The organism is Caldicellulosiruptor diazotrophicus (assembly GCF_017347585.1).
Taxonomy (GTDB): Bacteria; Bacillota; Thermoanaerobacteria; order Caldicellulosiruptorales; family Caldicellulosiruptoraceae; genus Caldicellulosiruptor; species Caldicellulosiruptor diazotrophicus.
This window is the reverse complement of the sequence record NZ_AP024480.1, coordinates 1,465,099-1,580,441: the sequence shown is the minus strand read 5'-3', so window position 1 is coordinate 1,580,441 and position 115,343 is coordinate 1,465,099. Positions and strand designations below refer to the sequence as shown.

The 115,343-nt window shown below is 34.8% G+C and carries 127 protein-coding genes, 1 tRNA gene, 1 other RNA gene and 1 pseudogene (2 of these 130 only partly in view); 116 read left to right on the top strand and 14 right to left on the bottom strand.

All coding sequences use genetic code 11. The features are described 5' to 3' along the window. On the bottom strand, positions 1–7 hold the start of the coding sequence (locus CaldiYA01_RS07695; protein WP_207178445.1) for a hypothetical protein. Its footprint begins 734 nt before the window's first position; 7 of the gene's 741 nt are visible here — the first part of the coding sequence; its start codon is at positions 5–7; its stop codon lies beyond the left edge, outside the window. Positions 8–39: 32 nt separating this feature from the next. Then, positions 40–768: a zinc metalloprotease gene (locus tag CaldiYA01_RS07690; protein WP_207178443.1), complete on the bottom strand. Its 729-nt coding sequence runs from the start codon at positions 766–768 to the stop codon at positions 40–42. A 356-nt stretch (positions 769–1,124) separates the two neighbouring features. Here CaldiYA01_RS07690 and CaldiYA01_RS07685 point away from each other — a divergent pair. From CaldiYA01_RS07685 to rnpB, 41 genes and pseudogenes are all read left to right on the top strand, one after another. Beyond that, positions 1,125–2,352, top strand: a pseudogene (locus CaldiYA01_RS07685) (IS256 family transposase). A 280-nt stretch (positions 2,353–2,632) separates the two neighbouring features. After that, positions 2,633–2,983 carry a YlxM family DNA-binding protein gene (ylxM, locus tag CaldiYA01_RS07680; protein ID WP_207178441.1) on the top strand — a complete coding sequence of 117 codons (351 nt, stop codon included), beginning with the start codon at positions 2,633–2,635 and terminating at the stop codon, positions 2,981–2,983. Then, the gene (gene ffh / locus CaldiYA01_RS07675) at positions 2,976–4,307 is read left to right on the top strand and encodes a signal recognition particle protein (protein WP_207178439.1); all 1,332 of its coding nucleotides are present in this window, start codon (positions 2,976–2,978) and stop codon (positions 4,305–4,307) included. The genes ylxM and ffh overlap by 8 nt, the downstream gene beginning before the upstream one ends. Before the next feature lie 36 nt (positions 4,308–4,343). Further along, positions 4,344–4,589, top strand: a complete 246-nt coding sequence (gene rpsP, locus CaldiYA01_RS07670; protein ID WP_207178437.1) for a 30S ribosomal protein S16 — start codon at positions 4,344–4,346, stop codon at positions 4,587–4,589. A gap of 28 nt (positions 4,590–4,617) precedes the next feature. After that, on the top strand, positions 4,618–4,851 hold the full coding sequence (locus CaldiYA01_RS07665; RefSeq protein ID WP_013290831.1) for a KH domain-containing protein: 234 nt from the start codon (positions 4,618–4,620) through the stop codon (positions 4,849–4,851). A 49-nt stretch (positions 4,852–4,900) separates the two neighbouring features. Next, positions 4,901–5,410: a ribosome maturation factor RimM gene (rimM, locus tag CaldiYA01_RS07660; RefSeq protein WP_207178435.1), complete on the top strand. Its 510-nt coding sequence runs from the start codon at positions 4,901–4,903 to the stop codon at positions 5,408–5,410. A gap of 2 nt (positions 5,411–5,412) precedes the next feature. Further along, positions 5,413–6,150 carry a tRNA (guanosine(37)-N1)-methyltransferase TrmD gene (gene trmD, locus CaldiYA01_RS07655; protein WP_207182786.1) on the top strand — a complete coding sequence of 246 codons (738 nt, stop codon included), beginning with the start codon at positions 5,413–5,415 and terminating at the stop codon, positions 6,148–6,150. 107 nt (positions 6,151–6,257) lie between these two features. Next, a complete protein-coding gene (gene rplS / locus CaldiYA01_RS07650) occupies positions 6,258–6,647 on the top strand; it encodes a 50S ribosomal protein L19 (RefSeq protein WP_207178433.1) in 390 nt (129 codons plus the stop codon). 48 nt (positions 6,648–6,695) lie between these two features. Beyond that, positions 6,696–7,544, top strand: a complete 849-nt coding sequence (ylqF, locus tag CaldiYA01_RS07645) for a ribosome biogenesis GTPase YlqF (protein WP_207178431.1) — start codon at positions 6,696–6,698, stop codon at positions 7,542–7,544. Then, complete coding sequence (locus CaldiYA01_RS07640) at positions 7,525–8,145, top strand: ribonuclease HII (RefSeq protein WP_207178429.1); 621 nt, start codon at positions 7,525–7,527, stop codon at positions 8,143–8,145. The genes ylqF and CaldiYA01_RS07640 overlap by 20 nt, the downstream gene beginning before the upstream one ends. Before the next feature lie 11 nt (positions 8,146–8,156). After that, positions 8,157–9,569 carry a hypothetical protein gene (locus tag CaldiYA01_RS07635; RefSeq protein ID WP_207178427.1) on the top strand — a complete coding sequence of 471 codons (1,413 nt, stop codon included), beginning with the start codon at positions 8,157–8,159 and terminating at the stop codon, positions 9,567–9,569. A gap of 4 nt (positions 9,570–9,573) precedes the next feature. After that, positions 9,574–9,852 carry an EscU/YscU/HrcU family type III secretion system export apparatus switch protein gene (locus CaldiYA01_RS07630; RefSeq protein ID WP_207178425.1) on the top strand — a complete coding sequence of 93 codons (279 nt, stop codon included), beginning with the start codon at positions 9,574–9,576 and terminating at the stop codon, positions 9,850–9,852. A 3-nt stretch (positions 9,853–9,855) separates the two neighbouring features. Next, positions 9,856–10,215, top strand: coding sequence for a YraN family protein (locus CaldiYA01_RS07625; protein WP_207178423.1), 360 nt, complete (start codon positions 9,856–9,858; stop codon positions 10,213–10,215). Positions 10,216–10,339: 124 nt separating this feature from the next. Beyond that, positions 10,340–11,218, top strand: a complete 879-nt coding sequence (dpsA, locus tag CaldiYA01_RS07620; RefSeq protein ID WP_207178421.1) for a dipicolinate synthase subunit DpsA — start codon at positions 10,340–10,342, stop codon at positions 11,216–11,218. Between the two features lie 4 nt (positions 11,219–11,222). Continuing rightward, positions 11,223–11,819 carry a dipicolinate synthase subunit B gene (locus CaldiYA01_RS07615; protein ID WP_207178419.1) on the top strand — a complete coding sequence of 199 codons (597 nt, stop codon included), beginning with the start codon at positions 11,223–11,225 and terminating at the stop codon, positions 11,817–11,819. Between the two features lie 98 nt (positions 11,820–11,917). Next, entirely contained in the window at positions 11,918–14,104 is a 2,187-nt protein-coding gene (locus CaldiYA01_RS07610; RefSeq protein WP_207182779.1) for an FtsK/SpoIIIE family DNA translocase, read from the top strand. Between the two features lie 9 nt (positions 14,105–14,113). Further along, complete coding sequence (locus tag CaldiYA01_RS07605; protein ID WP_207178417.1) at positions 14,114–15,982, top strand: YgiQ family radical SAM protein; 1,869 nt, start codon at positions 14,114–14,116, stop codon at positions 15,980–15,982. Further along, on the top strand, positions 15,930–16,799 hold the full coding sequence (folD, locus tag CaldiYA01_RS07600; RefSeq protein WP_238480495.1) for a bifunctional methylenetetrahydrofolate dehydrogenase/methenyltetrahydrofolate cyclohydrolase FolD: 870 nt from the start codon (positions 15,930–15,932) through the stop codon (positions 16,797–16,799). Before CaldiYA01_RS07605 ends, folD begins: the two co-directional genes overlap by 53 nt. 17 nt (positions 16,800–16,816) lie before the next feature. Continuing rightward, positions 16,817–18,139, top strand: a complete 1,323-nt coding sequence (gene rimO / locus CaldiYA01_RS07595) for a 30S ribosomal protein S12 methylthiotransferase RimO (RefSeq protein WP_207178413.1) — start codon at positions 16,817–16,819, stop codon at positions 18,137–18,139. After that, the gene (gene pgsA, locus CaldiYA01_RS07590; RefSeq protein ID WP_207178411.1) at positions 18,139–18,687 is read left to right on the top strand and encodes a CDP-diacylglycerol--glycerol-3-phosphate 3-phosphatidyltransferase; all 549 of its coding nucleotides are present in this window, start codon (positions 18,139–18,141) and stop codon (positions 18,685–18,687) included. Before rimO ends, pgsA begins: the two co-directional genes overlap by 1 nt. A 12-nt stretch (positions 18,688–18,699) precedes the next feature. After that, complete coding sequence (locus CaldiYA01_RS07585; protein ID WP_207178409.1) at positions 18,700–19,935, top strand: competence/damage-inducible protein A; 1,236 nt, start codon at positions 18,700–18,702, stop codon at positions 19,933–19,935. Positions 19,936–19,997: 62 nt separating this feature from the next. Continuing rightward, on the top strand, positions 19,998–21,068 hold the full coding sequence (gene recA / locus CaldiYA01_RS07580; protein WP_207178407.1) for a recombinase RecA: 1,071 nt from the start codon (positions 19,998–20,000) through the stop codon (positions 21,066–21,068). Further along, positions 21,052–21,654, top strand: a complete 603-nt coding sequence (locus tag CaldiYA01_RS07575; RefSeq protein WP_207178405.1) for a regulatory protein RecX — start codon at positions 21,052–21,054, stop codon at positions 21,652–21,654. Before recA ends, CaldiYA01_RS07575 begins: the two co-directional genes overlap by 17 nt. Before the next feature lie 94 nt (positions 21,655–21,748). Then, positions 21,749–23,314, top strand: a complete 1,566-nt coding sequence (rny, locus tag CaldiYA01_RS07570) for a ribonuclease Y (RefSeq protein WP_207182776.1) — start codon at positions 21,749–21,751, stop codon at positions 23,312–23,314. Between the two features lie 92 nt (positions 23,315–23,406). Then, positions 23,407–24,186, top strand: coding sequence for a TIGR00282 family metallophosphoesterase (locus tag CaldiYA01_RS07565; protein WP_207178403.1), 780 nt, complete (start codon positions 23,407–23,409; stop codon positions 24,184–24,186). Between the two features lie 133 nt (positions 24,187–24,319). Continuing rightward, a complete protein-coding gene (locus tag CaldiYA01_RS07560) occupies positions 24,320–25,261 on the top strand; it encodes an AAA family ATPase (RefSeq protein ID WP_207178401.1) in 942 nt (313 codons plus the stop codon). Next, positions 25,254–25,736: a sporulation stage III protein AB gene (locus tag CaldiYA01_RS07555; protein WP_207182769.1), complete on the top strand. Its 483-nt coding sequence runs from the start codon at positions 25,254–25,256 to the stop codon at positions 25,734–25,736. The genes CaldiYA01_RS07560 and CaldiYA01_RS07555 overlap by 8 nt, the downstream gene beginning before the upstream one ends. A gap of 22 nt (positions 25,737–25,758) precedes the next feature. Next, on the top strand, positions 25,759–25,959 hold the full coding sequence (gene spoIIIAC / locus CaldiYA01_RS07550; protein WP_207178400.1) for a stage III sporulation protein AC: 201 nt from the start codon (positions 25,759–25,761) through the stop codon (positions 25,957–25,959). A 21-nt stretch (positions 25,960–25,980) separates the two neighbouring features. Next, on the top strand, positions 25,981–26,367 hold the full coding sequence (gene spoIIIAD / locus CaldiYA01_RS07545) for a stage III sporulation protein AD (protein ID WP_207178399.1): 387 nt from the start codon (positions 25,981–25,983) through the stop codon (positions 26,365–26,367). A 12-nt stretch (positions 26,368–26,379) separates the two neighbouring features. Continuing rightward, the gene (locus CaldiYA01_RS07540; protein WP_207178397.1) at positions 26,380–27,489 is read left to right on the top strand and encodes a stage III sporulation protein AE; all 1,110 of its coding nucleotides are present in this window, start codon (positions 26,380–26,382) and stop codon (positions 27,487–27,489) included. Positions 27,490–27,493: 4 nt separating this feature from the next. After that, complete coding sequence (locus CaldiYA01_RS07535; RefSeq protein ID WP_207178395.1) at positions 27,494–27,988, top strand: stage III sporulation protein AF; 495 nt, start codon at positions 27,494–27,496, stop codon at positions 27,986–27,988. A 5-nt stretch (positions 27,989–27,993) separates the two neighbouring features. Beyond that, positions 27,994–28,548, top strand: coding sequence for a hypothetical protein (locus CaldiYA01_RS07530; protein WP_207178393.1), 555 nt, complete (start codon positions 27,994–27,996; stop codon positions 28,546–28,548). After that, positions 28,545–29,081 carry a SpoIIIAH-like family protein gene (locus tag CaldiYA01_RS07525; protein ID WP_207178391.1) on the top strand — a complete coding sequence of 179 codons (537 nt, stop codon included), beginning with the start codon at positions 28,545–28,547 and terminating at the stop codon, positions 29,079–29,081. Before CaldiYA01_RS07530 ends, CaldiYA01_RS07525 begins: the two co-directional genes overlap by 4 nt. An 82-nt stretch (positions 29,082–29,163) precedes the next feature. Next, positions 29,164–29,550, top strand: coding sequence for an Asp23/Gls24 family envelope stress response protein (locus CaldiYA01_RS07520; RefSeq protein ID WP_207178389.1), 387 nt, complete (start codon positions 29,164–29,166; stop codon positions 29,548–29,550). Between the two features lie 52 nt (positions 29,551–29,602). Further along, positions 29,603–30,142, top strand: coding sequence for an alkaline shock response membrane anchor protein AmaP (gene amaP, locus CaldiYA01_RS07515; protein ID WP_207178387.1), 540 nt, complete (start codon positions 29,603–29,605; stop codon positions 30,140–30,142). A gap of 10 nt (positions 30,143–30,152) precedes the next feature. Next, a complete protein-coding gene (locus tag CaldiYA01_RS07510; protein ID WP_207178385.1) occupies positions 30,153–30,362 on the top strand; it encodes a DUF2273 domain-containing protein in 210 nt (69 codons plus the stop codon). Positions 30,363–30,387: 25 nt separating this feature from the next. Continuing rightward, entirely contained in the window at positions 30,388–30,825 is a 438-nt protein-coding gene (gene nusB, locus CaldiYA01_RS07505) for a transcription antitermination factor NusB (RefSeq protein ID WP_207178383.1), read from the top strand. Beyond that, the gene (xseA, locus tag CaldiYA01_RS07500; protein ID WP_207178381.1) at positions 30,822–32,186 is read left to right on the top strand and encodes an exodeoxyribonuclease VII large subunit; all 1,365 of its coding nucleotides are present in this window, start codon (positions 30,822–30,824) and stop codon (positions 32,184–32,186) included. The genes nusB and xseA overlap by 4 nt, the downstream gene beginning before the upstream one ends. Continuing rightward, a complete protein-coding gene (gene xseB / locus CaldiYA01_RS07495) occupies positions 32,179–32,439 on the top strand; it encodes an exodeoxyribonuclease VII small subunit (protein ID WP_207178379.1) in 261 nt (86 codons plus the stop codon). Before xseA ends, xseB begins: the two co-directional genes overlap by 8 nt. Further along, positions 32,436–33,335, top strand: a complete 900-nt coding sequence (locus CaldiYA01_RS07490; protein WP_207178377.1) for a polyprenyl synthetase family protein — start codon at positions 32,436–32,438, stop codon at positions 33,333–33,335. The genes xseB and CaldiYA01_RS07490 overlap by 4 nt, the downstream gene beginning before the upstream one ends. 39 nt (positions 33,336–33,374) lie before the next feature. After that, an RNA gene (rnpB, locus tag CaldiYA01_RS07485) (RNase P RNA component class A) lies at positions 33,375–33,727 on the top strand. A 60-nt stretch (positions 33,728–33,787) separates the two neighbouring features. Here rnpB and CaldiYA01_RS07480 read toward each other — a convergent pair. The 3 genes from CaldiYA01_RS07480 to CaldiYA01_RS07470 form a co-directional block, all read right to left on the bottom strand. After that, positions 33,788–35,128: an MFS transporter gene (locus CaldiYA01_RS07480; RefSeq protein WP_207178375.1), complete on the bottom strand. Its 1,341-nt coding sequence runs from the start codon at positions 35,126–35,128 to the stop codon at positions 33,788–33,790. A gap of 146 nt (positions 35,129–35,274) precedes the next feature. Beyond that, a complete protein-coding gene (gene spoVT / locus CaldiYA01_RS07475) occupies positions 35,275–35,826 on the bottom strand; it encodes a stage V sporulation protein T (RefSeq protein ID WP_207178373.1) in 552 nt (183 codons plus the stop codon). A 66-nt stretch (positions 35,827–35,892) separates the two neighbouring features. Beyond that, positions 35,893–36,264 (bottom strand): hypothetical protein, encoded by a 372-nt coding sequence (locus tag CaldiYA01_RS07470; RefSeq protein ID WP_207178371.1) that lies wholly within the window; start codon positions 36,262–36,264, stop codon positions 35,893–35,895. Positions 36,265–36,415: 151 nt separating this feature from the next. Here CaldiYA01_RS07470 and iorA point away from each other — a divergent pair, with 151 nt between their 5' ends. The 9 genes from iorA to CaldiYA01_RS07425 all read left to right on the top strand — a co-directional run bounded on the left by iorA (position 36,416) and on the right by CaldiYA01_RS07425 (position 44,096). Then, positions 36,416–38,212: an indolepyruvate ferredoxin oxidoreductase subunit alpha gene (iorA, locus tag CaldiYA01_RS07465; RefSeq protein WP_207178369.1), complete on the top strand. Its 1,797-nt coding sequence runs from the start codon at positions 36,416–36,418 to the stop codon at positions 38,210–38,212. Next, complete coding sequence (locus tag CaldiYA01_RS07460; protein WP_207178367.1) at positions 38,205–38,765, top strand: 2-oxoacid:acceptor oxidoreductase family protein; 561 nt, start codon at positions 38,205–38,207, stop codon at positions 38,763–38,765. Before iorA ends, CaldiYA01_RS07460 begins: the two co-directional genes overlap by 8 nt. Positions 38,766–38,821: 56 nt before the next feature. Continuing rightward, entirely contained in the window at positions 38,822–40,069 is a 1,248-nt protein-coding gene (locus CaldiYA01_RS07455; RefSeq protein WP_207178365.1) for a phenylacetate--CoA ligase family protein, read from the top strand. A gap of 6 nt (positions 40,070–40,075) precedes the next feature. Beyond that, entirely contained in the window at positions 40,076–41,047 is a 972-nt protein-coding gene (locus tag CaldiYA01_RS07450) for a hypothetical protein (protein ID WP_207178363.1), read from the top strand. Positions 41,048–41,116: 69 nt separating this feature from the next. Next, the gene (locus CaldiYA01_RS07445) at positions 41,117–41,803 is read left to right on the top strand and encodes a YetF domain-containing protein (protein ID WP_207178361.1); all 687 of its coding nucleotides are present in this window, start codon (positions 41,117–41,119) and stop codon (positions 41,801–41,803) included. Beyond that, complete coding sequence (locus CaldiYA01_RS07440; RefSeq protein WP_207178359.1) at positions 41,800–42,180, top strand: DUF4363 family protein; 381 nt, start codon at positions 41,800–41,802, stop codon at positions 42,178–42,180. Before CaldiYA01_RS07445 ends, CaldiYA01_RS07440 begins: the two co-directional genes overlap by 4 nt. 75 nt (positions 42,181–42,255) lie before the next feature. After that, positions 42,256–42,900 (top strand): hypothetical protein, encoded by a 645-nt coding sequence (locus CaldiYA01_RS07435; RefSeq protein WP_207178357.1) that lies wholly within the window; start codon positions 42,256–42,258, stop codon positions 42,898–42,900. An 11-nt stretch (positions 42,901–42,911) separates the two neighbouring features. After that, positions 42,912–43,307 carry a CoA-binding protein gene (locus CaldiYA01_RS07430; RefSeq protein WP_207178355.1) on the top strand — a complete coding sequence of 132 codons (396 nt, stop codon included), beginning with the start codon at positions 42,912–42,914 and terminating at the stop codon, positions 43,305–43,307. Between the two features lie 204 nt (positions 43,308–43,511). After that, positions 43,512–44,096, top strand: a complete 585-nt coding sequence (locus CaldiYA01_RS07425; RefSeq protein WP_207178353.1) for a Uma2 family endonuclease — start codon at positions 43,512–43,514, stop codon at positions 44,094–44,096. 132 nt (positions 44,097–44,228) lie between these two features. Here CaldiYA01_RS07425 and CaldiYA01_RS07420 read toward each other — a convergent pair whose 3' ends face one another. Beyond that, complete coding sequence (locus tag CaldiYA01_RS07420; RefSeq protein WP_207178351.1) at positions 44,229–44,639, bottom strand: type II toxin-antitoxin system HicB family antitoxin; 411 nt, start codon at positions 44,637–44,639, stop codon at positions 44,229–44,231. A 348-nt stretch (positions 44,640–44,987) separates the two neighbouring features. Here CaldiYA01_RS07420 and CaldiYA01_RS07415 point away from each other — a divergent pair, with 348 nt between their 5' ends. The 3 genes from CaldiYA01_RS07415 (at position 44,988) to CaldiYA01_RS07405 (ending at position 47,291) form a co-directional block, all read left to right on the top strand. Further along, positions 44,988–45,293, top strand: coding sequence for a hypothetical protein (locus CaldiYA01_RS07415; protein WP_207178349.1), 306 nt, complete (start codon positions 44,988–44,990; stop codon positions 45,291–45,293). 294 nt (positions 45,294–45,587) lie between these two features. Continuing rightward, complete coding sequence (locus tag CaldiYA01_RS07410; RefSeq protein WP_238480492.1) at positions 45,588–46,496, top strand: ABC transporter ATP-binding protein; 909 nt, start codon at positions 45,588–45,590, stop codon at positions 46,494–46,496. Positions 46,497–46,499: 3 nt separating this feature from the next. Next, entirely contained in the window at positions 46,500–47,291 is a 792-nt protein-coding gene (locus tag CaldiYA01_RS07405) for an ABC transporter permease (protein ID WP_207178345.1), read from the top strand. Between the two features lie 404 nt (positions 47,292–47,695). Here CaldiYA01_RS07405 and CaldiYA01_RS07400 read toward each other — a convergent pair. Beyond that, positions 47,696–47,770: transfer RNA gene (locus CaldiYA01_RS07400), tRNA-Thr, on the bottom strand. Between the two features lie 112 nt (positions 47,771–47,882). Here CaldiYA01_RS07400 and CaldiYA01_RS07395 point away from each other — a divergent pair. Continuing rightward, the gene (locus tag CaldiYA01_RS07395; protein WP_207178343.1) at positions 47,883–48,779 is read left to right on the top strand and encodes a damage-control phosphatase ARMT1 family protein; all 897 of its coding nucleotides are present in this window, start codon (positions 47,883–47,885) and stop codon (positions 48,777–48,779) included. A 17-nt stretch (positions 48,780–48,796) separates the two neighbouring features. Here CaldiYA01_RS07395 and CaldiYA01_RS07390 read toward each other — a convergent pair whose 3' ends face one another. Both CaldiYA01_RS07390 and CaldiYA01_RS07385 read right to left on the bottom strand, forming a co-directional pair. Beyond that, complete coding sequence (locus CaldiYA01_RS07390) at positions 48,797–50,113, bottom strand: histone deacetylase family protein (RefSeq protein WP_207178342.1); 1,317 nt, start codon at positions 50,111–50,113, stop codon at positions 48,797–48,799. A gap of 21 nt (positions 50,114–50,134) precedes the next feature. Beyond that, positions 50,135–51,775, bottom strand: coding sequence for a hydantoinase/oxoprolinase family protein (locus tag CaldiYA01_RS07385; RefSeq protein ID WP_207178340.1), 1,641 nt, complete (start codon positions 51,773–51,775; stop codon positions 50,135–50,137). Between the two features lie 173 nt (positions 51,776–51,948). Between CaldiYA01_RS07385 and CaldiYA01_RS07380 the strand changes: the two genes are divergently transcribed. From CaldiYA01_RS07380 to CaldiYA01_RS07260, 25 genes are all read left to right on the top strand, one after another. Continuing rightward, positions 51,949–52,830 carry a YicC/YloC family endoribonuclease gene (locus CaldiYA01_RS07380; RefSeq protein ID WP_207178338.1) on the top strand — a complete coding sequence of 294 codons (882 nt, stop codon included), beginning with the start codon at positions 51,949–51,951 and terminating at the stop codon, positions 52,828–52,830. A gap of 31 nt (positions 52,831–52,861) precedes the next feature. Continuing rightward, a complete protein-coding gene (gene remA, locus CaldiYA01_RS07375) occupies positions 52,862–53,155 on the top strand; it encodes an extracellular matrix/biofilm regulator RemA (protein ID WP_307729601.1) in 294 nt (97 codons plus the stop codon). Continuing rightward, complete coding sequence (gmk, locus tag CaldiYA01_RS07370) at positions 53,152–53,751, top strand: guanylate kinase (protein ID WP_207178334.1); 600 nt, start codon at positions 53,152–53,154, stop codon at positions 53,749–53,751. The genes remA and gmk overlap by 4 nt, the downstream gene beginning before the upstream one ends. A gap of 7 nt (positions 53,752–53,758) precedes the next feature. Beyond that, on the top strand, positions 53,759–53,992 hold the full coding sequence (gene rpoZ, locus CaldiYA01_RS07365; protein ID WP_207178332.1) for a DNA-directed RNA polymerase subunit omega: 234 nt from the start codon (positions 53,759–53,761) through the stop codon (positions 53,990–53,992). Next, complete coding sequence (gene coaBC, locus CaldiYA01_RS07360) at positions 53,976–55,178, top strand: bifunctional phosphopantothenoylcysteine decarboxylase/phosphopantothenate--cysteine ligase CoaBC (RefSeq protein WP_207178330.1); 1,203 nt, start codon at positions 53,976–53,978, stop codon at positions 55,176–55,178. The genes rpoZ and coaBC overlap by 17 nt, the downstream gene beginning before the upstream one ends. Positions 55,179–55,219: 41 nt before the next feature. Beyond that, on the top strand, positions 55,220–57,394 hold the full coding sequence (gene priA, locus CaldiYA01_RS07355; protein WP_207178328.1) for a replication restart helicase PriA: 2,175 nt from the start codon (positions 55,220–55,222) through the stop codon (positions 57,392–57,394). Between the two features lie 28 nt (positions 57,395–57,422). Beyond that, positions 57,423–57,923, top strand: coding sequence for a peptide deformylase (gene def, locus CaldiYA01_RS07350; protein WP_015907552.1), 501 nt, complete (start codon positions 57,423–57,425; stop codon positions 57,921–57,923). A gap of 32 nt (positions 57,924–57,955) precedes the next feature. Next, a complete protein-coding gene (gene fmt / locus CaldiYA01_RS07345; RefSeq protein WP_269076396.1) occupies positions 57,956–58,900 on the top strand; it encodes a methionyl-tRNA formyltransferase in 945 nt (314 codons plus the stop codon). Between the two features lie 21 nt (positions 58,901–58,921). Beyond that, positions 58,922–59,617, top strand: a complete 696-nt coding sequence (locus CaldiYA01_RS07340) for a zinc metallopeptidase (protein WP_207178326.1) — start codon at positions 58,922–58,924, stop codon at positions 59,615–59,617. 2 nt (positions 59,618–59,619) lie between these two features. Beyond that, the gene (gene rsmB / locus CaldiYA01_RS07335) at positions 59,620–60,915 is read left to right on the top strand and encodes a 16S rRNA (cytosine(967)-C(5))-methyltransferase RsmB (protein ID WP_207182765.1); all 1,296 of its coding nucleotides are present in this window, start codon (positions 59,620–59,622) and stop codon (positions 60,913–60,915) included. Between the two features lie 5 nt (positions 60,916–60,920). Then, a complete protein-coding gene (rlmN, locus tag CaldiYA01_RS07330; RefSeq protein ID WP_207178324.1) occupies positions 60,921–61,946 on the top strand; it encodes a 23S rRNA (adenine(2503)-C(2))-methyltransferase RlmN in 1,026 nt (341 codons plus the stop codon). Between the two features lie 12 nt (positions 61,947–61,958). Further along, complete coding sequence (locus tag CaldiYA01_RS07325; RefSeq protein ID WP_207178322.1) at positions 61,959–62,696, top strand: Stp1/IreP family PP2C-type Ser/Thr phosphatase; 738 nt, start codon at positions 61,959–61,961, stop codon at positions 62,694–62,696. Between the two features lie 34 nt (positions 62,697–62,730). Next, complete coding sequence (pknB, locus tag CaldiYA01_RS07320; RefSeq protein ID WP_207178321.1) at positions 62,731–64,614, top strand: Stk1 family PASTA domain-containing Ser/Thr kinase; 1,884 nt, start codon at positions 62,731–62,733, stop codon at positions 64,612–64,614. Positions 64,615–64,616: 2 nt separating this feature from the next. Next, complete coding sequence (gene rsgA / locus CaldiYA01_RS07315) at positions 64,617–65,489, top strand: ribosome small subunit-dependent GTPase A (RefSeq protein WP_207178319.1); 873 nt, start codon at positions 64,617–64,619, stop codon at positions 65,487–65,489. A 16-nt stretch (positions 65,490–65,505) separates the two neighbouring features. Beyond that, positions 65,506–66,171 carry a ribulose-phosphate 3-epimerase gene (gene rpe, locus CaldiYA01_RS07310; RefSeq protein WP_207178317.1) on the top strand — a complete coding sequence of 222 codons (666 nt, stop codon included), beginning with the start codon at positions 65,506–65,508 and terminating at the stop codon, positions 66,169–66,171. 167 nt (positions 66,172–66,338) lie between these two features. Beyond that, complete coding sequence (locus tag CaldiYA01_RS07305) at positions 66,339–66,794, top strand: ribosome maturation factor RimP (RefSeq protein ID WP_207178315.1); 456 nt, start codon at positions 66,339–66,341, stop codon at positions 66,792–66,794. A 28-nt stretch (positions 66,795–66,822) separates the two neighbouring features. Next, a complete protein-coding gene (gene nusA, locus CaldiYA01_RS07300) occupies positions 66,823–67,893 on the top strand; it encodes a transcription termination factor NusA (protein ID WP_207178313.1) in 1,071 nt (356 codons plus the stop codon). A gap of 17 nt (positions 67,894–67,910) precedes the next feature. Then, entirely contained in the window at positions 67,911–68,171 is a 261-nt protein-coding gene (rnpM, locus tag CaldiYA01_RS07295; protein WP_238480491.1) for an RNase P modulator RnpM, read from the top strand. A gap of 28 nt (positions 68,172–68,199) precedes the next feature. Beyond that, a complete protein-coding gene (gene infB, locus CaldiYA01_RS07290) occupies positions 68,200–70,728 on the top strand; it encodes a translation initiation factor IF-2 (RefSeq protein WP_207178309.1) in 2,529 nt (842 codons plus the stop codon). Positions 70,729–70,755: 27 nt separating this feature from the next. Further along, entirely contained in the window at positions 70,756–71,154 is a 399-nt protein-coding gene (gene rbfA, locus CaldiYA01_RS07285; RefSeq protein WP_207178307.1) for a 30S ribosome-binding factor RbfA, read from the top strand. Next, positions 71,151–72,107, top strand: coding sequence for a DHH family phosphoesterase (locus tag CaldiYA01_RS07280; protein ID WP_207178305.1), 957 nt, complete (start codon positions 71,151–71,153; stop codon positions 72,105–72,107). The genes rbfA and CaldiYA01_RS07280 overlap by 4 nt, the downstream gene beginning before the upstream one ends. Beyond that, positions 72,104–72,976: a tRNA pseudouridine(55) synthase TruB gene (truB, locus tag CaldiYA01_RS07275; protein WP_207178303.1), complete on the top strand. Its 873-nt coding sequence runs from the start codon at positions 72,104–72,106 to the stop codon at positions 72,974–72,976. Before CaldiYA01_RS07280 ends, truB begins: the two co-directional genes overlap by 4 nt. Then, entirely contained in the window at positions 72,963–73,880 is a 918-nt protein-coding gene (locus CaldiYA01_RS07270) for a bifunctional riboflavin kinase/FAD synthetase (protein WP_207178301.1), read from the top strand. Before truB ends, CaldiYA01_RS07270 begins: the two co-directional genes overlap by 14 nt. A 118-nt stretch (positions 73,881–73,998) precedes the next feature. Continuing rightward, on the top strand, positions 73,999–74,265 hold the full coding sequence (gene rpsO / locus CaldiYA01_RS07265) for a 30S ribosomal protein S15 (protein WP_013430584.1): 267 nt from the start codon (positions 73,999–74,001) through the stop codon (positions 74,263–74,265). A gap of 60 nt (positions 74,266–74,325) precedes the next feature. Continuing rightward, a complete protein-coding gene (locus CaldiYA01_RS07260) occupies positions 74,326–76,431 on the top strand; it encodes a polyribonucleotide nucleotidyltransferase (RefSeq protein WP_207178299.1) in 2,106 nt (701 codons plus the stop codon). Positions 76,432–76,493: 62 nt separating this feature from the next. Here CaldiYA01_RS07260 and CaldiYA01_RS07255 read toward each other — a convergent pair whose 3' ends face one another. Both CaldiYA01_RS07255 and CaldiYA01_RS07250 read right to left on the bottom strand, forming a co-directional pair. Continuing rightward, positions 76,494–76,940, bottom strand: coding sequence for a threonine/serine exporter family protein (locus tag CaldiYA01_RS07255; protein WP_207178297.1), 447 nt, complete (start codon positions 76,938–76,940; stop codon positions 76,494–76,496). Between the two features lie 19 nt (positions 76,941–76,959). Beyond that, positions 76,960–77,712 carry a threonine/serine exporter family protein gene (locus CaldiYA01_RS07250; protein ID WP_207178295.1) on the bottom strand — a complete coding sequence of 251 codons (753 nt, stop codon included), beginning with the start codon at positions 77,710–77,712 and terminating at the stop codon, positions 76,960–76,962. Positions 77,713–77,933: 221 nt separating this feature from the next. On the opposite strand from CaldiYA01_RS07250, the gene CaldiYA01_RS07245 reads away from it, so the two are divergent. The 18 genes from CaldiYA01_RS07245 to rlmH all read left to right on the top strand — a co-directional run bounded on the left by CaldiYA01_RS07245 (position 77,934) and on the right by rlmH (position 95,224). Further along, complete coding sequence (locus CaldiYA01_RS07245; protein WP_207178293.1) at positions 77,934–79,181, top strand: serine hydroxymethyltransferase; 1,248 nt, start codon at positions 77,934–77,936, stop codon at positions 79,179–79,181. A gap of 17 nt (positions 79,182–79,198) precedes the next feature. Then, positions 79,199–80,524, top strand: a complete 1,326-nt coding sequence (locus CaldiYA01_RS07240) for a replication-associated recombination protein A (RefSeq protein ID WP_207178291.1) — start codon at positions 79,199–79,201, stop codon at positions 80,522–80,524. A gap of 51 nt (positions 80,525–80,575) precedes the next feature. Continuing rightward, positions 80,576–81,799 (top strand): NAD(P)-dependent malic enzyme, encoded by a 1,224-nt coding sequence (locus CaldiYA01_RS07235; RefSeq protein WP_207178289.1) that lies wholly within the window; start codon positions 80,576–80,578, stop codon positions 81,797–81,799. 249 nt (positions 81,800–82,048) lie between these two features. Further along, complete coding sequence (rho, locus tag CaldiYA01_RS07230) at positions 82,049–83,716, top strand: transcription termination factor Rho (RefSeq protein ID WP_207178287.1); 1,668 nt, start codon at positions 82,049–82,051, stop codon at positions 83,714–83,716. A gap of 174 nt (positions 83,717–83,890) precedes the next feature. Next, positions 83,891–84,463, top strand: coding sequence for an N-acetylmuramoyl-L-alanine amidase family protein (locus tag CaldiYA01_RS07225; protein WP_207178285.1), 573 nt, complete (start codon positions 83,891–83,893; stop codon positions 84,461–84,463). 92 nt (positions 84,464–84,555) lie between these two features. After that, positions 84,556–85,410, top strand: a complete 855-nt coding sequence (locus CaldiYA01_RS07220) for a DNA-3-methyladenine glycosylase family protein (protein ID WP_207178283.1) — start codon at positions 84,556–84,558, stop codon at positions 85,408–85,410. Between the two features lie 32 nt (positions 85,411–85,442). Beyond that, entirely contained in the window at positions 85,443–86,147 is a 705-nt protein-coding gene (locus tag CaldiYA01_RS07215) for a PrsW family intramembrane metalloprotease (RefSeq protein ID WP_207178281.1), read from the top strand. A gap of 37 nt (positions 86,148–86,184) precedes the next feature. Then, positions 86,185–87,456 (top strand): MFS transporter, encoded by a 1,272-nt coding sequence (locus CaldiYA01_RS07210; RefSeq protein WP_207178279.1) that lies wholly within the window; start codon positions 86,185–86,187, stop codon positions 87,454–87,456. A 143-nt stretch (positions 87,457–87,599) separates the two neighbouring features. Then, entirely contained in the window at positions 87,600–87,809 is a 210-nt protein-coding gene (rpmE, locus tag CaldiYA01_RS07205) for a 50S ribosomal protein L31 (RefSeq protein ID WP_013430572.1), read from the top strand. Between the two features lie 80 nt (positions 87,810–87,889). Continuing rightward, positions 87,890–88,831 (top strand): DUF1385 domain-containing protein, encoded by a 942-nt coding sequence (locus tag CaldiYA01_RS07200; RefSeq protein WP_207178277.1) that lies wholly within the window; start codon positions 87,890–87,892, stop codon positions 88,829–88,831. Further along, on the top strand, positions 88,821–89,687 hold the full coding sequence (gene prmC, locus CaldiYA01_RS07195; RefSeq protein ID WP_207178275.1) for a peptide chain release factor N(5)-glutamine methyltransferase: 867 nt from the start codon (positions 88,821–88,823) through the stop codon (positions 89,685–89,687). Before CaldiYA01_RS07200 ends, prmC begins: the two co-directional genes overlap by 11 nt. Before the next feature lie 24 nt (positions 89,688–89,711). Continuing rightward, positions 89,712–90,779, top strand: coding sequence for a peptide chain release factor 1 (prfA, locus tag CaldiYA01_RS07190; RefSeq protein ID WP_207178273.1), 1,068 nt, complete (start codon positions 89,712–89,714; stop codon positions 90,777–90,779). A 63-nt stretch (positions 90,780–90,842) separates the two neighbouring features. After that, positions 90,843–91,640, top strand: a complete 798-nt coding sequence (locus tag CaldiYA01_RS07185; RefSeq protein ID WP_207178271.1) for a flagellar motor protein — start codon at positions 90,843–90,845, stop codon at positions 91,638–91,640. Positions 91,641–91,647: 7 nt separating this feature from the next. Then, on the top strand, positions 91,648–92,421 hold the full coding sequence (locus CaldiYA01_RS07180) for an OmpA family protein (protein WP_207178269.1): 774 nt from the start codon (positions 91,648–91,650) through the stop codon (positions 92,419–92,421). Between the two features lie 64 nt (positions 92,422–92,485). Next, positions 92,486–93,253: a ZIP family metal transporter gene (locus tag CaldiYA01_RS07175; protein WP_207178267.1), complete on the top strand. Its 768-nt coding sequence runs from the start codon at positions 92,486–92,488 to the stop codon at positions 93,251–93,253. Beyond that, positions 93,250–94,296 (top strand): L-threonylcarbamoyladenylate synthase, encoded by a 1,047-nt coding sequence (locus CaldiYA01_RS07170; protein WP_207178265.1) that lies wholly within the window; start codon positions 93,250–93,252, stop codon positions 94,294–94,296. Before CaldiYA01_RS07175 ends, CaldiYA01_RS07170 begins: the two co-directional genes overlap by 4 nt. A 2-nt stretch (positions 94,297–94,298) precedes the next feature. Then, positions 94,299–94,763, top strand: a complete 465-nt coding sequence (locus CaldiYA01_RS07165) for a low molecular weight protein arginine phosphatase (RefSeq protein ID WP_207178263.1) — start codon at positions 94,299–94,301, stop codon at positions 94,761–94,763. Then, positions 94,760–95,224 carry a 23S rRNA (pseudouridine(1915)-N(3))-methyltransferase RlmH gene (gene rlmH, locus CaldiYA01_RS07160; protein WP_207178261.1) on the top strand — a complete coding sequence of 155 codons (465 nt, stop codon included), beginning with the start codon at positions 94,760–94,762 and terminating at the stop codon, positions 95,222–95,224. The genes CaldiYA01_RS07165 and rlmH overlap by 4 nt, the downstream gene beginning before the upstream one ends. 60 nt (positions 95,225–95,284) lie before the next feature. On the opposite strand, the gene argB is transcribed toward rlmH, so the two are convergent. Together argB and argC are read right to left on the bottom strand one after the other, a co-directional pair. Next, complete coding sequence (argB, locus tag CaldiYA01_RS07155; protein WP_207178259.1) at positions 95,285–96,166, bottom strand: acetylglutamate kinase; 882 nt, start codon at positions 96,164–96,166, stop codon at positions 95,285–95,287. A gap of 28 nt (positions 96,167–96,194) precedes the next feature. After that, entirely contained in the window at positions 96,195–97,226 is a 1,032-nt protein-coding gene (argC, locus tag CaldiYA01_RS07150) for an N-acetyl-gamma-glutamyl-phosphate reductase (protein WP_207178257.1), read from the bottom strand. Between the two features lie 170 nt (positions 97,227–97,396). Here argC and CaldiYA01_RS07145 point away from each other — a divergent pair, with 170 nt between their 5' ends. Beyond that, positions 97,397–99,508, top strand: a complete 2,112-nt coding sequence (locus tag CaldiYA01_RS07145; protein ID WP_207178255.1) for an N-acetylmuramoyl-L-alanine amidase — start codon at positions 97,397–97,399, stop codon at positions 99,506–99,508. A gap of 36 nt (positions 99,509–99,544) precedes the next feature. On the opposite strand, the gene CaldiYA01_RS07140 is transcribed toward CaldiYA01_RS07145, so the two are convergent. Continuing rightward, on the bottom strand, positions 99,545–100,399 hold the full coding sequence (locus CaldiYA01_RS07140; protein WP_207178253.1) for a Cof-type HAD-IIB family hydrolase: 855 nt from the start codon (positions 100,397–100,399) through the stop codon (positions 99,545–99,547). 174 nt (positions 100,400–100,573) lie between these two features. On the opposite strand from CaldiYA01_RS07140, the gene CaldiYA01_RS07135 reads away from it, so the two are divergent. The 18 genes in view from CaldiYA01_RS07135 to CaldiYA01_RS07050 are tightly spaced (at most 59 nt apart) and all read left to right on the top strand, a layout consistent with a single transcriptional unit that may run on beyond the window. After that, positions 100,574–102,484: an NADH-quinone oxidoreductase subunit 5 family protein gene (locus CaldiYA01_RS07135; protein WP_207178251.1), complete on the top strand. Its 1,911-nt coding sequence runs from the start codon at positions 100,574–100,576 to the stop codon at positions 102,482–102,484. Beyond that, entirely contained in the window at positions 102,481–103,341 is an 861-nt protein-coding gene (locus tag CaldiYA01_RS07130; RefSeq protein WP_207178249.1) for a respiratory chain complex I subunit 1 family protein, read from the top strand. Before CaldiYA01_RS07135 ends, CaldiYA01_RS07130 begins: the two co-directional genes overlap by 4 nt. Positions 103,342–103,363: 22 nt before the next feature. Then, positions 103,364–103,825 (top strand): NADH-quinone oxidoreductase subunit B family protein, encoded by a 462-nt coding sequence (locus tag CaldiYA01_RS07125; protein ID WP_207178247.1) that lies wholly within the window; start codon positions 103,364–103,366, stop codon positions 103,823–103,825. Next, positions 103,809–104,180 (top strand): NADH-quinone oxidoreductase subunit C, encoded by a 372-nt coding sequence (locus tag CaldiYA01_RS07120; RefSeq protein WP_207178245.1) that lies wholly within the window; start codon positions 103,809–103,811, stop codon positions 104,178–104,180. Before CaldiYA01_RS07125 ends, CaldiYA01_RS07120 begins: the two co-directional genes overlap by 17 nt. A gap of 7 nt (positions 104,181–104,187) precedes the next feature. Then, positions 104,188–105,267, top strand: a complete 1,080-nt coding sequence (locus tag CaldiYA01_RS07115; protein ID WP_207178243.1) for a hydrogenase large subunit — start codon at positions 104,188–104,190, stop codon at positions 105,265–105,267. A gap of 30 nt (positions 105,268–105,297) precedes the next feature. Next, positions 105,298–105,678: a 4Fe-4S binding protein gene (locus CaldiYA01_RS07110; RefSeq protein ID WP_207178241.1), complete on the top strand. Its 381-nt coding sequence runs from the start codon at positions 105,298–105,300 to the stop codon at positions 105,676–105,678. Positions 105,679–105,737: 59 nt separating this feature from the next. Continuing rightward, a complete protein-coding gene (gene hypA / locus CaldiYA01_RS07105; RefSeq protein ID WP_207178239.1) occupies positions 105,738–106,079 on the top strand; it encodes a hydrogenase maturation nickel metallochaperone HypA in 342 nt (113 codons plus the stop codon). Between the two features lies 1 nt (position 106,080). Beyond that, entirely contained in the window at positions 106,081–106,758 is a 678-nt protein-coding gene (gene hypB, locus CaldiYA01_RS07100) for a hydrogenase nickel incorporation protein HypB (protein ID WP_207178237.1), read from the top strand. After that, positions 106,755–109,022, top strand: coding sequence for a carbamoyltransferase HypF (gene hypF, locus CaldiYA01_RS07095; RefSeq protein WP_207178235.1), 2,268 nt, complete (start codon positions 106,755–106,757; stop codon positions 109,020–109,022). Before hypB ends, hypF begins: the two co-directional genes overlap by 4 nt. Positions 109,023–109,037: 15 nt before the next feature. Beyond that, a complete protein-coding gene (locus CaldiYA01_RS07090) occupies positions 109,038–109,265 on the top strand; it encodes a HypC/HybG/HupF family hydrogenase formation chaperone (RefSeq protein WP_207178233.1) in 228 nt (75 codons plus the stop codon). Further along, a complete protein-coding gene (gene hypD / locus CaldiYA01_RS07085) occupies positions 109,252–110,307 on the top strand; it encodes a hydrogenase formation protein HypD (RefSeq protein ID WP_207178231.1) in 1,056 nt (351 codons plus the stop codon). The genes CaldiYA01_RS07090 and hypD overlap by 14 nt, the downstream gene beginning before the upstream one ends. Further along, positions 110,304–111,305, top strand: coding sequence for a hydrogenase expression/formation protein HypE (gene hypE, locus CaldiYA01_RS07080; protein ID WP_207178229.1), 1,002 nt, complete (start codon positions 110,304–110,306; stop codon positions 111,303–111,305). Before hypD ends, hypE begins: the two co-directional genes overlap by 4 nt. Positions 111,306–111,326: 21 nt before the next feature. Then, entirely contained in the window at positions 111,327–112,031 is a 705-nt protein-coding gene (locus tag CaldiYA01_RS07075; RefSeq protein ID WP_238480623.1) for a hypothetical protein, read from the top strand. A gap of 25 nt (positions 112,032–112,056) precedes the next feature. Continuing rightward, positions 112,057–112,260 carry a 4Fe-4S dicluster domain-containing protein gene (locus tag CaldiYA01_RS07070; protein WP_207178227.1) on the top strand — a complete coding sequence of 68 codons (204 nt, stop codon included), beginning with the start codon at positions 112,057–112,059 and terminating at the stop codon, positions 112,258–112,260. 3 nt (positions 112,261–112,263) lie between these two features. Continuing rightward, the gene (locus CaldiYA01_RS07065; RefSeq protein ID WP_207178225.1) at positions 112,264–113,316 is read left to right on the top strand and encodes a 3-methyl-2-oxobutanoate dehydrogenase subunit VorB; all 1,053 of its coding nucleotides are present in this window, start codon (positions 112,264–112,266) and stop codon (positions 113,314–113,316) included. Between the two features lie 39 nt (positions 113,317–113,355). Further along, positions 113,356–114,096 (top strand): thiamine pyrophosphate-dependent enzyme, encoded by a 741-nt coding sequence (locus tag CaldiYA01_RS07060; protein ID WP_207178223.1) that lies wholly within the window; start codon positions 113,356–113,358, stop codon positions 114,094–114,096. Positions 114,097–114,098: 2 nt separating this feature from the next. Then, positions 114,099–114,638, top strand: coding sequence for a 2-oxoacid:acceptor oxidoreductase family protein (locus CaldiYA01_RS07055; RefSeq protein ID WP_207178221.1), 540 nt, complete (start codon positions 114,099–114,101; stop codon positions 114,636–114,638). An 8-nt stretch (positions 114,639–114,646) separates the two neighbouring features. After that, positions 114,647–115,343: the 5' portion of a VanW family protein gene (locus tag CaldiYA01_RS07050; protein WP_207178219.1), read on the top strand. Its footprint extends 680 nt past the window's final position; only the first 697 of its 1,377 coding nucleotides appear in the window; its start codon is at positions 114,647–114,649; its stop codon lies beyond the right edge, outside the window.

The window sequence follows — 115,343 nt, the reverse complement described above, 5'->3', positions numbered from 1 at the left end:
TCTTCATACTATTACCTCCTAAACTATCAAATACATTTTTTAATAACGGCAATTAAAATTATACATTATCTCTATATCATATACGTCGTGAATAGAAGGATAATCCTCATTAAAATAATTGTCCATTATACTTCCGTATGTTTGAGCTGAATATGGATTTCTGGAATCTGTACCATTTGGGTGCCCCAAACCAATTGCATGTCCCATCTCATGCATTAAAATTCCTCTCCGTTGAATAAAATTGTAGGCAGTCGAAGTGACGTAGGGACTTAAGTATATAATAGATTTGCCAATATTTCTGTCTACACTTGAAACGGTAGAAGAGTCAATTTTAGTTCCATAGATATTGTAATTTTCTGTGAGAGCTACATACTCGTATTGCTGGTAACTGTAATTAAATAATTGTTGCCACCATTCTTTTGAGGCTGAGCAAAAGAAAAGATTTGCATTTGAATATGTTGTATCAATACATTTTATATGAGAAACTGAGTGAATATTATAATTTGCATTAGCACTCCATGCATTATTCCAGTTACTTAAGGAAGATGTATATGTTTCTAAGAATGGTTGTTCTAAATAATCCTTATTAGCTTTTAAATAAAGTTTTGTTTTGCCATCTTCTGTAATTTTAGTATACCATCTAATGGGGTACGAGTATATTTCGTGTGGGTAAGTAAAAGTTGGTAAGTAAGTAGATAATATAACTAAAACTGTTGAAAAGAGAACTTTGATTTGATTAAAACATTTTTTGTGAACAGTTTTAATCATTAGTTTTACCCTCCTTAACAGCAAATATTTTAATCAATTCACTAAAAAAGAAGTAATTAGTTTAAAAAATTAATTATAATAATAGTGTAATTTCTAATACATATCAATTACACTCCTCTTATAATAGAAAATTTTAGTATAAACTACGTATTAAAAATAACAAAAAATAAAAAAACTTGTCAAGTGTTATTTCATTAATAATTATTGCAATTTATAATAAAATATTTTCTACAAACTCTTGACACTAAGTTGAGTCTATATAATTGTGTAAAAAGGGATTGAGCCACCCCTCACCCTCTGGTTAGAATAGAAATTAAGAAGAACCAAAAACCAAATTCTTTCAGGAGGGATGAGGAATGGCTCAATACAATATTACCATAGATTCTGAAATTTTGCATTACCTTTTTACAACAGGCACAAAAGACGAGAAATTAGCCAAGTTATTAGAATCAATACTTAATCAAATTTTAGCGTATCTTGCTACTGAACAAATTAAGGCTTAAGCCTATCGAGAGGACAGAGGAAAGACAAGATTATCGTAACGGTTATTATTCAAGGAATTTAATTACCAGAGTAGGGACTTTGACTTTGAAAGTACCAAGACTGCGTAATGGTAAATTTACTACAGACCTTTTTGAACGTTATCAGCGAAGTGAACAAGCGCTTTTATTGGCATTGATGGAGATGGTGGTAAATGGGGTATCCACACGAAAGATTGAAGAAATTACTTATGAGTTATGTGGGACTGAGTTTTCAAAATCCACCATTTCAGAGCTTTGCAAAAATCTTGATCCTGTAATTGCGCAGTGGAATTCGGGGTCTTTGGAAGAAAAGAAGTTTCCTTTTGTGTAAGCCTATGCGATGGTTGTAAAGATAAGAGAAGAAGGTCGTGTTCGACAGAGAAGTCTTCTAATTGGTGTAGGTGTAAATGAAGAAGGTTACAGAGAAGTTTTGGGGGTTATGATAGGAGACAGCGAATCAGAAGAAAGCTGGGGAGAATTTTTCTCATGGTTAAAGGAAAGAGGGTTGCATGGAGTCGATTTAGTTGTTTCAGATCATCATAAAGGGCTTGTACAAGCGATTTATCGACATTTTCAAGGTGCGACCTGGCAAAGGTGTCAAACTCATTTTATGAGAAACATTCTTGACAAGACACCGAAGGGTTTACAAAAGGAACTACATGCTAAGATAAGAGCTATATTTGAAGCTCCAGATGCAAAGACAGCAAGGGTGTTGTTAAATCAAGTGTTGGAAGAGTACAAAAATAAAGCCCCAAAAGCAATGGAAGTTTTAGAAGAAGGATTTGAAGACGCGATAGCAGTTTTAGAACTTCCAGAGCCATACCGAAGGAGGCTGCGCGTAGGCTGATATGTTAGAGCGACTGAATGGAGAAATTCGTCGACGAGAAAGGGTGATAAGGTATTTGTTAGCCGAGAGTCGTGTATTCGCTTAATAGGTGCTTTATTAATGGAACAGGATGAAAGATGGCTATCTACGAGGAAGTACTTACAGATGAGAGAGTATTTTGAGTGGCAGGAAAAGGTGAAGGAAGGTGTTAGAAAAGAAATTGTTTTGATGAAATGAGCTTTTTTAAGGCTGTTAGTTTGTAAATGGGCGTAGAAGATATTTTAAGGCTTACAGGTAATAATTGGTAAATTATAATTTACAAAAAACCATATGGAATTTTATTCGACCGATTAAAATATACTAAAAAGCTTATATTCTAACCAGAGGGTATTTTACACAAAAATTTGGACTTGACCTGACACTATCTAATCACAAAAAATTTTTGACAAAAGATCAGAAGTTTATTATCATATAATAGTGTCAAGTTTTTAAGCTTTACAGAGAGATGAAATTAAAAATGCAGCAAGAAAATAAGGTATATTTGAGCCTTCTTTACGATTTTTATAAGGACTTTTTGACCGAAAGACAAAAAAAGATTATAGAACTGTATGTAAATGAAGATTTAACTTTGGGAGAGATATCAAAAGAACTTGGCATATCACGGCAGGGTGTTTTTGATGCATTTAGAAAAGCAGAATTAGCTTTAAAAAGGTACGAGGCAAAGCTGAAGTTGGCGGACAGGTATTATAAAAACAGGAGCATAATTGAAGAGGTCCTACAGAAACTAAGGAGAATATACGAAAGATACAAAGATGAAGAGATTATGAACATAATAAATAGTATTCAGGAGTGGCAAGAAGATGTTTAGTAGTCTTTCTGAAAAACTGCAGGATGTATTTAAAAAGCTGAGAGGTAAAGGCAAGCTTACAGAAAAAGATATCAAAGAGGCAATGAAAGAGGTAAAGCTTGCGCTATTAGAGGCTGATGTAAACTACAAAGTGGTAAAAGATTTTATCAACACTGTGACACAAAAGGCTGTGGGAGAAGAAGTTTTAGAAAGCCTTACTCCTGCCCAGCAGGTAATAAAGATTGTATACGACGAGATGGTAAACCTTCTTGGTGGAAGTGACACAAAACTTACATTTTCACCAAGCGGATTTTCTATCTATATGATGGTGGGGCTTCAAGGTTCTGGTAAGACCACCACAGCTGGAAAGCTTGCTGGGCTTTTAAAAAAGCAGGGCAAGAACCCTTTGCTTGTTGCCTGTGATATATACAGACCTGCTGCAATAAAGCAATTAGAGGTTGTTGCACAAAAGGCTGGAGTAAAATGTTTTGCAAATTACAACAGCAAAGATGCTGTTAAGATAGCAAAGGAAGGCATCGAGTTTGCCAAAGCAAGCAGATGCGATGTTACCATTGTTGACACTGCAGGAAGACTTCATATAAATCAAGAACTTATGGACGAGCTGGTTGCAATCAAAAATGCAATAAAGCCCACAGAAATTTTGCTTGTATTAGATGCCATGACAGGACAAGATGCTGTGAATGTTGCTGCAGCTTTCAATGAGCAGCTTGGCATAGATGGAATTATTATGACAAAGCTTGACGGTGATACACGAGGCGGAGCTGCACTTTCTGTCAAGGCAATAACTGGTAAGCCTATAAAGTTTGCCGGTATTGGCGAGAAGATGGAAGATTTAGAGGTTTTTCATCCCGACAGGATGGCTTCACGAATACTTGGAATGGGAGACATTTTGACTTTAATAGAGAAAGCTCAGGAAGCTATTGACCAAAAAAAGGCTGAGGAGCTTGAAAAAAAGCTCAGAAGTATGCAGTTTACTCTTGAAGATTTTTTAGACCAGCTAAGGCAAATAAAGAAAATGGGGCCTTTATCTCAGATTATTTCCATGATACCTGGCGTTAAATTAAAAGGTGATGTGGATTTTGATGCTGGCGAAAAGGAACTTAAAAAAATAGAAGCAATCATAAATTCCATGACAAAAGAAGAACGCCAAGACCCAAGCATTATTAATTCCAGCAGAAAAAGAAGAATTGCTATGGGTTCAGGTACCACTGTTCAGGATGTAAACAGACTTCTGAAACAGTTTGAGGATATGAAGAGAATGATGAAGCAATTTTCAAATCCCAGCTTTGCCAAGAAAGGAAAACTTAGATTTCCTTTCATGTAATATATCAAAAAATTTAAAAGAGGAGGTGATTTTGAAGTGGCAGTGAGAATAAGACTTAAGAGAATGGGAGCAAAGAACAATCCTTTTTATAGAATTGTTGTTGCAGATTCACGCACACCGAGAGATGGAAAAACAATTGACGAAATTGGCTATTACAATCCTTTGAAGAATCCTGCTGACATCAAAGTTGATGTTGAAAAGGCAAAAAAATGGTTATCATGCGGTGCTCAACCAACAGATACAGTTAAAATTCTGCTTAAGAAAGCTGGAGTAATTGAATAAAACATTTTAAAAGGAGGGATAGTTTGTCATGCTAAAGGATTTAGTTGAAGTCATAGCAAAATCTCTTGTTGACAATCCGGACCAGGTAAAGGTTAGCGAAATCCACGGTGAGCAGTCAGTAATTATTGAGCTTAAAGTTGCTCCTGAAGATATGGGAAAGGTCATTGGTAAGCAGGGAAGAATAGCAAGAGCTATAAGAACAGTTGTCAGAGCTGCAGCAAATAAAGACAACAAAAGAGTTATAGTTGAGATTCTACAATAAAAGAGTTAGGCGTATCTTGCCTAACTCTTTTTTAAAAAGGAGGTAGATTATGTATAAGTACCTCCAGGTTGGCAAGATTGTAAACACTTTTGGACTTAAAGGTGAAGTGAAGGTAATACCTCTTACAGATGAGGTTGACAGGTTTTCTGAGCTTGAATATGTTCTTTTAGAAGATAACCTTTCAACAAAGCTCACAATTGAGAGGTATAGAGTAAAAGATAATATTGTGATTATTAAGTTCAAGGAAATCTCCAGCATAGATGAAGCACAAAAGCTGAAAAACAGGTATATAGTTATAGAAAGAGAAAGAGCCAAAAAACTGCCGAAAGACACCTATTTTATATGCGATATCATTGGGCTTGAAGTGTATGATTTAGATGGCAGAAAACTGGGTAGAATAAAGGATGTTTTGAAAACTGGCAGCAACGATGTCTACATTTGCGACAGCTATATAGGAAAGAAAGATTTACTGATTCCTGCATTGAAAGACATTGTAAAAGAGGTTAATGTCAAAAAGGGATATATGAAAATAAAGGTTGTTGAAGGGTTGTTAGATTGAAAATGGTATTCAAAGTTTTAACTTTATTTCCAGAAGTGATTTTGACTGCGACAAATTATAGCATCTTAAAAAAAGCTCAGCAAAAAGGGTTGATAAAGATAGAAACAATTAATATACGAGATTTTACCATGGATAAGCACAAGAGGACAGATGACTATCCGTACGGCGGCGGGTTTGGAATGGTTATGACTGCCCAGCCAATAATTGATGCATATGAGAGTATAAAACCAGCCAAACCTCACAGAGTTATTTATCTTACACCTCAAGGCAAAACATATACTCAGCGCTATGCAGAGCAGCTGTCAAAAGAAGAAGAGATTGTAATAATATGTGGGCACTATGAAGGAATTGACCAAAGAGTAATTGACATGATTGTGACAGATGAGATTTCTATAGGAGACTATGTTTTGACTGGAGGAGAGTATGCTGCGCTTGTGGTAATTGATTCAGTTTCGCGCCTTGTAAAGGGTGTTATTGAAGAAAAGTCAGCTCAAGAAGAGAGTTTTTCAACAGGGCTATTGGAATATCCGCAGTATACAAGGCCGTTTGAATTCAGAGGTCAAAAAGTTCCTGAGATACTTTTGTGCGGAGACCATGATAAGATAAGAAAGTGGAGAAGGTACCAGAGCTTACTGAAAACAATAAAAAACAGACCTGATTTGCTTGAAAACTTTAAACTTACCGACGAAGACAGAGAATTTTTAATAAAATATTGTGAGACGCAAAAAATTGTGTTATAATTACACATGTTCATTTTTGGGCTTTTTTCTTGTAAATAAAGTACATGGTCCTCTGCAAACATGGTTTGCAAGAACATCCTTATTGCTGGAAGGAGGGAAAGTGGGAGATGGATATAATCAGAGAAATTGAAAGTGAAATGCTAAGAAAAGATATCCCTGATTTCAAACCTGGTGACACAGTAAGAGTTTACTTTAAGGTTATTGAAGGTGGAAGAGAAAGAGTGCAAGCTTTCGAAGGGCTTGTCATAAAAAGAAGAGGAAAAGGACTATCTGAAACTTTCACAGTTAGAAGAATTTCGTATGGTGTTGGTGTTGAAAGAGTATTTCCTCTTCATTCACCAAGACTTGAGAAGATTGAAGTTATAAGAAGAGGTAAAGTAAGAAGATCAAAACTCTATTACATCAGAGAAAAGATAGGTAAGGCTGCAAAGATTAAAGAGCTTGTTCAGCAGCCAAACAATAAAGAGAATAACAATACAGAAGAGACTAATGCTTAAAAAAGCTTAGTCTCTTTTTTATATTTAAAAAAGAGGAGGATTTTTGATTTGATTGTTCAGTGGTATCCTGGTCATATGCAAAAGGCAAAAAGAGAAATTTTAGATCTAAACAAGTATATTGATTTGTATCTAATTTTGCTCGATGCAAGAGCGCCTTTGAGTTCCAGAAACGAACAATTAGAAAGTTTGATAAAAGATAAGCCTAAAATCTATGTTCTGAACAAATCAGATTTAGCCGACGAAACAAAAAATCAAGAATTTGTAAAGTATTTTCAGGAAAATAACCAGGTTGCTGTGTGTATTGATTCTTTGAAAGGTACAAACGTAAAGAATATACTGAAAATTGCCGAAAATTTATTAAAAGACAAGATTGAAGAGGCAAAACAAAAAGGAAGAAAAAAAATTATAAGGTTTGGGGTACTTGGCATACCAAATGTTGGAAAGTCGACGCTTATAAACAAGATAACAAACTCAGCCAAGGCAAGAACAGGTGACAAGCCTGGTGTAACAAGGGCAAAACAGTGGATAAAACTCAACGACTATTTTGAGATGCTCGACACCCCCGGAATACTTGTACCAAAGCTTGAAGATGACATCATTGCTATAAAGCTTTGTGCGATAGGCAGTATTAAAGAAGAACTTTTTGACAAAGAGTTTGTTGCAAAGAAAACAATTGGAATGATAAAAGAAAGGTATTCAAATCTTTTGAATGCCAAGTATTCAATCGACTTTTCTACCCTTTCGGAGGAAGAGTACCTAATAGAAATTGGAAAGAAAAGAGGATGTATACTTAAAGAAGGCAGAATTGATACTCTGAAGGCAGCAACTATATTTTTAGATGATTTGAAAAAAGGAAAGATTGGGAGGGTAACACTTGATGAGGTTGTCAGAAGATGAAAACTATTTTGAAATAGAAGAGAAACTTTTGAGAGAAGGTTATAGATTTATTTGCGGAGTTGATGAGGCAGGAAGAGGACCTTTGGCAGGACCTGTTTTTGCTGCAGCGGTTGTAATGGACAGAAAAAGGATAATTGAAGGTGTGAGGGACTCAAAAAAGTTGACTCCTAAAAAGAGAGAAAAACTCTTTGAGGAGATAATAAAAGAGAGTATAGCGTATTCAGTTGAGATGGTGGATAGCAAAATCATAGATGAGATAAACATAAACAATGCAACTTTTTTGGCCATGAAGAATGCTATTGAAAACTTAAAAATTGAGCCCGACATAGTGTTAGTAGATGGCTATGAAATTCCGAACCTGGGCTTTAATCAAAGGGCTATCATAAAAGGTGACAGAAAATCCTACTCTATTGCCTGTGCGTCCATCTTAGCAAAGGTTTCAAGAGACAGATATATAGTAGAGATTTCTTCAAAGTACCCACTTTATAAATTTGAAAAACACAAAGGATATGGCACAAAAGAGCACATAGAAATTTTGCAAAAACTTGGTCCATGTGAAATTCATAGGATTTCGTTTTTAAAAAATATTCTTTCTCTTTAAGGTGAAAAAGTATGAATTATATAAATAATCTTATAACCTTCTTAAAACAAGATAACATAAAGGAAATACTTAGTCTTTTTGACAATCAAGAAAAAGAATTTGATGCTAAGGTTATCGGAGTTGAAGGAAATAGGGTTATTCTGAATGTAGGTTCAAAGACAATTTTAGCTCAAAATAACTCCTTATTTTCTTTCAATCCAGGGGACAAGATACGTCTTGCAAATCCTGTTTGGAAAGATGGTAAGATTACATTCAAGATAATGGACGTTGTTTCTAAACAGCAAAATTTTAATAGTATATCTTACTTTGAAGATAAACCACAAGAAGAGACTTTATTTAAAACCCTCGAGGCTGTAAAGTTAAATAAAATGTTTGACTTTGCACAAAATGCAAAAGAAGAGATTTTTACCATTCCCGAAGAAAAGTTATCGGCTGAGTTTTTGGAGTTTGCAGAGAAAGAAAAAATGTTTGTTGCTTCTTTAGAAACTAAAAAAGATGAAAATGTCTTTTTAAAGTTGTCTGATAAAACCTTTGAATTTAAAAAAGAGTTTTTTTTGGAGAATCAAGATGAAAATGGGATATTGGAAAAGCTGAAATTTTCTGACTACAAAAGTGAAAGTTTTATAGTGGTATTCGAAAAAGGGAAAGGATTGATTTTTGTTCCTCAGAAGAATTTCATGAAGGATTTTTTTAAAAGTATGTTAAATGATCATATAGGAAACTTTGATATTAAAATAGATAATGAAAATGACTTATTTGCTTTTTTGGGCTTGATTTTTTCTAAAAAACCTTTATCAAAAGAGGAATTTATAAAGCAAAAAAGTGAATTTATAAGGTTTGTGGAGAAGATTAAAGAGATTTTTGAAAGATTTCAAAATAAAGAAGCAGTTAAAATTCAAGATATTACTTTGAATAAGAAAGAGGAATTCTTACTTTTCAAGATAGCTGACTCTCACAAAGAGTTTTCTGAACAAAAGGTGTTTCAGTTTCTGGAGAAGATAAACTCAAATCAAAGTCAGCAAATCACACTTGATTTTGATACCTTTTACATGAATATTTTTAATCTCAAGTATGAGCTTGATAATCACCAATATGAAATATCAGTTTTTATTAACAAAAAGAAGGGAGTTTCAAACTTCAAAGCAAATTCCATTATGCTAAAATTGGCAACCCAGAACATTGGGACAATAGGTATTTATGTTAAAAAGGTTTTCCACGGTAGTTTCAAATCAATCATAGTTTGTGAAAGGCTGTCAACTTTGAATTTGATAAGAGAAAACCAGCAGAAGCTCTTAGAGTTTTTAAAAGAAAATGGGTATAAACTTGATATTGAGTACAGAATTGATAACACTTCTAATTCTTCTCTTGCAGTTGACTATTTAATATTTGATAATACTTTAAGCAGACTTGATTTGAAGGTGTGAGACAATGAAAAAGAAAAAGCCAAAAAAAGCTGTGGCTATAAAGTATGATCTTGAAGACATAGCACCGAAAGTTGTAGCAAAAGGAAAAGGTTATGTTGCAGAAAAGATTGTTGAAAAGGCAAAACAGGAAGACATTCCTGTATATGAAGACCAAAACGTGGCAGAAAAGCTATTTAATTTAGATCTTCAGGAGTATATTCCAGAGGATTTGTACGAAGTTGTTGCGCAGATATTAGTTTTCATTGGGTATCTTGATAAGATTAATAGCAACGGGGAAAAGTAAAAGATGAATTTAAAACAAGTGGGAAGATTTGGTGAGGAATTGGCGGTTGACTTTTTAAAAAAACAGGGATATGTGATTTTGAGAACCAACTTTCGATGCAGGTTTGGTGAAATTGACATAATAGCACAAGAAGGCAACACAATTGTATTTGTAGAGGTAAAGACAAGGAAGAGCTTGAAATTTGGCTTGCCTTCAGAATCTGTCAACTTTAAAAAACAGTTTCACATAAAAAGAGTGGCTGAGTATTTCATTACATATCATCTTTCGCAAGATAAGTATTTGTACAGATTTGATGTTGTTGAGATATTTTTAGATGGCAAAAATGATGTGACCAAAATAAATCTTATCAAAGATGCATTTTAAAAAAGATTGAAAGAGATAGAAAGCCACTAAATGTGGCTTTTATTTTTTTGTCCAAGCACCTTTTTTGACCTTATAACATAGATTATATTAGCTTTGCAGAAAGAACGAAAAAAGAGGGGTAATGATGGGGAAACATATAGGTGTCATTGGTGGAGACCAAAGGATTTTAATTTTGGCTGAAAGCTTAGTTGATAATGGATTTAATGTTTTGCTTTGGGCAACAGATAAAAGCAAAGTGTTTAATAGTCCAAATATAAACTTTGCAAAAAATTTGGATGAAGTTATTGAAAAGTCTAAGGTAGTAATAGGACCAATTCCCTTCACACAAGATGGAAAGTATATATTTGCGCCTCTTTCACAATATTCCATAGAGATACAAAATTTAATAGATAAGTTGTCTGGCAAAAGGATTATCCTAATTGCAAGTGTTATTCCTGAAAATGTAAAAAATCTTTGTAAAGAAAAAGATGTAATATTTTTTGACCTATATGAAAAAGAAGAGCTTGCAATACTAAACGCAATTCCTACTGTTGAAGGGTGTTTGATGATTGCAATTGATAAGATGCCAATTACCCTTCACTCTTCGAATGTCTTAATTCTTGGATATGGAAGGATAGGCAAAGTCCTTACAAAGGTCTTGAGAGGATTTGAAGCAAACATATATGTGGCTTCAAGGAAAAGCTCAGATCTTACATGGTGCAAAGCATTTGGTTTTTTGCCAGCCCGCCTGTGCGATATAGCAGAGTATGTAAATAAAATGGATTTGATTATTAATACCATTCCTGCTATGGTTGTTACGAAAGAAGTAATAGATAGGATAAAAAGTAACACTCTTATAATTGACCTTGCCTCAAAACCGGGTGGAGTGGACTTCGAATATGCAAGGAAAAAAGGTATTGAAGTGGTACATGCGCTTTCACTTCCTGGCAAAGTGGCACCAGTTACTGCTGCTAAATATCTATCTGAAGTGCTGTTAGGTTTGCTGGAAGAAATCTGGGGGTGATAAAATGGATTTGCACAATTTGAAAATTGGGTTTGCTATTACAGGGTCGTTCTGTACATTTGATCAAATAATACCTGAAATTGAAAAACTAAAAAAACAGGGTGCAATTATAACACCAATACTCAGTGAAAAAGTTCAGACAACAGATACACGCTATGGAAAAGCAGACGAAGTTGTGAAGAGAATAGTTTCCATTTGTGGAAACCCACCAATTACAAATATTGTAGAAGCAGAACCTGTCGGTCCAAAGAAACTCTTTGATGTACTGGTTGTTGCACCTGCAACAGGTAACTTTATCGCCAAACTTGCAAATGGAATTGTTGATGAAACTCCTGTTATGTGCGCAAAAGCGCACCTTAGAAATCAAAGACCGGTGGTTGTTGCGATATCTACAAACGATGCGCTTGGTCTTAACTGCAAAAATATTGCTATTCTTCTTAACACAAAAAACATCTACTTTGTTCCATTTAGACAGGATGACCCTTTAGAAAAACCTAATTCACTTGTTGCAGAGTACACTCTTCTAATTCCCACAATAGTTGAATCACTTTCTGGTAAACAAATTCAGCCGCTTTTGTTATGCCCAGGTGTAAAAAAATGATTAAGCCCCTGTAAATAAATATTTTTGGGGGTTTTATTTTTTTGGGAAAAGGCTATAATATTCTTAGGAAAATATACACAGAAGAAGTGAAGGGATTTATGAGAGCAAAGGCAGTATCGAAAAAGAAGAGATATAAGATAAAAAAAGAGGTTTTTGACAGATTAAATGCTGAGGTGTATGGGACTTTTTTGCTTTTTATCACCCTATTTTTTGTTTTTTCAGTTTTAACAGATAAAGTAGGAATAGTTGGTGAATTTATCAAGAAAACTTTGTTAGGATGTTTTGGGATTGGTGTTTTTATAATACTTGCTTTCATGTTCTATGTATCACTTGATTCAATTTTAAGAAGACCAAAAGTGTTTGACAAGAGGGATGTGGTAGTATTTACTTATATACTTCTTATATTCATGATTTTTACCACCTTTATTCAATCGAATATAAAAACTTCAGATTCATTTATAAAGTTTTTAAAAGATGCATACTTTGATGGTTTGAATTTCAAGGGTTTTGGCGTGTTTGGTGTTGGTGTTACATATCCTTTTGTATCGTTGTTTGGTTTTACTGGTACATTAATTATTTGTTTTTCTATGCTTATAATTATGAGTATGATTGTTTTCAGTTTTTCTATAAGAGGTTTATTAAAAAAAAGGACAATTAATAATATTCGGCAAGATGAAAAGATGATAGAAGAAACTACAGAAGAAGAGAGTATAAAACTAAAAACTGATGTTTTGCACAATTTCAATATTGACGTTGAAACTGAAGAAAAAAAAAGTGAGGAAGTTCCTATAAAATTGTCCAAAAAAAGCAGGAAAGATATTAAAACTGCGGATAAAAAAAGGTTTTTGCCTTCAAGCGACCAATATCTTTATCCTCCCATTGATTATCTCAGAAAACCGACTGATAACTTGCAGATTTCAAAAAAAGATATCAATGAAAATGTAAGAAAGCTTGAAGAAACATTAAAAAACTTTGGAATTGAAGCTCAGGTGACAGAAGTAAATATAGGGCCAACAATTACAAGATACGAACTGCAACCTGGGCAAGGTGTAAAGGTAAGCAGAATTGTCAATCTTTCTGATGACATTGCTCTTGCACTGGCAGCACCATCTGTTAGAATTGAGGCACCAATTCCAAACAAGTCTGCAATAGGGATAGAAATCCCAAACAAAGAACCAAAACCTGTTTATATAAGAGAGCTGATTGAAAGTCCAGATTTTTATACACTGCAGTACAAGATACCATTTGCCATAGGAAAAGACGTTGCAGGAAGTCCTGTGATATCGGATATAACAAAAATGCCTCACCTTTTGATTGCAGGTGCAACAGGATCAGGTAAAAGTGTGTGTATAAATTCGCTTATAATTAGCATTCTTTACAGGTGTATGCCTGATGAGGTAAAACTGATTTTAATTGACCCAAAGGTTGTTGAGCTGAGTCTGTACAATGGCATACCCCACCTTTTAATACCTGTTGTGACAGATACAAAAAAAGCTGCAAACGCACTTGCTTGGGCAGTGGGTGAGATGACAAATAGATACAAGCTTTTTGCCCAGGCAGGAGTGAGAGATGTTATCGGCTATAACAAGTGGTGTGAAGAAAATAGACAAGATAAGCTTCCGTATATAGTAATTATTATAGATGAGCTTGCCGACCTTATGATGGTATCACCTGCTGAGGTTGAAGATAGTATATGCAGACTTGCACAGATGGCACGAGCAGCAGGTATGCATCTTGTTGTTGCAACACAAAGACCTTCTGTAGATGTTATCACTGGTCTTATAAAGGCAAATATTCCGTCGCGAATAGCCTTTGCTGTGTCATCCCAAGTTGATTCACGCACTATTTTAGATCAAGCGGGTGCTGAAAAACTATTGGGAAGGGGTGATATGCTCTATCTTCCAATAGGTTTGGTAAAACCAATGAGAGTCCAAGGTGCGTATGTTTCTGAAAGCGAAGTTGAGAAAATTGTTGAGTTTTTAAAACAGAACTTTAACATTGAGTACAATCAGGAAGTGATTGAAGAGATAAACAGCAAGGTTTTGGATGTTAAAGATGACAAGGCTGACGAACTTTTGATAAAGGCTATCCAGCTTGTAGTGGAAGCTCAGAACGTCTCAACTTCATTTTTACAAAGAAAACTCAGAGTTGGCTATTCAAGAGCAGCAAGACTAATCGATCAGATGGAAGAAAGAGGAATAATTAGCAAGATGGATTCTACTGGTAAACGCCAGGTTTTGATAACCAAGGAGCAGTTTGACGAGATGCTTATGAATATGGAGTGAGAAAATAGGATGGTTTTTTTACCTATTTGCAGGGAAGACATGAGAAAGCGTGGGTGGGACGAACTTGACTTTGTATTTGTGTGTGGAGATGCGTATGTTGACCATCCTTCTTTTGGACATGCAATAATATCAAGAATAATAGAGGATTATGGTTTTAGGATTGGAATAATTCCTCAACCAGATTGGAAAGATTCAAAAAGCATAACAGTACTGGGAAGACCGCGAATTGCTTTTTTAGTATCGGCAGGAAACCTTGACTCTATGGTGGCACATTACACTTCTTTCAAGAAGCCTCGAAGTGAGGATTATTATTCACCTGGTATGGAAAGAGGAAAGAGACCAAACAGAGCAACAATTGTTTATTGTAATTTGATAAGAAAAGAGTATGGTGACATTCCTATTATTATTGGTGGGATAGAGGCTTCTTTGAGAAGATTTGCTCATTATGATTATTGGTCTGATAAAGTAAGAGCCTCAATTTTGATAGACAGCAGTGCTGACCTTTTGATATACGGAATGGGAGAAAAGCCATTGTTTGAGATTCTATCAAGGCTCAAAAAGGGAGCGAACATAAAAGAGATAAGAGATGTGCAAGGGACATGTTATGTAGCAAAGGATATTCAGCATCTTGAAGGGAAAGACTTCATCATCATTGACAGCTATGAAAAAGTTAAAGAGGATAAAGTAGCGTACGCCCGAGCTTTTGCTATTCAATACAGGGAACAAAATCCATATACAGGCAAAATTATTGTACAACCACACAAAAATTTGTACGTAATTCAAAATCCGCCTGCAAAACCCTTGACAGTGGAAGAGATGGATTATGTTTATTCTCTGCCGTATGAGCGAAATTATCATCCCATTTATGAAAAAGAAGGCGGTATAAAAGCACTGGAAGAGGTCAAGTTTAGCATTGTATCTCACAGAGGGTGCTTTGGAGGTTGTAATTTCTGCGCTCTTCACTTTCATCAGGGAAGGATTATTCAAAAAAGGAGCCAGAAGTCAATCTTAGAGGAAGTAAAAAAGCTAACAAAACTTCCCGATTTTAAGGGATATATTCACGATGTTGGTGGACCTACTGCAAATTTTAGAAATCCTGCGTGCAGATTTCAGCTTGAAAGAGGTGCTTGCAAAAATAGACAGTGTCTTTTTCCTCAGCCGTGCAAAAATTTGGAGGTTGACCACAGCGAATATTTTGAACTTTTAGAGAAGATAAGAAAGATAAAAGGTGTGAAGAAAGTATTTATAAGGTCGGGAATAAGGTATGACTACCTTTTACTTGACAAAAACTACAGAAAGTTTTTGGAAAAACTCTGCATGTATCATATTTCTGGACAGTTAAAAATAGCACCTGAACATATCTCTAATAATGTGTTAAAATATATGGGTAAGCCACCGAAAGAGGTATATGAAAAATTTGTAAAAGAATATTTTGAGACAAATAAAAAGCTGAATAAAAAACAGTTTATCATTCCTTATCTTATGTCGGGGCATCCTGGAACAAAGCTTGAAGATGCAATTGAGCTTGCAGTGTTTCTAAAAAGAAATGGATTTGTACCAGAGCAGGTTCAGGACTTTTATCCAACACCTGGAACTGTATCAACTACTATGTATTACACCGAATTGGACCCATTTACCTTAGAGAAGGTCTATGTTCCAAAGACGTTGAAAGAAAAGATGATGCAAAGAGCTCTTTTGCACTTTAATAATCCCAAAAATTATGATTTAGTGTATGAGGCTTTGAAAATAGCAAAAAGAGAAGATTTGATAGGATATAGCAAAGATTGCTTGATTCCACCAAAACAAAAAGATGGAGGTAATAAAAGTGCCAGCAAAGATAATAGATGGGAAAAAGATAGCGAAAGAAATAAAAAATGAAGTAAAGATAGAGGTTGAAAAACTAAAACAAAAGGGAATAGAGCCAACTTTGGCTGTTGTGATTGTAGGAGATGACCCGGCATCCAGAAGCTACGTGAATTCCAAGAGAAAAGCATGTGGCGAGGTTGGAATAAATTCTATGGAGTTTGCCCTCAGTAAAGACACAACTCAAGATGAGCTTGAGAGCTTGATTGACAGACTGAACAGGGATGAGAAAATAAACGGTATACTGGTTCAGCTTCCGCTGCCAAATGGACTTGATGAGAAAAGGATTTGCACAAAAATCCTTCCACACAAGGATGTTGATGGATTTCATCCGCTCAATGTTGGAATGGTTGCAACTGGCATAGAGTTTGAAAAAGCAATCAAACCATGTACGCCATTTGGGATTATTGAGCTTTTAAAAAGAGAGAATATAGAGATAAAAGGAAAACATGCTGTTGTGATAGGAAGAAGCAATATTGTTGGGAAGCCTTTATCTTTACTTCTTTTGAGAAAAAATGCAACAGTTACCATTTGTCATTCATATACAAAAGATTTAAAAGAGATTTGCAAACAGGCAGATATACTTATTGCTGCCGTTGGAAAACCAAGATTTGTGACATCTGATATGGTAAAAGAAGGAGCAGTTGTCATTGACGTTGGAATAAATAGGGATGTTGATACCCACAAACTTGTTGGTGATGTTGACTTTGAAAGTGTAGAAAAAGTGGCATCGTTTATTACACCTGTTCCCGGCGGTGTTGGGCCAATGACAGTTGCTATTCTTATGAAAAATACACTTTTTGCTACCATGCTTCAAAACAATCTGGTGTAGAGAAGGAGTGCCAAGAATTGATAAAGGTTGGGTTTGTCTCACTGGGGTGCAACAAAAACCTTGTTGACAGTGAAATAATGATGGGCGCATGTGTCGGGGCAGGATTTGAAATAACCCCAGATGCAGAGGATGCCGATGTGATTGTTGTAAACACATGTGGTTTTATAAACGATGCAAAACAGGAGTCCATAGATACTATATTAGATATGGCTGAATATAAGAACAAAAAGTGCAAATTTTTAGTAGTAACAGGGTGTTTAGCGCAAAGATACAAAGATGAGATATTAGATCAGATGCCGGAGGTTGATGCAATACTTGGTGTGAAAGAAATGCTAAAACTGCCTGAGGTTATAAAAGATTTGTATGAAGGTAAGCAGAAGATAAAACTGTTCGATGATACTTCTTCGTTTGTGTACAATAGTTCAATGGCAAGAGTGATTGCTACACCCAGTTACTATGCCTACATAAAGATAGCAGAAGGGTGTAACAACAGATGTTCTTATTGCTCCATACCACTTATTAGAGGCAAGTATACAAGCAGACCACTTGAAGATATCGTGAAGGAAGCAAACGAATTAGCAGAGAAGGGATATAAAGAGATTATCCTCACAGCTCAGGATACTACAAAGTATGGTTTGGATTTGTACGGCAAGAAGATGTTACCTGCTTTGCTTGAAGAACTTGAAAAGATTGAAAAAATCAAGTGGATAAGATTTTTGTACTCTTACCCTGAGGATGTGGATGAAAATCTTATTGAGGTGGTAAAATCTTCTTCTAAAATAGTTAATTATTTTGACATTCCAATCCAGCATATAAATGATAGAATATTAAAACTCATGAACAGAAAAACAACAAAAGAAGGTATAAAAAGACTGATAGAGAAGATAAGACAAAATTTTGATGAGGTTGTAATTAGGACAACAGTTTTGGTTGGGTTTCCTACAGAAACTGATGAGGAATTTGAAGAACTGTGTAGCTTTTTAAAATGGGCTGAGTTTGACAGGCTTGGTGCTTTTATGTATTCTCAAGAGGAAGGAACAATTGCTTCGCAGCTTCCTCAGGTTGACGATGAGGTGAAACAAAGAAGATATGAAAAGGTTTTGAATATTCAGAGAAAAATTTCTAAAAGGCAGAACAAAAAGCGAGTTGGCAGAGAATACGAAGTGGTTATAGAGGCAAAAGATAAAAACAACTTTTACATTGGAAGGAGCCAGTTTGAAGCACCAGAAGTTGACGGAAAAGTTTTGGTGTTTTCTCAAAATAAACTGACAGTTGGCAAGTTTGTCAAGGTAAAGATACTTGATGCGTTTGAGTATGATTTGGTAGGAGAGATAATTTGATGAATATCGCCAATATTTTAACAACTGTGAGGATACTCCTGATACCTGCATTTATGTTTTTCTTGCTTTACAGTAGCATTCCGTATTCAAGAGTGATAGCAGCATCAATATTTATTGTTGCTGCAATTACCGATAGCTTAGATGGATATATTGCAAGGTCAAGAAAAATTGTAACAAATTTTGGTAAATTCTTGGACCCTCTTGCAGACAAGTTGTTGATAACCGCAGCACTTGTGTGTTTAGTGGAGCTGCGAAAAATTTCGTCTTGGGTTGCCATGATTATAATTGGAAGAGAATTTGTGGTAACTGGCCTTAGGATGGTTGCAGCGGCTGAAGGTGTAGTTATTTCTGCAAATATATGGGGAAAACTGAAAACAATAAGCCAGATTGTGGCAGTTGTGCTTCTTTTGCTTGACAACTATCCTTTTGTTCTTCTGGGGTTTCCTCTTGATAAGATAATGTTGTACGTGGCAGTAATACTTACAATTTATTCAGGTTTTGATTATATAAAAGCTAACTGGAAAGTGATAGATTTTACAAAAAAGTGAGGCGAAAATTTTATGGTAGCAGAAGTTATAAGTGTTGGGACCGAGCTGTTACTTGGTCAGATTTTGAACACAAATAGTCAGTATCTTGCCCAAAAGTTGGCCGAAGTTGGTATTGACCTTTATTTCCAGACAACTGTTGGGGATAATATGGAAAGGCTCAAAATGGCAATTGATATAGCCACAAAAAGGTCTGACATACTGATTTTTACAGGAGGGCTTGGTCCAACATCTGATGACATTACAAAAGAAGCAGTAGCCGATTATTTTGGTTTAAGCCTTGTGATGGATAAAGATATATTAAGAAAAATTGAAATGTTTTTTAAACACCGGAATGTAAAAATGCCTGAGATTAACAAAAAACAGGCATATGTCCCCGAAGGTGCAAAAGTTCTTCACAACAAAAATGGTACAGCACCTGGATTTATCATTGAAAAAGGTAGTAAGATTGCAATTTTGCTTCCTGGACCTCCGTTTGAGATGCAGCCGATGTTTGAAGAAGAAGTTTTACCTTATTTAGAGAAATTTTCAAAACAAAAGATTTACTCAAGAGTGTTAAAGTTTGTTGGAATAGGTGAGTCTTCTATTGAAGAGGCTCTGAAGGATTTAATCCTCTCTCAGACAGACCCAACGATGGCTCTTTATGCAAAGCCGTTTGAAGTTGAGCTGAGAATTACAACAAAAAAAGAAAATGAGAAGGTTGCAATGTCACTTCTTCAATCGATTGAAGATAGAATAAGAGAACGTTTAGGAGAATATATTTATGGCATAGATAAACAACTTTTAGAAGAGGTTGTTGTAAGATTGCTTACGCAAAAGAACTTGAAGGTTAGCGTTGCCGAGTCGTGTACAGGAGGACTTATCTGTAACAAGCTTACCAATGTGCCAGGTGCATCTGAAGTTTTTGACAGAGGGTTTATAGTATATTCAAATGAGGCAAAGATAAAACTGCTTGGTGTTCCAGAGCAAGTGTTGAAAGAGCACGGGGCAGTTAGCCATCAGACAGCAAGGTATATGGCACAGGGAGCACTTTCAAATTCGCTTGCCCACATTGCTTTGTCTGTGACAGGAATTGCAGGGCCAGGCGGTGGAAGTGAAACAAAACCTGTTGGGCTTGTATATATTGGTATTGCAACAAAAAATAGTGTTGAGAGTTTTGAATTAAGGTTTTCTGGCGATAGGTTAAAAATAAAAGAGATGACTTCAAAAGCTGCCCTCAACATTTTGAGAAAAAAAATAATTGATTATTGAAAAGTTAGAAGCAAAAGTATATAATAATTCTAAACATGTGTTCGAAAAGATGGAGGTTAAAAATGGAAAACTTAGATAAGAAAAAATCCTTAGATAAAGTTATTATGGAAATTGAGAAGGCTTACGGGAAAGGCGCTATAATGAAGCTTGGTGAGATGGCAAAAGAAAATATTGATGTAATACCTACAGGCGCGCTTTCTTTAGATATTGCGCTTGGCGTTGGAGGAGTTCCGCGGGGTAGAATTGTAGAGATTTATGGTGCAGAGTCATCTGGCAAGACCACTATTGCGCTTCATATAATTGCAGAGGCACAGAAGATGGGTGGAGAGGCAGCATTTATTGACGCTGAGCATGCGCTTGACCCATTTTATGCTAAAAAACTCGGTGTTGACATAAACAATCTTATTGTGTCTCAGCCAGACAGCGGAGAGCAGGCACTAGAGATTGTTGAGGCGCTTGTTAGAAGTAATGCAATAGATGTTATTGTAATTGACTCTGTTGCAGCGCTTGTGCCTCAGGCAGAGATTGATGGTGAGATGGGAGAAGCGCATGTTGGGCTTCAGGCAAGGCTCATGTCACAGGCGCTCAGAAAACTTGCTGGTATCACAAGCAAAACTAAGACCACAGTCATATTTATAAACCAGCTTCGTGAAAAGGTCGGTGTGATGTTTGGTAACCCAGAGACAACACCGGGTGGTAGAGCACTCAAATTCTATGCATCTGTCAGGTTAGAAGTTAGAAAAGGTGAAATTATCAAATCTCAAGGCCAGCCGATAGGTAGCAAGGTAAAGGTTAAGGTTGTGAAGAATAAAGTTGCACCACCGTTTAAAGAGGCTGAATTTGATTTGATTTATGGAGAAGGAATTTCAAAAGAAGGAAATGTTTTAGATGTTGCAGTTAACATAGATGTTATTCAAAAGAGTGGCGCATGGTATACTTACAATGGTCAGAAGATTGGGCAGGGCAGAGAAAACGCAAAACAGTTTTTAAAAGAAAATCCTGATATAATGCAGGAGATAATTGAAAAGATAAGGCAGAATGCAAACCTTGCATTTGAGAAAATAAAGACAACAGCAGAGATTTCTGATGAGGATTTGCTGTTGAGTGGTGAAATTAATGAGGATATTGGATAAAAAGATAGTGGGAAACAGAATTTTACTTGTTTTTGACCATGCTAAAGAAGTTGAGATTGACAGAGAGGTCTATCTTGAAAAAAGATTGTATGCAAAAGATGAGATAGATCAAAAAGAATTGGAAGAGGTTTTATTTGAGAGCAGTCTCAAAGGCGCTAAAAAGATGCTTGTAGGGTACATTCAAAAATATCCTCTCAAATCTGAATATGGGTATTACAAGTATTTGCTTTCCCGCGGGTATGATTCGGCTACTGCTTTGAAAGCGGTAGCTTATTTTGTTAATAGCGGATACATTGATGAGCTGGAAGCTGCAAAAAGGCTTGTAAATAAGTATCAAAAGAAAAAGTCAAGCTTTGAGATATTACAGCTTTTGCGGAAAAATGGGTTCAAATCATCCACAATTTCAAAGCTAAATTTAAAGTCTGAAAATGATAAAGAAATTCTTGTAAAGCTTTTGCAAAAGAAGTTAAAGAGAGTAAGTAAAGAGGATAGCAAAGAGATTTTAAAGGTTATTAAGTGGTTTGTGGCAAGAGGATATGACTACAATACAGTAGTTGAAAAAATTAGAGAATTCTTAGATTATTGAGAAGTCGCCATTGTTGACACTGTATGCAAAAAGTAATAAAATTTAATTGAAGCAGTTTTTTAAAATTGTTGTTGAGTTATTCAACACAAAGGAGGTGCAAAAGATTAGTGAGACATTGAAGTTTGTAATTATTGGATCAGTTGTTTTAGTAGCATCAATGGTTGCCTTTTTCTTGGGCTATTTATATAGAAAGAAGATTGCGGAAAAAACCATAAAAAGTGCTGAACAAGAAGCCCAAAGAATTGTTGAGGAGGCCAAAAAACAGGCCGAAGCATATAAAAAAGAGGCAACACTCCTTGCAAAAGAAGAGATACACAGAGCAAGGAGCGAATTTGACAGAGAGGTAAGAGAACGAAGAGCAGAACTACAGAGGTTTGAAAGAAGACTTATCCAAAAAGAAGAGATGCTTGACAAAAAGATGGCTTCTGTAGAAGAAAAAGAAGAACAACTCAATCAGAAGCTGAAAGAGATTCAAAAACTCCAAGAGGAGATTGAACTTTTAAAACAAAAAGAGCAGGAAGAGCTACAAAGGATTTCTGGGCTCACTCAGGAAGAAGCTAAACAAATAATACTCAAGAGTGTTGAGCAGGATGTCAAACATGATGTTGCGCTCATGATAAAAGAGCTTGAACAGCAAGCAAAAGAAGAAGCTGACAAAAAAGCCAGAGAAATTATTGCTACTGCTATCCAGCGTTATTCATCAGACTATGTTGCAGAAAATACTGTATCTGTTGTTACACTGCCAAACGACGAAATGAAAGGCAGAATCATAGGTAGAGAAGGAAGAAACATCAAGACATTTGAGACTGTTACAGGAATTGACCTTATAATTGACGACACACCCGAGGCGGTAATATTATCAGGGTTTGATCCAATAAGGCGTGAGATAGCAAAACTCACTTTAGAAAAGCTCATTTTGGATGGACGAATACATCCTGCGAGAATTGAAGAGATGTATGAGAGAGCAAAACGAGAGGTTGAGAATAAGATTCGAGAAGAAGGAGAAAGAGTTGTATTTGAGCTTGGGATTCACAATTTGCATCCAGAACTCATTAAGCTCATAGGAAAACTTAAGTACAGAACAAGTTATGGTCAAAATGTTCTTGCACATTCTATTGAGGTAGCAAACATAGCAGGTATCATGGCAGCAGAGCTTGGTCTTGACCAAAGTATTGCAAAACGCGCAGGTCTGCTTCATGACATTGGCAAAGCAGTTGACCATGAAATGGAAGGGTCACATGCCCTGATTGGTTATGAACTTGCTAAAAAGTATAAAGAGACAAACCCGGATGTCCTTGAAGCGATTGGTGGACATCACGGTGAGATGGAAACAAAGTCAATTTACAATGTGTTAATTCAGGCTGCTGACTCTGTTTCAGCGGCACGACCAGGAGCTCGAAGAGAATCTCTTGAGTCTTATATTAAAAGACTTCAGAAACTTGAAGAGATTGCGAATTCTTTTGATGGTGTTGAAAAAGCTTATGCAATCCAGGCAGGAAGAGAGATAAGAATAATGGTAAAGCCTGACCATGTGAGTGACGATGATATTGTTATAATGGCAAGGGAGATAGTAAAGAGAATTGAAAGTGAACTTGATTATCCAGGTCAGATAAAGGTGAACGTAATCAGAGAAGTTCGAGCAGTTGAATATGCAAAATGAGAAAAAAAGCGTGTTTTGTTCATAGCTTTTAAAAGCTTTGAACAAGACACGCTTTTTATAAATTTATTCTGGAAAATATCTGGAGGTATGGAATGAGATTTTTGGCTATAGGAGATGTTGTTGGAAGACCGGGGAGAAACATTCTAAAGAGCACCCTCTCTAAACTTAAGGAGAATTACAAAATAGATGTTGTGATTGCTAACTGTGAGAATGCTGCAGGTGGCAATGGACTTACTAAAAAGGTGGCTGATGATCTTTTTTCTATAGGAATTGATGTTATGACAATGGGAAACCATGTGTGGGCAAATAAAGAGATTTTTACTTTTATAGAAAACGAGTCCAGAATAATAAGACCTGCAAATTATCCGGAGGGAACAACCCCTGGTAGAGGATATAATGTGTTTGAAAAAAATGGTATTAAATTTGCAGTTATTAACCTGTGTGGTAGAGTTTTTATGGAAAATTTAGATTGTCCTTTTAGAAAAATTGATGAGATTTTAACAAAAATAGAATGTCCAATAATCATTGTTGATTTTCATGCAGAGGCCACATCAGAAAAGATAGCCCTTGGCTTTTATGTTGATGGTCGTGTTTCTTGTCTTTATGGGACTCACACACATGTTCAGACAGCAGATGAAAAAATACTTCCAAACGGTACTGCTTATATAACAGATATTGGTATGACTGGACCTTATGACTCTGTTTTAGGTGTTGACAAGGATATTGTAATTCAAAAATTCACAACTCTTCTTCCTGTCAGATTTGAGGTTGCCAAAGGTAAAGCTCAGTTTAATGGCATTGTGTTTGAAGTGGACAGCAGTAGCGGAAAAGCAGTTTCTATTGAGAGAATAAGCTTTACGCTGGAAGAGTAAATATGAATTTGGTTATCCTTTTTAAGAGCTGCAATTAATTGGAATTTGCAGCTCTTATTTTTTTCTCATAATCTTCTGGGTAACATAATAATAATTTAATATAGAACAAATGAGAAAGGAATGTGAGGTCTTAATGGCAGTTGCAAGTGTAAATACAGAAGTTGAGAAACTCCTTAACAGACTTCCTGCCGAGATTGTTTACACAATCAAAACAACCTTTGAAGAAAATCTTCATGAAATTTGTGAGATAAAAATAAACTTAAACTGTCCACTAATTGTAATTGGTAAAAGAGAGTATGTCTTTGAAAGTTTGATAATTACAAAAGAAATTTTAAACAAATGTATAAGCAGGCTGACAAACAACTCTCTGTTTACATACGAAAAAAACATACTCCAGGGATATTTTACAGTTGACGGTGGGCATAGAATTGGAGTTGCTGGAAAATTTACCTTTGAAAATGGAAACAAACAGGGTTTTGTCAGTTCAATCAGTGGGCTTAATATAAGAGTGTCTAAAGCAGTTAGAATAGAACCCGAAAAAATCTTAAAAAATATAGTGAAAGAGAATCTTGATAGTATCTATAACACTCTCATAATCTCCCCGCCTGGCTGTGGGAAAACTACACTTCTCAGAAACATTATAAGAATCTTAAGCTCTGGTGAGGGAATTTTAGCAGGAAAAGGATTTAGAGTGGTGGTAATTGATGAAAGATCTGAGATTTGTCCAGAGAATAACGACAGAAAGGAGATTGGTATCAGAACCTTTGTGTTGGACGGGGTGGATAAGCTGAGAGGAATTTTAATGGCTGTGAGAAGTTTAAATCCTCAAATAATTGCGATGGATGAGCTTGGGTCGCCTTTAGATTATTTGGCAGTTTGTGAAGCTTCAAAGATGGGTGTAAAATTAATTGCTACAATGCACGCAGAATCGGTAGAAGACCTCTATATGAGAGAGTTTTCAAGAAAAATAGTTAATCAGGGTGTATTTGAAAAAGTGATTACTTTAAGTTTTCGAAACGGTCCTGGAACTATTGAAAAAATAATATCATTGGGTGAAGAAAGAAATGGTGATTAAGGTAATTGGTTCGATTTTAATTATTTTTTCATCTTGCATGATTGGATACTATCAAACATTAAAGTTGGGGCAACAGGTAAAGATTGTAAATCATATGATAGTGTTTTTTACATATGCAAAAGCAAATGTAATTGCAGCACGTTTGACGTTTGCCGAGATTTTAGAAAATTTTAAGCTCAAAGAAGAAAATAAATTTAATCAAGTAATTGAATACTACTTTTTGTCCATAGGTAAAAAACAAAGTGATGTAAAAAATATTTACCAACTTAGCGAGAATCTTCATGGTCTTCTTATAAGTCTTTTTAATGTAATAGCTTTTTACTCTATAAACGAGATAGAAAAAGTTTTGGATGAAGGAATCAGAGAATTGAGAGAATACTACGATATTTACAAGCTTAAGTACAAAAAATATAGTAAAATGTTTGCAGTGCTTGGGATTTTTTGTGGAGTATCTATCTGCATATTACTTCTATAAATAGGTTGAGGTGTAAGAATTGATGAATGGAATAGATTTAATTTTCAAGATAGCAATAATAGGTATCATCCTATACCTTGTAAATCAGGTGCTTATAAAAGCTGAGAAAGAAGAACTTGCCATGATGACAACCCTTGTAGGAGTTATAATTGTGCTTTTTCTCGTAATTGACCTCATAAGAAGGTTTTTTGATACTGTTAAATCAGTTTTTAATCTTTACTAAGTTGCCAAGGGACTGCAGAAAATGGAAATATTAAATATAATTGCGCTTTGCCTGGTCTCAATATTTGTTGTGAGTATATTAAAAAGAACTCAAAAAGAGATTGGACTTGCTATAACGGTCTTTGTTGGAATACTAATTTTTTTAATGATGATTGATAAACTTGTGTATGTTGTTGAGAAAATTGTTGAAATGAGCAATAGAGTCTCTTTTGCAAGTGGCTATATAAAGACGTTAATAAAAATGACTGGTATTGCCCTAATTTCAGAGTATACATCAAGTGTGTGTAAAGACAGCGGTGAAAGTGCAATTGCTGAAAAGGTGGAATTCGCAGCAAAAATTATAATCTTATTTTTATCAATTCCTTTAATATTGAGTTTGTTCGATTTGATTACCAAATTTTTAAGGTAAGAGGAATGAATAATGAGACAAAAGATTTTAGTTTCAGTGAGTATACTTTTACTTTTCATGGTAATATTTGGATGTTGCCAAGCATCCCAAATTTCACAAGAGTACATCAAAAAAGCGAAGCAAATTTTATATGACTATGCTGAAAAAGATATAAGTAGTTATCTGGAAAACATTATAGAACAAAAGAGAGCAAATTTGGATGTGGTAAATATTTTAAAAAGGAAAATAACAGAGCAGTTTTCTTCTACTTTTCGTCAGATAAGTTTGATATTTATAATAGCATTATTATACATACTTATTGCAAGTGTTCAAACAGGTCTTAAGAATCAGTCTGTTTCAAATGTGACATTTTTAGCTTTTTTCTTTACTGAGATTTTGATTGTACTTCAAAATTTAAAAGGTATTCTTTTAGATGCCCAGCAAACAGTTGAAAATGCATGTAATTTTGCTGAGGTATTTTTTCCTCTTTTTGTTTCTCTAATAGCCTCTATGGGGTATCCAACTTATGCAACTGCAATTAGTCCGAAGATAATGTTTGCTATTGTTTTTTCGTCTGAATTTTTGAAAAACATTATTTCACCCTTTGCGTACACCTACATACTTCTCAGTATTCTATCTAATATCGATAGTGGAAGATTGGGATTAAGAAGAGTTTTGAATTTATGTAAAACTATATTGATGTGGAGTATATTAATTGGGATTGTTGTGTTTGTTGCTATTGTATCTGTCGAAGGTATTGCGAACGTTACAGTGGACAGTTTAATTACAAAATCAATAAAATACAGTGTTGGTAATTTTGTACCGTTTGTAGGGAAGATATTATCTGATGCTGCAGATACCATTGCCACAAGCCTTGCCATAGTAAAAAATTCTTTGGGTATGATAGGTTTGATAGTATTACTCATAGGAATAGGAATTTCACTTTTAAAGATTTTGGTAGTATTTGTTGTTTTCAGAATAGCAGCTATTTTTGTGGGGCTGGTTGGGGATACAAAGCTTGCTCAGTTATTAGATGACTATGCGGATATACTCATTTTGATTTTTGCAATATCATTTGCAGCTTTGTGTATGTTTGTTGTTACGTTTTCCTCATCACTCTTTTTGCTTCAGGTTGGAAGGTGAGAATGTGCAAGAGATTTTAAATGAAATTAGTCTTTCTCTGTTTTATATAGTGATAATTGCAATTTTAATCGAAAACTTGGTAAATGAAAAATACAAAAAATACATAGATGTTTTTCTGGGACTGACTGTAAGTATGGTGTTAGTAGCACCTATTATTGAAAAAACAGATTATTTAAAATTTGAATTTGAGAAAAGTCTACAAAGGATAGAAAATGAATTTAACCAGCAAGGAGTTTACTCTTCAGAGATTTATAGACAAGCTCTTATACAAGAGTATAAAAGCAGGTTGAAAGATGATATTGAAGATAATGTAAAAGATAAATGTGGGAAAGAGATACACATTGTTGAAATAAACATATATGAAAATATGGATTCGCCTGATTTTGGTAAGGCTTATGAAGTAATAATTGAAGGTGAGTATGACAATAAGGTGGTTGAGATAATTTCAAATAAGTACCGCGTACGCAAGGATAAAATCTATTTCCAAAAGTTGAGGTGAAAAAAATGACTGATTTTAAAAAAATAAAAAATTTACTTGAAAATATCGTAAAAAACAAAGATTTAATTATTTTTTTGGGTGTATGTGGAATATTTCTTCTTATAGTTTCTGCAAACTTTTCTACATCGTCAAAACAGACAAGTGCTACTATAAAACAACAAGAAATTCAAGAGGATGGGCAGCAGTACGAACAGCTAATTGAGAAGAGACTTGAGAGTATATTAAGAGAAATAGACCCAACAGGAGATGTTTCAGTAATGATTACTTTTGATAATTGCTATGAGTATGTGCTTGCTACTGAAACAAGAGAAAACAGGCGAAGTGAAAAACAAAATCAAAATACAACACTTTCTGAAGAAGAAATAGATAGCAAAGTGGTGCTACTTCAACAGCAAGGTGAATCAAAACCTTTTGTGGTGAAAAAGATATATCCAAAGGTCAGAGGAGTGGCTATAGTTTCAAAAGGAGCAAGGGATAAGAAAATATATATAGGACTTATTAAGGCTGCATCAACTGTGCTTGGTATAACTCCTGATAAAGTGGAGGTGTTTGTTAAGTGAACAAGAAGATATTTGTAAAAGTATATAACAAGAGACAGATTATGATAATTTCGTTTGTTGTCTTGCTTATAGTAGCAGGAATTGTAAATTCAAGAGTGGAGCTTGGGAATAAAAAGAAGATAAACCCTTCTGTAATTGAAGTAAGTAATTCGACTGTACATAAAAGTGAAAACAATGCTGGAGAAAGTATAATAGATGAAATGAAACTAAAAAGAGAAATAGAAAGATCTAAAGAAATCAACCTTTTAAAATCTCTTTTAAATGACCAAACTGATGCAAATGTGCAGAAAAGAATTGATGAGAAGATAGCAAGGATTATTGACATCAGCAACAAGGAGATGATATGCGAAAATGTTCTAAGTTCCAAGGGTTTGGGAGAGAGTGTAGTGTTTTATACAGATGATACAATATATGTTGTTGTACAAAAGAAACTTAAGAAACAAGAATTGATTCAAATACAAAATGTGATAATGAACGTATTCAAAGTAGATTTTAACAAGATAAGGGTGTCTCAAAGTAAAAACTTAAATTAACTAATGTTGTTAAAACCAAAATGTATAGGGTATAATATAAACATGAAAGAAAATTGTTATAAAAGTGAGGAGGTATTTTAATATGTCAGAAAACAGTATTAGCGAAACAATGGGTGGGGTTGTAAAGATTGCTGAGGAAGTTGTTGCTATAATAGCAGCAGTTGCAGCTTCAGAAGTAAAAGGTGTCGCATCAATGGTGGGGTCGTGGACAGGCAATATTACAGAAGCTCTGGGTAAAAAGAACTTGGCAAAAGGTGTAAAAGTTCAGGTTGGAGAAAAGGAAGCAGCAATTGACATCTACATAACAGTAGAGTATGGTGTCAGAATTCCAGAGGTGGCATGGGAGATTCAGGAGAGAGTGAAGAATGCTGTTGAAAGCATGACAGGTTTGAAAGTTGTTGAAGTCAATATACATGTTCAGGGGATAAAGTTTGAAAAAGAAGACCAAAAAGAAGAGGTGACAGAGTAAATCTCTGGGCAGCAGAGATTTACTCTCATTTTTGTGAGGAGGAAAGATGCAAATGAAAATTGGAGAGAGAATACTTTTGACTATATTCACATTAATTGTAATTTTCCTTTCTATCATTGCTATTTTGCTTTCGCTTAACATATTTGACATAGATACTGTACAGGCTGCGGTAAATAATTACATGAATACACCTATATATGCTATCGTACCACTACTTTTGATAGTTATGGGGATTTCAGTAATGTTCATTGGCGTTAAAAAGAAAAAGGCAAGGCTTGGGATTGTTCACACAAATGAGTTTGGTAATCTTTTAATATCACCAAAAACATTTGAGTCTGCAGGGTACAATGCAGTAAAGGATATAAAGGGAATAAAAGATACTTCAATTGAGATAGAGTTTGACGAAAGTGGGGTTATTTATTACATTGATGCTATTGTTACAAATGATGTCAATGTACCTGAGTTGACAAAAGAGGTTCAAAATGCTATAAAGACTCATGTGGAAGTGGCGATAGGAATTCCTGTTAAAGCTATTAACTTTCACGTGAAGGATATGGTTGCCCCGCAAGTGCCTATTACTCATTTGAGGTAGGGATGTTAAAATGGATTTATTAAAGGAATTTTTTATAAAACACTTGGGAGAAATAATAGGCGGGCTAATTGGTCTTGTATTTGCGATATTTGTGCTTATTTTTGGTTTTTTTAAAACACTATTTATATTCATTTGCATAGCGGTTGGAATATTTATAGGCGGACGATATTTCGAAAAGAAGAAATTAATTGAGTTTTTAGACAAACACTTACCATGGTAAAAAAAGGGGTTGAAAAGAAAGAAAAATGCACAGAAGAAGGAAGACAAGAGAACTCTGTATGAAGATTTTGTATGCTTACAGATTTGAAGTTGATACGCAAGACATAATAGAGTTTTACAAAAAATTTAGAGAATTAAATCAAGATGAAGATTTCAAAGACATAGATGAGAAATATCTTGAAAGATTATTAAAAGGAGTTATTCAAAACCAGCAGATAATAGATAACCTTATTGAAAAATATTCAAAAGATTGGCCACTTAGCAGACTTCCAATGGTTGAGCTTGAACTTATGAGAATTGCTGTGTATGAGCTTTTATTTGAAGAAGAAGTGCCTGTTTCTGTTGCAATTGACGAAGCTGTTGATATGTCAAGTATATTTGGAATAGAGAAGGCACCAAGCTTTGTGAACGGTATACTTGGAAGGATTGCTGCAAATGAGGTGAAAAGAGGCCAGAAATCATGATGATAAACAATATAGTTTCTAAAAAAGAATGGAGCGTTTATGAACTTACAAGCTATTTAAAAAAGAAAATTGAAATTGATGTGCTATTGAAGAACATATACCTAAAAGGTGAGGTTATAAGACCTTCAGTTTCAGGTGACCATCTTTATTTTGAACTGAAGGATTTAGAATATGATGCAAAGATAAAATGTGTATTTTTTTGGTTTGACAAAAGTGTTGAGATAAAGCATGGCTCCAAAGTGCTTGTAAAGGGCAATGTCATTTTTTATGAAAAAGAAGGAATAATTGAGCTAAAAGTAAGCGAAATTACTGATATAGGCCTTGGAGAGCTGTTTGTAAAATTAAAACAACTTGAAGAAAAGTTAAGACAGGAAGGACTATTTGACTCAAAGTACAAAAAAGAAATTCCACGTTATCCTAAAAAGGTAGGGATAGTCACTTCAAAAAATGGTGCAGCAATTAGAGACATTCTTAATACAATTTATACCCGATTTGAAAACATTCAGGTATACATTTACAGCTGTTCAGTTCAGGGACAAAATGCTCCATATGAGATTTGCGAGGGAATAGAATATTTCAACACAGCAGAGCCTGTTGAGGTTATTATTGTTGGACGTGGTGGCGGTGCATTTGAAGATTTAATGGCATTCAACAGCGAAATAGTAGTAAGAAAGATATTTGAATCTAAAATTCCTGTTATATCAGCGGTGGGGCATGAGAGAGACTATGTTTTAAGTGATTTTGTTGCAGACATGAGGGCTATAACTCCCACCAATGCCGGCGAAATGGTGGTGAGTTTCCAGAAACAGGCGCTGGAAAAGCTAAATGAATGTCATAAGAGAATGAAAAGTGCGATGGAAAAGATATTTAATATGATTAAAGAGAAAGTTGGAATACTTCAATATAAATTGTACCAAAATTCACCAGCAAATACCATTGCAAAACGTGCACAGGATATTGATTTGTATTGCCACAAGCTATCTTTTGCAATTAGTAAAAAGCTCCATGAAGCTCATAGAAACTTGAAAAATTTTGAAAAAAGATTGGCTGATTTGAACCCTGAATCAAGGCTCTCGGTTGCGAGAACAAATTTTGATAACTGTAGTAGAAGGCTTGGGGAAGCTTTCAAAAAGATTTTTCAGCAAAAAGAGTTTGCATATAAGGTCAATCTGGAAAAGTTAATTGCCCTAAATCCCCTGAATGTTTTAAAGAGAGGGTATTCAATCACATTACATAATTCTAAGATTTTAACTACCATTTCGCAGATAAGTAATGGAGATGAGATAGTTACTCAGCTTTCAGATGGTATAATAAAATCTAAGGTGTTTTTCAAGCAAGAAGGAGCTGAAAGTGATGTGTGAACTGCAGAAAGATATGAAATTTGAAGATGCGATGAAAAGATTAGAGGAAATTGTTAAGAGTTTGGAAGATGGTAATCTTTCTCTTGAGGAAGCTATAAAGCTATACGAAGAGGGAGTTAGGCTTTCTAAGGTTTGCAATGACATACTCCGTAGCGTGGAAAAGAGAGTTGTGTTAATTGAAAAACTAAATGGAGAATATATTCAAGATGATATTACTAATGACATTTATGGAGGCTTGGGACAGAAAGAATGATAAACATGGAGTTAGAGGAATATATAAATCTTTCGCAGAAAAAAGTAGAAGAACATTTAAAAAAAATTTTAAAAGAAAGGTCTCCAGAAATAATATATCAGGCTATGCGATACAGTGTTTTTGCAGGAGGAAAAAGGCTCAGACCTTTGCTATGTTTGCTTTCATATCAGATGGTTTCAAAAGACCAAATGGTAGACGAAAAAATTTTGGATATAGCATCTGCAATAGAACTTATTCATACTTATTCTCTCATTCACGACGACTTGCCAGCAATGGACAATGATATTTTGCGCAGAGGAAAACCGACAAATCACGTAGTGTTTGGAGAAGCAATAGCCATTTTGGCAGGGGATGCGCTTTTAAATTTAGCAGCAGAAGTTTGCTTAGATTGGATACTGAGCTATGGTTGCGAAAAAAATTTAGTAAGAGCCGCTAAATATCTTTTCTGGGCATCTGGTGTGGAAGGTATGATAGGTGGTCAGGTTATTGATATAACAAACTCAGGACATAATATTAAAAGCGAAGATCTTTTGTTTGATATGCACTTGAAGAAAACCTCAAGATTGATTCAGGCATCATGTGTATGCGGAGCTCTTGTAGCAGGTGCAGAAGACGATATTATATCTGACTTGGAGGAATATGGGAAAAATCTTGGTCTTGCTTTTCAAATAAGAGATGATATTTTAGATGTTATAGGTGACAGTAAAAAAGTGGGCAAAAGTATAGGGAAGGATATAAAGGAAAAGAAGAATACTTTTGTAACCTTTTATGGTTTAGAAAGAGCACAGCAACTTGTTGAGCATTATTCTAATAAAGCTATAGATGTAATAAAAAAGTATGATAATTCAAAACTTCTTATAGAACTTACCAATTATTTGATAAATAGAGAAAAATAATAGTTGACATAATTCAAATAAAATTTATAATAGGGTATGCGAGCAGGTCGAACGGCTGCGCAGGGGATAATTTCCCTTGTGAGGAAAGTCCGAGCTCCACAGGGCAGGGTGCTGGGTAATACCCAGTGGAGGCGACTCCAAGGAAAGTGCAACAGAAAAGTACCGCCATCCATTTTTTCTGGATGGTAAGGGTGAAAAGGTGAGGTAAGAGCTCACCAGCAGTCAGGCGACTGACTGGCTGTGCAAACCCCACCCGGAGCAAGACCAAATAGGGGAACAATGCAGTGGCCCGCTGCGTTCCCGGGTTGGTCGCAAGAGGTCTGATGGCAACGTCAGACCCAAAGAGAAATAGCCGTTCTCGACAGAACTCGGCTTACAGACCTGGTCGCACATCAAAAAAATAATTTTGAAAAATGCCCAAAGCAAAAAGAAGCTTTGGGCATTTTTGCGTTTTATGTGTTTTTTATTTTACTTTTGATAACATTTTTAAGACTCTTTGCACCAGGTTCCTTCACGTTCTTTTTAAGATAAATTACAGATAAAAATCTCAAAAAGCCTGATACAAAAAATGCAACATGGTATGTAGCTATATCTAAATGCATATAATTTTTGAAAAAGATAACAATGTAAGGTGCTACATTTTCTATCAGATAACCTCCAAGCACAATTGGAATTGCTGACCCAAATATTGCATTGAACATGTTTATAACACCAACATACATGGAGGTTTGAGTCTGGTCAGATAGTTTAAGAATCAAATTATTGTTACTCATATCAATTATAGGCCACAACAGTCCTGCAAAAATACTTATTATAGTCACTAAATACTTGTAATTATTTTCATTAGTAAAACACCACACAATAGGCAAAAACGACAAAATACTTGTTGCAAAAAGAAGCATGGGTCGATTACCTATTTTATCAACCACTCTTCCTATGTAAGGTAATGTAAGTATAGTTATAATGTTACTCACAATCTGCGTTAGGAGAATTATATCAAAATAACTCATTTTAAGGTTTTTTATCATATACATATTAAAGTACGGACCTGCAATGCTAAGTCCAAAATTCCAAACAATAAAAAAGACCATAAATTTTTTAAAATGATTATTTTTAAGTGTTGAAACAAACATATTCTTCAAATCGATTTGTTGGTCCTGGACCTTCATAGGAATATCTTTCACAAAGAAAAAACACGCAATATCAAGCATTCCCATTATAGCTGCGAACACAAAAACTATAGAAAATCCTAAAAGGTTATTATAAATGTCCAGAAATTTGCCAATGGCAAGTCCACTGAGCATTCCAACTATTGTAGAAATTGTTGCTCTTCTAGAAAAGAATCTACCTCTTATGTGTACTGGAACTAAATCATTAATCCATGACCAAAAAGAAACATTTGTAAACGAATTAGATATTGAAGATATTGTCATTAATAGTACTAAAAATAACAACAAGATGTATGAGCCCTTTCCCAAAATCAGTGGTAAAATGGCAATTAAAGCCCACGGCAGTCTATGAATAAATCCGCTTATTAAAAATATAAATTTTCTTTTTTTTGATTTCTCAAGAAAATAAGACGCAAAAACTTGTGCCACACCGCCAAGCACTGGCAGTGCGAGCATTATACCATACATTAAATCACCGAAACCTATAGCCTTTGCAAATCCTGCAACTGGTGACCCTGTCGTTACATTGAAAAAAACAATTCCAAATGTGATACCAAGAATAACAAAATTGAGACTTTTGCGCAAAGAATTATCTGATGTCAAGTCTGCATTTAATTTGAACATCTAATGACCCCCAAACAAGCTACATTATTTACTTTGTTGTAAATTCATTTTTTCTTTCACACAGTTTATTATACTCCAATATTTTATTAAAAAAAACTGTAGGTTTAAAAACCTACAGTTTAACCTTAAAATTTTGTCAAAAACAACTACTGCTCAAGCTGTTTCCCAAAAAAAGATGTTGCAGCTTGAACAAGTTTGTACTCTGAGTCACCCATAATAACATGGGATTGTGTTGAACACATAATTACACTACCTATTACACTTCCTTCAGAAAGTATAGGGCTCACAATCTGAGCTGTATATCTTGTTGTATCACCTTCAACAATTGGTATACTGCTCATATCACTTTCAGATTTAACAACAATAATAGAATTTTCATCCATTACTCTTTCTAATTCTTGACTCAGAGGTTTGTCCATATAATCCTTTTTAGAAGCACCTGCAACAGCTATTACTCTATCTCTGTCAGTTATGATTATAGTATGTCCAGTTACCTGATGAAGAGTTTCAGCATATTCTTTAGCAAATGCGCCCATTTCACCAATTGGGGAGTATTTCTTTAAGATTACCTCACCTTCATTATCAGTATATATTTCAAGCGGGTCACCTTCTCTGATTTTAAGAGTTCTTCTTATTTCTTTTGGTATTACAACTCTTCCTAAATCGTCGATTCTTCTAACTATTCCTGTTGCTTTCATATTATTCAGCTCCTTTTTTAAATATTTTCTATAATTAGTTTTGATAATTCTTTATAGCATTATTCTTTACTTTTCTTCGTCAACTTTTTTTATTAAATTTTCCAGTTGAATTTTTCTGAATGTTTGTTTTCTGAGCATATTATTCACAATTTGTTTTGGCAGCTTGTCTTTATAATGCTTTAAATATCCTTCTGTATAGAGATAGTTTTTAACTAAATTTCTAACTTCATCTTCCCTATCATGTTCGTTTAATATGGCTTTTTGTATATTTTCTATTTGCTCTTCTCTTCGCCTTTGCTTTTGAATAACTTGTTGGATCTTTTCATATGGTAAAATCTCCCCATACTCTTCAAGATGACGTTTGGTTCTGGTATAATTTTCAACAAGGTTTTTAAAGTGTTCAAACCTGCGTTTGTTTATATTATGGTCGTTCATCATTGTTTTCACCTTTGAATAAAATATTCTACTTAGTATTTTTTACAAATGAATATAATTTTAATCTTAAAATCGATTTTAAAATAAATAAAATTTACTGTATAATAAAATACAAGTCAACTTTATATTTGTAGAGAGAGGGCGATAAATAAAAATGAAAAAAGTCTTAATGGGCAACGAAGCTGTAGCATATTCTCTTTTTATCAATGGCGTAAATGTTGCGGTTGGATATCCTGGTACACCTTCAACAGAGGTTATAGAAACATTAAAAAATTTTAAAGATGACGACTTTTATGTAGAATGGTCTACAAATGAAAAAGTGGCACTTGAAATAGCAGCAGGTGCAAGCCTTGCAGGAGCAAGAGCTGTAGCTACAATGAAACAGGTGGGGTTGAACGTTGCAGCAGATCCTCTTTTATCGCTTACTATTGTGGGTGTAGAAGGTGGACTTATAGTGTTTGTAGCAGATGACCCTGGACCTCATTCCTCTCAGACAGAGCAGGACACTCGAAACTTTGCGAGGTTTTGCAACCTGCCTGTCTTTGATCCTTCTTCTCCAAAAGAAGCATTTGAGCTCATAAAACCTGCTTTTGAGATTTCAGAAAAATACAAGTTGCCTGTGCTTTTTCGAATGACAACAAGAGTTTGTCATTCCAACCAGTCAGTTGAGTTTGAATTTAAAAGAGAAAAGAAGAAGGTTAAAGGCTTTGTGAAAAAGCCAGACTGGGTTATTTTACCTGCACTTTCGTACATAAAACATGTTGAACTAAAACAAAAACTTCAAAATATGAAAAAAGAACTTTCTGTTTACAACAAAATTGAAGGCAGAGGGAAAATAGGAATTATAACAGGGGGAGTTTCATATTTTTATGTCAAAGAAGCTATAAAGGGTTATGATGATTTGTTTTCAATATTCAAGATTACAATTCCACATCCCTTAGATGAGGAATTTATACTGGAATTTGTAAAGGATAAAGAAATGCTAATATTCATTGAAGAGCTCGACCCAGTTTTAGAAGAAGAAGTAAAACTAATACTTTTTGAGAATGGTAGAATTATCTCAACATATGGAAAGCGAAATGGTTATGTTCCATTTGCTGGTGAACTCGATGTCGACAAAGTAAAAGACATTTTAAACAGAATATTTTCTAACAAGCTACATATAAAGGAAAATACGCTTACAGATATTTTACAAATTCCAAAAAGGCAGGCACAACTTTGTGCTGGTTGTCCTCACAGAAATTCTTTTTTGGTTGTCAAATATGCAACTAAAGGGCAAGATGTAGTCTTCACGGGGGATATTGGTTGTTATACCCTTGGATTTGCTAAACCAATTTCAACCACAGACACTTGTCTTTGTATGGGTGCAAGCATTACAATGGCACAAGGTCTTAAAATTGCTGATGCTTCTAAAAAGATTATTGCCTTTATAGGAGATTCAACCTTTTTCCACAGTGGTATTACAGGACTTGTAAACAGCTACTACAATATGCATAACATAACTGTATGTATTTTAGACAATCTGACAACTGGAATGACAGGATTTCAACCTCATCCTGGAACTGGAAAGAAAATTTATGGAGAAGAAGGGAAAAAAGTAAATATTGAAAATATTGTAAAAGGAATAGGTATTGAAAAAATTTTAGTGATTGACCCTTACTCAGATTTCACAGAAAATGTAGACAAAGTTAGAGAATTTTTAAATACCGAGGAACTTGGGGTAATAGTCTTTCGTAGGGAATGTGCCAATCTAAAATCAAGAAAAAGTTACTTTAAAATAAATCAGAACTGTTTGAAATGTAAGGTATGCATTAATGTTACCGGCTGTCCAGCGATAGATGAAGATGAAAATGGAAGTATTTTTATAGATTCAGTTTTATGTAAGAGCTGTGGACTTTGCAAAAATTTTTGCCCCAATAATGCAATTGAAAAGGTGATGGAAAATGAATGATATTATAATAGCTGGAATAGGTGGTCAGGGGAATATTCTGCTTTCAAGGGTGATTTGCCAACTTTTTACGAATAGAGGTTTTGATGTAAAATCAGCTGAAAACATAGGAATGAGCCAAAGAGGCGGTTCTGTTGTGAGTTATATCAGGGTAGGAGATAATGTTGGACCAATTGTACCAGATGGTGAAGCTGATATTTTAATTGGATTAGAAATAACTGAAGCAGCAAGAAATATTAACAAAATTAATAAGGATTCTCTAATTATTTTAAATGATAGATTTGTAAAGCCTAAAAATTCAGAATTAGAAAAACAACAAATACTCAAATACTTTGAGAAAAATTTCAGAAAATTAACTATAATAAACGCTTGTAATATTGCTTTTAAATTAAATATGCCAAAAGCAGAGAATATTACAATGCTTACTTTAATATGCAAAAAAGGAATTTTACATTTTTCAAAAGAAGAAATTTTAACAGTTTTAAGTCAGGTCTTAAGTCCTCCAATGTACGAAATGAATAAAATTCTTGTTGAAAAAGTTTATGAGAAATATTAAAATTCTATATATTAGCAATATAATTGAGAAGAGAAAAGAAGAGAGGAGAAGAGATTATGGGAAGTGTCAGGATGAGAGAAAATGTCAATGAACTTTTCTTAAACCAGCTTGAAAATGTTTTTAAAAACAGCCCATTTTATCAGAAAAAATTCAAGGAAGCAGGAATAAAGCTGGGCGAAATACAGGATATAGAGGATATCAAAAAACTTCCATTTACAACAAAAGAAGAGTTAAGAGAAGCTTATCCTTTAGGGCTTATGGCTGTGGATGAGAAAAAGGTTGTAAGAATTCACTCTTCTTCAGGTACAACCGGAATGCCAGTAATCATTCCATACACTCAAAAGGATATTGATGACTGGAAGGAAATGATGAAAAGGTGTTATCTGTTTGCAGGTATTACAGAGCTTGATAGAATTCAGATAACCCCTGGATATGGGCTGTGGACAGCAGGTATTGGCTTTCAGCTTGGTGCTGAATTTCTGGGTGCAATGACAATTCCGATGGGACCAGGGAATACAGAAAAACAACTTCAGATGATGATGGATTTAAAATCAACAGTCATTGTTGCAACTTCATCTTATGGACTTTTACTTGCTGAAGAGGTAGTTAAAAGAGGGTTAAAAGACAAGATACATTTGAGAGTTGGGATATTTGGTTCTGAAAGATGGGGAGAAAAACAGCGAAAAACTATTGAGGAGTATCTGGGTATAGAAAGTTTTGATATTTATGGGCTAACAGAGATTTATGGACCTGGAATTGCGATAGATTGCAAAAAACATACGGGTCTTCATTATTTTGATGATTTCCTATATTTTGAAATAATTGACCCACAAACAGGAGAATATGTGGCTGATGGAGAGTTAGGTGAACTTGTCATTACTACATTAAAAAAAGAAGGTGCTCCTCTTATAAGGTACAGAACGAGGGATATAACACGTAAAATTCCAGGTGAATGCAGTTGTGGTTCTATGTATCCGCGTATTGACAGGATTGTTGGCAGGACTGACGATATGGTAAAGGTCAAAGGTGTTAATATCTTTCCTGCTCAAATAGACACATTTTTGAAGGATATAGAAGGTGTTGGAAGCGAATATCAAGTAATTATAGAAAGAATTGATTACAGGGATAAACTTACATTAAAGGTTGAAGTTAAAGATGAATATTTTTTGTCTGAGATGAAAGAGTTAATTTTTTCTGAGTTTAAAAATAAAATAGGAGTATCACCTGAGGTGATTTTGTGTAGGATAGGTGAACTTCCTCGAAGTGAAAAGAAGACAAAACGCATATTTGATTTGAGAGGCTGAATAAAAATGATAAAAAAGATTAAAATAGATAGGGGGAAGCAGATGCTTTCCTCTATTTTACTTGTTGTTGTAATTTACATCTTATCTCCAACTTCAGTTTCTTATGACAAACTCAGTGCAAATAGACTACTCACATGGCTTTTTGCATTGCAACTATTTATATTTTTTAGTGTGACAATTACTATTTCATATGTACTGCGAGTACTGAGGGTAAAATATTCTCAGAAGATTTGTTCATTTATCTTTTCTCTTTGTTTAAATGATATGCTAATTATGATGATGCTGTTATCAACTACACATATTATATTAATGCTTGCTATTGTGAACACTATAGGAATTTCATACAGATGGGTAGTAAAAGGTATAAACTTTGATATTATACTGTCGATAGCAAACATAGCAATAGTTATTGTTTATTTTTGGGTGTTATATAAAAACAGTTATCCTATCAATTTTCTTAGTACTCTATTCAAAGCTTTAAAAAAGGCTGTGCAGGACAATAATAAAGAAGAAATTGATGAAAAGCTTTTAATTTTGGAACAGTTTCTCCAGAGGTACCCTAATCGTTTTAATGAAAATTTGCTGGAACCCATTTTTGTGAGTAGCAAAACTATTGAAATTTTATCAGAAATAGGAAAGGATAAAAGCATTTTTGAAAAGGTTATTCATCTTTTTATTTATTTGTATTTTTATCTTTTGAATTTACGCGAGCTAAAAAGTGCGTACAAGATTTTTGAAATAATCCTTGAATTTGGTAATATCACTCAGTTGAAAGGAAAAATAAAGTTTTTGCTATATGAAGGAATAGATAAAAGAAAAATATGCTATCTTATAAAGTTTATAGAAAAAGTAAATAAAGAAAGTTGTTTATATACTAAGCTCAAAGTTTTCAAAAAGTATTTGATTACAATAGGATTTTGCAGACCAAATAAAGAACAGTTTAAAAAGGTAAGGTATAGACAACGTCCAAAAAAATAATATTAAGAATAAAACCCCTTATCTTTGGCAAAGATAGCAAATAGAAATACCAAAGAGAGGGGTATTTTTATGGTTATAACCATTTTTATTAGAACGTTAATATTGTATATATTGGTTGTGTTAGTTATGAGACTTATGGGGAAAAGACAGATGGGCGAACTACAGCCGTTTGAACTTGTTATAACTATAATGATTTCTGAACTTGCGGCTGTTCCGATGCAAAACACAGGGGTTCCTCTTATAAACGGTATCATTCCTATTTTGACTCTTTTATTTTTACAAACGTTAATCACATTTGGGAGTTTGAAATCTGATTTTATAAAAAGACTTGTATGTGGAAGTCCAACAATCTTGATAGCAAAAGGTAAAATTTTAGAAGATGCACTAAGAAAGACACAGTATAGCTTAAATGACCTTATGGAACAGTTGAGAATAAAAGGATTTTTCAACATTCATGACATAGAATACGCCATACTGGAGACTGATGGAGATATTTCTGTGATTCCAAAGTCTCAAAAAAGATATGTTACTCCTGCTGATTTAGGGATACCAACAAAATATGAAGGAATTCCAATAAGTATAATAGTTGATGGCAAATTAAAAGAAGAGTCTTTAAAGTACGCCAATCTGACATTAGATCAGGTACTTGTAGAGATTAAAAAAAGAGGTATAGATAAAGTACAAGATGTTTTTTTTGCTTGCATTGATCCTGAGGGCCACTGGTTTGTTCAAAAAAAGGAGGAAAAAAACAAATGAAGGTATGGGCTACAGTTGGAGGTTTTCTCATTTTAATAACTGTACTTATGTTAATTTCGATGCATATAATATTAGGTGCTACAGCGAAGATTGAAAGTGGACTGTCTGACTTGTATGAAAACGTTATTGAAAACAACTACTATCTTGCAAAGTCAAACTACTTGGATATTGTGAAGAAGTGGAATGAGTATAAAAAAAGCTGGGCTATGCTAATTGAGCATCAAGAAATAGATAAGATAGATGAAGAGCTTACTAAAATAAATGAATATCTTTTAGAACAAAACCGCGTTCTTTTGATAAGTGAAATTGGTCTCCTTAAATTTTATATTCGTCATGTTAGAGAAATGACCTTACTTAAGATTGAAAATATTTTTTAAAAATTTTTTAATACAAATGTGCGTTTGAGTGGTATATAATATATAAGAAATGTTTTTTGATTGGAGGGGAGAGCCATGAAAAGGTACGCTTTAGTTATGGGCTACTCCTTTGAGGAATACGACATAGAAAACGGCAATGCAGGTTTTGCTTACTTTTTTGTAGAAGATTTGAAAGAACTTGAAAAAGACAAATTTACTAATATTCCTTACAAAGATTATAATGAGTTTGCGATAAAATTTAAAGAAGCAGCTTTAGCAGAAAAATTAGATGCTTATTTGATAGATAATATTATTGAAGCTTGTATCGATATTTCCCGGATAATATATCCGTCGGATAGATTTTTCTCTGTTATTACCTATAATGTTTCAGAAGGATTTAAAGAACTAATGTACGAAGCAAAAGCTAACGAGTTTAAGATTATATATGATCGAAAATCAAACTCTATCGAAATACGTGGAGAAGGAGTATTGCGTGACCCTGTGATTATAAAAGAATACGATATTGTTGATGCTGTTGATGAATTTTTGTTCGAATATAGAAAAGAGAATGTAAAACAGTTCATGCTCAGCCTAAAGAAAATGTATAAAGACAAATATGGTGAAGATTTGAGGATGAATGTTGTGGGTAACAAACTTTTGATTTCAATTGGGAAAGATACTTTTGAATTTGATGATAGCAGGCTGGATGTGGTTTATAACTTTATTATGAGCAGAAAATGAGGTGGAATGATGTGGATGCCAAAGCTATTGCATTAGCTTTGAGTTTTAAAAACTGGGCTGTGGTTGGTGCAACACCAAATAAGCAAAAATATGGATACATGGTTTACAAAAAGCTCAAAGAGAATGGCTACAAGGTATTTGCCATAAATCCTTTGTACGATGAGATTGAGGGTGACAAGGTATACAAAACATTGTTGGATTTAAATCAAAAAATAGATTGCATGAGTATGATTGTTTCACCAGAAAAAGGAAAGTCATATATTGAACAGGCGATAAAAATAGGAGTAAAGTATATTTGGTTTCAGCCAGGAGCCGAAAGTAATGAGTTAATTAAGCTATGTGAAAAGAATAGCATAGTTCCAATTTACAATGCATGTGTTCTGGTTGCGTTAAACCACAAAAAATAACTTTTAAAAGATTTACCGCCATCTGTGTTGTAAATTCAAATAAGATGGCGGTTTTTGTTTTTAGATTATTTTGAGTAGGTGAAGATGAAGACAAACTTTTTACAATGTGATAGAATATTTTAAGATATGTAATTCCATTATGAAAAGTAGAGCTAATAAATGATTTAAATCTTATGAACAAAGTCTAAGAAAAAGGTGATTTAAATGGAAGCAAGGATACCTAAAGTTTATACCTATGCAGATTACCTTGAGCTGTCTGAAGACGCAAGGGTAGAGCTTGTTGATGGTGTTATTTATGATATGGGCCCTGCACCGTCAAGGGTACACCAGGAAATTGTAATAGAGCTTGCAACATTGATGAAAAATTATCTCAAATCTTCTAATAAGTCCTGCAAGTTATACACAGCTCCGTTTGATGTTGTCCTTGTAGAGGAAGGGCAGGATGAGAGCAAAGCAACAAATGTTGTCCAGCCTGATATATCAATCATATGTGATAAGAAAAAACTTACTACTGAAAGAGGCTGTGTTGGAGCTCCTGAGATGATAATTGAGGTTGTATCAGAGAGCAATTTTTCACATGATTATATCCGAAAACTCAATCTTTACACACAGTTTAAAGTCAAAGAATATTGGATTGTAAATCCAAACAACCAAACAATTTTAGTATACAGACTCAAAGACAATGAAGATTATCTGCCGCCAGAAGTTTACACCTTCAGTGACAAGGTCAAGGTTTGTATCTTTGAAGACCTTGAAATAGATTTTGCCCTAATCAAAGAGGTGTTGTAAAAACTAACAAATTTACCTTCTTTTTCTTTTTCTTTTTGCCGAGGAATAAACAAAGCTAAAGTAATGAAACTCAGTTATCTGTTTGAGAAGCCAAGAATTAATGGCTTTTAAAAAAATGAGAAGTCAGCCCTTCTAATTACGGTCTTTTATACCGAGCTTTTCTTTTAAGACTTGCTGTAAAACTTGAGAAAAATTAATATGAGCTTCTTCGGCAGCTTTCTTTAACCACCTTGGTAAGGTTACAGTCTTATTTACACTATTGTTTGCCATTTCTTCTCTCACTGGTGGTATATAAACAACAATTGGAACAACAAAAGCACCTTTTGGAATATCTAACTTTTCAGGTGGAGTAGGTTCAGGGATTTCCTCGTTGTCTTCTTCTAAGCCACATAAATGTAATTCCAAAGCATCTTTAGCCATATATAAAGCTTCTTCAAGTGTTTTGCCTTCTGTTATGCATCCAGGTAAATCGGGGAAAGTAACACGATATCCACCATTTTCACTCGGTTCAAAAATAGATGGGAAAATGTATTTATCTGCCATTATCTAACTTCCTTTCTGTCTAACTTCATACCATCCATCTTTTTTGAGTATTTTTTATTAATTCCTTTGGTTTCAAGTTCACCTTCTCCTTCTATAGCTGTATTATAACATGTGTTAATTACAGGTGTAAAAACTTTATATCAAAAATTTAAGAATAGTTTTTTTAACTTTTATAATGCCATAAGTATTAATGTGCTATGTTGAAATTATGTAAGAAAATAAAAATAATGTATCTAAATCATAAAAAGAAGGGTAAAGAAAAAATTTTTAATGGGAATTAAAAGGGACAGCTTACATTTTTGGAGAATATATAAGTAGTATTACATTTTATTAGGGGAGGTTTTTATTATGATTTATTATAAAAATACAAATGATAATATTACTCCACAAGAAAGTATAAAAAAGTATATAAGAATTTTTCTGTTTGATGAAAATGGTGAACCAATTAAGTATGAAAGAAAAGATGGTTTTTCTACAACCGTAGATGATGGTTTTGAAGATTTGGATCTAAAAGAGGATTGGGCTAAAATATACCTTTATCAGACATCACAAATTATTGAATTATTTAACGGTAGAAAATATACCGTGGTGAGGAGGGTATTTATGCCATGTTGTCCCGTATGTTTATGGCTTTATTTAAAAGAAATTGAATAAGTGAGTGAGCTAAATATGTCTTTTTTTTTGATGAAGTTGTTGCATAGAAGAATGTAACTTTTAAAGAAAAAATATCTTTGAGAGAGATAGAGAGATGTTTCCTTGTGGTAAAATTTCAAAATACGAGAACACAAAAACACAAGGGATACAAAGTATTGATGTTAAAGATTTTTGAATATCTTTTTTATTGAGAAACTATTTCAAATCTTATGAGTTTTGAGAAAGTCAAATAAAAGAGGAAGTATGATAAATACACACAACTCAATAGGCAATATGTTTTTGGAGGAGATAGAAATGAAAGTAATAATCACAGAAGATTTAAGTAAAAAATTCAAAAGTTTTATAGCTGTTAATAAAGTTAATATTGAGATAGAAGAGGGTGAAATTTACGGATTTGTAGGTTTGAATGGTGCTGGAAAAACTACAACAATACGAATGTTGCTTAGAATGATGAAACCAACTGATGGAAAAGTATTTTTGTTTGGAAAGGATATAGCTAAAGGTTTTGAGCAGTGGAATGATATAGGATACATAGTAGAATCCACATATGCTTACCCTAATCTTACTGTTAGAGAAAATCTGGAATTATTTTTTATGTTAAGGAAACTTAAAGAAAAGACACTTATAGATAACATTATAGAAAAATTGAAACTTAATGAGTATCAGAATATACTTGCAAAAAATTTATCACTTGGTAACTTACAAAGGTTAGGACTTGCAAAGGCGTTAATCCATAAACCTAAATTGCTAATTTTGGACGAACCGCTAAATGGATTAGATCCTATTGGGATAATTGAAGTAAGAGAAATGCTGAGAGAGCTTTCTCAAAATGGAACTACAATTTTTGTTTCAAGTCATATTCTCGCCGAGCTTGCAAAGATAGCAACAAAAATAGGAATTATTCATAGGGGAAAACTTGTAAAAGAACTAACATCTGTGCAATTAGAAAAGCAACTCAAAAAGAGATTAGTGATTTCTACAAAAGATAATTATAAAGCTATAGAACTATTAAAGCAAAAAGGATGGGTACCGTCTATAAACACCAAAAATGAAATTGAAATTTTAGATGAGAGAGCATTAAGTAGATCTGACGAAATATGTAAGTTCCTGACAAATAATGACTTGCCTCCGTATAAACTCTATCCTTTTGAAGAGGATTTAGAATCTTTCTTTATCAGAACCATAAGAAACGAGGAGGAATGAATAATGGCAGATATTTTAATAGCAACTATTGTTGAATTAAAAAAACTTAAGAGATCGATATTTGTGTGGATAGTTTTTATGGTCTACGCTTTAGTACCCATAATGGGTGGTGTTATAATGTACTTAATAGAAAATCCCAATTTGATTCCAGAATCAAGTATTTTAAGAATAAAAACTTCAACGCTTTCCATACCCGTAGATTGGGTTTCGTATCTTGGTACCTTTCTTACTCAAGGAACCGGGTTGGTTGGAATAATTGCATTTGGGTTTGTTGCAAGTTTTGTTTTTGGTAGAGAATACTCAGATAATACTTATAGAGATTTGCTCTCTTTACCTATTTCCCGCTCTGTTATCTTAAACTCTAAATATATTGTCTATCTTTTGTTGTGTGTTATGTTGGCAATTTCAGATTTAATTTTAAGCTTTGTTGTTGGCTTAATTTTAAAATTACCCAGATGGGATTATGATATCATATTATCAATTGTTAAGAAATATTTTGTGGTAGTAAGCATGGTGATAAGTCTCGGAACACCAATTTCGTTTTTTGCTTTACGAGCACGAGGATATTTGGCACCACTTGGTTTTCTAATAATGGTATTATTATTGGCAAATTTTGCACCCTACCTTGGATTTGGTCAATATTTCCCGTGGACCATACCAGCAATTTATTCTGGAATGGCAGGTGAAGAACTTAAGAGAGAATTGAATATTTTAAGCTATGTGTGTCTTTTAATCACTTCGTTAGGTGGATATATATTGACAATATGTTGGTGGAACCAGGGGGACCAAAGATGATAAACATATAAAAGGGTAGTGTCAAAAAGTTGTAGAAGGTTTTTTGGGCGATATGTACTCTTTTTGTATTTATTATGGAATTGTATTGTTTTTGAAAGAAAATTAAAAAATGGAGAATACTATATTTAATTAATTTTGAGGAGAGTGTTGATATGGATATTAAAGATTACAAACAAACTTTAAAAGATTTTAACTATAACCCACATACAGATAGAGCTTACTTAATAGTGTATAAAGATTGCCTTGATCATGTCCAAAAATCGTTTTTATTTTTTATTCGTCCAACATACCCTCCGCCTCGCTTATTTTTCAGTTTTGCAAATTTCTTGCTAATCCATAATGCAAAATTCTATAAAATTTTATGATACGTTATAAGGCGAAATATCTTGATTTTCTAATATTTTTGGAGCTCCATGGGGGATTCGAACCCCCGACCAGTCGATTACGAATCGACTGCTCTGCCACTGAGCTAATGGAGCGTATCTGACATATACAATTATAATATTCTTCTTGACAACAAATCAAGAGTTATTAATACTTTATTTTGTAGCTTGGCTAAATAATTTAACTTCAAAAGGAGTGATCTTTAAATTGAAGAGCCTTGTTGATTGCATTCACTGCTACCTAAAACAGGCAGTTTCATGTATGGAGATGATAAAAGTTCCCGATGAAAAAAAGATAGAAGTGCTCTATAATCTTATGGATTTCATAAAAACTTTGCAGCCTTCTGACTCACCAGCGTATAACTCTTCACTTGTATTGCTAAAGACATATGAGTTTATAAATAATCCAGACCCATATTATGAAGCGAAAAAATCCTCAAACAAACTGGCACTTGAACTGTATCCAAGAGTGAAAGAAAAGGTACAAAGAGCTGATGATACTCTTTATGAAGCGTTGAAAGTTTCTGTTGCAGGCAATGTTATTGACTTGGGAATTCAGAGAGATTTTGATATTGATAAAGAACTAGAACACGCGTTTGATTTTGGATTTTGGATTGATGACTATCCTCTATTAAAGGAAAAGATTGAGAAGGCAAAAAATATTGTAATTGTCGGTGACAATGCAGGTGAAATTGTGTTTGATAAGATATTGGTAGAAATTTTAAATAAAATGGGGAAAAATGTTTATTACATTGTAAAATCTAAGCCTGTACTTAACGATGCTACGTTAGAAGATGCAGAGGAAGTTGGCATGAACAGGATTGCAAATGTGATTGAGAGCGGAGCAGCGCTTTTAGGAGTCCCCAAAGATTTTGTCTCTGAGCAAGTCAAAAATCTTATATCTACTGCTGATGTGATTATTTCAAAAGGGCAGGCAAACTTTGAGACTGTGGATGACTTTGAAGATGTTCAATCAAATGTTTTTTATCTTTTGAAAATAAAATGTGAATACTTAGCCAAAAAACTAAAATTCAAGCAGGGCAGCTTGGTGCTCATAAATGGTGAGAAATTGAAAGAGACAAAAGAGAAATATCTTTTAAAATAAAACAAACCATAGAAGTTTTATGATGTTTTTCTAAAAAGCTCAAAACTCTTTTTATCCTGCAAAAGTATATGAGAATAGTCTCCAACCTCAGTATTTTCAAAGAGCTTGTGACCTTCATTTTCGCAGTCATTACATGCGTCGTGTGGAATTACTATGGCTAAAACCCTATATCCCAAACAAAGGGAGTCTATTAATATTAGACCTGAGCATTTTTTGCAGATTTTTATTTTTTCAAGCTGATTTTCTCTGAATCCCATTGTGTCATAATAAATGGATTTTTTTCTGACATAATAATCTTGATTTGCCATTTTGATTTTGTATTCTGATTCTTCTTTTGATTTCCATATACTGTATACATGTTCACAAAGCCGTTTGATGTAATCAGTTATTCTTTGAGACTGTTTAAGTTTTTCAGGATTGTAGTCAGGTTCTTTTATGTTCGAATAGTCAATACCCGCAAGCGCAAATATTATACCCAAATTGACGTAAGGGAGGGCACTTTCAATAGAATACCCGCCTTCTAAAACAGAAATATTTGGGCTTAACTTTTCTGTGAGTTTTGCATATCCTTGTGCTGAAAAGTTCATGTTTGTCAGTGGGTCAGAATAATGGTTATCCTGCCCTGCTGAGTTTATTATGATGTCAGGCTTGAATTCTTCTAAAACAGGGATAATAAGATTGTCTAAGCAGTACAAAAATCCTTCATCAGATGTATATGGTGGCAAGGGGAGATTTAAAGTATAACCAATTGCTGACGGTCCGCCAATTTCGTCAGTAAAACCAGTTCCGGGATATAGGGTTGTGCCATCTTGGTGCAAAGAGATAAACAAGACATCTTTGTCGTTCCAAAAGATATCCTGCGTTCCATCACCGTGATGACAGTCAGTGTCAATTATTGCTATCTTTTTAATTTTATATTCTTTTCTTAAATATTCCACCATTATCGCCTCATTATTTATGATACAAAATCCTTTGTCACCATATGTTATTCTGTGTGCATGATGGCCGGGTGGTCGGATGAGAGCAAATCCTTTTTCCACTTCTTTTGACAGAACCTTTTTAGCAATAGTTATTGCTGAGCCTGCAGCTATCTTGTGAGATACGGTAACAATTGAAGAAATAGCGGGGATGCAAAAATGGGTCATTTCTATATATTTTGACTCAATCATTTCTGGATTGTAAATTTTTATATTTTCATAGTCAAAAAGCCCCTCTTCTTCTATCTGGTCAATTGTATACAAAAGTCTTTCTTCTCTTTCAGGATGCGTTGGAGAAATTCTCCAGTCAAAGGCAGGAAAGAGTATGAGTCCTAAACTATTTTTTGCTTTTAACATCTTGTTTCACTCCTCAAAAAATCAATCTCTCAAATTTAAAAATTTAGGTTTTAGCTGAGCTTTAATTCTAATCATTCTCCCGCAGAATTTAAAACTTCTTATCATGTTAAAAGAGTGTTCATCCACAATCTCTACATCCTCTTTATTTTTAGCTTCACTGTACTCTAAAACCTTTTCAATTAAAACCTTCTTTGCCTGGTCAATAGTAAAATCTGCAGGAATACTTTGATATATATTAAGCTCTGGGATTACCATCTTGCCCTGGATAGTGTCTGCAACTAAGTTGTACTCTTTTGAGATTGAGCCAATCGCACAACCAATTGCGTTTGCAACCATGTAATGTTTTGGAACTTCAACTTTTATTTTAAGCTCGTTCTCTAAATGAGGTTTTAAAAGCTGAGCCGGTCCACCAATTAGAATTATCTTCTGAGGTGCGAATTTCTCTCCGTACAATAGCTTATTTATGGTATAAATTGGAAGATTATTGATGTACTCAATTCCCTCTTTCATTTTTTCTTCTATCATTGCTACTGCCCTGCTTATCACCAATTTACAAAAATCTTCTTGGCTCATATTCAGCTGAGAAGATAAAGACTTTAAACGAGCATTTACAGGACTTCCAGGGTGTGAACTTGAAAATTGAAGAACATCATGCAAAGTAGCAAACTCATTTTTGTCCTGTTCATGCCACCTTTTTGTTTCTGGTCCTATCTTAATTGTATCATCTACTATTTTAACAATACTTTCTGCTCCCAGCCCCACAGATCGTGAATATATTGCTCTTACCAATGTAGGATACTTTCCGATTTTTGCTCCATATGGTTCAAGAACAAGATTGCCATCTGACAAGAACGCAATGTCAGTTGTTGTTCCACCAATGTCAATTACGATTGCATTTTTTGCAAAATTGGATAAGACAAATCCGCCTTGAGCAGATGCAGCTGGGCCTGAGAGAATAGAGAATATCGGAAAGTTTTCGATATCTTGCAAATTTACAATTCCACCATCTGGCTTTTGAATAAATATCTTTTCAAGAGGAATTTTTCTTTCTTGTGAAAATGTTAAAATACTTTTATAGAACATGTTAAATGTACTGTAGACTGCACAGTTTAGGTATGTGGAAAAGACTCTTCGGGGAAAGTTGAGTTTGCCAGAAAGTTTGTAACCAACTGATATAAATTTAAAGTTGTATTCTTTAGCTGCCTCATATATAGCAAGTTCATGCTTTGGATTTCGAACAGAGAACTTGCCAACAATGCCCAAGATTTCTATACCTTCTCGTTTAAAACTTTGCAAAGCGTTCTTTACGCTTTCGATATTTACTGGTTTTGCCTCTATACCTCTGTTATTTATATATCCATCTGCAAAGAAATTCATATCGCCACACATCAAAAATTCAGGATTTGCTCCAATACCGTTTTCTATTATCATTCCAACCTTATCCAAATTATTTTGAACTATTGCGTTAGTGGTGACGGTTGTACTGAGTGTTATTCTTTCAAGGTTCGAAATCATCTCTTTAGATACAAACTGGTTTAAACTTTCTAATACAGAATTTATTAAACTTCTACCACGTTCGAATTTTTTAAATGCAACAACTTTTCCATTTTCTATTGCCACTGTGTCGATGGTTGTACCACCAACATCGAGGCCTATTATCATTTTTAACTTCACCTTGCTTTTCAAAAGTATATTTTACTTCAACTAATATTATAACCCTTTCTTGATTTTATGGGTAAAAATACTTTAAAATAGATAGTAGTTAAGTAAGAGTTTTTATTTTCTTCGAATGAAGATTTTTTTACAATAACATTGAAAGGATTGGTTGCATTATCATGATTAAAAGTATGACAGGCTACGGTGGATGTAAAAGAATAATAAATGAGAGAGAGTACAGCGTGGACATAAAAAGTGTAAACCATAGATATTTGGAAATAAACTTGAAGATGCCTAAAGAATTTATCAAGTTTGAAAATGAGATAAAAAATATGGTTTCACAATATATTTGCCGCGGAAAGGTTGATATATATATTAATTTTAAAAGCTTCAGCGAAAAAGACTACAGAATTATTCCTAACATAGGGATAATGAGGCAGTACTTAGAAGCAATAAATAGGGTTAGAGAAAACTTTTCAGAAATTCAGGACGATTTTAGCCTTTCGACTTTTATAAAACTTCCAGATGCCCTTGTGATTGAGACTGAAGAACTTGACATTGGTACTGTAAAATCTGAGCTTTTGGATTGTATTGAAGAGGCACTTCGAAATTTAGATAAAATGAAAAAAACAGAAGGTGAAAATCTTAAAAAGGATATTCTGATGAGATTAGAAACCATCAAAGCTTTGGTGAATAGAATAGAAGAGTATTCAAAGGATTTGGTTGAAAATTACAGAGAAAAACTTTACAAACGGGTAAGTGAATATTTCGATTTGAAGAGCATTGATGAAAACAGACTTATGCTGGAGATAACTCTGTTTGCTGACAAGAGTGATATAACAGAAGAGCTTGTTAGGCTTAAAAGTCATATAAGTCAGTTTACTGAGTGTTTGGAAGTTGGAGGATGTATTGGCAAAAAACTTGACTTTATAGTTCAAGAGATGAACAGAGAGACAAATACAATTGGCGCTAAGTCTACTATTTTTGAGATTTCTCAATGTGTTGTAAGTCTTAAAGATGAGCTTGAAAAAATCCGGGAACAAGTTCAAAATATTGAATAGAGGTGAGTTTGTTTTGAGCAGTAGCGGTAATATAAAACTGATAAACATTGGGTTTGGTAACATAGTTTCAGCGAACAGGCTGATAGCAATAGTTAGTCCTGATTCAGCCCCTATAAAAAGAATAGTTCAAGAAGCAAGAGAAAGAGGTATGCTCATTGATGCCACATATGGTAGAAGAACAAGAGCGGTTATAATCACTGACGCTGACTATGTGATACTTTCTTCTGTTCAGCCAGAGACTGTAGCACACAGAATTATAGAACCTGAAGAAGAGTTTGAAGAGGAAGAGGACATTGAAATTGAGGATGAGGATGACAAAAAATGAGAGATGGACTTTTGATTGTGATTTCAGGGCCTGCAGGGACTGGGAAGGGTACAGTTGTTGGAAGACTTCTTGAGAAAAATCCTAATATTAAGCTTTCAATTTCCAAGACAACAAGAAAGCCGAGGCCAGGGGAAAAAGAGGGCGTGAATTATTTTTTTGTATCGCGCGAGCAATTTGAAGAAGAGATTAAAAATGAGAGATTTTTAGAATATGCTGAGTATAACAATAACTATTATGGTACACCCAAAGACTTTGTCTTTGAAGCATTGGAAAGAGGATATGATGTAATTTTGGAAATTGAGACAAAAGGAGCTCTTCAGATTAAAAAAGTATTTTCGGATGCAGTACTGATATTTTTACTGCCACCATCCATAAAAGAGCTTTACAAAAGACTTGTAAAAAGAGGCACTGAGTCGGAAGATGAAATAAGAGCAAGACTTGAGATTGCGAAAAGTGAGATAAAACTTGTGCCAGAGTATGACTATTGTGTTATAAATGACAATGTGGAGGATGCTGCTGAAAAAATACAGAAGATTATCGAAGTTGAAAAACTAAAGAGTAAGAGGTTTGACATACAAAGTTTTTTGAAGGAGTGAATGAAGGATGCTTTTGCGACCAGGGCTTGACGAGCTTTTAAAGTATGTGGACAATAAATATACGCTTTCTGTGCTTGTTGCAAAAAGAGCAAGACAACTTCTTCAGCAGGCCCAAAAAAAGGTTGACATTACCAATTTTAACTTTGACAAGTATGTTTCAATGGCAGTAAATGAGGTTGCTTCTGGGAAGATTTCTTACAAGTACGTAAAGCCGGTGAAAAAGAATGAGATTAAAAAATAAAAACATATTAATAGGAGTATGCGGTGGGATAGCAGCATACAAGGTATGCGATCTAATAAGACTTTTAAAGAAAAATGAAGCAAACGTTAAGGTAGTAATGACAAAAAATGCTCAAAAATTTATAACTCCTTTAACGTTACAAACTTTATCCCAAAACAAGGTTTATACTGATACTTTTGAAAGCGAATATTTTTACGATATAGAACATATTTCTCTTACAACGTGGGCAGATATTCTTGTGGTGGCTCCTGCAACTGCAAATATAATTGGAAAATTTGCAAATGGTATTGCTGATGATTTGCTGACCACGACGTTTTTGGCATTTGACAAACCTGTACTAATTGTACCTGCAATGAATTCTAATATGTTCGAAAATGCTATTGTGAAGCAAAATATTCACAAGCTAAAATCGGTGGGGATAAGCTTTGTGGAACCCGAATCAGGGTTTTTGGCTTGCGGTGTGTATGGCAAGGGAAGATATCCAGAAAATCAAAAAATATTGATTGAGATAGAAAAGCATCTTTGCAGTCAAGACTTGGCAGGAAAGAAAGTTCTCATTACTGCAGGACCTACAAGAGAATATTTAGACCCCATCAGGTTTATTTCAAACAGATCATCTGGCAAAATGGGTTATGCTTTGGCTGAAGAGGCGTACAAAAGAGGAGCTCAAGTTACAGTCGTCTCAGGTCCAGTGAGTATCAACACCTATGCTGACATAGAAATTATACACGTGCAAACAGCTTCTCAGATGTATCAGAAGGTAAAAGAGATTTACGAGCAGTACGATATACTGATCTTTTCTGCAGCTGTGGCAGATTATAGACCTAAAACAACGAACCAAAACAAGATTAAAAAGGAAAAAAAGGATGAACTTACTATTGAACTTGTCAAAAATCCAGATATCTTAAAGTTTGTGGGAGAGAATAAAAAACCAGGTCAAATAATTGTGGGGTTTTCAGCAGAGACAGAGAATGTATTAGAAAACTCTCAAAAAAAATTAGAAGAGAAAAATGCTGATTTGATTGTTGCAAACAATGTGCTTGAAGAGGGTGCAGGTTTTGATGTTGATACAAACATTGTAACACTCATATCAAAAGAAAAGGTAGAAAATCTTCCGAAAATGAGCAAAAGTGAAGTTGCTAAAAGGATTTTCGACCATGTAGTGACTTACCTCTGCAAAATGTAGCAGAGGTAATAATTTTTAATGGATGGAGTTTGAGTTTTAAGATGATAGCTCAGGTTTGTATCAACTACCAGGACGCCAATGTTGATAAGATATTTGATTATTTAGTCCCAGCACACCTTGAAAATAGCATTGAGATAGGGAAAAGAGTGTATGTAGGCTTTGGAGTTTCAAATAGAATTGTAGAAGGGCTTGTTGTTGGGATAAAGCAAACTACTGATATAGAGGAAAATAAGTTAAAGTGTATTCTTGCTGTAATTGATAAGTTTTCAATTGTTTCAAAGGAACAGATAGAACTTGCTTTTTCAATGAAAAATTACTATGCGTTGAATTTGGGTGAGGCTTTGTCACTTGTTATACCTCCTTTTGTGAGCAACAAACAGATATATAATGTCTGTGCAAAGAATAATGGAGGATATAAAAACTTAGATGATGATTTGAGAAAATTATATGAAAGCATTTTAAAAAAACCAGTCAGCGTAAATTCAAAGCTTGTAAAAGAAAATAAAGAAAAAATAGTAAAACTATTTTTGGAAGGTTTTTTGGAATATGATTTAAGAAATTTTAATATAAAAGAAAATACTGGCAAAAATCTACTACTGGTAGAGCCAGAACTTAATTTAACCGACGAACAGCACAAAGCTGTAAACAGTATAATCTCTGCATTTGATGAAGGAGGATACAGAAATATTCTTTTGTTTGGAGTTACAGGAAGTGGAAAAACAGAGGTTTATATAAGATCAATACAACATGCAATTAGAAAAGGTAAGAGCGTAATTTTCATGGTACCAGAAATTTCACTAACACCACAGATGATAGAAAATGTTCAGAGTAGAATAGGAAACAAGGTTTTAGTATATCACAGCAAAATGAAAAGTATAGACAGGCTAAACAGCTGGCTTGCTGCCAGAAATAAAGAGGCGGTTGTGGTAATTGGTCCGCGTTCAGCAGTTTTTGCACCTGTCAAGAACCTTGGTCTTATAATTATCGATGAAGAGCATGAACCAAGCTATAAATCTGAAAAGGCACCACGGATAAATGCTGTTGAGGTTGCCCAGATGAGGGCTAAAATAAATAATATACCCATTGTACTTGGCTCTGCAACTCCATCAATTGAACATTATTATTATGCAAAGAAAGGAAAATATTCATTATGTATACTAAAAAATAGAATAAACAAAACTCTGCCAGAAGTTTTGATTGTTGATATGAAAAAAGAAGTGGGGGAAGGTAATAGGTCCATTTTTAGCAGACTTTTACTTACAGAAATAGAAAATAATCTAAAAAAAGGAGAACAAATTCTTCTTTTCTTAAACAGGAGAGGTTATTCTCCAATTGTCATATGCCGTGAGTGCGGTTATGTTTATATGTGTAAAAACTGTAGTATTTCACTTACATACCACAAAGAAGGGTATTTGAAATGTCACTATTGCGGGTACAAAGAGGAATATAGAGGTGTCTGTACAAAATGTAACAGCAGGTATGTCAGACAATATGGTAGTGGCACCCAGAAAATAGAGGAAGAGATAAAAGCGTACTTTAAAGATGCAAGGGTTTTGCGTATGGACAGTGATACAACTTCAAAAAAAGATGCGACAGAACAGTTTGTGAAAAAGTTCAGGGAAAAAGAAGCAGATATTCTTGTTGGTACGCAGATGATTGCAAAAGGTTTGCATTTCCCTGACTTGACCTTGGTTGGTGTGATAGATGCAGATATTCTTTTGAACATGCCAGATTTTAGAAGTAGAGAAAGAACATTTCAGCTTCTTACACAGGTTGCGGGTAGGTCTGGCAGGGAAAAGCCAGGAAAAGTTATAATTCAGACTTTTAACCCTGAGGATTACAGCATTGTGTTTGCTTCAAAGCACGATTATGAAAGCTTTTATGCCCAGGAAATGAGACTGAGAAAAATGATGGAATATCCACCGTACTCTTATGTAGTCAATTTTGTTACAGTAGCAAGTGAACAGAATATGGCAAAAAGGGGGATAGAGCATGTATATATTTTGCTCAGGGAGCATGAAAATGAATGTGACATGAAAATTTATGGTCCAAGTGAAAATCCTATCTTTAAAATAGAAAACCAGTACAGATATCACATATTGGTAAAGTTCAAAAGAGCTGGGCAGATGATTAGTATAGCAAATCTAATAAAAGAAAGATATAATTATAGTAACGCATCGCTTATCATCGACGTAAATCCTTTGGATACACTTTAAAAAAATAGGAGGGTTTAAATTTAGACAAATGGCACTGAGAAAAATAAGAACATATGAAGATGAGATATTGCGCAAAAAATCGAAGGTTGTTGAGAAATTTGACCAGCGACTTTGCCAGCTTCTTGACGATATGAAAGATACCATGTATGAAGCAAACGGCATTGGTCTTGCAGCGCCCCAGGTGGGGGTACTAAAAAGAGCGGTTGTGATTGATATAGGAGAAGGAGCAATTGAACTTGTCAATCCTGAAATAGAACAAGTAGAGGGAAGTGCTGTGGATGTAGAAGGATGTCTTTCTGTTCCAAATGTGTGGGGTGAGGTGGAAAGACCACAGAAAGTGGTAGTGAAAGCTCAGGATAGGTTCGGAAATGAGTTTAGACTTGAAGCAGAGGGGCTTTTAGCAAGGGCTGTGTGTCATGAGATAGATCATCTTGATGGGATTTTGTTTGTTGACAAAGTTATCCGATTTGTTTCTGAAGAGGAAATTGAACAAAGGCGGTCAAGAGGAGATAAAATGGATTTAGAATAAATTGTCTGAGTTTCAGAAAGGAGAATGTAAGTTTGAATATTGTATTTATGGGAACACCAGATTTTGCAGTTGATATTTTGCAAAAGCTTATTCAAGAGTCTTTCGTCAATTTAAAACTTGTTGTGACCCAACCTGACAAACCTGTTGGGAGAAAAAGAATATTGACAGCACCAGCTGTCAAGGAGTTTGCTCAAAAAGTTGGAATAGAAGTTGTTCAACCAGAAAAGCTAAAGAATAACGAGGAGTTTTTTGAATTTCTAAAAGAGATAAATCCTGATACAATCGTAGTTGTTGCATATGGGAAAATTCTTCCTAAAGAAGTGCTTGAGATACCTAAATTTGGATGCCTAAATGTTCATGCTTCCCTTTTACCGGAGTACAGAGGAGCTGCACCAATTCAAAGAGTACTTATGGATGGCAAGGAATATACAGGTATTACCATTATGAAAATGGACGAAGGATTAGATACAGGAGATATTCTTCTTCAGGAAAAAGTTAAAATTGAAAATGATGATGACATTTTAACACTTTCTAAAAAACTTTCAGAAATTGGTAGTCAGCTTTTAATTGAGGTTCTGAAGAATATTGAGAGTATAAATCCTGTAAAACAGGATCACAGCAGAGCGACATATGCACCTCCTATCAAAAAGGAAGAAGGAAAAATTGACTGGGATATGAGCGCAAAGGAAATCTATAATAGATTTAGAGCTCTTAAGATATGGCCAGGGATTTTTACAACTTTTAAAGAAAAACTTTTGAAGATTCATGATATGGAACTTGTTCAGGATAATGAAAACAATATTAATAGTAATGTACTAAATGGTACTATAGTTGAGATAGATGACAGCAGTATTATAATAAAAGTTAGAGATGGTCTGATAAGACTTAAACTTCTTCAGCTTGAGGGTGGGAAAAAGATTGGTGCAAGAGACTTTGTCAATGGGTATAAAATAAAAAGAGGAGATATTTTAGCCTAATTTCAGAGGAGAGGATGAAAAGTGTTTTACTATTTTGACCCTTTGTATCTTGTGTTTGCTATTCCTGCATTTTTGATATCTCTAATAGCTCAAATGAGGGTCCAGATGGTATTTTCAAAGTATTCCAGAGTCAGAACATTTTCAGGGTTAACAGGTGCCGAGGTCGCCAAAAATATACTGTGGTCCAACGGTATTTATGATGTCAGAGTAGAATATGTGCCGGGACTTTTGACAGACCATTACGACCCGCGATTTAGAGTGCTCAGACTATCACAGGGTGTTTTTGATTCAAATTCTGTTGCTGCAGTTGGAGTTGCTGCACATGAGGCAGGCCATGCCATTCAGCACTACCAAAAATATCCGTGGCTTGCTCTTAGAACTGCCATGGTCCCTGTTGTGAATATAGGGTCAAATCTGGCTTTTCCGCTCATTTTGATAGGCCTTTTGCTAAAAAATGGAGATATATTCATAAACCTTGGAATTTTGCTTTTTAGCTTGGCAGTTGTGTTTACATTAATTACGCTGCCTGTTGAATTAAATGCCAGCAAAAGGGCTGTGGATGCGTTAAAAGTAGCAGGAGTTATACTTCCTGACGAGGAGATAGCAGTAAAGAAAGTGCTTAGCGCAGCTGCTATGACATATGTTGCAGCGGTATCTGTTGCTATACTCCAGCTTTTGTACTATCTTAGTTTAGTTCAACGAAGAAGGGATGATTAAAGATTAATACGAGAGAAGCTGCTTTTCTTCTACTGTTTGAGGTTGAAAAGAAAAAGTTTTCTGGCATGGACTCTTTAATGGAGAAATTCCATCAAAAGTTAAAGAAAGAAAAGGACAAGGCTCTGTTTGTTGAGCTTGTTCATGGTGTCTTAAGATACAAAAGTCTTATTGACTACTATATTAATTTTGTTGCCAAAAAAGGAGTAAAGGATAAAAGAATATTAAATATTTTAAGAGTCGCCACATATGAACTTCTTTTTCTTGAAAAGATTCCAGAGTATGCAACAGTGAACGAGGCATGTGAAATTACAAGTAAAATAAGTCCAAATTTAAAAGCTTTTGTAAATGCAATTTTAAGGAATATAATCAGAAACAAAAATCAAATACGAGAATCATTAGAGAAAATAAAGGATGTGGATTATAAAAGTTATATCTCAATAAAGCTATCTTATCCCAGATTTTTAATAGATTATTTTGAGGAGAATTATGGATTTGAAAAGACTTTAAAGATTTTGGAATTTTTAAATACAAAGCCACCTCAGAGTATAAAGATTAATACTAAGAAGACAGACGTGAAGACTTTAATACAAGAACTTGAAAAAAACGGTTTTGAGTATGAAATCAATTTTTACAACCAAGAAGTAATCTACCTTTTGAAGGGTAACATAAAGGAAACAGAACTTTATAAAAAGGGTTATTTTTATTTTCAAGATTTGGCATCCTCACTTGTTGTGAAGTTAAATAAAGAAGATTTTGAAAGAGCAAAGAAAGTGTTAGACCTGTGTGCTGCACCGGGCGGAAAGACTTTTAACTGCGCAGAGGTTATAGATGGGTTTATTGTTGCATGTGATATAAACGAACATAAACTTGATATTTTGCGCGAAAACATTTTGCGTCTTGGATTTAATAATATTATTGTTGCAAAGAATGATGCTGAGATTTTTAATCCTGATTTTACCGAAAAATTTGATATTGTGATTGCCGACCTTCCTTGTACTGGTTTTGGTGCAATCAGGAAAAAGCCTGATATCAAATGGAATAAAAGTTATCAGGATATTGAGAATCTTCATGAGCTGCAGGTAAGAATACTTGATAATTCGGCAGGTTACTTAAAAAGAGGAGGACTTCTTTTTTATTCTACATGCACTCTGTCAAGAAGAGAAAATGAAGAAACGGTTACAGAGTTTTTAGAGAAGCACAAAGATTTTTCATTGGTATCCCAAACAACTATTTTCCCTGATGAGTTTAAATGTGATGGATTTTTTATAGCTAAACTTAGAAAAGAGGGCGGAAGATAAGAAAGATGAAAAAACCTATAAAAGATTTGACCTTGGATGAGCTAAAAAAGTGGTTTGAAAATATTGGTGAAAAACCTTTTAGAGCAGGTCAGGTCTTTGAGTGGCTTTACAAGAAAAATGCTACTGATGTAATGCAATTTTCAAATCTACCAGTTGAACTTCGAAAGAAGATTTATGATGAGTTTTTGATAAACTCTTTACAGATTTTACAACATCAAAGTGATGGAGAGAGTATAAAATTTCTGTATGAACTTTGCGATAAAAATGGAATTGAAAGTGTATTTTTGCATTATCGATATGGAAATGCAATATGCGTCTCAACGCAGGTTGGGTGCAAAATGAACTGTAGCTTTTGTGCTTCTGCTATAGGCGGATTTGTCAGAAATCTTTCGCCTGGTGAGATGGTTGACCAGGTAATCAATGCAGAAAACTTTACAGGCAAAAGAATAACAAATGTTGTTCTGATGGGCAGTGGTGAGCCATTTGACAACATTGAAAATGTGTTTAAGTTTATTGATATAATAAACTCAAAAGAAGGTAAGAACATAGGGGCAAGACATATTACAATTTCAACAATTGGCATAGTTGAAGGAATTTATAGACTTTGTAATTTTCCCAAACAGGTAAACCTTGCAATTTCTCTACATGCCCCTAACAATAGTTTGAGAGACAAACTTGTTCCGATAAACAAGAAATATCCTATTGAAGATATTATGAAAGCAATTGATTACTATATTCAAAAGACCAACAGAAGAGTCACTTTTGAGTATGCTTTAATAGATGGGATAAATGATTCTACTGAATGTGCTCAAGAGCTTGGTAAGATATTAAAAGGTAAGCTTGTGCATGTAAATTTGATACCTATTAACCCAGTTGAAGAAAAAGGGTTCAGAAGACCTTCTAAGGAAAAAATAAAAACATTTTTTGAAACCCTAAAATCCTATCAGATTCAAGTTACAATAAGAAGAGAGTTGGGCAGCAGTATATCTGCAGCTTGTGGACAGTTAAGAAGACGGTATTTTAACATATAAGGGAATTAGGGGATGAAGTATGTGAAATACATTGCAATAACAGAAAAAGGAAATGTAAGGATAAACAATGAAGATTATTATATTGTTTACAAAGGGGAAGATGGACTGAATATTTTTTTAATAGCTGATGGTATGGGTGGACACAGTGCGGGCGAGGTGGCAAGTAGCCTTGCCTGTCAGTATGTAATTGACTACATTTTACTTAATCAGAATATGTTGGAGTATTCTTTGAGTGAGACCATAAAAGAAGCTTACAGGTATGCAAATCAGAAGATTATAAACCATCAGATAAAAAATCCACTTTTGTATGGAATGGGTACTACTTTAGCGGGATTATTTTGCTATAAGGATAAGATAATTGTAAGTAACATTGGAGATTCAAGAGTCTACGTTATAGATGGCAATGAAATTAAACAAATTACAGAGGACCATTCTCTGGTTTATGAGATGTTCAAAGATGGAAAAATTACAAAAGAGGAAATTTATACTCATCCTAAGAAAAACATCATAACAAGAGCAATTGGAATAGAAGAAGAATTAGAAGTTGACCTTTATGAAATTGAACGTGACCAAAATAAGGATTATTGCTTTTTGATGTGTACTGATGGACTGACAAACATGGTTTTTGATACTCAAATTCATAAAATATTTAGAGAAAATGGTTTTTATGATGTAGGTAAGAAATTAATTGAAAAAGCCCTTGAGGCAGGTGGTATTGACAATATTACAATTGTATATCTTCTGTTGTAAGATAAAAGAGATTTTGTGAGGGTGATGATTGTTTATGGATGAGTTTGTAATAGGAAACAGATACAAAGTTGAAGAGAAATTAGGAAGCGGTGGAATGTCGGTTGTTTACAAAGCTAAAGACGCAATTTTGAATAGATATGTTGCAATAAAAGTTTTGAGGTCGGAATTTGCAACAGACGAGGAATTTTTGCAACGGTTCAGAACAGAAGCGCTGGCAGCAGCATCTCTTTCACATCCTAACATTGTATCTATCTATGATGTTGGTGAGCAGGACGGGATGTACTACATAGTTATGGAATATGTAAATGGCAAAACTTTAAAAGAGTTTATGAAAGAAACGGGCAGGATCAGTCCAAGAGATGCAACAACCATTGCTATACAGGTTTTGAGAGCTTTGGACCATGCCCACAAAAAAGGCATTGTGCACAGGGATATAAAGCCACAAAACATCTTGATTGACGAAAATGGAATTGTCAAAGTAACAGATTTTGGCATTGCGCGTGCAGTTTCAACAGGTACCATTATAAACACTAATCTTACCATTGGCTCTGTTCACTATTTTTCGCCAGAACAGGCAAGAGGAGGATATGTAGACAATAGGTCTGACCTATACTCTCTTGGAGTGGTACTTTATGAAATGGTGACTGGAGTTTTGCCGTTCGATGGGGATACTCCAATTTCTATTGCGCTAAAACATCTGCAAGAACAGCCAATAAAACCTACGCTTTATAATCCTAATATACCAAAAAGCTTAGAAGCAATAATTTTAAAGGCAATGCAAAAAGATATTTTACTGAGATATCAATCAGCCAGTGAAATGATTCAAGATTTGAAAAATTCGCTTATTGAACCAGAGGGCGATTTTGTCAAGATAGATTCTCACGAAAATGCTGCTACCAAACAGTTTCAGCTTGAAAAGATAAAATCGGATAATACCTCAGTAGACCCAAAAAAAGAGTCAAAAGAAAAAAGAAAAGATTGGATATATGTGGTAGCAGGAATTTTAACTGCCCTTATTATTGTTGCATTAGGCTGGCTGATATTTTATAATGCTATTGGGAAAAGCCTGACTTATCAAGAAAATGACATTACGATGCCAGACCTTGTAGGTTTTTCAATTGATGATGCAAAAACAAAGCTTAATGAACTTGGGTTAAAATATTCAATTGAAGAGAAAAATGACCCGGCTGAAAAAGGAGTGGTCATCAATCAAGACCCAGCTGCAGGTATTAAAGTGAAAAAAGATACTACTATCAAGCTAATAGTTAGCAAAGGACCAGAAATGGTCAAAGTTCCAGATGTTGTTGGGCTTAATATCAAAGATGCTCAGATAGAACTCGATAACAGTGGCTTGAGTGTTGAGGTAAAAAAAGATTATTCTGACAAGCCAGTGGATACAGTTATTGAACAACAGCCTTCTGCAAACCAATTCATAGAAAAAAATGGTACAGTAATTTTGACTGTAAGTTTGGGTCCCAAAATTGAAAAAGTATTAGTTCCAGATGTGACAGGAATGAATATTGTTGATGCCAAAGATGTTTTACAAAAAAACGGACTTAACGTTGGAAACATAACTTATAAAGAGGTTACAGATAGAGAATCTGATATTGTTGTCAGTCAATCACCATCTTATGGGCAGCAAGTTGTAAAAGGAAGTACTGTTGATTTAATAGTGACCAAAAAGGTTGAGCCAAAAACCACAACCAAGATTATTATAAAGACAGTAATTTTACCTTCTGATTTAAATGAAGCGAATGTTAAAATAGTGGTAAGTTCAAACGGGAATGAGAGCATAGTATTTGATAGAATAGTGAAAAAAGAAGAAACACCCTTGCAGGTTAAAATTCCTATCACTGGTCCATCTACAATTAGAATGTATATAAATGACCAATTATCAACAGAAGAGATGGTGGAATAGCTATGCAGATAAATGGGGTAATTGGAAAACTAATTGCTGGATTTTATTATGTATATGACCATGATGGAAATATATATGAATGCAGGGCACGAGGAGTTTTTAGAAAGGATGATATCAATCCGCTTGTGGGCGACAAGGTTGTTATCGTAGAGAAAAGCAAAGGTTCATACATTATCGATAGGATTCTGCCAAGAAAAAATCAGTTAATCCGCCCACCAATTGCAAATGTGGATATTGCTATTGTAGTGGTTGCATCTGTGTCACCTGAAGTATCTTTAATTGCTATGGATAAACTTTTGGTCAATGTATTAAAAGAAAAAGTAAAACCTATAATTTGTGTTAATAAAATTGATTTAGATGCAGGAAAGACATTTGAGATGATAAAACAACAGTACAGTTTATTTAACGTTATAGGTGTGTCTGCAAAGACTGGAGAAGGTATTGATAAACTCAAAAATTATATTCAAGGAAAGATTTCAGTTTTTGCTGGACAGTCTGGAGTAGGAAAAAGTTCTATATTAAATTGTTTGATTCCGGGGGCAAACTTGAAAGTTGGCGAAATTTCTAAAAAGATTGAGAGAGGTAGGCATACAACAAGAGTAGTAGAACTGTTGCGTTTAGGGGAGGATACCTATATTGCAGACACGCCAGGTTTTAGTTCTATTGAAATAATAGGACTTTTAAGACATGAACTCAAATATTATTACCCAGAATTTTATGATTTTGAAGGTTGCAGATTTCCAGGGTGCAACCATATATTTGAACCTGACTGTATGATAAAAGCTGCAGTGACCGAAAAAAAGATAAATTTTGAAAGGTATGAGAGGTACAAACAAATATTTATGCAACTTCCTGCACAAAAAGAGTATGATTAAAGGAGAGGATTAAAAGTTGCAGATAAAGATTGCACCATCTATTTTATCTTCTGATTTTGCAGATTTGAAAAACGAGCTTAAAAAACTTGAGTTAGCTAAAGCTGATTTAGTCCATATAGATGTTATGGATGGAAACTTTGTGGATAATATCACAATTGGTGCTCCAGTAGTAAGCAGTCTCAGGAAAAATTCAACACTTTTTTTTGATGTACATCTAATGGTTTTACATCCTGAAAAACATATTGAAAAATTTGTTCAAAGCGGTGCTGACAATATTACAGTTCACGCAGAGGCAACTTACCACTTGGATGCCCTCCTCAGTAAAATAAAAAGTTTTGGCAAAAAAGCAAGTGTTGCACTAAATCCTGCAACGCCTGTATACATGATAGAAAATGTTCTTGAAATTGTTGATATGGTTTTAGTTATGACTGTAAATCCTGGATATGGGGGGCAAAAATTTATACCATATACTCTCAAAAAGATCGAAATGTTGGCAAACCTTAGAGAAAAGGAAGGACTTTCGTTTGAGATAGAAGTTGATGGTGGCATTAATGAAGAGACAATTGTTGATTGTGTAAATGCAGGTGCAAACGTGATAGTTGCAGGTTCATATGTATTTGACAGTGGTAATGTTTCAAAATCTATTGAGGTTTTGAGAAGTAAGGTTCAGAGTTTGAGGTAATAATTTTTGCGCTTCTTGTTAAAATAAAATTAAGGTGGTATAATATTTATAATCAGAATTGCTGACATAAAGTAAATTAGCATGAGAGTGGGTATCCCCCACTCTTTAATATTGTTTATGGAGTTTTCAAAGTAAGAAAGCTTTAATTGAAGGGAAGGGTTATGCTGATGTCAAAAATAACAAAAAAAGTGGAGGAACTTGTAAAACCTATATTAGAAAGGTATGGCTTTGACTTGGTGGATATTGAATTTAAAAAGGAAGGGAAAAATCATTTTTTGAGAGTATATATAGACAAACCCGGGGGAATTACAATAGATGACTGTCAGCTTGTTAGTGAAGAACTTTCTGAAAAGCTTGACATTGTTGATCCTATTCCGTTTAGCTATTATTTAGAGGTCTCATCGCCGGGTATTGACAGACCTCTTATCAGTGACAGGGATTTTATAAGAAACAGAGGAAGAGTTGTTGATGTATTTTTGAATCAACCTTTTTTGAACCGTACAAAGATTACAGGAGAGCTTGTGGAGAAGAATGAAAAATATTTAGTTTTGATTGTTGATAAAGAGAAGATAGATATACCTGTAGGAAATATAAAGAAAGTAAAGCTTGCAATAAGATTTTAACTAAGGTAAAAAGGGGGATTATAGAAAAATGCCAAAAAAAGACCAAACTCTCGATTTTCAGGAGCTGTTTTCAGCAATTGATGAGCTTGAAAGAGAATATAAGATAGAAAAAGATTATGTATACTCAGTGTTAGAATCAGCTCTTTTGACAGCTTACAAGCAGGTAAAAGGAATAAAAGACAAAAATCTTTCTAACGTTAAAGTTTCTATCAACCCAGAAGAGGGAAATGTAAAAATTTATGAATACAAAAAAGTTGTTGAAAACGTAAAAGATAGAAGAAATGAAATTTCACTTGAGGATGCACAAAAAATTGATAAGAGGTATAAAATTGGTGATACTGTAACAATAGAGGTTCCTATTTCCCAATTTAGTAGAAAAGCAGCAATGACAGTCAGACAGACAGTTATTGGGAAAATAAGAGAGAGAAAGAGAAACATAATCTTTGAAGATTATTCTTCAAAGATTGATAACATAGTTACAGGTGTTATACAGAGGATTGACAAAAAGAATGTTATAGTAGAGATTGAAGGTGGAAGAGTTGAGGCGATACTTCCCATGGAGGAGCAGATACCAGGTGAAGAATACAAGCCAGGTACAATGATGAAATTTTATCTTGTTGATGTAAAAATTCCACCCAAAGAAAAAGAGCCCATTGTGTATCTTTCAAGAACGCATCCAAATTTAGTAAAAAGACTTATGGAGAATGAGGTGCCTGAGATACAAGATGGCATAATTGAAATAAAGGCAATTGCAAGAGAGGCAGGTTCAAGGTCAAAGGTGGCAGTTTATTCTAACAGTTTAAAGGTTGACCCTGTTGGAGCTTGTATAGGTGAAAAAGGGATACGAATTCAGAATGTGCTAAAACATTTGAATGGTGAGAAGATTGATATTGTAAAGTGGAGCAGTGACATTGGCGAGTTTATAAAAAATGCCCTCAGCCCTGCGGAGGTTGTGCATATTGATTTGAATCTAATTGAAAAAAAAGCTTTTGTCCTTGTTCCAAATAGCCAATTATCTCTTGCTATTGGCAAGGGTGGGCAGAACGCTCGGCTTGCAGCAAAACTAACTGGTTGGAAGATAGATATTAAGGGTAAATGATTGATTGGGGTGGAAATGTGCAAGAGTATATTCCGCATAGAAAATGCGTCGGCTGTATGAGCATAAAGCCAAAAAAAGAACTTTTGCGAATAGTCAAAACAAATGAGGGAATTTTTATTGATTCAAAACAGAAAATGCCAGGAAGAGGAGCATATATTTGCAAAGATTTAGAGTGTTTAAAACTTGCCATAAAGAAAAAGGGATTAGAGAGATCTCTTAAGATTAATGTTCCAAAAAGCTTCTATGAAGAACTTGAAAGATTTTTAAAAGATAGGTAATAAAAAGCTTTTATGTGGAGGTGTGGGAATGACTAATAAGCTTAGGATATATGAGTTTGCGAAGCTTCTTGACATGCAAAATAAAGATTTAATGGACGTACTTAACAAGTTGAATATTGAGCACAAAAATCATATGAGTGCTCTTGAAGAGAATGATATAAATCTTGTACTTGAATATATTTTACAAGAGAAGGACAAACAACAAGCAGAAAGAAGAGCAGAAAGAAGACCTATTTCAAAGGAACCCCAGATGCAAGAAAAGAGACAAAAACCAGATGTTAGGAAATCACGAAGGTTTGATGAAAAGCCTCGTCATGAAAGAAAGGCAGAAGAAAAAAGCAGACAACTGCGAGATGAAACACAGAAAGATGAAAGATATAAAAAAGAAGATAAACCAGCAAAGTCTGAGTCGAGAGACAAAACAGCAGTACAGGAGAGTAGAAAAATTATAGAAATTGATTTTAAATCTGAAGTAGAGAAGAAACAGGTTTCCAAACCAAAGTACGAGGTTGCAAAGGAGCAAAAAATAGAGAAGAAATTTCAGGATAAGGCTCAAGCAAAACAAAAACAAGAAAGGACTCCAAAACATAGAAAACAAGCTTTTGCCGTTGAGGAAGATCATCATGAGATGCCATTGGACAGAGAAGAGCTTGAAAAGGTTGATAGAGAAGTTGAAAATACTCTTTTAGAAGAAGAATACTTGCAAGAAAAGCATGTCAGACGTGGTAGAAAAGAAAAACTTAAGAAGAAGTCAAAAGAGCAAAAAGAGGTTTTGAAACTACAAACAAAACAAGCTCAAGATGAGAAAAAAGAAGAACTAATAAAGATACCAGAAAAGATTGTGGTTGGCGAGTTTGCAAACTTAATAGGAAAACCTGCAGCAGAGATTATCAAAAAACTTATAATGCTTGGTGTGATGGCAAATATAAACCAGGAGATAGATTTTGATATTGCATCTTTAATAGCAGAAGACTATGGATTTAAAGTGGAAAAAGAGATTATAAAAACTGAAGAAGAGATTCTTTTGGAAGACCAGGAAGATCCACCAGAAAGCCTTGTGCCACGACCACCTGTTGTTGTTGTAATGGGTCATGTTGACCATGGAAAGACATCTTTGCTTGACGCTATACGAAAAACAAATGTGACAGAAAAAGAAGCCGGTGGAATTACACAGCATATAGGTGCATCTGTTGTTGAGGTAAACGGCAGAAGGATAACATTTTTAGACACGCCTGGACATGAAGCATTTACTGCAATGAGAGCAAGAGGTGCACAAGTTACTGATATAGCAGTGCTTGTAGTTGCAGCTGATGATGGTGTTATGCCACAGACAATAGAAGCTATCAATCACGCGAAAGCAGCAAATGTTACTATCATAGTTGCAATAAACAAAATCGATAAGCCAGAGGCAAATCCCGAAAGAGTAAAGCAGCAGCTATCAGAATATGGACTTATTCCAGAGGAGTGGGGTGGAGACACAGTATTTGTAAATGTCTCTGCAAAGAAAAAGATAGGTATTGACCATCTGCTTGAAATGATTTTACTTGTTGCAGACCTTATGGAGCTCAAAGCAAATCCAAACAGACCTGCCCGCGGTAGAGTAATTGAAGCAAAACTTGACAAAGGTAGAGGACCTGTTGCAACAGTTTTGATTCAAAAAGGAACGCTAAAAGTAGGAGATTATGTTGTTGTTGGAAACACATGGGGAAGAATTCGTGCGATGATGGACGATAAAGGTCAGAGAATAAAAGAAGCAGGACCTTCCATGCCTGTTGAGATTTTGGGACTTGAAGATGTGCCTATTGCAGGTGACGAGCTTGTATGTGTGAAAGATGAAAAGACAGCAAAGACGGTTGCACAGATTAGACAGGAAAAGCTCAAAGAAGAAAAGATGCAAAGCACAAAGATATCTCTTGATGAACTTTTTGAAAGAATTCAAAAAGGCCAGCTAAAAGAATTAAGGGTTATAATAAAAGCTGACGTTCAAGGGTCGGTGGAAGCTTTAAAATCTGCTGTTGAAAGACTTTCAAACGACAAGGTTACTGTTAAGGTCATACATGCCGCTGTTGGTGCTATCACTGAATCAGATGTTACTTTGGCTTCTGCATCTGACGCTATAATAATAGGATTTAATGTCAGACCAGAGGTTGGTGCAATGTCACTTGCTGAAAAAGAAAAGGTTGATGTGAGAATGTACAGGATAATCTATGATGTTATAAATGACATTGAAGCAGCCATGAAGGGATTGCTTGAGCCTGTATATAAAGAAGTGGTAATAGGACATGCAGAAGTCAGACAGATATTCAAATCATCTGCAGTTGGTACAATTGCAGGGTGTTATGTTCTGGACGGCAAGATAACAAGGACAGCAAACGCGCGAATTATTCGTGACGGTGTTGTTGTATATGAAGGGAGACTTGCGTCGCTCAAGCGTTTTAAAGATGATGTCAGAGAAGTTGCAGCCGGATATGAATGTGGTATGACCTTTGAAAAGTTTAACGATATAAAAGAAGGGGATATTGTGGAAGCATATGAGATGCAGAAAGTGGAAAACTAAATTATAAAAGAGGTGAGGGGAACAAATATGCAGTTTGAAAGGTCAGATAGGGTCTCTGAGGAAATAAAAAAGGAACTTAGCGATATAATTCAACATGATCTCAAGGATCCTCGCCTTTGTGCAGAGCTTATAAGCATTGTAAAGGTGAACATGAGCAAGGATTTGAGACATGCAAAGGTTTATGTTAGCATATTTGACAAGGAAAAGGAAAAGGTTGAAAGTACAATGAAAGCGTTAGAAAATGCAAAACCTTATATTCGAAGGGAAATATCAAGGAGAATAAGCTTGAGATTTACTCCAGAGATAACATTTGAGTTGGATGACTCGATTGAGTATGGAGCACGAATTTCCCAGATATTGAATCAGCTGAATATTTCAAAAGATGATGAAAATATAGATGAAAGTGAAGGTGAAGAAGAAAATTGATAGAGAGCAGGATTGTTCAGCATCTTTTAGGGTCAAGTACAATTGCTATTGTCTCACACGAAAATCCTGATGGGGATTGCATAGGTTCAATGCTTGCACTTTATCTTGCACTCAAAAGAAAAGGTAAAGACGCAAGGATGTTTCTAAAGAATAATGTTCCAAAGAATTTAATGTTTTTACCTGCAGCGGAAAAAATAGAGGTGGTAGACAGAATTGATGAAAAATTTGATGTTCTTGTTCTGCTTGATACAGGCGAACTTGAGAGGACAGGGATTGAAAACATTGAAAATTGTTATTCAAAGCTAATAAACATAGACCATCATGTTACAAGCGAAGGAATAGGCGATTTGTTTTATATAAATTCTTCCTCTGCTGCAACAGGTGAGATTATATACCAGATTGTCAAACTGATGGGTATTGACAATGACAAGGAAATTGCAACCTGTCTTTACACAAGCATTTTTACCGACACAGGAGGATTTAAATATTCAAACACTACTTCAATAACCCATCAGATTGCAGGTGATTTAATAAATACGGGAATAGACTTTGTATATATCATAAACAAGGTTTTTGATGAGATGAGCCTTTCAAAGTTCAATCTTTTGAAAGATGTTTTGCAGACGTTAGAGCTTTTTGAGGGAAACAAGATTGCCTTTTTGACAGTGACAAGAGAGATGCTAAAGAAAAATGGTGCATCACGAGATGAGACAGAAAACATTATAAATTTTGCAAGAAACATCGAAGATGTTGAAGTAGCTGCAATATTTATTGAAGAAGAAGACAAAATAAAGGTGAGTTTGAGGTCCAAATACTATATTGACTGTGCCCAGGTTGCCAAGGAATTTGGCGGAGGTGGGCATGTCAGGGCAGCTGGGTTTTCAAGTAGAAATGTTTCTTTAGATGCTGTAAAGGAAAACCTACTAAAAAGATTAAAAAGTGATCTGAGATGAATGGAGTTTTGCTTGTTGACAAACCAGTAGGAATTACCTCACATGATGTTGTTGAATTTGTCAGAAAAGTGTTCAACGTGAAAGCTGGGCATGCAGGAACGCTCGACCCGTTTGCAACAGGGCTTTTGGTCATTTTGCTGGGGGAGGCTACAAAGCTTTCTTCTTTCTTCACAAGTCAGGAAAAAACATATATTGCAACAATGCAATTTGGTATAAAAACTGATACGCTTGATATAACTGGTAAAATCGAAGAAAAAAATAATTTGATTGTTGAAGAAAAAGAAATAGAAGAATGTTTTAAAAATTTAAAAGGAGAAATTGAGCTTGATGTTCCAATTTTTTCTGCAAAGAAGCTGAGGGGTAAAAAACTCTATGAATATGCGCGAAAAGGAATAAATATTGAAATTCCGAAGGTGAAGAGTATTATATATAGTATAGAGATAATTAACTTTTCCTATCCGTATCTTGAATTTAAAGTTCATTGTAGTCATGGAACATATATAAGAAGTTTAGCTGAAAAAATTGCACAAAATCTTTCTACTGTAGGTCTGCTTTCTGAGCTAAAAAGGATAAGAAGCGGTTTTTTTGATTTGAAAGATGCAGTTACTTTGAGCGATATCAGGTCAGAAAGTATAATTCCTGTATGTAAGTTGTTTAAAAATGAGATAAAAGTAGGCAGAAAAACATATAAGAAGATTTTAAATGGGAATCCACTTGTAAACCAGGATATAGAAGATATTATAGATATTGACACTGTATTTGCAGACTTTTATAAAATTTGGGTTGATAAGGTTGTCTTTATATACAAAAGAGAAAAGGATGTATTCAAATATATTTTAAAGGTGGAAACTGCAGATGAATGTTTATGAGATTGTAGAAAAAAGACACGATAGCCCAGCTGTTGCCCTTGGATTTTTTGACGGCTTTCATATAGGTCATAAAAGGCTATTTGAGGTTTTAGATGCAAATTCCAGGGGTAGAAAGAAAGTTGTTTTTACTTTTAAAAATCATCCTGACAACCTTCTTGGTTTTGATACAAAGTATATACTTACAAACGAGGAAAGATTAGAATTTTTCAGAAATTATGGCATAGATGATGTGTATTTTATAGAATTTAATAAAAAGATAATGCAGATGGATAAAGATAGGTTTATTGAGGAAATTCTAATTGATAAGTTAAATGTATCAGTGGTAGTTGTAGGGTATGACTTTACGTTCGGATACATGGCAGAGGGAGATAGCAAGTATCTGTGTGAAAAACTTCACCAGTTTGGTCGAAAGTGTATAGTGATTGATCCGGTGATGTACCAAGAGCACATTGTGAGTAGCACGCTTATCCGAAGGTTAATACTTGAGGGGAATATAAAACTTGCGAACTGTATGCTTGGTTTTAACTTTTTCATTAGTGGTACTGTAAAAAAAGGCAATAGATTGGGGAAAAAGCTAGGTTTTCCAACTATTAACATAAAATTTGATAAAGAAAAGATAGTACCAAAGAAAGGTGTATATGTAACAAATACTATTATTGATGATAGGAGGTATCTTTCCATAACCAATGTTGGGACAAACCCTACTGTTTCAGCCTCAGGAAATATAAAGATAGAGACACACATATTAGGTGTTGATAAGGATATGTATGGCAGGCGAGTTAAAATAGAATTTATTGATTTTGTGCGTGAAGAGAAAAAATTTTCAAATATAGATGAACTTAAAAACCAAATAACGCAGGATGTTGAATATGTAAGAGCTTTATTTTGCAAAGCAAGTATATAGACATAATCAAAGATTTTTGCTACAATATGCTATGTGCTAACCTGAGTCATTGTCAGAGGATGCTCCCAGCCTTTGACAAAGATTCAGGCATTTTTAGAAGAAAGGGAGGTGTGAAAAGATGCTCACAAAGCAGCAGAAGGAAGAAATCATCAAAAAGTATCAACTTCATGAATCTGATACAGGTTCGCCAGAGGTACAGATTGCGCTTTTAACAGAAAGAATTAACAGGCTCAACGAACACCTTCAGGTTCATAAGAAAGATTTCCATTCAAGAAGAGGCCTTTTAAAGATGGTAGGTCAGAGAAGGAAACTTCTCAATTACCTTAAAAATTATGACATCAACAGATATCGTGAGCTTATAGAGAAATTAGGCCTGAGAAAATAAATGGCAGAAAAGTGGAGCGGTACTATTCCGCTCCATTATTTTAGAAAGAGGTGGTAGAGATTGGAGAGTAAAATTTATAAAATGGAACTTGCGGGAAGAGAGCTCAGCTTTGAGATAGGAAAATACGCTCTTTTGGCAAACGGGGCTGTGCTTGCAAGATATGGTGACACGGCTGTGCTTGTCACTGCATGTGCTTCTGAAAAGCCAAGAGAAGGTATAAACTTTTTCCCTCTTACAGTTGACTATGAAGAGAGGCTATACTCTGTTGGTAAAATTCCAGGTGGATTTATTAAAAGAGAAGGCAAACCATCCGAAAAAGCAATTCTTTCTGCAAGATTAATTGACAGACCTATAAGACCGCTTTTTCCAAAAGATTTTTATCATGATGTTTCTATTATAGCCACAGTACTGTCAGTCGACCCTGACAATCCACCGGATGTTCTTGCAATGCTTGGTTCATCTGTTGCACTGTCAATCTCTGATATACCATTTGAAGGGCCAACTGGTTCTGTGCTTGTTGGATATGTGGATGGGAAGATTGTCATAAACCCTACTGCTAAGGAAAGAGAAGTGAGCAAGCTTCATCTTGTTGTGTCGGGGACAAAAGACAGGGTGATGATGATAGAAGCTGGTGCGAAAGAAGTTCCCGAGGACATTATGATTGAGGCTATACTGAGAGCACAGGAAGAGATCAAAAAAATTGTTGAGTTTATTGAAGGAATAGTAAAAGAAATTGGTAAACCGAAAATGGAATATCAAAAGAGGATTGTGCCAGAAGAGATAAAACAAAAGGTACGTGAAATTGCATATGACAAAGTTTATCAATATGTGCAGATACCCGACAAGATTGAAAGAGATAAGAAGCTTGATGAGCTCAAAGAAGAAGTGTTTAAAGCTTTCGAAGGTGAGACAGAAGAAACTCTTTTACTTGTAGACGATGCACTATATAACCTTGAAAAAGAGATTGTCAGAAAGATGATTGCAGAGGAAGGGAAACGCCCTGATGGCAGAAAATTTGACGAGATAAGGCCGCTTTATGCTGAGGTTGGTATTTTGCCAAGAACTCACGGTTCTGCTCTGTTCAAAAGAGGTTACACTCAGGTTTTGACAGTGGCAACTCTTGGCACAAAAGGTGAGATGCAATTTTTAGACGGCCTTGAAGAAGAAGAGGCAAAAAGGTATATGCATCATTATAACTTCCCACCATTCTCTACAGGTGAATCAAAACCTGTAAGAGGTCCTGGAAGAAGAGAGATAGGACATGGTGCCTTGGCTGAAAGGGCACTTGAACCTGTTATTCCTTCAGAGGATGAATTCCCTTACACCATTCGACTTGTATCAGAGGTTTTGACATCTAACGGTTCAACGTCACAGGCAAGTGTATGCGGCAGTACTCTTGCACTAATGGATGCTGGTGTGCCAATTAAAGCGCCTGTTGCAGGAATTTCTATCGGTCTTATTACAAAAGACGACGACAGTTTTATTCTTCTTACTGACATTCAAGGTATAGAAGACTTCTTTGGAGATATGGACTTTAAGGTGGCAGGAACCCGAGAAGGTATTACTGCCATTCAGCTTGACATAAAAATCCATGGACTTACAAGAGAAATTATCGAAAAGGCACTCTATCAGGCAAGAGAAGCACGACTTAAAATTTTAGATTTTATGCAAACTGTAATTGACAAGCCAAGAAGTGAGCTCTCACCTTATGCTCCAAAGATATTCAAAACCACAGTTGACCCTGAAAAGATTCGAGACATAATTGGACCAGGTGGAAAGATGATAAATAAAATTATCGCAGAGACAAACGTAAAGATTGATATAGAACCGGATGGGAGGATTTTTGTTGCAGCACCTGATGACATATCAGGTAACAGAGCAATAAGCATGATTGAGGGAATTGGTCGTGAGATTGAAGTTGGGCAGTTTTTCCTTGGCAAGGTGACAAGAACTGCATCGTATGGGGCGTTTGTTGAAATATATCCTGGCAAAGAAGGACTTGTGCATATATCTCAGTTAGATGAAAAAAGATTAAAATCTGTAGACGAAGTTGTAAAAGTTGGAGATTTGGTGCTTGTAAAGGTAATAGGAATTGACAAGCTTGGCAGACTTTCACTTTCACGAAAAGAAGCACTAAATGTAACATATTCAAGGAAAGCAAAATAAAAGAAAGCATAAACCATGTACAAGTGGCTTATGCTTTCTTTTGTTTTTACTCTCAAATGAAATTATGATTTTCTTTGAAAGGTCTTGAACACCCAGTTAAAAGACGTTACAATCATTATCGCAACTGCAATTGAACCTGCAATCAAAAGGGTTTGCATACCTGTTTTGATAGCAAGTTCAAACTGGCTTTTGAGAAGTGCGGTCATTGTATTGTACATGCCAGCTCCTGGCACAAGTGGTATCAATCCCGGGATAAGAAAAATTGGCACAGGATTTTTGAGAAATCTTGCAAATATTTCTGACAGCACATTTATGGAGAGTGCTGCGAAGAAAACGGATAAAATTTGAGAAAATCCAAATCGCAGCAGCAATAAATTGACAAGCCAGCCGCACATTCCATTTATTCCACAGTACAGTAGACTTTTGCGTGGTGAGTTTGTAAGAATAGCAAAAGAAAAACTTACAATAAACGCTGAAATTAGCTGAAACACCAAGCTTTTTTCCAACATTTTTTCCTCCTTTTGAGATTTATCTAAAAAGACTGAGCGTAATACCGGCTCCTGTTGCAATGAACACAGCTATTAAAAAGGCTTCAACTCCTCTTGCAACCCCGGATAAAAGATCACCTGCAATAGTATCCCTTATTGCGTTAGTAATTGCAACCCCTGGGGTCATTATCATTACAGAACCAATGATTATTTTATCTAAATGAATACCTATATTGAGATTTACTGTAATGAGTGCTATTAAAGCAGTTATAGATCCTCCAATGATGTAAGAGATAAAATAAGAAAAGTTTTTGAAATTCATAAAATTCAAAATGGTTTGGGTTACAAAACCTACAAAAAAAGCTGAAATTGCATCTCTGATTTTCCCTCCAAACAAAATTGTGGAAAAACAACAAACAAGTGCTGCTGCAAATGGTAACAAATAAAAAGAATATCCTTTTTTATTTTTAATCTTATTCAAGATTTCAATTGCTTGTTCATAGGTGTATTCATGGGTTTGAAAATCGCGGGAAAACTGATTTACAAGTGAAATTTTATTAAGGTCAATTGTTCTGCTTTTAATTCTTTTTGAGACAGTAACCAGATTATTATTTTCATCTGCAACTGTTGCAACAATTACAGTTGGTATTACAAAACTTTCGGCAAGCCTTAATTTTCCTTTTGAACATATTCTAACCATTGTATCTTCCACTCTGTGTGTTTCAGCACCGTTTGTAAGCATTATCTCACCTGCTAAGAGCGCAATCTCTATAAGTTGTTTCGAGCTCATCATTTTTTTAAGAATAGCCTCCATCTTCTTGATTTTTCACAGTAAGATTATATAGTATTTATGCCAATGTGTGAACATTAAACTTTGTGCACAAATATGTTCAAATGGTTGACTTTTAAAATTGGGCTAAAATATAATATACACAAAGAAAAAATTGATGTATAATCATAAAGTATGAACGTTCGAATATCTTTGCAACAAAACCTTCGGAAAGGGAGATGAAAATGTATTTTTACGATTTAGTGAAAGGCACTGACCCAGAAATAGCTGAGGCAATAAAGAGCGAGCTTAAAAGACAGCAGAATAAGATTGAGCTTATTGCATCTGAGAACTTTGTTTCAAGCGCAGTAATGGCAGCAATGGGTTCACCTTTGACAAATAAATATGCAGAAGGATATCCAGGAAGAAGATATTATGGTGGATGCGAATATATCGATGTTGTTGAATCTATAGCAATTGAGAGAGCTAAAAAACTGTTTGGAGCTGAACATGCTAATGTTCAGCCACACTCAGGTGCACAGGCAAATATGGCTGTGTATTTTGCGGTATTAAATCCGGGTGATACCATCCTTGGAATGAATCTTTCGCATGGTGGACATCTTACTCATGGCAGCCCTGTGAACTTTTCAGGAAAACTTTACAATATTGTTTCATATGGAGTTGACCCTGAGACAGAAACAATTAACTATGATGAAGTTTTAAAACTTGCAAAGGAGCACAGACCAAAACTTATCTTGGCAGGCGCATCGGCGTATCCGAGAGTAATCGATTTTAAAAAGTTCAGAGAGATAGCTGATGAAGTGGGAGCTTATTTGATGGTAGATATGGCTCACATTGCTGGGCTTGTTGCTGCAGGGCTTCATCCATCACCTGTTGAATATGCTGATTTTGTTACAACCACAACACACAAAACGCTCAGAGGTCCACGCGGTGGCCTTATTCTTTGCAAAGAGAAGTATGCAAAATTAATTGATAAGACAATTTTCCCTGGCATTCAAGGTGGACCGCTTGAACATGTAATAGCTGCAAAAGCTGTTGCGCTCAAAGAAGCTATGACAGAAGAGTTCAAAAACTACCAGGTTCAAATATTGAAAAATGCAAAGGCTCTGAGCACAAGACTTATTGAAAGAGGATTCAGACTTGTGAGTGGTGGAACTGATAATCATTTAATGTTAGTAGATTTGAGAAATAAAGGTATTACAGGAAAAGATGCCGAAAAAATATTGGATGAGCACAACATAACATGTAACAAAAACGCAATTCCTTTTGATACTCAAAGTCCAATGATAACAAGTGGGATAAGACTTGGGACGCCGGCTGTTACAACCCGAGGGTTTAAAGAAGAGGATATGATTGAGGTTGCAGATATCATCCATGATGCTTTGACAAATTCTGATAGTAAAGAGAATATTTTGAGCAAGGTAAAAGCTCTTTGCGAAAAACATCCTTTGTATAAAGAATTTGATGAATAGGCTTAAGGTGAATTAAAATGGACTTTTTCCAATATCTTGGTGAAAAGAGGTTAAAAAAAGAATCTCCTCTTGCTTACAAGCTCAGACCCAAACGCCTTGAGGAGATTGTGGGACAGGAACATATATTGAGTCCTGGTAAACCTCTTTATAACTTAATTAAAAACGATAGACTTACTTCAATAATTCTCTATGGACCGCCCGGGACTGGAAAAACTACAATTGCACATGTGATTGCTAATGCTACAGGCAAGATTTTCAAAACCATAAATGCTACAATAGCAGGTGTAAATGATATTAAGAAGATTATAGAAGAAGCCAAGATTGAGTTTTCTCAAACAAGGAGAAAGACTATTCTTTTTATTGACGAGATACACAGATTTAACAAACTTCAGCAGGATGCACTTTTGCCTTCTGTAGAAGAAGGAGTAATAATCTTGATTGGGGCAACAACCGAAAATCCCTTTTATGAGGTCAATAAAGCACTTGTGTCAAGGTCTTTGGTATTTGAACTTTTTCCACTTAAAGAGGAAGATATATTAAAGATTATTGAAAAAGCACTTTCGGATAAAGAAAATGGACTTGGTGAGTTGAATATCCAAATAGAAGATGATGCTAAAAAGCTAATAGCAAAACTATCAGGTGGAGATGCAAGGGTTGCTTTAAACATCTTAGAAGCTGTAGTGTATTCTTCTTCAGCCCAAGATGACGGCAAGATTTATATTTCCCAGGAATCTGTCATAAATCTTTCAAATAGAAAGATAGCACTATATGATGCAACAGGAGATATGCACTACGACACCATTTCTGCCTTTATAAAGAGTGTAAGAGGGTCTGACCCGGATGCAGCGCTGTTTTACTTGGCAAAGATGCTTGACAGCGGAGAGGATATAAAGTTTATTGCAAGAAGACTTATAATATTGGCAGCAGAAGATATTGGCTTGGCAGACCCGATGGCGCTCACAATCGCAGTTTCTGCAGCAATGGCATGTGAATTTGTAGGAATGCCTGAAGCAAGAATTATTTTGTCTGAGGCAACCATCTATCTTGCGTGTGCTCCAAAGAGCAACTCTGCATATTTGGCAATTGAAAAAGCCTTGGAAGATGCTAAAAATGTGAGTATAAAAAGTATTCCTATGCACCTTAGAATGGCAACACATGGAGAAGAAAAGCTCGGACACGGTATTGGGTACTTGTATCCTCATGATTATAAAAATCACTGGGTTTCTCAACAGTATCTACCTGATGAACTTATTGGTAAAAAATACTATTATCCAACTGAGATGGGAAAAGAAAAATTTATAGCTGAATATATTAAGAAGTTGAAAGAACAGCTTGATAGCTAAAGAATCGAAATTTGCACGCACAAAAAGAGCGTGGAGAGGAGAAAATAAAGAATGGATGTAAAAATGCTTGCACTGCAGCTTCACAGACAACATAGAGGAAAGATTGCCCTCAAAAGCAAAGTTAGTGTAGATAATCAGCACGACCTCAGTGTATACTATACACCCGGTGTTGCAGAACCTTGCAGGGAGATTGCAAAGAATAAGTCTCTTGTGTATGAGTATACATCTAAATCCAACTGGGTTGCAGTGGTAACAAATGGTACAGCTGTTTTGGGTTTGGGAGACATTGGTGTGCATGCCTCTTTGCCTGTTATGGAAGGCAAAGCAATTTTGTTTAAACAGTTTGGCGGAGTTGATGCATTCCCCATTTGCATAGCTTCAAAGGATGTTGATGAGATTGTAAAGACAGTAAAACTTATTGAAACATCCTTTGGAGGAATAAACTTAGAAGATATTAGTGCACCGGCATGCTTTGAAATTGAAGAGAAGCTGATAGAAAGTCTTGATATTCCTGTATTTCATGATGACCAGCATGGAACTGCTGTAGTAGCACTGGCAGCTTTGATAAATTCTCTTAAAATTGTAAATAAAAAAATATCAGATGTAAAAATAGTCATAAATGGTGCTGGTGCTGCTGGAATTGCAACTGCAAAACTTTTATTAAAGTATGGAGCAAAAAACATTGTTGTTTGTGATAAATGTGGTTCCATATTTGAAGGAAGAGAAGAGGATATGAATAAGTACAAAGAAGAAATAGCAAGAATTACCAACAGAGAAGGAATAAAAGGTTCGCTGCACAGAGCGATTGAAGGTGCGGATGTATTTATTGGTCTTTCTGTTGCAAATGTCCTGGATGAAGATGATATTAAAAAGATGTCAGATGATGCAATTGTGATGGCAATGGCAAATCCAATACCAGAGATTATGCCAGATATTGCAAAAAGGGCAGGAGCAAGAATTGTTTGTACAGGAAGGTCTGATTTTAATAACCAGGTCAATAACGTGCTGGCGTTTCCAGGTATTTTTAGGGGAGCGCTTGATGTTATGGCAACAAGGATAACAGATGAGATGAAGATAGCAGCTGCAGAGGCTATAGCTCAGATTGCAGAGCAAGAACTTTCAGAGGATTATGTAATTCCAAAGCCTTTTGACAAGAAAGTAGCCTTTGAGGTAGCTTTAGCAGTCGCAAAAAAGGCAATGGAACAAAAGGTTGCGAAACTGTATCTGAATGATGATGAGCTTACATCAAGGATTTTGTCTATGTTAGGCATGTAAAAGAGTCAATTACAGAGTTAGGTAAAATTTTGGTGCCTAACTCTGATTTTTTATTTTTTATTCATTCTGATTATTATAAATAGAAACATTGTCTTTAATCTACTATGTCACTATTGACAAAGTAATGTTGGACTTTTAAAATAAAAGGTGTCAGGTTAAACGTCATCTCTTGCAATTAACTTCCCCAGACAGAAGTTAATAGAATATAAGTGCAAGAAATGAGAAGTCAGTAGACAAGGAGGGAAAAGAGTGCCTGGGTCACTTGATGAGTTTTTAAAGGGAAAGTCTATTATTGAACTTAGAGAAATAGCAAAAAGTCTGGGTATTCAAAAATATTCTTTGCTAAAAAAAGGTGAATTGATGGAAGCTATTAAAAATTTTCTGGGAAGTTCAGAAGAAGATGCCACAGTTCTTGAGGGCATTGGTAAAAAAGAAAAAAGTAAAAGAGGAAGAAAGAAGAAATCAGAAACTGCAGAAGTTCAACAGACTTTTGAGTTAAAGAGTGAAGAACAGGATTCAAAGGTTGAAGAGACTGAGGAAAAGGAAGAGGGAAAACCAAGCGAAATGAAAAATAAAGAAGAGAATAACAAAAAAGAGCAGATTTTGTTAAAACACATACAAAAAGAAGAAAAAGCTGAAATCTCAACAGAGGTTAGTGTGAATAAGGAAAAAAAAGAAGAGAGTAAGGTAATAGAGTTAAAACCTAAAAAAGAAGAAAAAAGAGAGGATAAGATGCAGATAGAAATTCCACCAGAGTTAAAAGAACTTGAAGGTAAAGTGGAGATAGGCGGCATAGGAGAAGGAGTTTTGGAGATAATTTATGAGCCCGGGGGCGGTGGCGGTTACGGATTTTTGCGTGATGATTCGTTTGTTCCTGGTCCAAACGACATATATGTTTCGCCATCTCAAATCAGAAAGTTTAATCTCAAAACAGGAGATAAAATTAGAGGGCCCATTAGACTCCCAAAAGAAAATGAGAAGTTTGCTGGACTTTTATATGTTCAGAGCGTCAACGATATGAAACCAGAAGAAGTTGCAAAACGCACTCCTTTTGAAGACCTTACCCCTATTTTCCCAAACAAAAGAATAATTTTGGAAAATAAAAATGAACCTAAAGATTTAGCGGTAAGACTCATAGACCTTATTGCGCCAATTGGAAGAGGCCAGAGAGGATTAATTGTAGCACCACCAAAAGCAGGTAAAACAACACTATTAAAGAAGATAGCAAATAGTATTCTGACAAACTATGATGATTTGCATTTGATTGTACTGCTCATCGATGAAAGACCTGAAGAGGTCACTGATATGCAAGACTCAATAAAAGCAGAGATACATTACTCTACATTTGATGAAACTCCGGAACACCACATAAAAGTTGCTGAAATGGTTTTAGAGAGAGCTATGAGACTTGTTGAATGTAAAAAAGATGTTGTAATTTTGTTAGATAGCTTAACAAGGCTTGCACGTGCTTATAACTTGGTTGAACCACCTTCTGGCAGAACACTTTCTGGCGGTCTTGACCCGAACGCTCTTCACAAGCCTAAAAAGTTTTTTGGTGCTGCAAGAAATCTTAAAGAAGGTGGTAGTCTTACTATCCTTGCAACAGCATTGATTGAAACAGGGTCACGAATGGATGATGTCATATTTGAAGAGTTCAAGGGTACTGGTAACATGGAGTTGCACCTTGACAGAAAACTTTCTGAAAAACGAATATTCCCAGCTATTGATATAAACAAATCAGGGACGCGAAGAGAAGAACTTTTGCTGTCTGAAGAAGAAAAAGCAGCTGTTGATGCTATCAGAAGAGCACTTTCTAATTTTGGGACAGCTGAAACTACAGAGAGAATTATAAGTATGCTTTCCCAAACAAAGTCAAATGAAGAATTCATAAGAAAGATATTACAAAATTTAAGATAAAAATAGAAAGTAATTTTAAAAAAAATTGAGATTTGAACAAATCCAATTGATATTTTGAAGAAAGTAGCTGCTATTTTGAGCAAAATAGCAGCTACTTTTTTATTTCTGAGCGTTTTTTTGAATTTCACAAATATGAGGAATTTGGAATACACTGATTTTAAGGAGGTGATAAGGATGAAGATATGTATAGACCCAGGCCATGGTGGGAAAGACCCTGGAGCAATAGGAAAAAACAACACCAAAGAAAAAGATATAACACTTGCAATTGCTAAAAAATTAAAATTCATATTGGAAGATGGCACAAATGCCAAAGTGATTTTGACAAGAGAGTCTGATATTTTGCCTTGGGGTGAAAAAAGTGTAAAAGAAGACTTAAAAGCAAGGAGTGAAATAGCAAACAGGAATTTGGTGGACATCTTTGTCAGCATTCATTGCAACAGCAGTAAGAATGAATCTGCAAGGGGTGTAGAGACTTTTTATTACAAAACCAGCCAGAAAGGATTTTTGCTTGCCATTGAGGTGCAAAAAAGCATAGTTGAGTCAATAAAAACCATAAATCGCGGAGTTAAATTTGCAGACTTTTTTGTGCTGAGAGCTACCAAAATGCCTGCAATCTTAATTGAGTGCGGTTTTTTGAGCAATCCTGAAGAGGAAAAAATGCTAAATAATCAAAATTACCAGACTCAAATTGCTTTAGCAATTGCAAAGGGAATTGTGAATTATCAAAAAAATATTGATAAAGCATAAAAAATGCTGTATTCTTATAATTAAAAATAGAGCCAAGAATGAGTTGGCTCTTTTTGTTTTACCATATAAATAGTTGGAAAGGAATGAATTTTTTGAATATAAAAGAGTATACTGGTTTTCTTCGCGTAAGTGGAGTAGAGATTAATTTTGACGCCACATTTTTTAGCGGGCAGTGTTTTAGATGGAAAAAGGCAGAATATGGATACATAGGAGTTGTAAATAGAAAAATAGTTTTAGTATATCCCCAGGATAACAATACTTTCGACATATACAACTGTTCACCTGATGAGTTCAAAAGATTTTTTTACTGGTATTTTGACTTGGATAAAGACTATAATTTGATTTTAAAAGAACTTTCTTATCATGATAAGATTTTGAAAAAAGCAGTTGAGAAGTACAGAGGTATGAGACTTTTAAATCAAGAACCTTTTGAATGTATGATTTCTTTTATAATATCTCAGAATAACAACATAAAAAGAATTCAAATGTTGGTGGAAAGACTTTGCCAGGCTTATGGGGAAAAAGTAGAATACAGAGGTTTTTTTTCTTGGGCATTTCCAGAAATTGAGGACTTAAAAAAGATTTCATCAGAAGATTTAAAACGCTTAGGGTTAGGTTATAGAGCAGAGTATATCAAAGATGCAATTGCTAAATTAGATGAGGGTAAAATAGACTTTGAAGGTCTTAAGTCTTTGAATAGTGATGAAGCAAGGAAGATTTTAAAAACGGTAAAAGGGATAGGAGATAAGGTTGCTGACTGCATATTGCTTTATTCATTGCAAAAGTATGATGTGTTCCCTGTAGATGTGTGGGTGAAGCGTGCCTTGAGAGAATATTATGGAATAGAAAATACCAAACAGCTGAGACAATTTATAAAGTCGTTTGGAGAACTTGCTGGGTATGCGCAGCTTTTTTTATTTAACTACATTAGAAACCGCAATGAATAAAACTCAAGATGACAAATGGAGGTAAATTTGCTGTGACGCTTTATAAACTGATTATTTTGAGCATAGCTCCTTCTTTGTTCATAGCTCTTTATATTTATTTTAGGGACAAATTTGAAAAAGAACCTCTTCATCTTCTTTTGAAAACCTTTGTATGGGGGATACTTATTAGCTCTATTGTTGTGCCAATTGAATATTTTTTAATGGCATATGGCAGCATTTCTGCCTCAAGCAGACTCTCATTTATTGTATTTGAGGCGTTTATTGTTGCAGGTCTTACAGAAGAATATTTCAAAAGGCTTGTTGCGCTAAGAGTGGCTTTTGACACTCCACATTTTAATCAGCCGTTTGACGGAATAGTTTATAGTGTATTCTCTGCCGTTGGGTTTGCTGCAATTGAGAATGTAGCCTATGTTTATCAAGCTTTTCAAGCCTCGTATGACGCTGCAGTTTCAGTTCTTGTTCTAAGAGGTGTGATGGCAGTACCTGCACATGCTATGTTTGGAATTATAATGGGGTATTATTTGGGTTTTGCAAAGTTTGCACCAGAGATCAGAAGTTACTGGTATTTTAAGGCTTCTCTTGTTATTCCTATGCTTCTGCATGGAATTTATGATTTTGTGCTCATGCTAAATGTCTATGGAGCGCTTGCCATTGTTGGTGTGTATGAGGTTTTATTGTTTGCTTATTGTCTAAGGTTAATTAAAAGAAGTCAAGAGATTTCAAGGTTATACTTTTAAAACTTATAGAATTTTATTTAAGGAGATGAGATAAAAAGTGACATCTGAAGACCAAGAACGGGAACTCAAAAGACTTGAGGTGTTTGCCTATAAAAATTTGAAGAGAAACTCTATCATTTCTATTGCAGATGGATCAATATTTGCAATTGGAAGTGGTATGCTTCCAGTCTCTACTGTGATAGTTTATTTTATTTCAAACTATGTCCATTCAAATACATTGATTGGACTTTTGACAACTTTGAATGTACTTTTGTCAAACTCTCCGCAGATACTTGTTGCTAAAAAACTTGAGATGCTTGAAACATATAAAGAATATTTTATAAAAGTTGCTTTGCTTATGAGGCTTATGTGGTTTTTGCTTGCTATTGATGTGTTTGTATTTGCTGCTAACAATAAGCTCTTATTTATAATTCTTTTTTACATAATTTTTAGTCTTCAAGGTTTTTTTGCTTCATTTGCCAATATAACGTGGTTCAATCTTATACTAAAGCTTGTTCCTGAAAGACAAAGGAGCAAATTTTTTGGTATAAGGTCATCGATAGGGGGACTGTGTGAGACATTTGGAGCCTTTTTGATGGGGAAAATATTGAGGCTTTTACACTTTCCTTATAACTATGGTCTTTTATTTTTAATTTCGTTTTTGATAATGATGCTCTCATTGTACATAGCTTCTATGATGAAAGAGATTCCTATCAAGAAACCCAAAAAGGAAATTGACAATAAGCATTATTTTAGGAGTATGTTTTTGATACTAAAAGAAGATAGGAATTTTACATATTATCTTCTTTCAGTTTTATTTATTGGCGCACTGGGTAAAATGCCATTTGGTTTTCAAACTATATTTGCAAAAAATAGTCTAAATATTTCAACACAACATGTTGCAGTAGCAACCACAATATTGCTTTTTTCTCAAACAGTAGGATATATGCTCTGGGGAGTAATCGGTTCAAAGTACGGGTTTAAAAGTACCCTTTTAATTTCTGCTTTGATATTTTTGCCTGCAATATATTTTACATACCTTATGAGCTCTATAGAAATATATTACTTTTCTGTTGCCCTGTTTGGGATTGCTCAAAGTGCAAGGAACGTAAACGAGAGCAATATGGCTGCAAAACTTTGCAAGGACCCATTAAAACAGCCATCTTATATTGGTCTTAGAAACTTTATTATGGGGCCATTTTTTGCGTTTAATTCAATAATTGCAGGTGGTATAATTGATGTGCTTGGTAAAAATATTCTATTTTTAATATCATTTAGCTGTATGGCATTAGGATTCTTTATTCTATGTTGCTTGGTAAAAGAGGATTAATCTTTTAATGCCGGTTTTGAAAAAACTCTTGTAAAAGGGGAATAACTGTTGTAAAATATTTTTGCACCTTTATGGGTTAAAAGAATAAGTTATCGATTTGAAAAAAACAAAAATTTGCATAAATCTTATAGGAGGTGAAAGTGATGAAAGAAGGAATCCATCCAACATATTACCATGATGCAGTTGTCAGATGTGCGTGTGGTGAAACATTTATAACTGGTTCTACAAAAAAAGAAATCCATGTAGAAATTTGCTCAAAGTGCCATCCATTCTTTACAGGTAAACAAAAATTTGTTGATACAACAGGTAGAGTAGAAAGGTTTATGAAAAAATACGGACTTGACCAGAAATAGAAAAAGAGTGCACACCAAAAGGGGATTAGCCTGTGCTAATCCTTTTTATTTTATAAATTTACAAAGATAGGAAGATGAGTATGAAAAAAACTACTATTGGTGGAATGGCTCTTATAGAAGGCATAATGATGAAAGGTCCGAAAAAAATCTCCATTGTTATAAGAAGACCAAATGGTGAGCTTTATAAAGAGGTGAGAGATTTATCAATAGATGATACAAACAAATTGAAAAAGATTCCTTTTATAAGAGGAATATTTATCTTATTTGAGCAGATGATTCTTGGGACGAAAGCTTTGATGAAATCTGCTGACATTGCTTTAGAAGAGTTGCCAGATGAAGAAAAAGATAAACAGAAAGATTTTGTAGACAAATTTTTTGAAAAAAAGTTTTTTCAAAAGCTTGGTATTACCGATATAGCTATTTATTTTTCTGTAGTTGTATCCATGGTTCTCGGAATACTTCTATTTTTTTATATTCCTACTTGGTCTGTTGAGGTACTGAAAGGTTTTAGTCTCAGTAGCTTTTGGAAAAACATTATAGAAGGAATAGTTAGAGTAATAATTTTTGTTCTTTATCTTTTATTTGCATCCCAGATGAAGGAGATAAAAAGGGTCTTTGAGTATCACGGGGCGGAACACAAAACAATTTTTGCATATGAAAATGGTGAAGAGTTAAGCATTCAAAGTATAAAAAAATATTCTACACATCATCCGCGATGCGGAACAAGCTTTTTGTTCATTGTGATAATTATCAGTATAATCATTTTTACTATCTCCGGTTGGCAATCTGTTGTTATGAGGACTCTAATACGACTTTTACTTCTTCCTGTAATTGTTGGTATATCATATGAGATAATAAGATGGTCTGGGAAAAGTGAAAGTGCTTTAGCAAAAATAATATCATATCCTGGGCTTTGGCTTCAGAACATTACAACAAAAGAGCCTGATGAAAAGCAGATAGAAGTTGCAATTGAGGCATTAAAAGAGGTAGTGCCGGAGGATAAGAAACTTGATGAGTGGTAGGTTAAAGACTATTGGTGAGGTCTTAAATGAAGCTGTTTTAATGTTAAAAGATTATTGTGAAAAAAGAAAAGAAGACTATAATAAGATTGCTCTTATGATGGTTTCGCAAATACTTGAGATTGACAAAACAGAGGTTATTTTAAATAAAAGGTTGCCTGTAGGACAAGACAAATATGAAAAGATTGTAAATGCTATTTCCAAATATTTACAAGACTATCCTCTTCAATATTGTACGAATAAAGCTTTCTTTATGGGTCTTGAGTTTTATGTTGATGAGAATGTTTTGATTCCACGATTTGACACAGAGGTTTTGGTAGAGGTTGCTATAGAAATATTTAAAGGTAGGAAGAATCTATACTTTTTAGATATTGGCACTGGTAGTGGCTGCATCGCAGTGGCTCTTTGCAAATTTTTAGATTGCAATGTTTTAGCTGTTGATATTTCGGAAAGAGCGCTTGAGATTGCGAGGAAGAATGCAGAATTGAATGGTGTAGAAAATAGGATTTTATTTGTGAGGAGCAACTTATTCGAAAATATTCCCAAAAATATTAAATTTGATGCCATACTTAGCAATCCACCTTATATCTCTGAAAGTGAAAGGTTCAAGCTTGAGAAGCAAGTTTTAAAAGAGCCGCATATAGCTCTGTTTTCAAAAGAGGATGGGCTTTGGTTTTTCAAAGAGATTGCAAACAAAGCAAAGCTATATCTCAAAGATGGTGGTTATATTATTTTTGAAGTAGGATTTTCTCAAGCTGAAGAAGTCAAGAGAATTTTAGAGCAAAACGGTTATGAGAATATAAAGTCAAGAAAGGATTTGAATAATATTGAAAGATGTATCTTTGCAATAAATGGGTAAAAATATATTGGATGGGGTGATTGAATGATAGAAAAGCTTCAAGTAATTGAGGAAAAATATTTAGAGCTTGAGAAAAAGATTGCAGACCCTGAGATAATAAGCCAACCACAAGAGTGGCAAAAACTTATGAAAGAACATAGCAATCTTCAGCCAATTGTAGAGAAGTTCAGAGAATACAAAAGGATTTTAGACACTATCAAAGAGGCTGAAGATCTTTTAGATACAGACCTTGATGAAGATTTTGAAAAACTTGTAAAAGAAGAGCTAAATCGGGCAAAAGAACAGAAAGAGATTGTGGAAACACAGCTCAAGATTTTACTTTTGCCCAAGGATCCTAACGACGAAAAAAATGTTATAATGGAGATAAGAGCAGGTGCAGGTGGTGAGGAAGCAGCACTTTTTGCAGCAGAGCTTTTCAGGATGTATTCAAGGTATGCAGAGAGGAAAAACTGGAAAGTTGAAGTGATGTCGACAAGTGAGAGTGATTTGGATGGGTTTAAAGAGGTAATTTTTATGATAAGCGGAAAAGGTGCGTATAGCAGGCTCAAATATGAAAGTGGAGTTCACAGAGTTCAGAGAGTTCCTGTGACAGAGTCAGGCGGAAGAATTCATACATCAACTGCAACTGTTGCCGTTTTGCCAGAAGTTGAGGATGTTGAAGTTGAGATAAGAGAAGAGGACCTTGAGATAGATACGTTCAGAGCAGGCGGTGCGGGAGGTCAGCATGTAAACAAGACAGAGTCAGCTGTTAGAATTGTTCACAAGCCCACGGGAATTGTTGTAACCTGCCAGGACGAAAGGTCGCAGCATGCAAACAGGGACAGGGCAATGAAGATACTGAGGGCAAGGCTTTATGATTACTATCAGAGTATTCAGCAAAAAGAGATAGAAAGCCAAAGAAGAAGCCAAGTTGGAACAGGTGACAGAAGTGAGAGAATAAGAACATATAACTTTCCTCAGGGACGTGTGACAGATCATAGAATTGGTCTTACCTTGTACAAGCTTGAGCAGATTTTAGATGGTGATCTTGATGAGATTATCGATGCTCTAATTACTCATTTTCAGACAGAAAGATTAAAGGAAGTAGTTTAAAATGCCGATAATTATTATGACTAAGTGCGCAAAATTTTCACCAGAAAAGGGATGATGATAAAAATGGATATTCTTTCAATTGGTGGATTAATATTAGGATTCGGTTCACTTTTGACTGCATTTATAATAGAAAAAGGTAATCCTGCAAAGCTTTTACAGATTTCAGCTGCCATGATTGTTTTTGGGGGAACAATTGCTGCAGTCCTTGTTTCATTTCCAATGTCACAGATAAAAACTGCTGTAAAACATTTTAAAATGGTTTTTATGGATAAAAAAATTGATTTTGCAAGTGTGGTTGAACAACTTGTCCAGCTTTCTGACAGGGCGCGAAAAGAAGGGCTTTTGGCTTTAGAGCAAGAAATTCCCAATATACAAAATCCACTTTTGAAAAAGGGTTTGGGACTTGTTGTTGATGGTATTGAAGGAGAAGTGATTAGGGATATTTTGGACAGAGAAGTTTACCTTGCTGAAGATGAACTTAAAGAAGCAGCTGAGGTATTTGAAGCAGCAGGTGGATATTCACCTACAATGGGTATTATTGGTACTGTTATGGGACTTATTTCTGTGCTTTCAAACTTAACAAATCCAGATGAGCTTGGTCCGGCCATAGCTGTTGCATTTGTTGCGACTTTATATGGCGTTTCATCTGCCAACCTTATCTGGCTCAACTTTGGTAAAAAGATAAAGACAAAGGCAAAGCAGGAAAGAATGTTAAATGAGATAATCGTGGAAGGGCTTTTGTCAATTCAGGCTGGTGAAAACCCAAGAATACTTAGAGAAAAAATTGGTGGGATGCTAAAAGAAGCTGGTCAGAAGCAAAGCCAAGCTCAAGAACCGGCTGGTGCAACTGTTGGGGGGTAAAAAGTAGATGGCAAGAAAGCGTATGGAAGAACCAGCCCATGAAAATCATGAAAGATGGCTTATTACTTACGCTGATTTGATTACTCTTTTGCTAATATATTTTATCGTAATGTATTCTATGAGTAAACTTGACATAGACAAATTTAAGAACTTTACAGAATCCTTAACATCTGTTTTGAAAGGTACAGCCTATATTTTTGAGAACTCTGGTCCCTCTATATTAGAAGGATTATCTGGAAAGAATGTTAAAGGAACAAACACTGATGTTGGTGGGGCAACAAAAAATAAGCAGATGACTGAAGAAGAACTCATAAATGATATACAGAAACAGGTTTTAGGGCTTATAAAAGAACATGGTATTGAAGGTAAAGTGCTTGTAATACAAGAAGAGAGAGGATTATCAATTTTACTTAAAGATGTGTTATTTGATACAGGTTCAGCAAAACTTACACCACAGGCTAAAGAAGTTGTGCATGAGATTGCAAGGATTTTAGAAAAAGTCCCAAATAATAACATAAGAATTGAGGGGCACACAGACAATGTTCCTATTCACAATAAATACTTTTATTCTAACTGGGAGCTTTCAACAGCAAGAGCTACATCTGTTTTGCAAGAAATTTTAAGAGTTTCAAAAGTTCGTCCTGAGAGATTTTCTGTTGTTGGATATGGCGAGTACAGACCAATTGCTTCTAATAAGACACCAGAAGGAAGAGCGCTCAACAGAAGAGTTACAATTGTGATACTGAGAACGGTATACAGCAAAGCTGAACCTGTGAGATAAAAGATTTTACTCAAATATTGGGTTAGAGTGTTTATAAAAGGGCTGATTTTCTCATAATATTTAAATGAAATTATTTAATTTTAAAGTTACTTTGTTTGAAATAAATTTTTTAGTTTTCAACCTTTTTGCTTTTTTTTGTGGGATAGCTGGATCATTTGTTGGCGCTCTGGCAGGTTTGGTTTTACCTTTAAACGGCGAGAAGATGAAAGACTCTTTAATTGGGTTTACATCGGGACTAATGCTTGGTTTAATTTGCTTTGGACTTATCCCTGAAGCTGTGAGTATTTCAAACTTGCTAACGTGTATTTTAGTATTAATTGCTTCATACTTTATGATTGGGATATTAGAAAGAGCATTAACAGTGAAATTTTCATTTTCACAGAACAAATATCTCAAAAGTGGAATACTGATTTTAGTTGCTCTCTCTCTTCACAACTTTCCTGAGGGGTTGGCAATAGGAAGTAGCTTTTCAGTAGAAAAGAAATTTGGAATTTTAGTAGGGATTATGGTAATAATTCATGATATTCCAGAAGGGTTTGCTCTTTCGCTACCTTTTAAAATAGCCAAGCAAGATAAAAAGAAAATATTAAGATATGCAATATTATCAGGAATTCCTACAGGGGTTGGGTGTTTGGTTGGAAGTGGGGTAAGCTATATTAACAAATATATAGTTGCAGGCTGTCTTGCTTGTGCAGCAGGCGCGATGCTTTATGTTGTGATGAATGAACTTATTCCAGAGTATAGTCGAAAAGAGAATTTAAAAATGGCGACAATATCAAATATGATGGGTATTATTGTAGCACTACTACTTTTGGAGTGGTTGGAATTATGACAATTATCATTGATGCAAAAGAGGGTATAGATTATGAAAAGCTTGAAAAAGCAGCTTTGATATTGAGAGAAGGTGGGCTTGTTGCATTTCCGACAGAAACTGTATACGGTCTTGGAGCGAATGCACTTTTAAAAGATGCAGTGGATAAGATTTTTTGGGCTAAAGGAAGACCTCAGGACAATCCATTGATTGTTCATATATCTTCAAAAGAGATGCTAGAGATATGTGCCGAAATTACAGATGAAAGGGTTTATATGCTTATAGAAAGATTTTGGCCAGGACCACTTACGATTGTTCTACCTAAGAAAAATGTTATTCCTGAAAACGTAACGGCAGGTCTTCCAACAGTTGGTATTAGGATGCCTGCAAATAAAGTTGCACTTGATCTTATACGACTTTCAGGTGTTCCTGTGGCGGCACCATCAGCAAACGTCTCTGGGAAACCAAGCCCTACAGAAGCTAATCATGTGATAGAAGATTTGATGGGTAAAATAGATATAATAATTGACGGTGGTAAATGTTCTTTTGGACTTGAATCGACTGTGGTGGACTTGAGTGGCAAAAAACCTGTGATTTTGAGACCTGGTGCAATTTCGTATTTTGCTTTAAAAGAAGTGCTTAGTGATATAGAGTATAGTAAAACAATGGTGGAAGGACTAACTGGAACTGTGCCAAGGGCACCTGGTATGAAATACAAGCATTATGCACCTGAGGCTAATCTAATAATAGTAAAAGGAAGAATTGATAAAAGGATTGACAAGATAAATGAGATGAAAAAGAAATTGGAATTTAAAGGTCATAATGTTGGAATATTGTGTTTTTATGAAACAGCTCACAATTTTGATTCGCAATACAAACTCATTTTAGGGAGCATGTTTGATGCAAAAGAGTGTGGGAGAAATCTGTTTTCGATATTGAGAAAATTTAACCAATTTAGTGTTGATTATATACTTTGTGAATGGGGAAATTTTGATTTAGAATTTCTTGCTCTGGAAAATAGACTTTACAAAGCAGCGGCAAACAATATTGTTGAGGTGTTGTGATATTGAAAAAAAAGATACTTTTTGTATGCACAGGCAATACATGCAGAAGCCCAATGGCAGAACATCTTTTAAAGGAAAAGCTAAGAAAGATGAAGATTGATGACATTGAAGTTGAATCAGCAGGGCTTTCTGCATTTTTCCCACAGAAAGCTTCCAAAAATGCTATATTAGTGATGAATGAACTTGGAATTGACATTTCGTCGCATGTGTCAAGACTTATAAATGAAGAGATGATAAAAGAAAGCAATCTTATCTTGACAATGGAAAGGTATCATAAAGAGGTGATTACAAAGATGTATCCCGGTGTGATGGACAAGGTGTTTACTCTAAAAGAGTATGTCTTAGATGACAAAAAAGAATTGGATGTTATTGACCCATATGGTGGGGATATTGAAGAATACAGAAGGTGCAGAGATGAACTTAATTTTCTTCTTGACAAACTTTTGTTGAAAGTGGATGATATATGATAAAAATAATTAGTGTTGGAACAATAAAGGATAAGTATTTTTTGCAAGCATGTGAAGAATACAAAAAAAGGCTTTCACGGTGGGTAAAAATTGAAGAAATAGAGATAAAAGAAGAAGATGAAAATAAATATTCTAACATTGAAAACATTTTAGAGAAGGAAGCTGATAGGATATTAAAATATATCAAAGAAGACGAATTTATTATAGTGTGCGATATTAATGGAATAGAGTTTTCGTCAGAAGAATTTTCTGAGATTCTAAGGAAAAACATAAATAGTAGTAAGGATATTACTTTTATCATTGGCAGTTCCAACGGTCTTTCGAATAAGATAAAAAGAAGAGCTGATTTGTTACTCTCATTTTCAAGACTTACTTTCCCTCATCAGCTTTTTAGAGTCTTACTTTATGAACAGATTTACAGAGGATTATCAATTATTTATGGGACAAAGTACCATAAATAAACGGGGCTGTTATCAAAAAAGTTAAAGCCCCGTTTATTTATAACTGAAATACAAAATTTATTACAGATGAATCATTGTTCCAATGCCTTTGTCTGTGAATATCTCGAGTAAAATACAGTGGGGAATTCTTCCATCAAGTATGTGTGTACGATTGACACCATGCTTTAGTGCATCAATGCATCCTAAAACTTTTGGAATCATTCCACCATCAATCTTTCCTTCGTCAATCATTTTTAAAACTTCATCGGCACTAATTGCTGAAATTATTTCTTTGCTATTTTTATCATATTTTAATCCTTCGACGTCTGTCATAAACATTAGTTTTTCAGCTTTTATTGCCTTTGCAATCTCAGCTGCCACAGTATCTGCATTAATGTTGTAACTTGTGCCATCTTCTCCAACACCAATTGGGGCAACAACAGGTATGTATTCGTCTTTGGCAAGCATTTCTAAAACCTTTGCATTTATTGACACAACTTCTCCTACATACCCCAAGTCAACTTTTTCACCATCTACATACTCATAATGTTTTCGTGCTTGAATTAAATTTCCATCAATTCCGCAAATGCCTATTGCCTTTCCCCCTTTTTGGTTTAGCATTGATACAAGTTCTTTGTTTGTCTTTCCTACCAGAACCATTTGAGCAACTTCCATAGTTTGCGTATCTGTTACTCTGAGCCCATTGACAAACTGACTTTCAACATTGAGTTTCTTGAGGACTGAATTTATGTCAGGTCCACCACCATGAACAACTATTGGGTTTACGCCAATGTATTTGAGCAAAGTTATATCTTCCATAACCCAGTTTTTAAGCTTTTCATTTATCATAGCATTCCCGCCATATTTTATTACAACAGTCTTTCCATAGAGCTTTTGTATGTAGGGAAGGGCTTCTATTAATATGCTTGCTTTTTCAATTAGAGTATCCATTTCTTCGTACATATAAACCGTCATCCCTTCATTTTATTTTTTAAAAATATTCTCCCACCATTATAAGTCCCATTTTTTCATCAAGAGAAAATTTTATATTCATATTTTGAATTGCCTGGCCGGCAGCACCTTTTATGAGATTGTCAATGCATGAGATTATGATAACCCTGTTTGTCTTCTTATCAACCTCAAATCCAATGTCCACAAAGTTTGTTCCTCTTACGTACTTTAGCTCAGGTAGTTCGTCTTCAAAAATACGAACAAAGTATTCGTCTTTGTAGAATTCATTGTAGATTTCAACAAGGTCGTTTTTATCAATCTTTTTTATAAGGTTTGCATATATAGTTGACAGTATTCCTCTTTTTACAGGCAGAAGATGTGGTGTAAATGATAAATTCAAATCATCGTCAAATAGCAAACTGCACTTCTCTTCAATTTCGCTTGTATGTCTATGTTTTGCAACCGAATATGCTTTGAAATTTTCATCAAGTTCACAAAAACTATATGCAAAGTCAGATTTTTTACCAGCTCCAGAAACACCTGACTTTGAATCTATTATAATACTGTTTTTGTCTACGAGCTTATTTTTCAAAAGAGGAGCAAGTCCCAATATTACACTTGTTGGATAACATCCTGGATTTCCAACAATCTGAGCCTTTTTAATCTCCTCCCTGTTTATTTCACAAAGTCCATAAGCACTTTTGCTCAAAAGCTCAGGGTATTTGTGCTGACTATAATCTTTTGCATATCTTTGCAGATCTTTGTATCTAAAATCAGCACTTAAATCAATCACAATCTTGCCAAGATCATGTCCTATTTTGACATATTCCTGTGAAATACCGTGCGGCAAAGCACAAAATATTACATCCGCCTCTTCTATAGCTTCTATTTTAAATTCCTCAAATACAAGGTTTGAAACCTTTTTAAACTGAGGGTTTGTTTTATCAATAGAAAGCTGGTTACTACTTGAAGATATCACAGATACAATTTCAACTTCAGGGTGTCTTAACAAAAGCCGAATAAGCTCTACTCCCACATATCCTGATGCGCCTATAATGCTTGCTTTTATCAACTTGGTCATCTCCTCATTGTATTAATGAAATTTTGTTTTCAACTATGCAAATAATTATACAACACAGTGTATAAAAATACAATACGTTGGCAAATATTTAAATTGATTTATTCGACAAAATGGGGTATTATATACCTATAAATTACATTTTTTGCGGGGTAGGTCTTGTGATGAGCAAAATAAAAAGCTTGGCAGCAGTGATTACAATATTCTTATTGATTTTTATTTCTGCTTTTGCAGCCACCTCATACAAACTCTATGTTGATGGTAAGCTGATCTCTTCAGTTGAAACTTTAGAAAGCAAAGGTAATGTTTACCTTGCACTTGCTGACTTTTTCAAGCTAAAAGGGTTTAGCGTTTCTTATAATTCAAAATCTAAATCTATCTTAGCCAAAAAGTCTAAGGATACATATCAGTTCTATGTTGACAAGGCGTTTTATTATTACAACAGAAACAAGAAAACTCTTTCAGCCAAAGTTTTTATAAGTGGTGGTAAGTCTTATATTTTAGCAAAAGATATGGCTTTGATTTTTGGTTACCTCTTTCAAATTGATAAAACAAAAAAGATGGTAAGTTTGAATACGAAAAAGTTACAGGTTTCCCAGTCAAGTTCATCAAAAAAGCAACCATCAAGTGCTTTGACCTCAAGAAGCAGTTTGTCAAGAACTGTGCAGGAGACAAATTATATTACTGACATAAAGTATACCATAGAAAATAATAAGTTTATACTGATTGTTTCGGCAACCCAAACTTTGTCTTATAAGACCTACAAACTTTTTAATCCTGATAGGATAGTTTTGGATGTTTTAAATAGTATTGATAATTTACAAAATAACAGAATAGAAATAAACAAAAATGGCATCTTTAGAATAAGACATGCACAAAACATTGATTCAAGTGGCAACAAATTTTCGCGCATTGTAATAGATTATGATTCAAGTTTGATAAAGGATTACAAGGTAATAAACCAGGGCAACCTAATCAAAATTGAAATAGATTTACCAAAAGTTATGGAGTCAAAGACAAATATTGACAGTAGCGAAGATTATCAGAATCCAGGTTCTCAAAATTCAATTGCTTCTTCTTCTCAAATATATATGATTCAAAAAATAGATGTTATACCTTCTGATGGCTTTACTCTTGCCCAAATTGAAATTAGTCCGACAGTTGTAAGTGATATTTACAGAGCTGATGAGTCTTTTGTGGTTTTGAATTTGAAGGGAGCCCAATTTTCGGTTCAAAATAATAATCTTTACCAAGTAAACGATGGTAGAGTGGATTTTTATGTTCTTTCAAACATTGATCAGGATAATAGCCAGATTATCTTTTCGTCGAAGGCAAAGATTTTTGTTTTAAACAAACTGGATGGAAAGTTAGAAGTGGTGTTTGCTGACCAGTATTCAAGCTTAAGATTAAATTCGCCATCCAGCCTTGTTTTAAGTTCGCCTTTTGTCTCTCAGATAAACTATTTTTACGACCAGAGCAGCAACACAATAAGACTTGAGAGCCAATATCCTATCACCATTGCAGATGATGTGTATTCTTTGCAGAGCTCAGTTGTGACCACTGTATATTCTGTTTATCAGCAGGACAAGTGCATTGTTTACATTCAAATTAATCCTAACTACATAGCAAGCATAAGCAAAAGTGGGAGTAATATCACAATAAGTTTTTTACAAAAACAACAAAAACCTCAGAAGAAATTAAAGATATTCATTGACCCTGGTCATGGAGGTTCGGACCCAGGTGCTATATACACCAAAGTGGTAGGTAGTAAAAAGCTAACATATAATGAGAAAGATTTTAATTTGGATATCTCTTTAAGACTTAGAGAAAAACTCAAAAGTCTTGGCTATGAAGTTTATATGTCACGTGATAAAGATGTATATGTTGACCTTTATGATAGAACGAGAATGGCAAATAGTTTAAATGCTGACTTGTTTATTTCTATTCACAACAATGCGTATGATAATTCATCTGTGCGCGGGACAATGGTTTTGTATAAAGAGAAACAGCAAAATGGGCTTATTTCTGATAAGCAGTTTGCCCAGATAGTACTTGACAGCATAGTCAAACAGGTTGGCACACAGAACAAGGGTATTGGGGAAGGACCTAAGTTGGCTGTGCTGAGAACTTCCTCTATGCCAGCTGTGTTGGTTGAGGTTGCATTTGGAACAAACCCCCAAGATTTGGACCTTCTTTTGAGCGATAGTTTTAAAAATGCAGTTGCAAAGGCTATAGCTGATGCCGTGGAATATATAAATGAAAATTACAATAGATAGAGGCGCAGCAATAAAAAGGGATGGGAAGTTCAGAGTTTACCCATCCCTTTTAATTATGAACCTTTCAATAACTTCAGCAACTGCACCTTCGTTGTTAGTTTTGCAGGTTACAAACTTTGCAGCTTTTTTTACTTCCTCTGGTGCATTTGCAACTGCCACGCTTATACCAGAGATTTTAAACATTCCAACGTCATTGAAATTATCTCCAATTGATATTAAATTTTCAGGTGAAATATTTTTATAGCTCATAAATTGCAAAAGGGCTTTTTCTTTTGATGCATTATTGCTCAAGACTTCTAAAAAACCATATTCTTTGTTGTCTGATGCATAGTAAAGAATAATGTTACAGTTAAGCTCAAGTGTTTTAAGGATTTCTTTAATCTCTTTAAGTTTTTCGTATTTGCCTACAATTCCAATGTGACTGATAGGGTATTCTAAAAACTTTAAAAGCTTTTCTGCTGGGTATGTAGGTTTAAATTGTTTGCGGCCGTTTACAAAGTTTAAAAAATAATTGTCGTGATTTGTTCTTTCTTTATAAATCATGTGAAAATCTTGGTCATATCCCAGTACGATGTAATAGTCTATGTCAAAATGATTATTATCAAGAAACTCAATTAATACTTTCTTCTGATGTTCTGTAAGATAATTTTTTATGATGGGAGGAAAATCAGGATTTTCAAAAACATAAACGCCATTTGCCGAGATTAGTGAACATGGAAGCTCTAATTCTTTTGTAATTTTAAAGGCCGAAGCACCTCTTCCTGTACAAAGTACTATTTCAATTTTATACTTTTCTACAGCAATTTTTAAAAACTCCTTGTTTATTTGAGGAATACAACCTGCATCATTTAAAAGAGTTCCATCAATATCCAGTGCAATTAATTTTATCAAGACTTCTCACCTTCTTTTAAAATGTTGAACAAAAAATAGCAGCTATTTTTCAAGTATTCTGGGGTTTGTTAACAAATTAACTTTTGCATACTGTATACAAGACAATGATTATATGCTATAATCTTAATAGCAATAGTTTATCATCACAAACAGAAAGGGGCAAGAAAGAAACAGATGGCGTTTATTTATTTACTCCTAATATTTCTACCCATGATAGCAGCACTTTTTATTCTTCTTATTAACAATAGCAATTTTAGAAAAGCTATTGTTTTTTTGATGTCTGCAGTGTTAATTAGCGCAAGTATTCTTGCTATTTCACGGGGTGACAAGTTACTGGGAATTTCGCATTCTTTAAATTTTGCACTTGAATATCTCATAACATTTGCCGACTATTTTTTGTTAGCAATCATTTTTTTGATTGGTACAAAACTTAAAAACAAGCTCATTAGCCTTCTTGCAATTTTGCAATTTGTTTTTATGTTCGTGTTTGAATTTAAAGTAGGGAAATTAGAAGTTGAAAATATATTTTTTGTTGATCATTTGAGCTTTATTATGCTTCTTTTGATAAACATAATAGGACCGCTTATTGCAATATTTGCACTTTCTTATATGGAAGAGCATGAGAAACACCTTCATCTTGAAAAGAGCAGACAGAATATATTTTTTGCAATAATCATGCTCTTTTTAGGGGCAATGAACGGTCTTGTGATTTCAAACAACATATTGTGGGTATACTTTTTCTGGGAGATTACCACACTCTGTTCGTTCCTGTTAATTTCTCATGACCAGAATGAAGAGAGCATTAAAAATGCAACAAGAGCTCTTCTTTTAAATTCGATAGGTGGGCTTAGCTTTGTTATAGGTATAATATTTATGTACTATAAATCTGGCACAGTTGCTTTGAATGAGATTATATCTTCACAAGACAGCAGTATTTTGATGATACCAATTGCCTTTTTAGTCCTTGCAGCATTTACAAAGTCTGCCCAGATGCCATTCCAGAGCTGGCTACTTGGTGCTATGGTGGCACCAACACCTGTGTCTGCCTTGCTTCACTCAAGCACAATGGTAAAAGCAGGTGTTTATCTGGTTTTGAGATTATCACCGGTATTTATTGATACATGGCTGTCAAAAATAGTTGCGGTGGCAGGTGCTTTTACTTTTGTGTCAGCAGCACTTTTAGCCATCTTTCAGTCAAATGCAAAAAGAGTGTTGGCATACTCAACAATTTCTAACTTGGGTCTTATAATTGCATTGTCTTCCATAGCAAATGTGTATGCGATATATGCAGCTGCACTTTTGATAGTTTTGCATGGTGTGTCTAAAGCGCTTTTGTTCTTGTGCGTTGGTTCAATAGAACAGGGTATAGGTTCCCGAAACATAGAGGATATGGACGGAATCAAGTATAAAATGCCAATTGTTGCTTTCTTGACTCTTTTGGGAAGTGTGTCAATGCTACTTCCTCCGTTTGGCGTTTTAATTACAAAATGGATTGCTATTGAGGTGTCAACTCAAAACATTGTGGCAATGCTTGAAATAATCTTGGGAAGTGCTTTTACAGTTGTTTTCTGGACAAAGTTTATAGGCAAGATTCTTTCTGATGGAAAGGATAAAAATAAGATAGAAAAATTTGAATTTGTAAAGCATATTCCGTTGATGGCTATTTCAATATTGGTAGTTTTGGTAAGCATCTTTTTGATCCAGTTTACAAATACATTTGTTGTGCCATTTTTCAAGTCTTCTTTTGCAAGGTATTCAGGAGTTAGCAGCAGCAATATAAAAGAATTGTATGTGAAAGATTTCTTTGGATTTAATCCGGTTGTATTTTTTGGTGTGCTGGTAGCAGCAGTTGTTCTGGGAGCTCTAATATATAGGTGGTTTAAGCCGAAAAGATATGTACCTGTGTATATGTCATGTGAAAATTCGGACAATTTTGGTTTCAGAGGCGAAAAAGATAAAGTTGTGCCGTTTGAATTCAAAAATTATTATTTTGAAACACTGACAAATGAGAAAACAGTAACGCTTGTTGTAAATGTTCTTTCAATTGCATTAATCGCAATAATGTTTGGGGTGATTTTAAAGTGAAAGAAATATGGATTACACTGGCAACTGTCATAGTTGCACCTTTAGTTGGTGGAGTTATAACAGGAATTGATAGAAAAATAACTGCGCGAATGCAAAACAGGTTTGGACCGCCTATTCTGCAGCCTTTTTATGATCTTTTTAAACTATTTTCAAAAGAGACCATTGTTGTTTCAAACACTCAGATTTTGTATGCATTTTTATTCTTGGTATTTAACATTGTTGCAGTTGTGATGTTTGTGCTTAAGATGGACCTTCTTTTGATTTTATTTATTCTTGCATTTGCTACAACAGCGCTCATTCTTGGAGCAATGGCAACAAATTCGCCATATTCAAGGATAGGTGCTCACAGGGAATTGATATCTGTACTTGCATATGAGCCTGTTTTAATTGCTATGATAGTAGCAATTTACTTTGTAACTGGAAGTTTCAATATAGAAAACATTTTGAAACACAGTAGATTACTGATTTTAGATTTACCATTTATTTTCATAGCATTCAGCTATGTTTTAACTATCAAACTTCGAAAATCTCCATTTGATTTATCAACTTCACACCATGGTCATCAAGAACTTGTAAAAGGTATTACAACAGAGTTTGCTGGACCTGTTCTTGGCTTGATTGAACTTGGTCACTGGTACGAACTTGTACTTTTACTTCTTTTTGTATGGCTATTTTTTGCAAAAAATATCTTTGTAGCAATAGCAGCAATTTTAATTTGCTACTTTTTAGAGATTGTAATTGACAATATCTCAGCAAGGCTTACATGGAAGATAATGCTACGACTTACTTGGTCAGTAGCATTTGGTTTTGCACTTGTTAATCTCATTTGGGTATATATAAAGTATAGGTTATTATAAAAAACAGGGGTGAAAATAAAAAGTGTTATTTAGAAAGGCATTGAAAAAGTCTCCATGGATTATTCACTATGATTGTAACAGCTGCAACGGCTGTGATATAGAAATACTGGCAACGTTAACACCTGTATATGACGTTGAGAGATTTGGAATTATAAATGTAGGTAATCCTAAACATGCTGATATATTGGTTGTGTCAGGCTCTGTTAACCACAGAAACGCAAGAGTTTTAAAGGCAATATATGAGCAGATGCCACATCCAAAGGCTGTTGTAGCAGTTGGAGCATGTGCGTGCTCTGGTGGGATATTCAAAGAATGTTACAATACTCTTGGCGGTGCCGATACAGTTGTTCCTGTTGATGTATATGTTCCTGGCTGCGCGCCACGGCCTGAGGCTATCATGGAGGGAATCTTAAAAGCTGCACAGCTTTTAGAAGAGAAGAAGAATATGAAAAAGGGTGAGATTCTGTATGTTACAAAATCTTAAAGAACTTCAGAAAGAGGATTTGAGGAAAGAAGTTTTAGCCTTAAAAGCAGATGGATATAGATTTGTCACAGCAACATGTGTTGATTTGGGCGATGGAAGGTTTGATATAATATATCACTTTGATAAGGATTACCAACTAACAAATATAAGAGTTACTATAGTGGCTGAAGAAAAAGTTCCTTCTATTTCGGACATATATTTTGCAGCTGTGTTTGTTGAAAATGAGATAAAAGATTTGTTTGGCATAGAATTTGAAAATCTTTTGATTGATTACGAAGGAAAGTTCATGATAACAGAAGAGTTAGAATCTCCTATGCGCAAAAAGCCAGCGGTAAAAGTAAAGAAAGGAGAGTAAGAGGGCTTTGGGAAAAAGAACAATAGTACCGTTTGGTCCACAGCATCCTGTTTTGCCGGAACCTCTGCAGCTTAGGCTTATTTTAGAGGACGAAAAAGTTGTTGAAGCGATACCTGCAATAGGTTATGTTCATAGAGGACTTGAAAAGCTTGCTGAGGAAAAGGATATAAATCAAAATATATATGTAGTTGAAAGAGTTTGTGGTATATGCAGTTTTCAGCAGGCTTTAGCTTATTGCCAAGGAATTGAAGAGCTAATGGGCATTGAGGTGCCCGACAGAGCAAGGTATTTGCGAGTTATTTGGGCAGAACTTCACAGGCTTCACAGCCATCATTTGTGGCTTGGGTTATTGGCTGATGCTTTTGGTTTTGAAAGTCTTTTTATGCAGTGCTGGAGAAATAGAGAGCTTGTGATGGACCTCATGGAAGCAACAGCAGGTTCAAGAGTTATAATTTCCACAAATATAATTGGTGGAGTTAGAAGAGATATAGATGCTGATAAACAAAAGTTCATTTTAGATAATCTTGCAAAATTGGAAGAGGAGCTAAAGAAGATAGAAGGTTCGTTTTTGAACGATTATACAGTCAAGAAAAGACTTGTAGGTGTAGGTGTTCTGAGCAAGCAAGACGCTTACGAACTTGGCTGTGTAGGACCAATGGCAAGGGCAAGCGGAATCAGTATGGACCTGCGAACTCTTGGATATGCAGCATATGGTGAACTTGACTTTGAACCTGTTGTGGAAAATGACGGGGACTGCTATGCAAGACTGAAAGTGAGACTTCGCGAGTGCTATCAAGCAATTGACCTTATTCGTCAGGCTATATCTAAGATGCCAGAAGGTGAGATTTCAACACCAGTCAAAGGATTTCCAAACGGTGAGGTTATATCAAGGGTTGAACAGCCACGAGGAGAAGATGTATATTATATAAAGGCAAACGGGACAAAGAACTTAGAAAGACTCAGAATCAGAACACCAACATTTGCAAATATTCCTGCGCTTGTGAAGATGCTTGAGGGAGTGGATTTTGCAGATGTTCCAATGCTTGTTTTGACAATCGACCCATGTATTTCGTGTACCGAAAGGTAAAAAAAGTTTTTGTAAAAGAGGGATGGTAAAATGTTTGGGATGCTTAAAAATGTTCTTGACAACCTATTTTCAAAGCCTGCAACAAGGCTTTATCCGAAGGAAAAGAGGCCATTTTTTAAAGATACAAGAGGAAGCCTTGAGATAGAGATAGAGAAATGTATCTTTTGTGGTATTTGCCAGAGAAAATGTCCTTCAAATGCGATAGTGGTGGATAGAAACTCAAGGACATGGCAGCTAAATCAGTACAAGTGTGTGCTCTGCAATGTATGTGTTGAGTCTTGTCCTAAAAAGTGTTTAATTTCAAAAGAGCAATTTAACGTTCCAACCACTTATAAAGAGTTTTACATCAGAAAGCAGGAAGTAAAAGATGAGGTGCAGCCAAAAGCACAGGCTGCTGCAACTAATGGTTAGATAGGAGACTTTGGCTTAAAGCTTAAAGCTTAAAGCAGAAGTGGAAGGAAAATGGTAAAATGCATGAGTATTTTGTTACACAGCAGCTTATAAAGATTGCAGAAGATGAGCTGAAAAATCTCGACTTTAAAAAGGTTACAAGAATTAAAGTTGTAGTGGGAGAACTGAGTGGAATTATTGACGAATCGTTGAAATTTTATTTTGACATTCTAACAAAAGGAACAATCTTAGAAGGCACTCAGCTCAAAATAATTCCCAAAAAGGCTCTTTTGTACTGTCAAAAATGCAGTGAATATTTTGAAAGAACAAAAGATTTTACATGTCCAAAATGTTTGTCGGTGGGTAAACTTACTGAACATGGTAAGGAATTTTATATTGAATCTATAGAGGTAGATGATTGATATGGAGATAAAGGTAATAAAAAATATTTTAGAGCGGAATCAAAACGCAGCCGACAATATAAGAAGGTTAGCAGATGAAAATAAATGGTATATTATGAATGTGATGGGGTCACCTGGTGCAGGAAAGACATCTTTCATTAAGTGCATGATAGAAAATCTTAAAGACATATTTAACATTGTAGTGATTGAAGGTGATGTTGCATCAACAATTGATGCTCAAGCTATTGCAAGCTATGGAGTTGAAGTTTTGCAGATTAACACAGGTGGTGCTTGCCATTTAGTTGCAGATAGTATTGCAGAAGCAATAGATACTCTCAAGCCTGTGCCTAAAACAGTAATCTTTGTTGAAAACATTGGCAATCTCATCTGTCCCTCTTCGTTTGATTTGGGAGAAAACCTTAAAGTTGTTGTATCTTCTGCTGCAGAGGGTGATGACAAGCCATATAAATATCCAGCAATGTTTGAAAAAGCTGACGTTGTTGTTCTATCAAAGATTGATGTAATTGATGCCATTGGTTTTGATATGCAAAGATACAAAAAGGGTTTAGAAGCTATTAAAGACAAAGATTTAAAACTGTTTGAGGTATCGTTCAGGACAAAAGAAGGTGTGAAAAGCCTTACTAACTACTTTTATACTCTTTTAGACCAATATTTCAAAAGTAGGGGAAAATGCTTATGAAAAGGTTCAGATTTATATTCAAGGGGCTTGTACAAGGGGTCGGTTTCCGACCCTTTATTTATAGTATTGCAAAAAAACTTGGACTTACCGGATTTGTAAAAAATACTGGTGAGGGGGTTTTAGCAGAGTTTCAAGGGGATACAACTTCAGAGCAAATAACACATCATATTGTAACTATCCTTCCCAAAAATGCTATTTTAGAGGAAATAGAGGTTTATGAGATTGAACCGGTAGAGAGTGAAAAAGGCTTTTATATTGTTGAAAGTGAAAAAAATAGGGTTTCAACAGTCCTGCCTTATGACTTAGGGATATGTGAGGATTGTAGAAGAGAATTTTATGACAAATCTCACAGACACTATCACAACGTATTTATTAGCTGCACAAACTGCGGACCAAGATACACAATTATTGAAACTTTACCGTATGATAGAGAAAATACATCTATGAAGCAATTTAAGTTTTGTAATGAGTGCGAAAGAGAGTACTCTACTCCAGACAATAGAAGATTCAATGCACAGTCAACAACCTGCCCAGTATGTGGACCAAGACTTTTTCTTTTTTCATTTGCTGAAAAAAGACATATTACTGGCGAGGCAATTGAACTTTTAGATTTTGTTTCTCAAAAAATTTTAGAGGGATATATAATCGCAATAAAAGGAATAGGCGGGTTTCACTTGGTGTGTGATCCGTACAATGAAACTGTAGTCAAAAGACTATTTGAAAGCAAAAGGCGAGAAGGCAAGCCTTTAGCACTTGTTGCCCAAGACATTGAAGTAGTAAAAAAATACTGCCATGTAAATGATATGGAAGAAGATATTTTTTCTTCTCCACGATGTCCTATAATTCTTTTTGAAAAAAAGACTGAGCATTTTTCGCATGTGAATAGCAATCTTCACACCCTCGGTATAATGAGGGCGTACACCCCTATTTTGGACTATATCCTGAGCAAAACTGGCAGGGACTTTTTAATTGCAACCTCTGCCAACCTTTCAGGAATTCCAATGATTATTGACGAGAACGAAGCAATCCAAAAACTTAACGATAGCTGTGACTATGTACTCTATCACAACAGAAAAATAGTTCGAAGGTGTGATGATAGTGTCGGTTTTGTTGTAAAAGATAAGTTTGTACTGACAAGACCGGGAAGAGGTTTTGCTCCTCTGAGACTAAAACTTTCTTCAACACAATTTGTAGATAAAAATATCTTAGCATTAGGAGGTCATGAAAAAGCTACAGTTGCTTTAAAAAAAGATGATGAGGTTATTGTAAGTCAATACCTGGGTGACCTTGACACAAAAGAGTATATAGACTTTTACAAGTCTGTACTAAGTGACCTTCTTTTTCTTTACAACTTAGAATATGATTATATTGCCTGTGATCTGCACAAAAACTATTTTACAACTTCCCTTGCCGAAGATATTGCTACAAAAGATGATAAAAAAATTATATATGTTCAGCATCATATAGCTCATGTATTTTCATGCATGCTTGAAAATAATTTAGATAGCTGTGTAGGGTTTGCATTTGACGGAACAGGCTTGGGATTGGATGGGAACATATGGGGAAGTGAAGGATTTCTAATTGATAAAAGCAATGTGAAAAGGGTATTTCATTTGAAATACTATCCTTTAGTGGGCGGAGAAAAATCTATAAAAGAGCCTGTGAGACTGGCATACTATTTTGCATATGAAATTGATAAAAGCTTTGCAGAAGAGTATTTTGCAAATTCTAATTTTCTTTCAAAAATTGTAAAGGCAGCAAGGTTACTGAATTACCCTCTTTGCTCAAGTTTTGGAAGGATATTTGATGTTGTGGGTGTACTTTTAAGATGTGGAGAGAAAAACAATTTTGAAGCACAGATTCCAATGATTTTAGAAAGTATAGCTGATAAGACCGAAGAAGGATTTTATGATTTTGTTATGAATTTTGAACATGAAATTGAAATAGATATTGTGTATATACTACAACAAATTATAAATGATATTAAAAGAAAGACTAACAGAAACTTGATTTCTGCGAAATTTCACAACACCGTTGCAAAAATAGTTGTTGAAGTGGCAAAGAGGTTGAGAGAAAATTATAATAAAGACGTTGTAGTACTATCTGGTGGAGTATTCCAAAACAGGCTTTTGCTTGAAAAGACAGTGTCTATTCTTGAGAAAGAGCACTTTAAAGTGTATTTTAATTCTTTTTTCCCTATAAATGATGGGGGAATTTCAGCTGGACAAGTATATTATACAATCCAATTATTAAAAAACTGTTAAGGGAGTTTTAAAAATATGTGTTTAGGGTATCCTGCAAAGGTAGTCGAAATTTTAAAAGATGGGAAAAAAGCTATTGTCGACTATTTAGGTTTGAAGAAAACTATAAATGTGTCTTTAATAAAAGAAGTGGCTGTGGGTGATTATTTACTTATTCACTCAGGGGTTGCAATTGAAAAAATAGATGAAAAAGAAGCCGAGGAAATAGAAAAACTTTTTGGTGAGGTAAGAGATGCAAACTCTTGAAAAGGTAAATACTATTATTAACACAATAAAAAACAATATTGAAAAGATTGGCAGACAGCTAAGAATAATTGAGGTGTGTGGCACCCATACTGTTTCAATTTACAGAAACGGTTTTCATACTCTTTTTAAAGGATATATAGATTTTATTTCAGGTCCTGGCTGCCCAGTTTGCGTAACTCATGAAGGGTATATAGATAATCTCATTGAGCTTGCAAAAATGAACCATACTATCTACACTTTTGGAGACCTACTGAAAGTTCCAGGAAAGAGTATGTCTTTAGCTGAGGCAAAAGCAAAAGGCGCTAAAATTAAAATTATGTACTCACCGGTTGATGCTGTTGAGAATATAGCCGAGGATGAAGAAGCAATAATTGCTGCAGTAGGGTTTGAGACCACAGTTCCAGCCTTTGCTCTGAGCCTGGAAAAGGTATTGGAAAAGGATTTGAAAAATGTCAAGTTTGCATGTGAACTTAAAACCATTGACCAGCCACTTAAAATTCTTTTAAAAGACCACATAAAAGTAGATGGACTTATCCTGCCAGGACATGTTGCAACAATCTTAGGTGTTGATGGGTTTAAATTTGTTGAGGAATTTGGAATTCCTTCTGTTATATCTGGATTTGAAAAATATGATATTCTGCTTTCTTTGCTGAGTTTAACACAAAGTATCTTAGATAATGATTTTACTGTAAAAAATGAGTACAAAAGAGTTGTAAAAAAAGAGGGTAACACAGTTGCAATAAGATATATAGAGAGATTTTTTGAAAGAACTGATGCATATTTTAGAGGACTTGGGTTGATTGAAGGTGGTGGGTTGAGACTTAAAAGCGAGTATTCTGCCTTTTCAATCCAGCTTGAATATGACTATGATAGTCTTTCTAATTCTGCGTGCAGATGTGCAGATGTGCTCACAGGCAAACTAAAGCCTTTTGAATGTCCTCTTTTTGAAAGGGTATGCACACCTCAGACACCAAAAGGGGCGTGTATGGTATCACAAGAAGGTTCTTGCAATGCATACTTCAGATTCGGGAAGTGGAAATGATGAGGACTATTCGCAAGGAACATGGCAATGGTGGGAAACAGACATATGAGCTGATTGACAACCTTTTCAAGCCAATATTTGGTTCTGAAATATTGAAAAGCGGTGATGATTCAACAGTATTTTCTTTAAACGGTATGAAAGTGGGAATATCAACAGATTCGTTTGTAGTAAAGCCATATTTTTTTAAAGGAGGAGATATTGGAAAGCTTTCGGTATGTGGTACGGTAAATGACTTAGCTGTTGCAGGACTTGAACCAAAGTATATTACCGTTTCTTTTATAATTGAAGAAGGATTTTCAATGGATGATTTAGAGAAAATTACAAAATCAATGAAGAAATATGCAGATTTAGCAAAAGTTGAGGTTGTTGCAGGGGATACAAAGGTAGTAGAAAAAGGTGCGGCAGATGGGATATTTATAAATACGACTGGATTGGGTGTTGCAAGAGATACCCAAAAAATGCCTTCGATTTCAAGAATAAAAGGTAATCAAGTTGTAATTGTCAGTGGGGATATAGGAAGACACGGAGCATGCATATATTCTCACAATGAAGACCTTGGGTTTGAAGACAGGATAGAATCCGATTGTGGGCTTTTGTTAGATGTAATTTCAGAGCTGATGCAAGAGGTAGATGTTGCGTATATGAAAGACCTTACAAGAGGTGGGCTTGCCACAGCTTTAAATGAAATTGCGCAAAAGTCTGGCTTTGATATAAAAGTTGAGGAAGAAAAAATACCTGTGGCAGATGAAGTAAAAGCTTTGTGCGATATTTTGGGGCTGGATAGCTATTATCTTGCTTGTGAAGGTAGATTTGTTGCCATAGTAAATGGTGATGAAAAAGAGAAGGCTATTGAGATTTTGAGAAAATACAATGGGTTTGCATGTGAGATTGGGAAAGTAGAAGAAAGTAGGGAAAAGAGAGTATATCTGTCAACCACCTTTGGCGGCACGAGAATTTTGGACATGTTATATTATGAGATGTTACCAAGAATTTGCTAAGAGGCAAAACTTGTGACGAGGATGAGGGTGAAAAGAATGTGCATGACGGTACCTTTAAGTTTTGTTAACAGAAAAACAAACATCTTTGTTGGGACGGCAGGAAGTGGCAAAAGTGAAATAGCTCTGAATGTTTCTTTAGAGCTTGGGGAGTTTTTCAACGTGAATTTAATCGATGCAGATGTAATAAATTTTTATTATAACCTGAGAAGTATTAAGCATATTATTGAGAATAAAAATATAAATTTTATTTCATTACACTTTGAAGACAAAAGCATAGATCTTCCGGTTCTTTCTGGTAGGGTTTTTGAAGCATTGAGCAGTTCAAACGGAGTCAACATAATAGATGTAGGTGGAGATGAGCTTGGTAGCAGAGTTGTTGGCCAGTTAAAGAAGTTGCTTGACAAAAAAGGGTACAGTGTTTTTTATGTTGCTAATATATATAGGCCGTTTAATTCAAATGAGGAAGAAATCTTGCAAAATATGCATGAGATTGAGAGCGTTCTGGGGATGAACATTACAGCTATCATAAATAATTCTCATCTTCTTTCAGAAACAAAGCCAGAAGATATTATGAAAAGTCTTCAAATCATCCAGAATGTAGCTGAAAAGAAAGATATTCCTTATATTCTTACTGTAGTTGAAGAGAATCTATTCGAAGAGGAGCTTTTGGAAGAGATAAAAAAATATTCTCTTGTATATGCCATTAAAAGGTATATAATAAGATAAGAAGGCCATTATGGGGGTTGAAAAATTGAAACTCAAAATCGAGTATGATAAGTGCAAAAGTTGTGGACTTTGTGTAGAAATCTGTCCCAAGAAAATCTTGTATATAGACAGGAGCAGAATAAACAAAAAAGGGTATAACCCTGTTGAAGTAAGAGACCAAAACTCATGTATTGGCTGTGGAAGCTGTTATAAGGTTTGTCCTGATATAGTGTTTGAGGTAGGTGAGTAGACTTTGAAACTTCTTATGAAAGGTAATGAGGCTATTGCTGAGGCAGCACTGAGGGCTGGCTGTGAATGTTTTTTTGGGTATCCAATCACACCTCAGACAGAACTTTTGCAGTATATGGCTAAAAAGCTTTTAAAAAGTGGTGGTGTTTTTATCCAGGCAGAGAGCGAAGTTGGAGCAATTAACATGGCATATGGTGCATCAAGCTGTGGCAAGCGGGTTATGACATCATCATCTGGGCCTGGGATAAGCTTAAAACAAGAGGGTATATCATATTTAGCAGGTGCTCAGCTTCCATGCGTGATTGTCAACATTATGAGAGGTGGACCAGGACTTGGCAATATAAACGCTGCCCAGTCTGATTATCTTCAGGCTACAAAAGGTGGCGGACATGGAGATTATAAGGTGATTGTACTTGCGCCATCTTCTGTACAAGAAGCAGTAGAGCTTACAATAAAGGCTTTTGATCTTGCGGATAAATACCGAAACCCTGTTATGATTTTAGGTGATGGGATGCTCGGACAGATGATGGAGGTTGTTGAGTTTGATGAAAACTATCAACCACAAAAGGTAGAAAAACCGTGGGCGGTGACGGGTGAGAGAAATAGAGAGAAAAGGGTAACAAATTCGCTTTACATTGTTCCAGAAGAGCTTGAAAAACATAATTTTAAACTAAAAGAAAAATATGAAAAAATAAAAGAAAGTGAGGTAATGGTGGAAGAATACTTGACAGACGATGCAAAGGCTATTTTTGTCTCATTTGGAATGTGTGCAAGGATTGTAAAAAGTGCTGTAAACAAGTTAAGACAAGCAGGCGAGAAGGTTGGGCTTGTAAGACCAATTACACTTTGGCCATTTCCAGAAAATGAACTAAAAAGTTATGCGTCAAAAAACGAAGTAGAGTTTTTTGTAGACGTTGAGATGAATTTGGGACAGATGATAGAAGATGTTAAGCTTTCTGTAGAAGGGAAAAAAACGGTGCACTTTTATGGAAGAACAGGTGGTATGGTTCCTACAATTCAGGAAATAATGGATTTTTATTATTCTCTTAAAGAGTAGCATGTCAGGTACACCAAATTTGAGAGGAAGATGATTAGGATGGGGTTCAAAAGACCAGAGTGTTTGACAAAAGAGAGTATGCATTATTGTCCAGGGTGCGGTCATGGAATCATTCACAGATTGATTGCTGAGATTATTGACGAGGATTACAAAGAGAGTAAAATAATAGGTGTTGCACCTGTCGGGTGTGCAGTTTTTATATATGACTATTTTAATTTTGACTTTGTGGCAGCAGCTCATGGGAGAGCCACAGCCGCTGCAACTGGAGTAAAAAGGAGTATTCCAGACGCTCTTGTATTTTCATATCAAGGCGACGGGGACATTGCAGCCATCGGAACATCTGAGGTCATTCATGCAGCAACCCGAGGAGAAAACTTTACAGCTATATTTGTCAACAACGGAGTTTATGCTATGACAGGTGGGCAGATGGCTCCGACAACAATTCCTGGACAGGTAACAGTTTCATCTCCATATGGACGTGACCCAAAAAAACAAGGTTATCATATAAAACTTTGTGAAATGCTTGTGCCACTTGATGGTGTTGCCTTTGTTGCAAGAACTTCAATACATAACTTAAAAAATATTGAGTTTACTAAAAAAGCGATAAAGAGAGCTTTTGAAGTTCAGATGAACAATGAAGGCTTTTCTATTATAGAAGTGCTCTCAAACTGCCCTACAAACTGGGGACTTTCGCCTTGTGAGAGTATGAAGAGAATAGAAAATGAAGTACTAAAATACTACAGTTTAGGAATTTTCAAGGACAAAGGCAGGGGAATTTGAAGATGACAGAGGAGATTTTAATAGCAGGATTTGGTGGCCAGGGTGTTCTTTTTTTAGGTCAGGTATTTGCCCATCTTGGAATGAAAAAGGGGTTAAATGTTTCATGGCTTCCGTCGTACGGACCTGAAATGAGGGGTGGGACAGCAAACTGCAGTGTTATAATCTCAAGTGATATGATTGGTTCTCCTATTGTGTTTAATCCCGATACATTATTTGTTTTAAATAAACCATCGCTTGAAAAATTTGAACCTGCGATAAAAAAAAGTGGGCTTTTACTTGTAAACAGTTCTCTTGTGGATATCTGTGCAAATAGAGATGATATAAATGTTCATTATATTCCGGCAACTGAGATTGCTTCAAGTGTAGGGAATGTTCGAGTTGCAAACATCGTAATGTTTGGTGCATATTTGGCAATAAAACAAAACTTTTCAGTTGACGAGGCAAAAAATGTGTTAAGAGAGTTTTCAAAAACAGAAGAAATTTATAATTTAAACTGTTTGGCTCTTGAAAAGGGCTTTGAAGCAATTGCTGGACGGGGGTAAAATTTGAGGTGAAAAGGTTTATATTAATTGGGATTGTAGTGGTGCTTTTGATAGCAAGTATAGTTTTAGGCTATACTCTTTATAGCAATGTTACGAAAGTTCTTGATACAGATAGGATTTATAAAGGTGTTTATGTTGAGGGTGTTCATTTGGGTGGACTTACCACAGAAGAGGCTCTTGAGCTTTTAAAAAAGACTTATTTTGAGCCACTGAAGAACAAAAAAATTGAAGTTATAGTTGAAGACAAAAGCTATTTTCTTGAGTATTCTTCTCTTGGAATAAAGATGGATATAGACAAGGCAGTAGAAAAGGCATATTCAATTGGCAGAAAGGGCAACCTTGCAATGCGCTTCAAAGAGATAAAAAAGGTTTATGAAAATCCAGTGGTCATAAGACTTAATTTCGAATATGATGAAAGCAAATTCAAAAGGTTTGTAGATCAACTTTTCAACACATACTATCAATCGCCTGTTAATGCAAGTATCAAAAAAGTAGGAGACCAGTTTGTTATAACTCCAGAGAGAGTAGGGAAAAAACTTGATTATGGCTATCTTTTGAATAAATTGAAAGACATGATTAAAAACAAGCAAGAAGGCAGAGTTTATGCAAGATTTATAGAAATAACTCCGCGAATCACAGCGAGCGAACTATCAAAAGTAAAAGAAATAATAGGTTCGTTTACCACAAAGTTTGATAGTTCAAATG

Excerpts from the sequence above, each read along its gene's own strand:
- CaldiYA01_RS07690 (WP_207178443.1), bottom strand. The coding sequence starts at position 768 with ATGATTAAAACTGTTCACAAAAAATGTTTTAATCAAATCAAAGTTCTC.
- ylxM (WP_207178441.1), top strand. The coding sequence starts at position 2,633 with ATGCAGCAAGAAAATAAGGTATATTTGAGCCTTCTTTACGATTTTTAT.
- ffh (WP_207178439.1), top strand. The coding sequence starts at position 2,976 with ATGTTTAGTAGTCTTTCTGAAAAACTGCAGGATGTATTTAAAAAGCTG.
- CaldiYA01_RS07665 (WP_013290831.1), top strand. The coding sequence starts at position 4,618 with ATGCTAAAGGATTTAGTTGAAGTCATAGCAAAATCTCTTGTTGACAAT.
- rimM (WP_207178435.1), top strand. The coding sequence starts at position 4,901 with ATGTATAAGTACCTCCAGGTTGGCAAGATTGTAAACACTTTTGGACTT.
- trmD (WP_207182786.1), top strand. The coding sequence starts at position 5,413 with ATGGTATTCAAAGTTTTAACTTTATTTCCAGAAGTGATTTTGACTGCG.
- rplS (WP_207178433.1), top strand. The coding sequence starts at position 6,258 with ATGGATATAATCAGAGAAATTGAAAGTGAAATGCTAAGAAAAGATATC.
- CaldiYA01_RS07640 (WP_207178429.1), top strand. The coding sequence starts at position 7,525 with ATGAGGTTGTCAGAAGATGAAAACTATTTTGAAATAGAAGAGAAACTT.
- CaldiYA01_RS07635 (WP_207178427.1), top strand. The coding sequence starts at position 8,157 with ATGAATTATATAAATAATCTTATAACCTTCTTAAAACAAGATAACATA.
- CaldiYA01_RS07630 (WP_207178425.1), top strand. The coding sequence starts at position 9,574 with ATGAAAAAGAAAAAGCCAAAAAAAGCTGTGGCTATAAAGTATGATCTT.
- CaldiYA01_RS07625 (WP_207178423.1), top strand. The coding sequence starts at position 9,856 with ATGAATTTAAAACAAGTGGGAAGATTTGGTGAGGAATTGGCGGTTGAC.
- dpsA (WP_207178421.1), top strand. The coding sequence starts at position 10,340 with ATGGGGAAACATATAGGTGTCATTGGTGGAGACCAAAGGATTTTAATT.
- CaldiYA01_RS07615 (WP_207178419.1), top strand. The coding sequence starts at position 11,223 with ATGGATTTGCACAATTTGAAAATTGGGTTTGCTATTACAGGGTCGTTC.
- CaldiYA01_RS07610 (WP_207182779.1), top strand. The coding sequence starts at position 11,918 with ATGAGAGCAAAGGCAGTATCGAAAAAGAAGAGATATAAGATAAAAAAA.
- CaldiYA01_RS07605 (WP_207178417.1), top strand. The coding sequence starts at position 14,114 with ATGGTTTTTTTACCTATTTGCAGGGAAGACATGAGAAAGCGTGGGTGG.
- pgsA (WP_207178411.1), top strand. The coding sequence starts at position 18,139 with ATGAATATCGCCAATATTTTAACAACTGTGAGGATACTCCTGATACCT.
- CaldiYA01_RS07585 (WP_207178409.1), top strand. The coding sequence starts at position 18,700 with ATGGTAGCAGAAGTTATAAGTGTTGGGACCGAGCTGTTACTTGGTCAG.
- recA (WP_207178407.1), top strand. The coding sequence starts at position 19,998 with ATGGAAAACTTAGATAAGAAAAAATCCTTAGATAAAGTTATTATGGAA.
- CaldiYA01_RS07575 (WP_207178405.1), top strand. The coding sequence starts at position 21,052 with ATGAGGATATTGGATAAAAAGATAGTGGGAAACAGAATTTTACTTGTT.
- CaldiYA01_RS07565 (WP_207178403.1), top strand. The coding sequence starts at position 23,407 with ATGAGATTTTTGGCTATAGGAGATGTTGTTGGAAGACCGGGGAGAAAC.
- CaldiYA01_RS07560 (WP_207178401.1), top strand. The coding sequence starts at position 24,320 with ATGGCAGTTGCAAGTGTAAATACAGAAGTTGAGAAACTCCTTAACAGA.
- spoIIIAC (WP_207178400.1), top strand. The coding sequence starts at position 25,759 with ATGAATGGAATAGATTTAATTTTCAAGATAGCAATAATAGGTATCATC.
- spoIIIAD (WP_207178399.1), top strand. The coding sequence starts at position 25,981 with ATGGAAATATTAAATATAATTGCGCTTTGCCTGGTCTCAATATTTGTT.
- CaldiYA01_RS07540 (WP_207178397.1), top strand. The coding sequence starts at position 26,380 with ATGAGACAAAAGATTTTAGTTTCAGTGAGTATACTTTTACTTTTCATG.
- CaldiYA01_RS07530 (WP_207178393.1), top strand. The coding sequence starts at position 27,994 with ATGACTGATTTTAAAAAAATAAAAAATTTACTTGAAAATATCGTAAAA.
- CaldiYA01_RS07520 (WP_207178389.1), top strand. The coding sequence starts at position 29,164 with ATGTCAGAAAACAGTATTAGCGAAACAATGGGTGGGGTTGTAAAGATT.
- amaP (WP_207178387.1), top strand. The coding sequence starts at position 29,603 with ATGAAAATTGGAGAGAGAATACTTTTGACTATATTCACATTAATTGTA.
- CaldiYA01_RS07510 (WP_207178385.1), top strand. The coding sequence starts at position 30,153 with ATGGATTTATTAAAGGAATTTTTTATAAAACACTTGGGAGAAATAATA.
- nusB (WP_207178383.1), top strand. The coding sequence starts at position 30,388 with ATGCACAGAAGAAGGAAGACAAGAGAACTCTGTATGAAGATTTTGTAT.
- xseA (WP_207178381.1), top strand. The coding sequence starts at position 30,822 with ATGATGATAAACAATATAGTTTCTAAAAAAGAATGGAGCGTTTATGAA.
- xseB (WP_207178379.1), top strand. The coding sequence starts at position 32,179 with ATGTGTGAACTGCAGAAAGATATGAAATTTGAAGATGCGATGAAAAGA.
- CaldiYA01_RS07490 (WP_207178377.1), top strand. The coding sequence starts at position 32,436 with ATGATAAACATGGAGTTAGAGGAATATATAAATCTTTCGCAGAAAAAA.
- CaldiYA01_RS07480 (WP_207178375.1), bottom strand. The coding sequence starts at position 35,128 with ATGTTCAAATTAAATGCAGACTTGACATCAGATAATTCTTTGCGCAAA.
- spoVT (WP_207178373.1), bottom strand. The coding sequence starts at position 35,826 with ATGAAAGCAACAGGAATAGTTAGAAGAATCGACGATTTAGGAAGAGTT.
- CaldiYA01_RS07470 (WP_207178371.1), bottom strand. The coding sequence starts at position 36,264 with ATGATGAACGACCATAATATAAACAAACGCAGGTTTGAACACTTTAAA.
- iorA (WP_207178369.1), top strand. The coding sequence starts at position 36,416 with ATGAAAAAAGTCTTAATGGGCAACGAAGCTGTAGCATATTCTCTTTTT.
- CaldiYA01_RS07460 (WP_207178367.1), top strand. The coding sequence starts at position 38,205 with ATGAATGATATTATAATAGCTGGAATAGGTGGTCAGGGGAATATTCTG.
- CaldiYA01_RS07455 (WP_207178365.1), top strand. The coding sequence starts at position 38,822 with ATGGGAAGTGTCAGGATGAGAGAAAATGTCAATGAACTTTTCTTAAAC.
- CaldiYA01_RS07450 (WP_207178363.1), top strand. The coding sequence starts at position 40,076 with ATGATAAAAAAGATTAAAATAGATAGGGGGAAGCAGATGCTTTCCTCT.
- CaldiYA01_RS07445 (WP_207178361.1), top strand. The coding sequence starts at position 41,117 with ATGGTTATAACCATTTTTATTAGAACGTTAATATTGTATATATTGGTT.
- CaldiYA01_RS07440 (WP_207178359.1), top strand. The coding sequence starts at position 41,800 with ATGAAGGTATGGGCTACAGTTGGAGGTTTTCTCATTTTAATAACTGTA.
- CaldiYA01_RS07435 (WP_207178357.1), top strand. The coding sequence starts at position 42,256 with ATGAAAAGGTACGCTTTAGTTATGGGCTACTCCTTTGAGGAATACGAC.
- CaldiYA01_RS07425 (WP_207178353.1), top strand. The coding sequence starts at position 43,512 with ATGGAAGCAAGGATACCTAAAGTTTATACCTATGCAGATTACCTTGAG.
- CaldiYA01_RS07420 (WP_207178351.1), bottom strand. The coding sequence starts at position 44,639 with ATGGCAGATAAATACATTTTCCCATCTATTTTTGAACCGAGTGAAAAT.
- CaldiYA01_RS07415 (WP_207178349.1), top strand. The coding sequence starts at position 44,988 with ATGATTTATTATAAAAATACAAATGATAATATTACTCCACAAGAAAGT.
- CaldiYA01_RS07410 (WP_238480492.1), top strand. The coding sequence starts at position 45,588 with ATGAAAGTAATAATCACAGAAGATTTAAGTAAAAAATTCAAAAGTTTT.
- CaldiYA01_RS07405 (WP_207178345.1), top strand. The coding sequence starts at position 46,500 with ATGGCAGATATTTTAATAGCAACTATTGTTGAATTAAAAAAACTTAAG.
- CaldiYA01_RS07390 (WP_207178342.1), bottom strand. The coding sequence starts at position 50,113 with ATGTTAAAAGCAAAAAATAGTTTAGGACTCATACTCTTTCCTGCCTTT.
- CaldiYA01_RS07385 (WP_207178340.1), bottom strand. The coding sequence starts at position 51,775 with ATGATAATAGGCCTCGATGTTGGTGGTACAACCATCGACACAGTGGCA.
- CaldiYA01_RS07380 (WP_207178338.1), top strand. The coding sequence starts at position 51,949 with ATGATTAAAAGTATGACAGGCTACGGTGGATGTAAAAGAATAATAAAT.
- gmk (WP_207178334.1), top strand. The coding sequence starts at position 53,152 with ATGAGAGATGGACTTTTGATTGTGATTTCAGGGCCTGCAGGGACTGGG.
- rpoZ (WP_207178332.1), top strand. The coding sequence starts at position 53,759 with ATGCTTTTGCGACCAGGGCTTGACGAGCTTTTAAAGTATGTGGACAAT.
- coaBC (WP_207178330.1), top strand. The coding sequence starts at position 53,976 with ATGAGATTAAAAAATAAAAACATATTAATAGGAGTATGCGGTGGGATA.
- priA (WP_207178328.1), top strand. The coding sequence starts at position 55,220 with ATGATAGCTCAGGTTTGTATCAACTACCAGGACGCCAATGTTGATAAG.
- def (WP_015907552.1), top strand. The coding sequence starts at position 57,423 with ATGGCACTGAGAAAAATAAGAACATATGAAGATGAGATATTGCGCAAA.
- rlmN (WP_207178324.1), top strand. The coding sequence starts at position 60,921 with ATGAAAAAACCTATAAAAGATTTGACCTTGGATGAGCTAAAAAAGTGG.
- CaldiYA01_RS07325 (WP_207178322.1), top strand. The coding sequence starts at position 61,959 with ATGAAGTATGTGAAATACATTGCAATAACAGAAAAAGGAAATGTAAGG.
- pknB (WP_207178321.1), top strand. The coding sequence starts at position 62,731 with ATGGATGAGTTTGTAATAGGAAACAGATACAAAGTTGAAGAGAAATTA.
- rsgA (WP_207178319.1), top strand. The coding sequence starts at position 64,617 with ATGCAGATAAATGGGGTAATTGGAAAACTAATTGCTGGATTTTATTAT.
- CaldiYA01_RS07305 (WP_207178315.1), top strand. The coding sequence starts at position 66,339 with ATGTCAAAAATAACAAAAAAAGTGGAGGAACTTGTAAAACCTATATTA.
- nusA (WP_207178313.1), top strand. The coding sequence starts at position 66,823 with ATGCCAAAAAAAGACCAAACTCTCGATTTTCAGGAGCTGTTTTCAGCA.
- infB (WP_207178309.1), top strand. The coding sequence starts at position 68,200 with ATGACTAATAAGCTTAGGATATATGAGTTTGCGAAGCTTCTTGACATG.
- rbfA (WP_207178307.1), top strand. The coding sequence starts at position 70,756 with ATGCAGTTTGAAAGGTCAGATAGGGTCTCTGAGGAAATAAAAAAGGAA.
- truB (WP_207178303.1), top strand. The coding sequence starts at position 72,104 with ATGAATGGAGTTTTGCTTGTTGACAAACCAGTAGGAATTACCTCACAT.
- CaldiYA01_RS07270 (WP_207178301.1), top strand. The coding sequence starts at position 72,963 with ATGAATGTTTATGAGATTGTAGAAAAAAGACACGATAGCCCAGCTGTT.
- rpsO (WP_013430584.1), top strand. The coding sequence starts at position 73,999 with ATGCTCACAAAGCAGCAGAAGGAAGAAATCATCAAAAAGTATCAACTT.
- CaldiYA01_RS07255 (WP_207178297.1), bottom strand. The coding sequence starts at position 76,940 with ATGTTGGAAAAAAGCTTGGTGTTTCAGCTAATTTCAGCGTTTATTGTA.
- CaldiYA01_RS07250 (WP_207178295.1), bottom strand. The coding sequence starts at position 77,712 with ATGATGAGCTCGAAACAACTTATAGAGATTGCGCTCTTAGCAGGTGAG.
- CaldiYA01_RS07245 (WP_207178293.1), top strand. The coding sequence starts at position 77,934 with ATGTATTTTTACGATTTAGTGAAAGGCACTGACCCAGAAATAGCTGAG.
- CaldiYA01_RS07240 (WP_207178291.1), top strand. The coding sequence starts at position 79,199 with ATGGACTTTTTCCAATATCTTGGTGAAAAGAGGTTAAAAAAAGAATCT.
- CaldiYA01_RS07235 (WP_207178289.1), top strand. The coding sequence starts at position 80,576 with ATGGATGTAAAAATGCTTGCACTGCAGCTTCACAGACAACATAGAGGA.
- CaldiYA01_RS07225 (WP_207178285.1), top strand. The coding sequence starts at position 83,891 with ATGAAGATATGTATAGACCCAGGCCATGGTGGGAAAGACCCTGGAGCA.
- rpmE (WP_013430572.1), top strand. The coding sequence starts at position 87,600 with ATGAAAGAAGGAATCCATCCAACATATTACCATGATGCAGTTGTCAGA.
- CaldiYA01_RS07200 (WP_207178277.1), top strand. The coding sequence starts at position 87,890 with ATGAAAAAAACTACTATTGGTGGAATGGCTCTTATAGAAGGCATAATG.
- prmC (WP_207178275.1), top strand. The coding sequence starts at position 88,821 with ATGAGTGGTAGGTTAAAGACTATTGGTGAGGTCTTAAATGAAGCTGTT.
- prfA (WP_207178273.1), top strand. The coding sequence starts at position 89,712 with ATGATAGAAAAGCTTCAAGTAATTGAGGAAAAATATTTAGAGCTTGAG.
- CaldiYA01_RS07185 (WP_207178271.1), top strand. The coding sequence starts at position 90,843 with ATGGATATTCTTTCAATTGGTGGATTAATATTAGGATTCGGTTCACTT.
- CaldiYA01_RS07180 (WP_207178269.1), top strand. The coding sequence starts at position 91,648 with ATGGCAAGAAAGCGTATGGAAGAACCAGCCCATGAAAATCATGAAAGA.
- CaldiYA01_RS07175 (WP_207178267.1), top strand. The coding sequence starts at position 92,486 with ATGAAATTATTTAATTTTAAAGTTACTTTGTTTGAAATAAATTTTTTA.
- CaldiYA01_RS07170 (WP_207178265.1), top strand. The coding sequence starts at position 93,250 with ATGACAATTATCATTGATGCAAAAGAGGGTATAGATTATGAAAAGCTT.
- rlmH (WP_207178261.1), top strand. The coding sequence starts at position 94,760 with ATGATAAAAATAATTAGTGTTGGAACAATAAAGGATAAGTATTTTTTG.
- argB (WP_207178259.1), bottom strand. The coding sequence starts at position 96,166 with ATGTACGAAGAAATGGATACTCTAATTGAAAAAGCAAGCATATTAATA.
- CaldiYA01_RS07145 (WP_207178255.1), top strand. The coding sequence starts at position 97,397 with ATGAGCAAAATAAAAAGCTTGGCAGCAGTGATTACAATATTCTTATTG.
- CaldiYA01_RS07135 (WP_207178251.1), top strand. The coding sequence starts at position 100,574 with ATGGCGTTTATTTATTTACTCCTAATATTTCTACCCATGATAGCAGCA.
- CaldiYA01_RS07120 (WP_207178245.1), top strand. The coding sequence starts at position 103,809 with ATGTTACAAAATCTTAAAGAACTTCAGAAAGAGGATTTGAGGAAAGAA.
- CaldiYA01_RS07110 (WP_207178241.1), top strand. The coding sequence starts at position 105,298 with ATGTTTGGGATGCTTAAAAATGTTCTTGACAACCTATTTTCAAAGCCT.
- hypA (WP_207178239.1), top strand. The coding sequence starts at position 105,738 with ATGCATGAGTATTTTGTTACACAGCAGCTTATAAAGATTGCAGAAGAT.
- hypB (WP_207178237.1), top strand. The coding sequence starts at position 106,081 with ATGGAGATAAAGGTAATAAAAAATATTTTAGAGCGGAATCAAAACGCA.
- hypF (WP_207178235.1), top strand. The coding sequence starts at position 106,755 with ATGAAAAGGTTCAGATTTATATTCAAGGGGCTTGTACAAGGGGTCGGT.
- CaldiYA01_RS07090 (WP_207178233.1), top strand. The coding sequence starts at position 109,038 with ATGTGTTTAGGGTATCCTGCAAAGGTAGTCGAAATTTTAAAAGATGGG.
- hypD (WP_207178231.1), top strand. The coding sequence starts at position 109,252 with ATGCAAACTCTTGAAAAGGTAAATACTATTATTAACACAATAAAAAAC.
- hypE (WP_207178229.1), top strand. The coding sequence starts at position 110,304 with ATGATGAGGACTATTCGCAAGGAACATGGCAATGGTGGGAAACAGACA.
- CaldiYA01_RS07075 (WP_238480623.1), top strand. The coding sequence starts at position 111,327 with ATGAGGGTGAAAAGAATGTGCATGACGGTACCTTTAAGTTTTGTTAAC.
- CaldiYA01_RS07060 (WP_207178223.1), top strand. The coding sequence starts at position 113,356 with ATGGGGTTCAAAAGACCAGAGTGTTTGACAAAAGAGAGTATGCATTAT.
- CaldiYA01_RS07055 (WP_207178221.1), top strand. The coding sequence starts at position 114,099 with ATGACAGAGGAGATTTTAATAGCAGGATTTGGTGGCCAGGGTGTTCTT.